Source organism: Lederbergia sp. B243.17, assembly GCF_057657925.1.
The window spans coordinates 1-113,581 of record NZ_JBWBKF010000058.1; the positions used below are offsets into that span (position 1 = coordinate 1).

Sequence of the window (113,581 nt, forward strand, 5' to 3'; positions counted from 1 at the left end):
TGGACAGACTCCTTCATCGGGTCGAAGTAATCCACCTGAATGAGGACAGTTATCGAATCAAACACAGAAGCACCATATTCAGAGAAGAACATGTTCAATCCTAGTTAGCAAAAAGTGTTCAAAACTACTTGACGGTAACAGATAGTAAGTTTTTAAAAAATGCTCGTATTTTCATAATCACATTCTACCTCAAATGGCTGATTAAAAAATCGCTTATAATTAACGCTGCTAGTTGTCAAAAGCATGTAAATCAATGGGCGAAAAAATCACAGTGTTTCCGTATAGTGAAAAATTATACAGCAAAGGCTTTAACGTTTACTATGAAGCGTGGTTTAATTGAAAAGAAACCCGTTTGACCTTGTAGAAGTTACCTATCAACAAACAAACGAATTCTTTAGAGGAAGAGGAATTTGAAAACTTTTATACTCATGAGCAACTCGTTGAATTTCTCTTAATTGCTTTGCTATGGAAGGCTATATCAAATACTATACATTCCTTCACCTATTTTCCTTTCCTGGAATGCGTAAAAGAGAAGCATTAGCCTTAACATGGAAAGATATTGATTTCAATACACATGACATCAGTATTAAGAAGGCACTACAGGCAAAACAGGATTGTATTTAGGGCCTACTAAAATAGTTTAGTCCGTACTATTAAGCAGATTAGAAAACAATTCCGCTCTTTAAGCTTTATAAAAAGACACAGGCCGAATTGTATTAACAACAAGGCAATTCAACAAATAAAAAGTCTCAACTTGTCTTTGCAAACATCGATAACAAATTGACTGATCCAAATCAAACATACAAATGGATTAATAACATCTTAGGCAAATATCAACTAGAACACATTAAAGAGGTTCAGCCCCGCTTAGAACATAAAGACGTAAAAACAACGTTAAAAATTATGCAGATATAAAAAAAGAAAAGTCAGGAACAATTGATGGTTCCCAAAATTATTTAAATACCAGCGCTTCAAATTAGCTGCTAGTTTACTGCTAGGATTAGCTAGGTTTTTAGCTAGGCTCTTAATGTGAAACTCAATGACATTAAAAAAGCGCCAAAACCCTTAATAAAACAAGGATTTTGACACTCAGATAAACTCAACGGCTTCATATGTATGGAGACGGCGGGAGTCGAACCCGCGTCCAGAAATATCGGCACTCAAGCGTCTACGCGTGTAGTCGATATATTATTGTTTCGCTGCTTCTTCCGCCCATCGACAGGCATCCGAAGAGCTAGCCTGATTGGTCTCTTCCATGGTCCTCAGGCGGAGGACTTCCGGCGTAGCCCACTTAAAGTGAGTCCCTTACCCTACCACATGGGCGATGGAGGGAGGAACCGCGTTCAGCTGTTATTAGGCAGCGAATGCGAAGTTGTTGTTTTCTTTGCCAGTTATTATTGGCGTGACGTTTTAACGAGGCCGATCCCCTCGACTCGCAGCTTGAGCTCGAACTATCCCTGTCGAATCCGTAGCGTCCCCGTGGTGTAAAGATAAGCGGCGAATTTCTTCGTCAGCTTATTCGTTTGCATCCTCACGTACTGATGTACGTTCCGGTGCGCTCACATGGCGCTTCCTCGAACTTCTTGCTTCTCTTTCCACCATACTGGTATAAAGACAAGCGGTGAATTCTTCGTCAGCTTATTCGTTTGCGTCCTCACGTACTGATGTACGTTCCGGTGCGCTCTCATGGCGCTTCCTCGAACTTCTTGCTTCTCTTTCCACCATACTGGTATAAAGACAAGCGGCGAATTTCTTCGTCAGCTTAATTGCATCCTCACCGTTCCGGTGCGCTCTCAGGATGTTTGAGCATTTGGCGTTACATGTTTTATTCTAACATATGTTCGCTATTTGTCAAGATGCTCCCAGTTTACATCTTTTGTCTTTCTCTGAATGCTCTCTCGATGTCTCGTTTTGCTTCTTTCTGTTTCAGGTCTTCGCGTTTGTCGTATTTCTTTTTTCCCTTACCAAGGCCGATTAAAACTTTTGCGTAGCCATTCTTAAGATACATTTTTAGCGGCAGGATCGAATATCCCTGTTCCTTAGATTCGCCGATCAGTTTGTTGATTTCTTTACGGTGCAGGAGCAGCTTGCGTGTCCGCAATGGATCGTGATTGTAGCGGTTTCCCTGGTCATATGGACTGATGTGGGCGTTGTGCAAGTAGAGTTCGCCTTGATGTATGCGGGCGAATGAATCTTTCAGATTGACCTTCCCGGCCCGTATTGACTTGATTTCTGTTCCTTGCAGGACAATACCCGCTTCGTATGTCTCTTCAATAAAAAAGTCGTGACGCGCTTTTTTATTTTGCGCGATCAGTTTCCCTTCTCCCTTAGGCATTGGAACTCCCCCTTCACAGCCTGTTGCTTGTTTTCCTATTATACATGAATAAGGCAAGAGAGAGAAGCAAGGAGGCAAGAGGCCCTGCCGATGACAGGGCCTCTCTCTTTATCTCTTCTTCCGGCCTTTCTTCTTTCTTGCTCCTGCCGGCTTATTGTCAAAGGTTTTCTTCTTTTTCCGTCTTGGAGGCGAGGTTGTCCATTCACCGTCATCCGTAGAACCTTGAGGTCCCTTCGCCTTGCCATTATTCCCTTTCAGCTTGACGATTTGCGGCTTCCTGTCGCCTGACTCCCGTTTGCGGTTGTTTTTCATGCCGACGATTTCAAAGTCGATGTCATGCTCGTCCTTATTGACTTTAATAACCCGGACAGTAATCTCATCTCCTATTCGGAAGACGTTTCCTGTCCGTTCGCCGATCATTGCAAAATGCCGTTCATCATAGCGATAGTAATCATCGGTCATATAGCTGACATGGACGAGCCCCTCGATCGTATTCGGCAATTCCACAAACATACCAAAGTTCGTAACAGAGCTGATAATCCCGTCGAATTCCTGGCCGATTTTGTCTTCCATGAACTCGGCTTTTTTCAGTTCGTCGGTATCCCTTTCCGCTTCGACTGCACGCCGTTCCCGCTTAGAAGTATGGTCAGCGATCTCCCTGAGCCTTGCATTCCACTTATCGCGCGTCGCTTGATCAACCTTTCCTTCAATTAAATATGTGCGGATCAGCCGGTGAACGATCAGGTCAGGGTAACGGCGGATCGGCGAGGTGAAATGGGTGTAATACTTCGTCGCCAGCCCGAAATGCCCAAGGCTTTGCGGATCATACTTCGCCTGCTGCATCGATCGGAGCATGACCGTAGAAATCACCATATCCTCTGGCTTCCCGTCAACCGCTTCGAGGATTTCTTGCAGAGCACGCGGATGGACAGAGTTCGCTGTCCCTCTGACAATCAAGCCAAAATTCGTAATAAAGTCGAAAAACCGTTGCAGTTTTTCTTCCTTCGGGTCTTCGTGAATTCGGTAGATGAAAGGAACATCAAGCCAATGGAAATGCTCTGCGATCGTTTCGTTGGCGGCAAGCATGAATTCCTCGATCATCCGCTCTCCGATCGACCGCTCTCGGATGACAACATCCGTCGGCTTTCCATCATCATCAACAATTACTTTTGCCTCTTTAAAATCAAAGTCGATGGCTCCGCGTCTCATCCTTTTTCTTTGCAGGACACCTTGAAGTTCCTCCATCAATTCAAACATTGGAACGAGCGATGCATATTTCTCCCGCAATGCTTCATCCTTTTCAAGGAGAATTTTATTCACATCGCTGTACGTCATCCGTTCCGTCGTTTTAATAACACTTTGGAAAATTTCATGGCTGACGGCCTCTCCTTCAGCATTCAATTCCATTTCACAGGAGAGGGTGAAGCGGTCTACTTTCGGATTTAAGGAACAAATCCCATTCGACAAGCGGTGTGGAATCATCGGAATGACGCGGTCTACCAAATAGACGCTCGTGCCCCGTTCATACGCTTCCCGGTCAATCGCAGAGCCTTCTTTCACATAATAGCTGACATCGGCAATATGAACGCCGAGTTTATAGTTCCCATTCTCAAGCTTCGTTACCGTAACAGCATCATCGAGGTCCTTCGCATCGGCCCCATCAATTGTTACAATCGTCTGGTCCCGCAGATCCCGGCGGTTTTTGATGTCTTTCTCATCGATTGTATCCGGTATGCTGTTCGCTTCCTCCATCACTTCATCTGGAAAAGCAATCGGCAGCTCATGATTGTGGATAATCGACAAAATATCGACGCCCGGGTCGTTTTTATGGCCGAGTATTTGGATGACTTCCCCTTCTGCATTTTTTCTGCCTTCCGGGTACGCCGTGATTTTCACAACTACTTTATGGCCATCGACTGCACCCATGGTTGCATTTTCAGGAATGAAAATATCATCCGCAATTTTTTTATCATCTGGAATGACGAAACCGAAATGCTTGCTCTCGGAAAAGGTGCCGACAATCTTATCGGTACCCCGCTCAAGAATGCGGATGACCGTCCCTTCCTGGCGGCTGCCCGAGCTTCCCGCTGAAACACGGACAAGCACAGTATCGCCGTTCATCGCACCATTTTTCTCATGCGGCGGGATGAATACATCATCAAGCCCCTGCTCATCCGGCAGCAAAAAGGCAAAGCCTTTCGCATGGCCTGACAGCGTTCCTCTGATCAAGTTCATCTTCTCCGGAAGACCGTAGCGATTGCTCCGCGTCCTGACGACAAGTCCTTTTTCCTCCATTTGGACAAGCGCCTTTACAAAACTCTTGAAGTCCTCGGAATCCTCAATCCCGAAAGCCTCCTCCAGTTCTTTTACCGTAAGCGGCTTATACGCTTCATCCTTCATATACGACAAGATTTTGTCCATTAACTCACGTACTTCTTCGTCCATTATCCATCCTCCTTGCTTCTAATTCGACCACTCCAGGCTTTCGAGGAATTTATAAACATCCTCATGCAACTGTTCTTTTTCTGGCCCTAACGTGATCACATGGGTTGATTCCTCATACCATTTGATGCTTTTCTCCAATGATTCCGCCTGCTCGTAAATGATATTGGCACTATCGGTATTGATCATTTCATCATGTCTTGCCTGAACGACGAACAGCGGATTATAAACCATGTCGACATTCTCGCGGACATCCGCAATTAGAGCTTGCAAAGCCTTCAATGTCTTCATCGGTTTTTTCCTGAATTCGGTCATCTCTTCCTCAATTGCTTCTTCACTTTTTCCTTCGAATTGTTTATATTGAACGGCGTAATCCAGAATTCCCTGGTACATCGTTTCTTCACTTTTTATGTACATCGGTGCGCACATGGGTACAATGCCCTTTACAGGTACAGTGTAACCCAATTTCAGGGAAAATACCCCGCCAAGCGAAAGCCCTGCTACGGCAATTTCATCATGGCCTTTTTCTTTTAAATATTCATAGCCCTGGATCACATCTTTCCACCAATCATCCGGCCCTGTCTCAAGCAGCTCTTCAGGCGGAACGCCGTGTCCCTTATACTGCGGCGCATGGCATGTGTATCCCTTTGTCTCCAAAAACCGACCGAGCATCCGTACGTCTGCACTGCTTCCCGTAAAGCCGTGCAATAACAATACGGCTCGTTTTCCTGTTCCAAATGTAAATGGCTGTGGTGCTTTAATTCTCATTTCCTGCTGTCTCCTTTACGTCTCTTCATTCTATGTATACCCATTATTCACCTAAATCAACGAATCGGCAACCATCGCGTTTCTTCATTTTGCATTTCGATAAAGATTCGTCAGCAAGCAGTGCTGCAGTCCACGTGAGCGCTGCCTGCACAAACCAACAACTTGGCTGCCGCTGTAAAGTGACCCCCGACTATAGATTCATTTTATTTCCATTTTCCGCCCTGACTATTCCCTTTCAAAAAAGGAAAAGGCCCGTCTCCAATATGAAGACCAGGCCTTTTCCTCAATAAAGATCCGTTTATACTTCAAAAAATGAAACAGCGATTGTCAAAACAAAGAACAAGATCGAAAGGACAACGGTAATCCGATGAAGGACCAAGTCCATTCCGCGCGCTTTTTGCTTGCCGAAAAGCTGTTCAGCACCACCGGAGATTGCTCCGGACAAACCGGCGCTTTTTCCAGATTGAAGCAAAACGACAGTGATAAGTGCGATGGAAACAATAATTAACAGTGTGATAGCAAATGTATGCACTGAAGTACACCTCCTGAGACGAACATCAAGCTTTTCTTTCATCGTACCATAATGATGGGAAGTATACAATGACTTCCAAGGTCAATCCGAAAAAAACAGGCTTGCCGGGCGATAAGCCCAGCAAGCCTGTCCGCATGGATTAGCGAATGTTGTAGAATGTTTTTGCTCCAAGGTATTGAGCTGTGTCGTTCAGCTGATCTTCGATTCGGAGAAGCTGATTGTATTTCGCGACACGGTCTGTACGTGAAGGAGCACCTGTCTTGATTTGTCCAGCATTTGTTGCAACAGCGATATCTGCAATCGTGCTATCCTCTGTTTCACCGGAACGGTGGGAAATGACCGCAGTATAGCCTGCGCGCTTAGCCATTTCAATTGCATCGAATGTTTCAGTAAGCGTACCGATTTGATTTACTTTGATTAAAATCGAGTTGCCTACGCCTTCTTCGATTCCGCGGGAAAGTTTTTCTGTGTTTGTTACGAAAAGGTCGTCCCCGACAAGCTGTACTTTCTTACCGATTCGCTCTGTCAGCAATTTATGGCCATCCCAGTCGTTTTCGTCCAAGCCGTCCTCAATGGAGATGATTGGATATTTGCTGACAAGCTCTTCGTACCAGTCAACCATTTCTTCGGAAGACTTGACGATGCCTTCTCCGGACAAATGATATTTGCCATCCTCTTTGTTGTAAAGCTCGGAAGAAGCCACATCCATTGCCAATTTAACTTCTTCACCTGGTTTGTAGCCAGCTTTTTCAATCGCTTCGATGATTGTGGAAAGAGCCTCTTCATTGGATTTCAAGTTAGGGGCAAAGCCGCCTTCATCGCCGACACTTGTATTGTAGCCTTTTTCCTTCAAGACTGCTTTCAGTTGATGGAAAATTTCAGCGCCCATACGTAATGCCTCTTTGAAGCTTGGAGCTCCGACAGGCATAACCATGAATTCCTGGATATCGACGTTATTATCCGCATGCTCTCCGCCGTTTACGATATTCATCATTGGAACCGGCAATTGCTTAGCGTTGAAACCGCCAAGATACTGATAAAGCTCCATGCCGAGGAAGTCTGCTGCTGCACGTGCTGCCGCCATGGATACACCAAGGATCGCATTTGCGCCGAGCTTGCCTTTATTCGGCGTGCCATCCAGCTCAATCAACGCTTTGTCGATTCCAACCTGATCGGTTACGTCGAAGCCGATAATTTCTTCAGCGATAATATCATTGACGTGTCCAACCGCTTTTTCCACTCCTTTTCCGCCGTAACGGCTCTTGTCGCCATCGCGGAGTTCTACGGCTTCATATTCACCTGTAGACGCGCCGCTTGGAACAAGGGCACGGCCGAATGCACCGGATTCAGTGTATACTTCTACTTCCACTGTTGGATTGCCTCGGGAATCGAGAACTTCACGTGCATATACTTGAGTAATGAATGGCATTAAAAATCTCTCCTTCAATGAATGTTTTATCCTACTACTATCCACTATAGCCGAAAATCCGGCTAGTTTCACTTTTCGTCTTCTTTGATCAAGCTTTTGCCGGTCATGTCTTCCGGCTGTTCAATTTGAAGCAGGTCGAGCATCGTCGGTGCCAAGTCAGCAAGAATGCCCCCATCACGGACTTGGATGCCTTGCTTTGTGATGATGACTGGAACCGGCCGTGTCGTATGGGCGGTCATCGGCTTGCCGTCGAGCGTGACCACTTCATCGGAGTTACCGTGGTCAGCTGTGATGATGGCAGTGCCGCCTTTTTCTAGAATCAGATCCACGAGTTTGCCGAGGCATTCGTCGACCGCCTCAATTGCCTTCACTGTCGGTTCAAGCATACCTGAGTGTCCGACCATATCAGGATTGGCAAAGTTGAGGATGATCGCGTCAAAACGATCGTTTTTGATCTGGTCATAGAGCGCTTCTGTCACCTCATATGCACTCATTTCCGGCTGCAAATCATACGTGGCAACTTTAGGAGAGTTGATCAAAATCCGCTCCTCGCCCGGGAATGTCTCTTCCCTGCCGCCGCTCATGAAGAAGGTTACGTGCGGATACTTTTCTGTTTCAGCAATCCGCAGCTGCTTTTTGCCGTTTTTCGACAGCACTTCTCCAATTGTATTGTTCAGATTCACCGATTTGAATGCGACATATCCGTTGACCGTCTCTGAAAAATGCGTCATGCAGACAAAATAGAGATCTTTTGGCCGATTAGGTCCGCGGTCAAAAGCTTCGAAATCATTATTTGTAAAGACGTTCGAAATCTGGATCGCACGGTCAGGCCGGAAGTTGTAGAATACAACAGAATCGTTATCTTCGATTGTTGCTACCGGCTTTCCGTCTTCATCGGTTATAACGGACGGGATGGCGAACTCGTCGAAAATTCCGTGCTTATACGAGTCTTCTACCATTGTCATTGCATCCGGATAAAGCGGGCCTTCGCCATACGCCATCGCGCGGTACGCCTTCTCTACGCGATCCCAGCGCTTGTCCCGGTCCATTGAGTAATAACGGCCAGAAACGGTGGCAATTTTGCCGACGCCATATTCTGCGATTTTTTCCTCAGTCTCTTTCAAATACTTCTCAGCTGTTTTCGGGCCGACATCACGGCCATCAAGAATCGCATGGATGTATACTTCTTTCAATCCTTGGTCAGCAGCCAGCTTCAACAAAGCAAACATATGATTAATATGACTGTGGACGCCGCCATCCGATAGAAGGCCGAGAAGATGCAGCTTCGTGCCATTTTTCTTCGCATGCTCAATCGCATGGAGGAATGTTTCGTTCTCGTCAAATTCTCCGGTCCGGATCGCCAAGTTGACGCGTGTCAGGTTTTGATAGACAATTCTGCCTGCCCCGATGTTCAAGTGGCCGACTTCCGAGTTTCCCATTTGTCCTTCAGGAAGGCCAACCGCTTCTCCGCTTGCCTGGAGCTGGTTATGTGGGAAGTTTGACCAATAACGGTCAAAGTTTGGTTTATGCGCCTGTGCAACCGCGTTTCCAAACGTTTCCTTCCGACAGCCAAAACCATCAAGTATGATCAGCGCTACTGGTGATTTACTCATTCGAAGCACCTTCCAACAATTTTAAAAATGATTCAGCTTCAAGACTTGCGCCGCCTACTAGTGCGCCGTCAATATCCGGCTGTCCCATGTATTCTGCAATATTTTCCGGTTTTACACTGCCACCGTACTGGATTCGCAACGCATCAGCAGTTTTTTCGGAAAATTGATTTTTGACCGTTTCACGGATATGCGCACATACTTCGTTCGCATCTTCAGATGTAGAAGATTTCCCTGTGCCGATTGCCCAAATTGGTTCATAAGCAATGATCGCCTTTGCTACCTGCTCTTCGCTTAGGCCAGCCAGCGCCTTCTCCACTTGTCCGCCAACAAGGTTTTTCGTTTCACCGGCTTCACGCTGCTCAAGCGATTCCCCGACACAGATGATCGGAAGCAGACCGTAATTGAATGCTGCCTTTGCCTTTTCATTTACCGTTTCATCTGTTTCATTGAACATCTCACGGCGCTCGGAGTGGCCGATGATGACATAGGTTACACCAAGGTCACGAAGAGCTTCAGGGCTGATTTCCCCTGTAAAAGCACCGCTTTTTTCAAAGTGCATCGTCTGGGCGCCGATTTTCAGTTCAGTTCCTTCAGTTGCACTGACAAGACGCTCAAGGAAAAGCGCCGGCGCACAGATAACAGATTCCGCTTTGCTGGCAGCAGGGATCTTGCCTTTTACCGCCTCAGCGAAATCAAGCGCCTCGCCCAATGTTTTATTCATTTTCCAGTTACCCGCTATAATTGGTGTACGCATTATCACATTCATCCTTTCTTTTCATCCAGGAAGCTCTTTTTTACTTATCGTCTAGCGCCGCAACGCCTGGAAGAACTTTTCCTTCCATGAATTCAAGCGAAGCTCCACCGCCAGTAGAAATGTGGTCCATTTTCTCAGCCAATCCAAATTTCTCTACCGCTGCAGCGGAATCCCCGCCGCCGATAACCGAATACGTGTCTTTCGCATCGGCTAGTGCCTCAGCTACGGCTCTTGTGCCTTTGGCAAACGGCTCTAACTCGAATACTCCCATCGGTCCGTTCCAAATGACAAGCTTCGAATCACGGATCACGCCCGCATACAGTTCAGCTGTTTTAGGACCGATGTCAAGCGCCTCCCAGTCAGCCGGAATCTTATCAATATCAACGACTTTTGTATTGGCATTCTCCGAGAAATCATCCGCTACGACTACATCAACCGGCATATAAAACTTAACGCCCTTTTCCTTTGCCTTGTCTATGAAAGAGTTGGCAAGATCGATCTTATCTTCTTCGAGCAAAGATTTGCCGACTTCATGGCCCTGTGCTTTGACAAACGTGTACGCAAGTCCGCCGCCGATGATCAGGTTGTCCACCTTTTCAAGCAGGTTGTCGATAACGCCGATTTTGTCCTTTACTTTCGCACCGCCGATAATCGCGGTGAAAGGACGTTCAGGATTGGAAAGTGCCTTGCCGAGAACTTCCAACTCCTTCTCCATCAGCAAGCCTGAGGCAGAAGGCAGGAATTGTGCAATTCCTTCCGTTGAAGCATGGGCTCTGTGGGCTGCACCGAAAGCATCGTTCACGTAGAAATCAGCAAGATCCGCAAACGCTTTGGCGAGTTCTGGATCGTTCTTCTCCTCACCAGGATAAAAGCGGACGTTCTCAAGCAAAATGATGTCGCCATTTTCCATCTTGTCAATATCAGCTTTTACTTTTTCGCCGTATGCCTCTTTTTCCGCAATAACGTCTTTGCCAAGCAGCTCGGACAGGCGTTCTGCGACAGGAGCAAGTCTCAGCTCATCCTTCGCTTCCCCCTTCGGACGGCCAAGATGACTCGCCAAAATGACTTTGGCACCTTGCCCGGCCAAATGTTCTATCGTCGGCAGCGCCGCACGGATCCTTGTATCATCCGTCACTTTGCCTTCGCTCATCGGAACATTGAAATCCACCCGGCAAAAAACCTTTTTCCCGTTCAAATCCATATCTCTGATTGATTTCTTTTCCATTCCTACGCCTCCTCATTCGCTACTTTAGAGCAGTTTCCCATAAAACAGGAAAGGGAGGGGGATGCTTCCCCTCTCCCCGATTCACTTCATATTATAGATGCCGCCCTTCTGCGAATCCAATAAAAAGCGGCTGGCCCGCCGGCCCGGCATCACGTGCTCATTGTTGTCTTGCTATCCGAGTTGGTTTTTCAGATTATAGACCTTTTTTAGCGATGTAAGCAGCTAGGTCAACAACACGGTTTGAGTAACCTGTTTCATTGTCGTACCAAGACAATACTTTCACCATGTTGCCTTCAAGAACCATTGTCGATAGAGCATCAACGATTGATGAATTTGTGTTGCCATTGTAGTCAGTAGAAACAAGCGGCTCATCAGAATAAGCAAGAATGCCTTTCAATTCGCCTTCTGCAGCTTCTTTCAACGCTGCATTTACTTCTTCAGCTGTAACTTCTTTTTCCAATTCTGCTACAAGGTCAACAACAGAAACGTTTGGAGTAGGTACACGCATTGCCATACCGTTCAATTTGCCTTTTAGTTCAGGCAAAACAAGTGCGACCGCTTTTGCAGCACCCGTTGTTGTAGGGATGATGTTTTCAGCAGCAGCACGCGCACGACGGTAGTCCTTATGTGGCAAGTCAAGGATCTGCTGGTCATTTGTGTAAGAGTGAACTGTTGTCATCATTCCGCGCTTAATGCCGAATTTGTCGTTCAATACTTTTGCAAATGGAGCAAGGCAGTTTGTTGTACAAGAAGCATTGGAAAGAACGTTATGCTCGCTTGGGTTGTACTGGCCTTCGTTTACGCCCATAACGATTGTCAAGTCTTCACCGGAAGCCGGAGCAGAGATGATAACCTTTTTCGCGCCTGCTTCGATATGTTTCGCAGCGTCTTCTTTTTTCGTGAAACGGCCTGTAGATTCAACAACGATATCTACACCGAGGTCTCCCCAGCCAAGAGCTGCAGGATCGCGTTCAGCCAATACTTTGATTTTATGGTTGCCAACGATGATTGTATCTCCGTCTACAGAAACTTTCTCTTCCAATGTTCCGTGAACAGTATCGTATTGCAATAAATGAGCCAACATATTTGCATCTGTCAGGTCATTGACCGCAACGATTTCCACTTCCGGATTGTTGAGTGCTGCACGGAATACGTTTCTGCCGATTCTGCCAAAACCATTAATACCAACTTTAACTGCCATTTTTATTTCCTCCTTTTAGTGTGTTGCAAAATATTCTATATTTAAAAGAAGCTTTTAAGCCTCTTCTAAAAGCTTTCTCGCTGCGCCTTCATCCGTTATCAGCACGGTCTGTTCAGGCGCACTAACCATATAGGATCTGATTGCCTTCGCCTTTGACGTCCCTCCAGCTGTAGCGACAATACAGGGAACACGATGAAGATCTGCAAGCTGCAGTCCGATAGTGGGTACTTTATGTACTATTTCCCCAATCTCATTAAAATAATAGCCGAAAGCTTCGCCAACAGCGTTTTTTTCAATGATCTTCTTCATCCCGGCTTCACTCGTCCTTCTGCGCTTAGCCATCGTCATTGCATCGCCAATTCCATGAAGAACGATATTGGCTGACTTGATCATAGAGACAATCTCTATAATAGTAGGCTCTTTCATCAAGGATTCATATGCCTCCCGTCCGACTTGGTCAGGGACATAAAGGACTCTGTGGGAACCGCCCGTTTTTTCGGCCATGGTCGCACAGATCACATTCGCCTGGTTTTTCACGTCCTCGCCAATTCCGCCTCTAGCTGGGACGAACAGCAAGCCTTTGCCTTCGCCGTCCATCGGCTCAAGCATATCGGCCGCAGAGGCCATCGTCGTTCCGCCGGTTACTGCGATGACATTTTCTTGCGAAAGGCACTCGCGCATATAATCGGCACAAGCCTTTCCCATTTCTTCTTTCACTACCGGAGTTTCATCACTATCTCCCGGGATAATCTGCACTTTCCGGACTCCAAGCTTTGATTGAAGCTTTCTTTCCAGTTCACGGACACCCGACAACTCCTGCACCATGTCCTCCAGTTCAGCCAATAGTCCTTTACCCGCTGACGTGACAGTCATGCCTGAAGATTTAATTTCGATCAAGCCACTGTCTTTAAGAAAGTCAGCTTCGCTTCTCAACACCCGTTCGGTCATGCCTAGCATTTCAGCCAATTTTCTGCGGCCAACCGGCTCCGCCAGCCTGATGGAAAGAAGGACCTGATACCGCTTTTGCATTACTTCAAGCATATCGGGCACTATTTTCTGTTGAACCTTTAATAGAGAGCGCATGCGAAATCTCCTTTATCCTATCGGGTCGCAAAATGTCCAAGTAAGACCAATTACGTCCCACTTAGGTTAAAAAAAATATCAGCCCCTCATTTATCATAGCAATCTTTGCTCAAGACTTCAATTTTTATGTTTGAGAATATATTCCTCGATCACTGCCGGGTCAATTGTCCCGTATTGGAGCAACTCACCTTCCGCTTCTACTACCGGAATCATCAGGCCGAACGCTTCCGTCCATTCGTCCTTTTCCTCAATATCCCGTTCTTCGATTTTGAAATCCAGATTTTCCTGAAGCATATGGAGGAGCACCTTTGCATCTTCACAGAGCGGGCATTGCTTGCGTGTGTAAAAGATCAGTTCCATTTTGCAACCCTCACTAATTTCATTATCCTTCCTCTACAGCATACCACCAGCGGCCAAAAATAAAAATAGCGACGGCGTAAAATCAGCCGTCGCCCATTGAATCACATGTAATTACATCAGTCGCTAGGTACTATCCAGCGAGGCCTCCCAGAATAGTTGGTTTGTATACATTGCCATGATCATCATATCCATCATCCTTTCTCCAGTTTTTTTATGCGTTCTTACAGTCTGTGCAAATACGTTTGCTGTTCTCGGATCCGGTCATAGTTTCTCTGTATTTCTTCTTGGTGCATAAGTTCTTCCATCGTCGGAATATGCTTTTGAATGGTGATTTTCAAAAATAATATTTTTAATGTCATGTCCGGCCACCTCCCCTCCTTGAAAATTTATCCAATGTAAAAAGCCGCAAAGAGACGGGTCTCCTGCGGCAAGGCACAAAAAGGCCGCAGGAATCCCTTCACCCTGCAGCAAAATTAAAAGCCGCAGGGCATCATTCTCCCTGCGGCATGGATAGTAATTGGTCAGCGTTAATAATTAGCAGGCAATCCAATCCCGATTGGTCGAATGAATCATTATTTTGTTGTGCTGAGAAATGAGTAGAATTGATTTCATGTTCTTCGACCTCCTTTGGGAATTTTTACTGCTATAAGGGAAGTATATCCACATTCAAGCAAGATTGCAACCCTTTTCTTTAAAAGTTCAAAATTTGTACATTGACAAGCTAGAAAACCTTCTATATCTTTGCTGTGCTCCTTCTCTAAACGGAGTGCTGCGGATGGCAGAATTCCCTACCTGATCGGCGATTGCAGCTGATAATCGGCTCTACTTTTAATCACCGCTACAGGGTTCGGCATTTTACAAACTTCATAGCTGCAAAGTGACCTACGCGGGACTAATCAGCTTCCCTCGGGTACTTTGGGCATCTCTAGGGTGACCTACGTACCGGCAATCAGCCGCTCTCGGGCACATTAAACCTTTCTATGCAACAGACGCGCGCATAACCGCCTTCCTTCAGGCACACAGGATTTTCTCCCTCCCGGTCGCTTAACGAGCGAACCTGGAGGTTTTTGAAAAAAAGACTTGCCAAGCGGATTTAATTACTTTATAATCACATATTGTACGATAAAAATTTGCCCTCGTAGTGTAACGGATAACACGTAAGATTCCGGTTCTTAAAATGTGGGTTCGATTCCTGCCGAGGGCGTCAGCACGTTCCGATATGTAAGGTTTGAACAAAAAGCAAAAGGCTCGTAAACGTTGATACCACAGCGTTAGCGGGTCTTTTTTCTATTTTTCTTTGCCGACATGAATACGATAAAATCCGGCACGTTTTGATATTTTTTTACACAAATTTTACACACTAAAGCCATCGCCCAACGAAAAAAGCAATCGTTATGAAAACCACAACCAAAGCCCTCAATCCCGACGCATTATCCTCCTCTACATCATATGATCCGTACGTCTCCGGTTGCTTGACAAGCCGGATTCTCCGCTCAACATAATCGGATCCGTATTCCTCCTCCTCCTGTATGGCGAATCTCCCGAGATCGTCCCTCAACCGGTCGCTTACGTCTGTGTTCCTCTGATGGGGTTTGTTCCACTGTTTCCATTCTGATTGCTCCGGACTGTCCAGCAACATCATCCACATCAACTTTTTCTTTTCCTCTTGGGATAGCATATTCGCTCCCTCTCCCCTCTCTGCTTTTTGGGTCACTCTCCATAAAATAAACATGGTCAGATGCGCGCCAAGCAGGGCGGGGGAGAGGGATGTCAGCCCGCCGATATGGTTTTAGTAACTGGTAAAACTCTGGCGAATGTGCCGCCATGAACAGGGCCGCCCTAATGATTTGATTGCGATCCAACGTTGTCGCCCGAAACATACCATCTACATAATTTTTGTAATCGTCATGATACCGAACCGTCGGTCTGTACAATTAATCTCTCCCCTTCCCTGACGTCTGTCTGACGCCTTGTACATTTATATGGGAAGTTGTGCGAGATATGCCTCTTGTGTCAGGCAATTATTGAAATCGTTCTAGGCTGGCCAGGAGCAAAGTTAATATATCCCTTACGCTTTAGTTGATCCAAATGTGTACATACTGTGGATACGGACCTTATACCAATCAAATCAGTGATTTCCCTGTAAGACGGTGAGTAACCGTGTTCCTCCACATATCCCTTTATTGCAGATAAAATATCTTGTTGCCTTTTAGTCAATTTACTCATCACTGCAGTACCTCCACATATGTAATTTTGTTGAATGGTATCTTTCTAAACTTTTCATCTTCGCACGCAATATAAAAAGATTTGTCCCTATAATTGGCATAGTGGATATGTCCAATCACTGTCTTTTCTGGATCCGCACATATAAATTTTATTTTCTTGTGGAACTCGATGGCCGCGTCTATTTCTTCGCTTTCGTAAAAGCGATTGTTTTTGAAAACCATCTTATCACTCCTAACCGCTGTCGATACACGTTCTATATTCGCATTATTTCACGAACAAACGTTCTTGTCAATTCCCTGTTTTTTGATTAGAATGGAATCAATCATTATAAAATAGGGGCTGGCGGCATGACGAGAATACCTACACAGGATCGGGACATTATCGAACAGGCGATATATTTGCCAATGGTATTAACTGTTTTGGAAAGGGATAAAAAAGTGTTTAGCGCGAGTCCATTTAAGTTTCGGGACCCATATATAAAATTAGTCGAGGACGTAATGGGGATAGTACATAAGGATTTAGCTCATGCAAAAAGGTATTTATATCAGAACAAAATCAAGGTGGAACGACTGAAATCAGATGAGGCTTTCACAATGTACATATTTGTTTACAGAGGGTACGAGGAACAGCACAATTATTTTAATCCTCGTTTGCGGAATCGGACTGAGGAATTATTGCTGCACTATTTAGCACAGCAGAGGGAGATTGAGTTTGGATAAAAAAGCCCGGCAGAGTACCGGGCGATCATATTGTCGATAAATCTACCTACAATATTTTTCCTAAAATGAGAAACAACAAAGGTAACAAAATCATGGTTATAAATATCCCATAAACACGTCTTTTTAATTTGGCTTTTTGAAAGTGCTCTGGCCCAAAATTAAATTCAATGCTTGGCCATAACTCATCGATCTGTTTATCAAGCCAAAACGACCAAAGAAGAGAAGCGAGTCCGATCAAAACGGAAAGAAATATAATTCCATTATTGTTTGATGGTTTAATATTTAACAAGCCAAGTTTCTCAAGAAATGCAAGAACCAGAACAACTGTAAAGACCGTCAGGAACGAAATGACAAGCGAAGTAAGAAAGACAAGTATACGTTTATATTTCAAAATGAAATTCTCTTGAGGTTTGGCATGCTCAATAATATCTTTAATGGTCTGCGTTGAAGCATTGACCCAGTTGGAATCTGTACCTCTAACTACAGCTTGGCTTGGGTAATGCTTTTTTTCTGTTATATCTACCTTAATAAATTTATCATATCCCTGACTCATAAAATCAATTCGCAATGTCTCTACCTTTTTATTTTTCAATATATATTGATCAGCAACCATTCGATTATAATCACCCGAATATGAAGTCTGATCAGAGCACTCCAAAGTAATGCTTAACTTTCCCATATAGCCGAAGGAATTTTGAACGCTAGTTTTCTCTTTTTGTTCTATATCCTTTTGATAAATCTTATCAATTTGTTTGCATAATTCTACTATGTTTTCTTCAGAAAAAACCTTATTATTAATTTTCATACTATTTGTCTGTTCCACGAACCGGCCCTCCTACGCTCATACTAAATTATATTCCATTATAGAGCATCGGAGGACCATTTTACCATACCCGTTAAAAATACTAATCTAGCAATCCAGCTCGATCTAGTATAACTGCAATTTCTTCTCTAGTTGGGACAGCTCCCGGTCTAGTGCCGTCCATAATTGGACTGCCATCCTGCCCTTTCTTTTTATGCGCTTTTTCCCAAGAAGTTTTTGCCCAATCACTTACTTTATTGATGTCACGTTCAGGCATTTTCGCAGCCTCCTTCTTTTCTTCTGGTAGGGGGTTACTATTTATCGTATATGTTGCATAAGCGTTGTCAGCATTGGATATCCAAGCTGACGGACCAATTCGGTACCACCCGTCTTTAATTTCAAGCACACGCCAGCTGGTCCCCTTTTCTGCCTTACCTATCACTGCTGCATTTGTGGACGGCGCTTTCCTCATGTTTAGGAAATCGGTCGTTACAGTAGCGATTCCAAGGACATGTGCCGGATACCTGACAACCGAAGACGCTTGCGGCGTCCTTGCTAATGTCAAAAACTGCCCCCAGTTATAAGCAGCCTTGCCGCTGCGCATTTGCTGAGGACAGTTTTTTCCACTCCATTTATTGTGCTGGTATACCACATTGATGGTGAGATGCGGATGTTTGCTTAACAAATACCGAACCAGCCAAGCCGCATTTTCTACAGCCTTTTTGTAATTTCCATCTTTATTAACACAGATTTCGATATGGATAGAATACATATTTCCCGGGCCGCGGCCGTCTCCTGCAGCCCATGCTACTTCATCGTCCGGAACGGACTGATAAATGATATCCCCATCATCCACTTGATACTGCCAGGATGCTTCTCGTGAGTTACCTAATTCCTGCAGGCGGGCATGGGATTTAGCGTTAGCACCTACGTTTGTATTCCCCGTCTCATGGATTGTGATTGACATTGGAGTGCGCTTGATACCCGGCCGAGTCTTCTTATTGGATGCCGGGATAAGCCATTGAACGATCTGTGGCATGTTATTTCAGCCCCTCATCTTTCAGAAACTGTTCCTGCAACTTTGCCCTTTTGCTGATATACGTATTTTTCCAAAGCCCGTAGATCAAAATAATAAACGGGACAGCTGCCACCAGGACACCTACAAACGCATCGATGCTGTCCTCATTAAACCAATCAAAATGCACATTGAGCGTACCCAAAAATAAAAGGACCGCCGACAGCAGTCCTCCAAAAAGCGCGAAATATTGTTTTAGCTTGTCTGCATTCATTTTAATTGCCTCCTCATTTTGTAAGTAAGTGAGCGATTAGGTAATAGATTGCTCCGCCCCCACTCGCCAAGACCACCAGACCGCCGCCTGCCTTTAATAGAATAGTTGTCACCTTATCCCACTTGGTCAGCCGTAACTCATGCCGCTGGGCTTCCTGCGTCGTGCTCATAGTCATAGCATCGTGAACGATACCAAATAGCCTGTCCGTGTTCCTCTCCATCGTTGATCGTGTTTCTCTAGCCTCCGACATTACCGTGTTTTCCAAACGAATTGCATTATCTTCAAGTAGCTTAATTCTTGCCTCCTGGCGCCGATCACTCTCTTCAAGATTAGTTAGCCGATCCCCATGGTCACTTAGAGTAGTGTCATGTTCACGCATTTTGTCATACACGCTAAACGGCTCCTTTTCCTTATCTGGCATACTCACTCCCCCTTTCTTTTCCCTCTATATAAACAAAAAGAACGCCCACGGGGGGACGTTCAAAAATTCCTTAATCACAATATAAAAGGATCATCTTTATCATTTTTGTAGATTTGTGGATCGGCTTGGCGTGTGAGTAAGAAATCTGTTTTTACAAATAGATTAGATAGTGAATTATCAACACGTTTACCTGCATGCGGATTATAATCCTCCAAATTTTCCCCAATCTCATTTGCTTCGGCTTTAAGTAACTGATTTCTGAGATCATGCTTTTCATATGCACGTAATATTTCTAGTGACATCTCGAAAGCTTTATTCAAAGAGAATCCAATATGATAAGTAACTCGCTCTCCGTATTCATCTCTTGCCTTTTCTGTTTCAATTATTTCCCAACCTTTTGCAAGAAATTTATCAATTTCTCTATCGTTTACTATGATAACTTTAAAATACTCTTTCATAAGTTATCCCCCTCTCATGTCATATTTCCAATATTCAACATAAGAGGGCAAGGTTCCTTCTCTTTTCCCTATATCTTTTTTCTCATAATAGTTACAACGCTGGATAGACAAAAGAATAACCAGAAGATAAACCAAGTCGTCAGCCAAGGATGGCTATAGATTACCTGCATTTGATTCACCTCACAATCTCATTCCGCATCCCTGCCAGTTCCTGTTTAATCTTGCTGATTAGTGTCGGCCGGCTGAATCCGAATGTGGCTTCAAGCTGAAAGCCTGATGGCTCGTAAATCTCTTTTACTTCCGTGATACGGCTATCCATCGTGACACCCCAGCCAGGTTCCTGGAGAGTTACGATGTCACCCAGGTTCCAATCCTCTTCATACTTGAAAGTGGACTCGGTGAGGATCTGTCCTTCAAGGAAAAATTCTTGCTGCAGTTCAGCCAGTGCGTTCTCTCCTCGATTGGTCAGATCACGCTCAATATCAGCTACTGGACGCGGCACCGGCTCTTCATCGTCTGTTTCCTCCGATACGTCTCTGGCGTCCACAAACAGTTCCCGGCGGGCAAGGCCTGTCGCCTCCCCTAACTCAATCACTCGACGCTCTACCCCCTCACCCTGACCGGCGACATAGGCGGTGTTTTTATAATTCAAGTCGCTGTCCACGAAATGCATATTCTTGATGTTATCAAATTGAGGAGAGAAAATGACCGGCGAATGCACGTCTTGATTAACGGACAGGTCCCGCCCTTCATCCGTTTCGAATATCCATTTTTGCAAATCGTAGTCTACCCTCATTCCCCAGCCGATACCAGAGAGCATAGAAATGTCGGCCAGTTCCTCATCCAGATTCTTGAAACGGGATTGCCAGTCTACATGAGGGCCGCTGCCGGTATCCTGCTCGATTATCAACTGCTCAATCTTCCGTCTGGCGTCAACCGGACTGACCACATTCCGATTCACATAATGCTTCATAACCGTTTCGGCTGCAGCGGCCCGATTGTCGTGTGATGTGTGGGCAGGCGGCAAGGCGAGGCGCTGGCCGGTAACCGCCTTTAACTCCAGCGCCTTGATCAGCCAGTTCTCTGTCGCCTTCCCCTGTTCGTCCAGTTCAATTTCCCGATGGGCGATCTGATAGGCTTTATGCTTGTCCCGACCGACTACAATGACGTTCCCCTTTTGCAACGTGTCGGTATAGGCTTTGTACCGATTGATACGCAGCTCCAAGTCGCCGATGCCATGCCAAGAGCGCACAAAAAAGAGAGATTCATAATTACTAATCTCTCCGAGCAAATCGATATTTGGTGTGAAAATGCGGATGGGTTTCAATTTGGCACCTCGCTTCATGCTCTTATTTAAAATTCGAAATCAATTCACTCCAAAATTCAGATTGAAAAATTATGACAAACAGAAATATTATCCCAAACCCGAAAAGCAACCGTCCTAAACTCTCACTCTTTTCATTATGAATCAATAATTTTAACAAATAAAAGAGTACAATTAAGCTAAAACAAATAGAGAAGTTTATAACTAATATACTTATAAAGAAATTCCCATCTATATTGGGAATACTGCTAATGTTTATTCCAATCACGGCAAAAGCTGCTATCATCAACGAGAATATCGTAAAAATATTTTCATCAAATCTAGATACTTTTTTCTCCACTTTTACAACATTGCTATTGATACTCTCTAAGTCTTCATTTGCTTTATCTGATAGCTTTCTAAATTCATCAATTTGTACTTGTTGTTGAATGATCTTTTCATCTATCTCTTTTTTTGTACGGTCAAGCGCACTTTGTATCTCAATCATATCTTTTAAGCCATAGTCTATCATTGCGTAGAACCCTCTATCTGTTAATCTTATAGTGCCTAATCCGTGTTGAGAGAAGACCGTATCTAGAACGGTTCCGAACTTCAGCAAATCTACGGTAAGGTCCGGGTTTTTTTCCATTGCCTTAACTTGCAAATCACTAGGGCTAAAATTGTAGTCGACGAATCTCTTAAAAAATAGAATTTTAATTTCACTTTCAAACTCTTCAGGAGATAAATTTACTCGTTTCATAACTTCCATTTTAAATACAGATGGGTATTTTGCTTCACCTCTTTGATAAAGTCTTAAGCCCCCTTCTGGGCCACGGTTATTTAGTTCTTTTAATATTTTGTAACCATCGTCGGTAATAGGTTGTTTGTTGATTTCTTCCATTACCTCTAGATTCTTTGTTATTGTGTCATATTCGATTCTAACAAATTCACTGATTTCTCTACTTTCTTGATCCATAGTAACCTCCGGAAAGTCAGATAATTCATTTTAAATTTATTATACCAGATTAGTTAAATCATCTGACTCTGAGGAGGAAAATAGGTAACGTTTCAAACATAAAATTCACCTAGTTGGCAATTACTCCTTCGGCAGCCGCGGTGTAGCCACAATCATGTCTTTTTCATCTGCGGTGATATGTTCTCTCGTCACTTGTCCGTCCAGGTAGTCCTCCTCGATTCGGTTCATGATCCACATATTCAGCAAAAATCCGTATACAGGTGATTGTTTCATTTTACATTCCTCCTAATAAGAATAATAGCGTTTCTTCCAGGTGGGCAATCCGCTCTTCGTCGGACGGTGGGCTGGGTTCGACTCTTGTTATTTCGTCAATTTCCTCTTGTGTCGCCCCCTCTTCCCAATCGGCACCCGTCCATTTTGGCTTATGAAAAGGCAAAGGTTGAGGAAGTTGAACAGTTATCACGCCTTCCGGCTCTTCTTTATCGTCTACCAAATATCTTTCGATAATAAAGCCCTGTTCATCTAACTCATAAGCGTGCTTCATAATATCAGTCCCTCCCATCAGTTATACGCTCTGAACGTTATGAAAATAGCGGAATTTCCAGGGGCGATAATGTTTGCCGCTACATCGCCGTTCGGTCTAATATAAATTCCGCTGTTCGATTCATTAGCTTGGGATTGCGTACCATATACGATTATCTCCCTGTCCGGTCTGTATCCTACCGGAAGAACGCCTATGATGGTTCCAGCCCCTGAATTTTTGTGAACGTACCCTTGTAAATGGACTATACCAAACGGATCTTTGAAGAAAGACAGCGGCTTAATCCCAGTGAAGGGTTCTGGGGCGGCGTACCCGGCGTTTAATGGCAGGAGAACCTCGGGATCAAGTTTTGTTGTTGCGAATTTACGAAAGTCACCCCACGAATCTTCATAACCCTTCCTATTCATCCGAAATGATAGGTCTCCCCATCCACCGGTAGAGTCGTGTGGTACATATATTTGTAGGATTCCCGATTCGTCATTTGTTTTAAATGTTATTGTTTCTCCCCAGGATGGGTAGCCATCCTCCGGAGTTGTCTTTTTAACAGTAACACCCGTATCATAAGTGCTTGGAGGGTCAGATGCCTTATTATGGATTCTAAGGGTTAACTTTTCGATAGTTAGTCCATTAACCTTATCTAAGACAGCCTGCAGCCCCTCCGCGTCAAAATTGGGAAGAATTTTAGACCCGGCCCATCCACAAACGCTCTCATTCTCCCGTTCGTCTATTACATCTGAAGCATTGATGTATGTCTGGCCACCGATGACCTTTACCTGAGCAACTGAAATCTCATAGACCTTATCGTTTCTAGTTAACGCAGGCGGCATGGGTGTTGCTGATCCCACACCTTTCTTGACGAACGACCTTACATGCCTGGCTTCAGTGTTTAAATCCAACCGAATGACTATCCGGTCAATCCGGCTCTTTCCAAGGGACTCCGTATCGTGCGTATGAGCCATCTTTGAAGTATTGGCATAAAACCTTCCCTCGATAAACGCAATGCCGGTATCAATCTCTGTGACCATATTCGAGCCATTGGCCGTCACCTTCAATTCAGCACCGGCTCCCTTCATGATTCCCGTGGTCACCAGTGAACCAAAGTAATCCGTAAACTCCTGGGCGTTATATTCCCGATCCGGTAAACCGTCATGGAGCACGGGATCAAAGAAACTAAATTTCTCTGCCATTCTTCCTCATCCTTTCAGTGACATATGCGCCTTCGAGACCACCATCCAAATCGACCGCTGTATAACTGATCGCTTCAAAGCCTTTATTAGCAATCAGCCAATCACATTTCGCGTCGATGTCCCGCCCGAAATCAGGGATTTCATTGGTGTATTCTCTAATCTGCTTTTCTGTCAATTTCTGTTTGTGGGCAAGGATACGAGAATAATAGCCGTCTGATTCCTCGAATAGATAAATGTGCATCACTACACCCCCAAAAAGAGATTTCTATATTCCACATAAACGTCTGGCTTACCACCCTCAGTAATGAAGGAAAGCCGGTTCTCGCCCACATCCAAGCTGAAGAATGATGAATCCAAATCGATATAGCCCATTGCGTTCATCTCCACACCATCGGGAGCAACGATTCGGACAGCCTTTTCGTTGAAACCTGTCGTGATCACCAATGAGTAACCTTCCGGGATCGTCCGCCTGACTCGGATAAATTCGCCAGTATCAACCTTTGTTATTTGTGGATTAATGGACTCGCCGCGGAAGGTTATCTTCACAGGCGCCGGAGCATGACCCTCATTAATCAGCGTTCGCATGTCTCCCCGTGCAGCAAACGAAACCGGGAAGGAGAATGGGAAACTGAAATTCGAAACGTAGTCCTCCAGCTTGACGTTTGTCGGGTTGATGTCTTGCCAGTAAGGTGATGGGCAGAGTAAGTTGATCAAGGCGACTTGATATCGGAAGCCACGGTTCTCTCCGGGAAACTTTGGTACATGCTCGCTAACGGTCTTTATCTGCCGGATAACCCTGTCATTCTCATAAACCAATACACCGGGCAACTTAGGATTGAAAACTTTGGCCAATCTTTCCCTGCAAGCCGAAACTTCCTCTCTTTCTTCAGTAAGAATCGATATTTGCAAACTGATGTATCTTGGTTCCAGCAGAGAATCAACATGAGTCTTGCCATCCTGGTATGGTGCACGCTGAATCTGAACCTCTGCCTCCACATCTCCCAGACCATCAATTTTGGATAATAAAAACGGCGGACGATGGGAAAATACCACCGAATCGCCGTTTACGTTTGTATAGGTTATCTTCTCCATCGCCTCACCTCCACTCCAATGCTAGTTCTTGCGATGCCCGCTTCTGCAACCTGGCCGCTTCAGCTGGGCTTACGGGTTTAGGGCTGTGGATGTTAATTGTTTGATGAATCACCGTGCCGGTTTGAGTGTTATTGGAACCCGCGGAAGTGCCTCTTGCATCATAACCGCCCATATTCGGCATGTTCGGTACAGCTATTTCACCCATCCTGCTTGCAGCAGATTGGATGCCGCTCATCATGGAATCCATCCCCTCAATTAAACCGAGGCCCGTCCATTCACCAATTTCCATCATAACCCGGGAAGGCGACTTAATTTTCAGGGCATCCTTGATTGTCGCACTTACCTGGTTTGCTATGCTCCGAGCTGTTGACATTACAGATCCACGCATCGATTCAAGACCACTGTTTAACCCTTGCATGGCCTCCTTACCGATCTGCGGCAAAGTGGACTTCATCGCATTGAACTCATTCTCTGCTCCATAGCGAATCGAGCGCACTTTCGCATCAAATTCTTTACGTACTTCTTCCAGTTGGATAGCTGCCTTTTTATGCAATTCACTCAGCTGTTTGTCTGTATCTGTACGGAGTCCGGTCAATTCTTTGACAGCAATGTCTCGCGCCTGCTTTGATTTCTTCTTCCACAGGTCTTCGTACTCTCTCAACTGCCTGTCTGTGAGAGAATTAAGCGCCATCAGTTCAGGCATTGCCTTCGGTCCCATCGCCCGCAGTTCTTCGAGCAAGCCACCATCAATTCCTCGCTTGGCCAACTGTTCGATTGTGTACGACCAATGTTCGATATAACTAACCTGACCGCGCAAATTTCTGAGTAAATCCTCTCCTGTCTTCTCTGCCTTAAAGACCACTTCATCAAAGAGGCCCGAAAAGTCCCGGATGGATTTCGTTCTTTCCTCAACCGCCTTTTCGTACACTTCATTCAGACGTTTCTCTTCGTCCTCTACGTTCTTGTTGATTTCCTGTGTTTTCTTTAGGAAATCATCGTTGGCTTTGAGAAGCTGATCATAAATCTCCTGACGTACCCGCTGAATGTTCTTTTCGGCTTCGATGCGTTCTTCGGAACCCTTCTTGTACCGATCGTGGACGCGTTCCCATGCCGCTAGTTCTTCGGCAAGTGACATTTCATTGACAGACTTCTTCGCCTCAATAAAGGACTTTGAATGATCGAAAGACTCCTTTTCCAGCTTCTTTCTCTCTTCGGCTGCCGCCTTTTCGACTTTCAACAGTTCCTGAGATATTTTCCGTTGTTGATCGGCATTCTTGGCGTACTTACTACCGACAGCCTCAAGAGCCTGAACATACTGGCTGGCACTGAAAGCCCCTGTTTTGTATTCATGCTGAACAGCAGCAAAAGCCTCGTTGAAAGATTTCTTGATTTTCTCGGTAGACTTTTTTGTTCCAGCTGCCGCGCCGTCAGCTTGTTTTACAATTGCTTGCATCGTTTTTGAAAATTGTTTATCGATGTCAGAGACAATTCCCGCTGATGCCTTCTCCACATTCTTTCCGGACTTCGTCAATCCGTCTGCCATACCCTGACCGGTCCATTCCCCGATCTGCTTCATTACTTTTGAAGGAGAAGCGATTCCGAGAAGGGATTTTGCTTTATTAACGACACCATCCACCACACCGGTAACAGCACTAATAGCCGAGGCTGTCATGGACTTAATCCCGTTTACTAATCCGAGTATCAAATCCTTCCCCGCCTGCAGAAATTCTTTAGCCTTGCCGGTGACTGCGCTCAACATTTCAGACATCTTTGTTCGAACAGCGCTAACCGCATTGGTCATTAGATTTCGGATGGAGGTAACCATTCCACTGAAGCCATTACTCACTACCGTCTTGATCGTATTGATCACTGTGGAGAACACCGTTTTAATAGCATTCCAGATAGTCGAAATAACCGTCCGAATACTACTCATGGAAATGTTGGCAATGCTTTTCATTGCCTCGAAACCGGTTGTGAAGAACGATTTGATGGCATTAATCGCATTCGTAAATACAGATTGTATGGACGTCCACATGGATGAAGTTGCTGTTTTGAATCCGGCAGCAAACGTAGCGATGCCTTTTAACAGACGTCCCCAAAGCAACAACTGAACTGCGTTCCACAGCAGTTCAACGGCTCCGCTGAATAGTTGCTTGATACCATCCCACATTCCTTGCCAGTCGCCGGTGAACAAGCTACTGAACGTTTTAACAAGACCGAGGATGATATCCAAGGCCCCGCTAATGACTCCCTTGATGTTCTCCCATACACTCATGACGATGGTCTGGATGACGAACCATGCGGCTTTTATAATTGCTTCAATTGCTGGCATTACCGCTGAGATAACAGCCTTGATAGCGTTCCAGACGTTTTCCGTCGCTTGTTTGATCTGCTGCCCGTTTTCTGTCCAAAATGTTTTTATATATGATAGCTTGTCTGACAGAAAATCGATCACAGCACCCATGGCATTCGTCACCACATTTTTCACAGCGTTGAAAACGTCGTTTACGCCTTCGCGGAACCAATCGACCTTATTGTAAGCGACCACTAAGGCTGCACCAATGGCGACTATGGCAGCGATGGCCAGTCCAATTGGACCAGTTAAAAACGAAATTACTGAGGCAAGTGCTCCAACTACTGGGGTGGCCGCGGCGGCCCCCGCTGTGGCGGTTCCAATAGCTGCGGCAAAGGTTCCGAACGTCCCCACGATTGTTCCTATGGATGATATGAGGACGCCCAGAACAACGAGAACAGGACCGAGTGCAGCCGCAATTCCTCCAAGGACAACCATGGTATTCTGCATGGCGGGCGACATACTGTTAAAACCGTCCACAAGAGATTGTAGAAAGCCTAATAGCTTCTCAAGCGCCGGCTGCAGATTAGTGAAGATTGCGATTCCCGCCTCTTCCATTGCAGAAGTAAACTCATCCCATCTACCCTTGGTGTTGTCAGTCATAACGTCATACATTCGCTGAAGAGCGCCTTGCGCACTGGATACTTCACCTTTTAAATTGCCATACTCATTACCGAGCCCCGCAAGGATTCCGTTGAATGTTTTTAGATGTTCTTTTCCTGCAACCATGGCGATGAAGTTTGCCTTCTGCTCATCCGTCATCTTGGCAGTCTTATCTTTGATTTCCATGAGAACGGCTTCTAGCCCTTTGAAATTCCCTTTAGTATCGAAGGCCTTAATGCCCCATTCATCTAGAGCATCTGCTGCTTGTCCAGTTTGGCTAGTAAGATTGGTAAAAATTGCATTCAATGCAGTTCCAGCCTGAGAACCCTTGTATCCACGGTTTGCCATGATGCCGAGGATTGATGTAGCCTCTTCAAGAGGTACGTTGAATGAGGACATTGTTCCACCAGCAACAAGAAACGCTTCCATAAGTGCATCTATGTCTGTGTTAGACTTTTGTGATGCCTTTGCAACCATATCCAAAAAGGTGGGCAAATCACTAACCTGTAGTTGAAGGGCAGCCATTGAGTCAGTCACAAGATCGGATGTCCGTGCCAGATCAATATTACCTGCAGAGGACAATTTGAGAATCGGCTCAATCCCGCCGATCATCTGTTTTGTGTCCCAACCCGCGAGAGCCATGTATGAGAGGGCATCTGCCGCTTCACTGGCACTCTTGTTTGTTGAGGCACCCATTTCCCTCGCCTTGGCTTCAAGGAGCTTGAAATCCTTCCCTGTAGCCCCTGATATAGCCGCTACGTTTGCCATACTCTGTTCGAAGTTAGCACCGACTAGGACAGCAGCCGCACCGACACCCATTAGAGGGAGAGTGACTTTTGTCGTCATCTCTTTGCCCGCAGACGTGATGCCATCGCCAACTTTCTTGATGTGCTCACCAGCTTTTACAGCCGATTCACCGAACTCCTTTAAGGACGATTTCGATGTGCCCAATTGCCCCTGTAGACTTTTTAGCTGACCTTCTGTCGAGGCAAGCTCCCGTTGAAAAGCCCGGTATTGTTCCTCGTTGATTTTCCCTTCAGCAAACGCCTTGTCCACATCTTTTTGAGCGTCTTGCAACTGCTTCAGCTTATCTTTGGTCGTCTGAACCTGCTCCCCAAGCAGTTTCTGCTTTTGAGCGATCAGATCGGCGTTTCCAGGGTTAAACTTCAGCAGCCGGTCAACATCCTTCAGTTCCTTTTGGAGATCGCGAGAGCGTTTATTGACATCAGATAGCGCCTTGTCTAACCCTTTCGTTTCGCCATCAAGTTCAATCGTGATTCCTTTTATCCTCTTTGACATCACCTCACCACCTTGTTGATTTAAAATTGGTCAAAGTCGGATTGTGTTGCGTGTCTTGTCGGAGTCTCTTTTGTTCCATTCTTCTGAGCGACATGTTCTTCGAAGTAGTCGATACACATGCCGATCGTCATATCTTCCATGTCGTCTTTGTCGAGGCTGATGGTTTTACAGAGAAAAAGAAAAAAGTCCGTGGTGATTGGTTCACCAGGACTTTCTCCGCTAGACTCTATTTTTTTTTAGATTGTTTAAGATTCATCGTGATTAAATCCTGTATTTCCGGGAGTAGCTCGAAAATCGGAAACTCACTAAATCCATCGAGCCAAGTTATCGGATCGGGGATAGCCTTGTCTGCCGTTTTAGCAAACACCCAGAATAGGTTATAAAGCACCTCGAAGTCTATCTTTTGAAGTGCTGCATAGTTAATCTCACCACTGTCAGTCTGTATTTTCCTTAAAGATTCCAAGCTGATCAGATCAGCAAAGAAATCCTTCTGGAATTGCGCTTTATAACGTAATGGAGTAGCTGCTGTGGACTTAAAACGGACATCACGGCCGTCAATTGTTAATGTTTTTTCCATTCATCAAACCCCCGCTGGTGTTTTTTCGTATACTTTTGAGTACCAAGCGTTATAAACTTCAGCTGGTGTCGTTGGTGTGGTTTTGGTTTTTACTGCGTAATCTGTTTCACGCGGGCTGGCAACGAAAGTCAGGCTGTTCGTGCTTGGATCAGCTGTGGCCGTTTTGGTCTCTCCAGAAACGGTTGGACGGTTTGCGGAGCAGTTATAAAGCACATGCCTCGTCGCTTTGACATCACCATCAAACTCGAATAGCAATGCGAATGGTTTCTGCTTGGCGTCTGCCTTTTCTGTGAGTACCATGTCCGTCTCATCCTTGTCCTCTCCTAGCGCATCGATTGCAAATTGCTCTGGGATATTCGCAATGGTCAGCGTGCCGTCATAACCTTGGTTATTCGATGCAGAATAGAAGAGAATATCATCTGCGTAAAATTCCACCATGTCACCACGCGGATCCAGCGTAATATCGACAGCTCCTGGGATACGGATCGGTTTATCATAGGTAATCGTTCCATCTGTTTCTGTATAGGTTGCATAGTGGACGTTTTTCAGTCCAAAGTTGACTTTATTTCCTGCCATGTTAGATCATCCTCACTTCGTATATTTTTTGGAATAGCTGTTCTGATTCGATATAAGTTTCAACCGGTTCATAAGGAATTTCATTAGCGTCCAAGATAGTTTCAAGGACCGCTTCAGCAGCCAGATCCTTTTTGTTGGTGTAAAGCTCAATATCAACAGCATTAATTTTGTGATACGTTTGGTTATCCGCTTGGAAATTCGGCGAATAGGTCACGAGATATGTGATATATGGGACCGGCTTTGCTTCCATAAAATGCGAATAAGCCACCGGGAACCCCGTGGCATCAAGTAGCTTCTTTAATTCAACTAGCGTCACCTTCGTATCACCTTCTCTACATCGCTTTCAAATTGTTTAATGACCAATTCTTCCACAGGAGCAATGTGTACCTTTCCTGGTACCCTGCCCCCACCTTTTTTTACATGGCCTTTCTCGAGTAAGTGGGCAATCTGATACCGGGACGCATTGTGGATGACCCATCCTTTGCCATTCCTTACCGCTCGCCAGCCTTTAGCATATTTGCCAGTCTTCCCTTTAGGACTAACCATTTTCAGCATCTTCGCTCCGTCTTTGGCGGCCTTCTCTTTTGCTTTTTCGAGACCTTCCTCTACGTCTGAGGTGTAATCCTGGAGCGCCTTTGTGATTTCTGATGCGATGCCATCAAGAGAAACTTTAGCCATCAGCGCCCACCCTCTCACACGTCAATTCCAGTTCCTCAAAGTCGGCTGCATAGGTCCGCAATACTGAATACTGCTTTCCATCAAACTCTACCTTTCGCTCGCCTTCATACTCATATCTGTGAATAGTGAAGACAAGCTCCGGCCGTAAGTTTGAAGAAGCAGCTGCATAGAACTCATTTCTGCCGATGGAGTTAACTTTGCATAAGATGGACCGCTTGGTCTGCGAAGGTACCTGATTTCCCAAATCGTCCTCCACATAGCCACTGCCGATCAGAACTAATTCGTGATCATACATTCGCCTCACCTCTCGCCTGCTGATGAATCACGAGATTGTGGAGTCTGAACTGCAGGTGCCGCGGCATGGCCAAGGGAACCCTGGCAGCAGACAATTGTGAATCGCCCACTGATTGATACCTCCAGGTGGCATAGTCCTTCACGAAATCAAGATGGAGAGGGCTGTCGTATTTGAGAGTCAGCCCCTTCTCATCTTCCAATTCCTCCACAACTGATTCGACAGCATTACGCAAAAGCGCGTCCCGGATTTTAGTGCTAATTCCGAGTCGCGCTTTGGTTAGTTCCAATGCCTTTTCGATGAATTCATCCTTTGTCATTTTCATCAACTTCTTTGATTACAGCTTCCTTCCGTTTGTTTTTCGTGGAAGAAAGTTCCTCAGCACGTTTTTTGGTTGCATTGCCTTTGCGCGGGTACTTGTCACCCTCTCGGTAAACGTGATTGTTGTCCTGTAAGTCAGTGAAGTCTTTGATTACTACATATTTAGTCAACGCAATCACCCCTTAATTAACTTTGATATGAATCAAGCTCCTGCTGGCTGTTCTGCTGCTTCTCCAAGAGTGATGACAACAAATGCATCGTTGTAGATTGGTTTGCCATCGTAACGTGCTGTACCTTTGAACACTGTTTGATCTTGGATGAAGCGGACATCGGTAGAGACAGCCAACTTCACACCGGCGCGTTCACCAAGAAGATACTTCTTAAAATCTCCCATGACGATTGTGTTTTCCGGAGCGTATTGAGAGAATACGATACGTGTACCATCCGGCAGGCGTGGTGATTGAGCTGTTTGAACGACTAGGCGTCCGTCTGCAGTCGGCAAGAACGTCTGTGGAGCAAGTTTCGCATAATAGGTGCTGCGTTTCATTACGGCGATTACCTCACCAATGGCAGCTCCATCCTCGCCTGTATCAAGGAGAGCCATGTTGCCCACAATGTCGCCAAGCGTACCGTCAGACGTTGTATTTTTCTCTGTTACCGACTTAAGAGCCGTTACAACCCCTGTTGGCTGCTTCTTTGTAGGGCCTTCACCAATTAGGATTGCTTTATCGAGTGATTTCGCAATTGCCATAGCCAAGCGATCCTCAATGAAGTTTGCCAAATTGATCATGCTGTCTTCCAAGACTGCATTACATACCGGAATGAAGCCGCCGACTTTGAAACCGTCCAATTCTGTCTGGCTGAACGATGTGGCCAGTTCTTCCACAGGATCACACATTTCTGTCCAGATGGCTTCCGGAATCGCACCGTCCATGATAATCCGAGCCGTACCGTTAAGCGTCTGGACAGTGACTTCACGGTAAAGTGTGGAGTAATCACCCAAACGAGTCTGAATCATATTGATGACTTGCTCTGGGATCAATAGGTTTGTTTCCGTAAGAGCACGTTTGTTTAATGCTGCTTCTGATACTTTAGAGTAGAAATCACGCACTTCCTCAATGTTTAAGCGTTCAAGCATTTCCGAGCGAGTTTCATATTTGTTCACTTTCATTCTTGTCTCTCCTTCCGATTTACGGGTGTGATTTGTTGGTGCTTTGCTTCGCTGGTCTTCATTGTTTGTAGGTGCATTGGCATTTAGTTCCTCCAGTTCGCCCTCAAGCTCACTGATTTCACCTTCTAGCTTGGATTTTTGCTCGCCGTGCTCCGATTTCTCTGAATCTATCTTTTCGACTTCTTCTTCGACTGCAGCAATTTCCTCATCGGTTTCCGCTTCATCGATGGCAGCTTCGAGATCCTTCGATCGTTTCTCAAAATCGCCATCCTTACCTTTCAATTCAGCCAGCAGCGACTTCCTTTGCTCGATTTTTCGTTGCAGTAAAATTTGTTTAAGCATGCTTCAATCTCTCCTTCAGTTTGTTTTTTCGTTGTTCAAGCATTCGTTTCTCGTGCTGCTCGACTTCTTTCTTACGTGCCTGAACGCCAGTGTCTAAATAGGCCGGGAACGTTACGACGGAAACCTCATGCAAGTCGATTTCTTCAATTGTCCACTTCACCGTGCCGTCATCTCGAAAATCGGTAGACTCCCGGATAATATTGAAACCGAAGGAGCATTGGTCCACGTCACCCCGCTTCACCCGCTGATACAGGTTAACCGCATCGCTGTCATTTGGGTTGATTTTAATAGAACCCCATAACCCCCGGTTGTCCACCTTCAACTCGAGCGTTCCAGCTTTAGTCCGACCAAGCACCGCACGTGTCTCATGGTCAATCAAGGCTCGTACATCATTCGAAATCGTATTGCCGAAAGCTCCTGGAGCAATTTCCTCATAAGCGCCCGGCCATAACTCCGTTTCGCTGTTAAAAACGGCAAAATACCCTTCGATTACCATGTCTTCATCTTCTGCTCTGGTCTGCAAATCCGTGGAAAGGCTGCGAGTTTGCCTTTTAAATTCTCGATCATTCATTCTTCTCACCGCCCTTCAGCTTGCTTTGATCGCCAATCATGTTGGCTGGAATAAAGTTTTCAAGGATGACCAATTCGTCCAGCCCTTCTTTCGGTGACAACCCAATCCAATCGCGGACTTCGTTACCTTCCATAATCCCGCGGATATAAAGATTCGAGCCCACATCTGCCAATTCTTTCAGGTCGTATGCATACAGTGATCTAGGATTGAACTTGAAATACAAATCAGGACTGTACAGCAGTTTTCTTGTCAGTTCCTGCTCGATACTCTTTGCGAGAGGGAGAATCTTCGAATTGATCCAGCTGTTGTATTCATTCTTGTCAAACTTCCCCACACCAAGAAAAAACGCCGGCACACCAATGATGCCCGCGACAGTTTTCTTGTCTAATTCGACCGCTTCATTTATGGCCAGGTCCGTAAGGCTTAACGGTTTCACCTGTTGGACATCCAATAGTTCTGCCGGGATAATCCACGGCGCCCCAGCTTCATGCGCAGTCAGATACTTCTCATAAACAGCCTTCTTACCTTCCTTCGTGGTCAACTCATCATTGAGAGAATCGACTTTTACAATGAGAGTCGGCATGTATTTGCCGCTCATGAAAGAATTCTTTGTGGCAGTAGCCTGCTTCAAATTTCTTGTGATTTCCTTCAGCGGTATACGATATCCCGTTCCCATCCACGGCTTGTCCGGATCCGGATTAATAGTGAAATGCAATATTTCATCATAGCTATATAACCGGCTGCCGTAACGGACATTATAAGCTGTATCAGTCGCCAGAAATGACACTTTGGATGGTTGCAGCGGGATCAACTCTGAAATATAGCCATCCTCCATCTTTGGAAAAACAACAGAATTTCCGTCACCTTCCAACAGCATCGTGCGAACAATATTGTACATCCATGCTTTGCGAGTCATCAGACTGTATGGATTAATGTCGATTTTGCGGGATAGTTCATTTTTCAAACGAATATCGCCATTATCTGTGTTTTTCATCAGGTGAATCGTCATGGAAGAAATCAGATCTGCAATCTTATCGACTGCAATTCTGACTTCCGGATTATCGACCAGCCGGGTATAGCCAGGCACGCATAATGTGTCATAGGCATCCGTGGATGTGAACCATCCAAGAGCAGAATCTGCAGATGGCTCTGACCTTATTTTTTGCCTTTCGAAACCGAAAAGCGTTCGAAACCAACTCATTAACTCACCCCTTTCAAATCAGTTGCTCAGCCACTTATTTGCTGAACTGGCACGCTCTAAATTTTTGAGCATTTGCATACAAGAAAAAACAGCAGCATCGAAAACGTCAATCCGCTGTGTATCTAAAACTTTTTCATATTTGATTGCGTCATCGGTTTGCTCAATCCCTCTGACGTTTTGCAGACAATATAAAAAGGCTTCAGAACCGAGATAATAAAAATTCCCGTCCTTAGCCTTTGTTTCGATTCGTCGGAAGCCTTCTGATTTCAAGTAGAATAGTTGTGGCGTGTCTTCTATTCGGAAACCTTCTTTTTTCATCGTTAAGAAAAATTCTCGTCCGAACTTTCTATCGAAGCCTGTCTGTTTTATTCGGAATTTCATTTCCCGCATTTTCATGAACCATTTAACTATCTCTTGATAGTCGACAATCGGGTTATTTGACATGGTGAGCCAACCGTCATCCTTCCACCCAAATAGAGGAATGTTATCCACATCCGCTTTCTCATGCGCGGCTACAATAGGGAAAAAGGCATGTGGGATGACTATATCCATCCCTCTGTAATGGCCATAAAGGGCAGTTGCTGTTAAATCATGTCGCTTGGATAAATCCGCGCCTCCGTACCAGTCAATCGGTAGGTTGGCCAATACTTGCAACTTTTCTTTCAATGTTTTACCTGTCAGCTTCAGCCGTTCTTCACATTTGGCATTAGATAAAATAAATTCATCCGGATTAAAGTATGCCTTCATAGCAGATGTATATATGTTCAAAGACTTTGCTAAAAACGCTTTTCTTTGTTGCGGATCGTTTTGAGCTTCAATAGCGTCGCTCATTAATTCAGCAGCAGAAACGGAAACATTGTAATTGGGATTCGCTTTTTCGTGTTCGATTGGATTCGTATAATCAACATCGCCGTTTTCATCTTCATCTGCTTTCGTGATAAAGACGAAAAGCTGCTCGTCTTTTGCGGATCCATCTAAAACCTTCTGGCAATATTTCATCCGGTTAAAACAGAAACTATTCGGATTGTCTCCAGCTGTCGTGATGCCGATGCAAAGGCTGTTTCGGTAAGCTTTGCCAGATTCACGGATAGTATTGTACTGGCTGGCATTTTTATAAAGGTGCAGCTCGTCCAATATTTGAATGAGAGTATTCAAACTGTCCATCCGATCACTATTTCCAGCGATCGTCTCAATCCTCATATAGCCATCCCCGAGGTTTCCGCTGATGCTGTGCTCCTGGTTGTTGTCGAGAATACGGAAATTTTCCGCCTCGCCCATTTCTTTCAAATTGTAGAGGAGGAAGTTGAAACTTTGCATTGCTTGTTTCAGTTGTGCGCCTACCACAATTATTTCAGCACCCGATTTTCTCTCAAGCAATCCGAGCCCCCAGGCAAGAGCAGACATGAAAGGGGTCTTCCCTTGTTTCCGAGTTAACATGATAAATGCTTCTTTGTATTTTCTCAGGATTGTCCCCTTATGGTAGAATCCCAGCAAATTATAGACTGTGAATTTCTGCCATGGTTCCAATAAAAAAGGCTTACCTCTCAGCGGGTAGCCATTCATGTCTTCGCCTTTTTGATGCACGAATGTTTTTTCTATGATCCTTATAACAAACTCAGCATTTTTAGGATTGAAATCATAGTTAGGGTTTTCCAAATCACGAAAAAACCGCTTGCACATTTGTATTGTTTCTTTGCATGCGACTTTCTTGCCCTCCACAATTGAGGTGGCATAGTTGAAAACAATGTCTTGATTAATAAATTTGCTCACGGATCCTCACCCAGTGCCTGAACCAATTTGGATTGTGGTTTTTCAGTCTCTTTTTTACGAACCGGAACCTCTCGTTTTTTTACAGACTCAAATGATTTCGGATTAATACAGAGTAAATTTGAGTATGTTGCTAGATCTTTTCGCAATGATTCCATCGCAGAATAAATCGGTGTCTTTCTATCATTTGTTGCGCCAGCCTTGTTGGTATACTCAGTTGTAATTTGATAACCGGATTCTTCAAATTGCTGTTCAAAAGCTTGGTACTGCGCCAGCATCCCGACATAAACATCAATTGTGTGTTCAAAGTTCTCACGGTAAACTCCCAAATGTTTCATGTCAGCAACTACTCTGTTTTTCAATTGTTTTTTCGATAATAACCTTGCCAAGATACTGGCACACCCCCTTTTGAAAATTTAATTAGTCGTTCTATTGGAAAAGGCTCCACTCACCGGTCTAAGGATACGTGAAATTGTCAGATAATTAGAGGGGGGGATAACCGGGTCTTTTCCTTCCACCGTAACCCCTTCTCTGTTAATGCGTCCGTTACTCTGTCATGCATCTGGTTGTGACAAGGACCACAAAGGCTTAATAAGTTTGCAAGAAGTAAACGAAACTGTGGGTAGTCTAGCAATGGATAGATATGATGAACGGTTGTCGCTGGCGTTGTTTTGCCATATCGTTTACACTCTCTGCATTCGTATTGATCTCGACGTAATGCAAGATCACGTTTGCGAAGCCATTGTTTAGTCTTATAGAACGACATTTGATTCACTCCAAATAAAAAGACACCCGATTAAACGGATGCCTCTCGCTTATCAATCATGTCTGCCTTCAGCTTTGCCATGTACTCTGATAGCTTTGCCTTACGCTTGATGTATCTTTCGTGCAGCTTCTTGATCTCCTGCTGCTCTCTCCTGACGTGTTCATCCACAACATACGAGATGAACTCTGACTCGCAATGCGGACACTGGATGTATGCCTCAGTCACTTTGCCAGGATGATTGCGTTCCTTCACCTGCAGATTAAATGGCTTGTTGCATTCGTCGCATGATATGAGTGTACCTTCCACAATCTCACCTCATTCCGTTTCTTCTATATCTCCATCCGGATAGATCGTGTAGCTTTTTAATAACATGCCGGAACCAATCGTGGCAGCGTCGTGTTCTTCTTTCTCCACACGTTCGTGAACCTCTGCGGTGATCAGGCCGTTCATCTTTCTTACGACCGTCGTAGTGTTATTCACGAAGTTGATGATGTAATGAATCTCGTCATCCTTCATGTACAGATCATGATAAGACAGAAGGTATTCTTCAATGTTCGCATTCTCTGACAGTCTGGTCTTTTTCCATTTGCCTGTCTTGTCATTCAGAACCTTGCCAGGCTTCGACTTTGTCAGCTTCTTGAAATCCTTGTCGCTCTTGCCGATGATCTTGTCCTGGTCTTTCATGTCATCCCATTCACTCGGATCGGATTCTTTCTCAACTGCTGCCGGTTCCGCTTCTTTCTTTGCCGGCTCATCCACTGGCTTTCCGTCTTTATATTGCACGCATCCGGAAAGCAATACTGCTGCAGCGATTAAGAGCATCCATTTTTTCATGACGCAATCCCCCTACATGATTGTTTGTAGGTTAATTGTCTGTCATATGGAAGATTAATGCAATATGTCAGTGTATAAAATACCGCCTGCTGCAAGACAGGCGGCTTCGTTAAGGAGGCTTTCTGTACGCTAAATCCTCAGTTCTTTATGCTATTACTATATCGCGGTTTTACAATGGTTTCATTCAGTGTCTTTTGATTATAATTTAATGAAAACTAAATGAATTATTCAACCGCGCTAAATTCTTTCAGATATCCGACAACCTTCATGAGCATAGCGTGTTTGTTATAAATCGTGCCTTTGCTATAACCGAGATCATCAGCTATTTCATCGAACGTTTTCCCCTCGATGTATCGACCGTATAAAATTTGATGGTCCACTAAATTAAATTTCTGAACCATCCGTTTAATATCGAAAAGGTCATTCATTTTATGAGCCAAGTTGAATTCCATGGCTTCGATTCTTTCTTCTAATCCGGATGCTATCGAATCCTCTGCAAGTCTGACTTTCTGCAGATCGCCACTGGTCCAGCGATACAGTTCCCGTTTTGAACGGACGAGATCGTTTTCCAACTGCATAATTTCTATTTCAATTTCTCGATAGTCTTTCAGCCAATCGAACATCTTGCTCACCTGCCTTTGTTATTGCATTACATTTTCTTCGAAATGTGTATCAGTCGTATTCGAAAGCAATAATGTTTGGTAGAACGAAAGTTATACTCTTTCCGCATTCTAGTTTGATTGGGATAGTCCAGTTAGCCCCCCTTGCACCGGCAGCATCAATGGCGTTGTGAACATTTACTGCATCTTCACCCTCGAATAAAAATTGCTCTTTTGTTGTATAAATTCTCAACATTTTCTTCACTCCTTATGTCACATCATCCGTCTAAAACGCCCCACGTTTTAAATGCTCCCTCATCTGATAATAAAAATGATGATAGATATAGTTGCCACTGTATAGCTTGTCCAGGAACACAATGGAGAAATTGTATCGGGCTTCGAATGTCTTGAGCGTACCGAGCAACGCTTTCGGGTCATATCTCGATCGGTACTTACCTTTCAGAATCGCTTCATATCCGTCCTTGTCTTCCACAATCAAGACAAAGGGATTCTGGCTGGCCCGGATCAATTCATTTTCAAATGCTGTGCGTGTGTCCTTCTGCAAGTTGCCTGTGATTTCGTCGATATGAGCTTTGCGTTCAATGCAGCTGTTCAAATACAAATCACGTTGAATGCCGAGATCCGGATTGGCTGGGATCATGGCCGAGTAATCGCCGGTTTTCAACGCCTGTATTTTGATGGGAACATTCTTGCTGCGTAAATAGTCGAGTATGTGCCCATTCACATTCTCACGGGTATCAACGACAATCGTCATCGTCTTAAGTATTTTGTTCAATTCTGTTTCAGTATAATGGTAACGGATCACCTTGCTTACTCCCTTCGTTTCTGTCATGCCCAGCGCTTCATTTTTGGCGTTTTAAATCATTTTGAATACTATGAGTCTATTTCGACTTAAAACGCCTAGAAACGCTTCTAAACTACTTATTTCGACTAGCCCATGAAATGGCACGTTCGTATAATATTTTTTTCATTTTATTTGATTCATCATTTTCATACTGCCGGTAATCTTCGTAAATATCTTTCCATCCATTCCTGGCCAGCACGCACATCCAGTCATCAAAATAGATAAGATCCGCATCAACGGAAAGTAACCATTGATTTAATTTCTCGTTTTCTTGCCAGCCGCAATGATGATGGATCATCTTCCTGATGGTGATATTTTCAGCAGATTCATTTTCCCAACTTTTATACCAAGCATCGATCTGGTCGAAAATTGGTCCAGCTGCTTCCAATACTTCCTTTGGTACCTGATTCGCATTTTTCAACGCCAGCCGTCCATCTGATTCATCACGGTAAATTTCAGCGCCGGATTTCCATATAAATGATAAAACTCTCAAAACTTGCATTCGATCACCTCAGTTATTGAAAGTTACTGAAAAAGGCCATAAGTTACCGAAAGTTACTGAACAATAACTGCATTTAGCCTTAGAGCCTCAAGGGTTTGAGCCACTTTAGTTATTATAATTATCGGGAAAAGGGTATTACTGCTCCTAATATACTTATATATATTATTTTATTTTTTTAGTTATATAGAAAACCAATAACTAAAATAACTAAATAACATAAAAGGTAACTCTAACCCTTGATACTACTGACTTTATGAAAAGTTATTAAAAGTTACTGAACGCCGGAAAAGTTATTGAGTGAGCTTAAAAAAGCCCTTTTCTTCGTTTTCAGTAACTCCTTTAGTAACTGGTGCGCGCTCTTTCAAGGTAATTCCTGTTAAAAATGTCTTATTTCCACTTCCTTTTGTCTTTCCGTACCCTTTTGTTTCCAGCATGCGGTATAAGGACCGATTCCCCAAAGTGCGCTCACCTGATTTGAAGCACCAGTTGTCATAGACCTTGTACAATTCCTTTGCTTCAATCATGATTGCTTCATTTTTCGGTTCATCGATATAGCAAACTTCATTGAGGAAAGGAGCCAGAATGTCCATATCCTCCTTGTAATTGCCTGTTGCATCTGCTACGACCTTTGGCTCTTTCAATCCCGACTGCTGCCACTTCAAGCAGCCTTCCACAAGCCAATTGAAGATGCCCGGCATTTCGAGCGATAATTTCTCTTCTAATTTCTTGTCTCGCTGATGTGGCTTGAGACTCAAATTGAACGGTATGATTTTCACACGCCGCCAGATTCCATCGTCCACTCCACCAATAATCGGCTTATGATTTGTCGTGAAGAAAACTTTGAATTCCGGAATGTACTCGAAAAACTCTTGCCGTAGGAAGCGGGCCAGGATCGGCTCGCCCCCTGTAATTGTTTTGACAAGTGACTCCTGGAGTTTTTCTCCTTCTTCCGATTCCACTGCAGAAACAAATCTCGCATTGGCTAACCTGGCAATATCATTATTCGCGCCAGTATCTTTTTTCTTGATAAAAGTGTCGGAGTTAGTTTGAAGACCGTAATCACCCATTATTTTTTTGATCGTATTCACAAACGTCGATTTTCCGTTGGAGCCTCCACCTACCAGGAAATACATCGATTGCTCTGAAATATCGCCGGTAAGGGAATATCCAACTAATCGCTGCATGTACTCGATCAGGTCTTTGTCGCCCAAAAATATTTGATCCAAGAATTTCAGCCATGTCGGGCATTTTGCTTTTTCATCGAATTCTATGGCTGCCATTTGAGTAATTTTCAGTTCACGATCGTGCGGCTGCAGCTTGCCTGTTTTCAGATCAAGAATCCCGTTTTCGACGTTGAACAAATATTTGTGCCGGTCAAATTCCCCTCGTTCACCCGGAACTAATGGCATCAAGTCTTTGATACTGTTCATCCGGATGTTCCGGCGTTCGCACATTCTCGCCCATTTCGTTTCCGCCTCATCCTCCGATTTATACAAACCGCGCAGCACTTTTGCGGTAATGCGCTCGATTTCTTTTTTGTTATCGAACTTCCAACGCTTGCCGTCCCATATCAGCCAGCCCATGTCATCTACATATTTGATGGTATGGCCGTATTCATAAGCGATCCGTTCAGCATTTCCAAGTTCGGTGAGACGAAACTTCTTTTTCGGCTTTTCCTCTGCAGCTGCATCACCTTCCAGGAAGTCGAAGGAAAATTCATCGTATTGCTGCTGGTCCAATATTGTGGAAGTTGTGGAGGAAATGGCTTCCGCAATCGTCCGTTCTCCATATGTTTCATTCGTCTCCCGGAAATGGATGACGTCCCATTTGTCACGCAGCAGACCGGTTTCCCGAAACATGGCATCCATGCGCGTGGCTGATTTACCGGTCCAGAATGCCAGGTAATTGCACAATGCCAGATCGCTGGACGAGTGATCACCGTTTATCAAATTGCCGTTGTAGAGCGCGCGAATCTCATCGCCACTTTTCGAACGAAACATTCTTTCCCACAGTGCTTCATTTGATATTTTTATATCATCTTTTTCAAAGTCGGCCAGATTGACGCGGCCCTGTATGTCGCTATCATCAAAATACTTTTCAAAGACCTCCGCCAGCTCATCGGTCCGATCGTAGACATCATTCGAATTTTCGCGGTTGCCGGTAAAGGTGAAATAACGGCCGTAAGAGTAGATTTCCAAACCATGTTTCGCATTTTTACGGCCCGTACCCATAACATTCTGTGGAAGGCCACCCTTGATGATGATGTGCAGCCCTTTACCACTTGGAGAAAATTCCGTGTAGCTGTCCAATGTATCGATGATTTCTGTTGCGAAGGCATTCGGCTTGCCATCCACAACACAGTTATCTATATCAATGCCGATGTAATTGTCCTGCCTGCTAAATACAAAGCCGATGCCGTCATAATTGTCTTGCAAGTAAAATTTCACTGCTGTTGCAAAAGTGGACCAAGTACGCCGGTTGTTTGCCTGAGCCAATTCACCATCGACCTGGTACGGCACTTTTGTATAGCGTCCACCCTTTTTTTCACTTCGCCAAAGTATCCATTGAGGAAGGGCTTTTAACTCAGCGGGGATGGCATTAAAATCATAGGAATCCTTCATTGCTGCCCTCCTGTTTTTTGCTTTGTGTTCGTACTGTTCATTATTTATTTTTGACTGCACCTTGTATATCTTTTTTAGTTAGGTTAAGGATTGCCAAGAAATCTTTCATGCCTGCGATATAACCTTCTTTATAACTTGGGTCTTCTTCTGCAAATTCTTTATCCCAGTCGGTTTCCATCTCCAATATTTCTTTCGCTTTTGAAGGCGTAATTCTAATATCCAATGCCATTCACATCCTCCACATTATTTGTCTACTGCTGATTACTTAAATCCTCTTCTTTTACAAAAACACCGTTTATCATCTTGCCTTTACGGTCTTTGATTTCTTCGAATGCGGCTTCTACACATGCCTCAATGGTTAAGCCTTCTTGTAGTGAGAGAATGGTCAATACGACAAATATGTCACCAATGGCATCTGACGTAGCCCACTCGTCACCCCGTGCCATCGCGGCGCATAACTCACCGAACTCCTCACCAAGCTTTAAAATTTGCTTGGTGGGATCGGCAGTGTGTAAATTTCTTTCCTTGGCCCATTGTTCGATTTTATCTGTGAGTTCGTTCATTTTTTCTGTCATTTTGATACTCCTTGCTTATCCATTTTCCGAATCAGTTCAGCAACCATTTCCGGTGTAACTGGATTGTTTGCAATGATGTTTTTCACTCCGATTCACCTGCCTTCTTTTTGTCTGCCCGCCTTAGAATTTCATCGAATACCGCGTCCGCGTAGTCCCAATCATGAAAAATATTGTGATAAATCCGGACAGTCTCCCATCCTTTAACGCCGCCGACGTCCTCCCAATACCATTTATGGATTTGGATTCTTGCAGGGCGAGGGAGCGCGTTGCCGGTCTGTCTCATTTCCATGAAGTGCCGGCTGCCGTCTTTATAAAAACCGGCGCTGCGGCTTCTGTGCTTCATTAGGGTTCACCTGCCAGGGCTTGCTTTATCTCTATGCATAGTCCAGTGATTTCGTTGTCGTGGTCAGTATTTCGGCCGCGAACTGTAAAAAGCTGATTCTGTACGCTTTTCAACGCTTCCCGCAGACGGGCGTTTTCTTGTTTCAACATTTCATTTTCACAAGGAGTAATGTCATTTAAATCGACTATCTCCTGATTCCGTGTTTCCAACTCCTGCACTCGTTCGATGAGGAAGGCCATATCGGAATTGATTCGCGGAAGGTTTATAACATTACTTCCAATGTCAGCCGTGTAAGCAACTAAACCTTCGTGATTCCGCTTTATCCGTTGCAAACGTTCTGCATTCGTTTCAGTTGTCATTTTTTCACCCCAAGAAACTTATTTAACTCTGCCTGGGTCTTATTCGTTGGAAATATTGTCTTTGCAGACACTTTCGCTAATGTAGTAATTGCGTCGCGATGAGCCGTTCCCATAGCAACTAAATATATGTTTCCGTCGATTTCCATAAGGACGTTTATAGTGGCGTTCTCCACACTGATTTTAGTTGTCATGGGATTCACCTACTTTCATGTAAGGGAAGCCCAGAACTGCCGAATCTAAAGAGACAAAGGTAAATGTGCTGTTAGGGAATTTTCCGTTTATCAGCTCTGTCAATTGTTCTCTGCGGTCATAGTATGAAATGTCATTCGCTAACAAAAAGTCGATTTCGCTATAATACTTTCCTGACGGTTTGAAATAAGTCACGTTTACCGGAAGCCAATTAGTTTTCTCGTTGCTCATTCCTCCCCACCCCCAAACTCAACGGCAGATTCGACCGGATAGAATTTTCTTACGATACCGCTCTCATAGTTGTCTTTAAATACATGCATATCGAAAGCATCTTCGATAGTGTAGTGACATCCGATGACAGAGTATTTATCCCCGAATTTTACTTCCCCCGGCTTCCTGCCGATCTTCGCCCACACCCGCCGTTCCTGCTCGGCTTTGATTTCTTCGGGAGTCTGCCGCTTCAGTTCTGGAACAGGCATCCCGCCAGTTCCGCCGTCACTCCATGGCCTACAAATTGCGGAATTGCCACAAAATCTTTCAATTGTCCCGTAAATCCACTTTCCTTCAAAATTTTTATATTTCACCGGATCCCCAATCTTGTATTCTTCCTCTTCAACCTCAAAGCTCCCTGGCTCGTACAACAGGCGGGCCATGACATCTACAGGAAGTCCTTTCAATGGCTCGTATGCATCATTAAAACCTCTAGCGCCGTGTACTACAAACTCTTCCATTCTGTGCCCATTCCGTCTGTATAACCTGAGCGCTTCCGCCTGCTCCTGAGTAATCTTGATTTTTTCAGCCATTCTTTTTCCTCCCTCTCTTAATCAATTCACTTCTTTTTTTATCAATTGGAGTAGTCGCTGCCTTCACTGGATCCATACCGTCATAAAGTCGACGGGAATACTGTTTCAATGTCAATCCATTCTTCAAGGCCAACCTACGGAGAGGATCTCTCGGTTGACCGACTGGGACGGTAACTGCCTCTTCTGCTGTCCAAAAGTATGAGTTAATGCGCTGATAAACATTATCGCGATTGATACCGTTTTTCTTTCCTTCCTCGTAAATTTCCTCTGGAATAATGGCATATCCGTTTTCGTCGAATTCAACTTCTAGTATTACGGGATCATCTTTTTCCACTTCTAACACTTCGGCTGTCATGCATCGTTCCGGCCTCTTTCTGGCAGCCAGTCGTTTCTTACCAGTCGGCGTGGTCATCCACTTGATGTATTCCGGTGTAACTCCCAAATGGGAAGCACATTCTTCAGCTGTTCCCATACAGATTAGGTCATCGCCTTTATAGACTGCATATTCTTTCATTTCCTCCCACCTCCTTAAATTGAATCGCATTCGCTTTACAATGAATTAATAAGCTCCAGCTGCACATTATCCAGACGCTTTTCCGCAATCTTGATATATTCCGGGTTAAGTTCGATTCCGACGAATTTCCGTCCATACCTCAGAGATACAAGTCCTGTCGTTCCGGATCCGAAGAATGGGTCCAATACTATTCCGCCTTCTGGGGCGCCGGCTAAAATACATGGCTCGATTAAGTCTTGCGGAAAAGTTGCGAAGTGGGCCTCTCTTAGTGGCTTAGTAGAAACATTCCAAACAGATCGCTTATTCCGTTTTGGTCGAATTGCCCGGAATGCTTCGTCTCCATACTTCCCGCCAAATGAACCTCGCTTTTTATCTTCACGACGATTATTCTGCGGCGGCCCAAATGCCCCTCGAGATCCCCGAGGAGGATCGTCGATCGGACGGTAAATCGCTTGTTCCTTGATAGCCTCATGGTCGTAATAATAAGACGGTGATTTCGATAGCAGAAAGATGTATTCATGTGATTTTGTTGGGCGGTCGGTTACGCTCTCCGGCATCGGATTCGACTTGCTCCAAATGATGTCCTGGCGTAAATACCATCCGTCAGCCTGTAGAGCAAAAGCGACCCTCCATGGCAGACCAATTAAATCCTTTGGTTTAAGCCCTTCTACACTTTTTGCAACTGAAACAATACCGTGCGTTTGTCCAGCTGATTGCATATGATTATTACCTGGATTCCCTTGCCCATCTGCATTTCTTCCCCGACCACTCCCGGCGTAAGAATCTCCAAGATTCAGCCACAATGTCCCATCATCCCGGAGCACCCTTTTTACCTCAGCGAACACTTCAACGAGGGTCATTACATACTCGTCAACTGAGCTTTCTAAGCCGATCTGCTCATCCACCCCATAATCTCGCAATCCCCAGTATGGAGGGCTTGTGACAACAGTATTTACAGCCTTATCCGGAAACGCTCGGAGCACTTTGAGACAATGACCTTGATAGATTTTATTGGACTCCATTTCCCACCCTCCTTCTACCGAGTAACCTTCCACCCTTGCTGAATCCGTGTCTACGCTTTTTCAAGTTTCTTCCGGCGCATTACAACCGTATGTTTTTGATAATCTGCCCTATGGTCAAACGCCCTCTTACTCCGTCCAATTGAGTCAGTCTGTTTGTAGATGGTTTTTGTTTCTGATTGTTCAGCCCGAGAAACGACTTCAAATCCTCTTCCAATCAGATCGTTGACTCGCCGGTCAACTTCTTCACGATTTACACCGTTGATTTCTGTGTAAAAGTAGCTCATTCCGTCATCCTTTCATGCTCGAAAGTCGATTTTTGGGTATAAAAAAGAGAAGTCCGTAAAAACAGACCTCTCTATGAAATTTTTATTAGAATGGTAGATCTTCATCGCCAACTTGGATTGGTGATCCTACCTGGGCCGGTGGATTTACAGCCGAAACATCATAATATTTGGCTTTAGCAGCGGTACGTTTCTGCCCATCTTTTGTATAATCTTCATGCTTGACCGTAATGCATAGGTGTTTATTGATTAACTGATTAGCCATATCCTGCGCAGAACTGAACGGATGGCCATTCGGAAACCCGCATGCCTTAATCAATGAATTAACAATCCTCACAGACACTTCATGTTCAAATGTGAAAGTATTGTAGAGTACCTTTGCGCCCTGATGTTTTTGCGGCACATCACTTCGAATTTCAAAATCCACATTTAATTTATCTTTACCGGCTTGCGTTTTCCCTGCTTCTGCATTCAAAATGGTCGCTTCATACTTTCCTTCCTCGACCAACTCAAATCCTGTACCAACGTTTTCTTCATCAAATTTGAAAAATGACATTATTGTTTTCCTCCTGTAGTTTCATTATTTGTGGAAGGCAAAAGGAAAATATCATCCTGTTTGCATCCCTTTCGGTTGTCCAATTGGTTCTTTGCATAAATGCTGTTTGTACCCTCTAACACAAAACCACGTTCACCTTCTTGATTAATCATCAAGCGACCGACGACATCGCACAGACCGAGTACATTATTCAAGATCTTGCCGTTAATTTGCGGATACGATCGATTGTATTGCTGGCCCTCTGCTGTCGTATAAAGGTCCGTTGTTTCCCATGCCGTAAATACGATGCGATCGGCTAGATTCTTCATCCAGCGAAAACTATTGACCACGCGGAACTGCATCTTTTGATAGTCACCTTGTGCGGGAACACCTTGGTTACGGCCAATGAAGCCAAGATGTGATAACAAACAACGTTCCAACTCCGATACATTGTCAATTGCGATATTGTCGAACTGTCCTTTTATCGTTTGAAGATGTGTCAATAATGCTTCCCAATACTCCCAAGTGTTTTGATTGTCGACGTAGATAATTTCAATGTTCTTTTCGCCTTTCAACACTTGTGAAGTTCTATCAATATCAAGCACTAATGTTTTACCTGGGAGAAAGCGCAATGTATGTGTCTTGCCCATGCCTGGATTCGCATAGAGTAAATATGTTTTTCCTTGCTTCACGATCTCAGTTGCATTTTGAGTGCTGAAATCAAATTGTTGTGTCAAGCCTTCCACACTCCTTTTCTATTAAAATGGCAAATCATCAGACGGATCTTCATCTGTATTGCTTTCAGCCGGTTTCACTGATGCACTTCCATTCTTATCAACCGAATACTCGATGCCTTCATGCACTTCCTCGATGTTCATCTGACCTTCGGGAACATCGTCCTTTTCTGGACGTTTTTCCATTTCTTCTTTAGCCGTACTGTATGTGCGTTCCAAATCCACTAGGTAATAAAAACCTTTCGAGTTATGCTTTTCATGGATTTTTTGCATTGTTAATGCTTCATCTTGTTTAGCATCGGCAACAATTTCTTCTGCTTCTTTATGCGTATCCGCATACCAACGTTCTTTTTGATGAAGTAATGATTTCGCCATTCTTACATTCCTCCCATTATCGAATCCGTAAAGATTCGCCTTGTGTAATTTGTGCACCAGCCACTTCTTTTCCGGACTTAATCAATTCCATAATTGCTTTTTTATCGATTGTTGGAGCAACAGGGACAAGAAACTTTTTCGGGATCAATGACTCGTCCACAACTTTTAATGCAGGTGGATTCTTCTGAATGGTGAATGTGAATTTCTCCCCCTGAATCTTCGTATCTCCTGTGGAGGACATGGCATCCTGCATAGACAATTTCATGCGCTTGATTCCGTTCTCCATTGCTTTCCGACGATCAGCCAGTCGCTTTTCCTCTGCTTTCAGACCTTCCACATCACTTTCAATATTGCGGATGACCATCGCATAAGATTCAAGTTTTTCTTCAAGAGCGCCCTCCACAGATTCAAGAGTATCTTCCAGCCCTTCTGCCCCTTCTTCAATCATCTGTTGGATTTGAGCATATTTGCCTTGCAATTCGTAGAGAGTAGCCATCATTCGCCCTCCGTTTCAGCTGCAGCATCTTTCGCGTAAAAACCTTCATGATAGGCTTTGACTTCTTCAATCGCGTCAATAATGCCGAATACACGCTGTTGCAAAAGCTTGTATTCTTTCTGCTTGTCCAAGAATGGTAGTCCTGCAAGTTGATTGCCTTGATCGTCTTCCATTGCCTCAATTGCAATTTCAGTTAGCTTTTCATTTTCTTCTTTATGCATTTCATCAAGATGTTCAATAAGTTCCTGGTGTTTCTTTTCAAGCTTTTCTTCGATGGAAGGATATTCAAGGCATTCAGCTAAGTTCACAGTTTTCTGATCCGTATCTGACAAACCATAATAGTTTTCGTCATAGTAGCTCTCATATGAACTTCCTTTTAAAACCTGTACACTAGTTACCAAACCGTTATTGAAAGACAGTGACATATTCACAACTGGCAATCTCTCACCATCAACATTCAAATAAACTCTCATTCCGTTTCCTCCAATTTGTGATATAGTTAAATCAAGATATTTTTTCTCAGGGTCCCATGTTGGCGCATGGGGCTTTTACTTTCTCTTTAAGAGCGTAAAGATTCCCGCAAACAGGATTTCTCGGCGCTTTTCTTCCGGCGTCATTGCCAACCATTCAGAAACTTTTACCTTCAACCTACTCACCCCTTTCAGCTGTCGTAAATTCAAATCCATACTTCTTGGCCAGGTACTCGGGTAGATCATCCTTGAAGAGAATTTCATCAAGTCCTGGATCAATGACGATTTCAGCTCCGACTTCCACAATCTCACCTTTCCAGTCACAGCCGTACTTAGTGTCCATATGCGCCTGTGGATGACCATACTGACGAATCTGAGTTACTTTCGGATCTTCCACACAATCACCTCCCTTCAATGTGGTCAATTGCCGCGCTTACCACTCATCCGACCAATCGAACATATCCGCCAGACTTTCTCCCCTCTCATAGCCCCATTGCCCCCTCGATGCAAGCCGTTGACCAGCAGAATTGTAATCAGCCCCACACTCACAAGAACAGGTGAAGCTGCCATCAAGAAAAACTTCCCGCTTACAATCCTCACACTTGATAATTTTGATTTTCATTTTTTGTCACCCACCAATCTCCAAGAAATTAGTAAAGCATCGGGACGCTTTGATAGCGAAAGCGGTCTTTGAAAGTACGAGCAAACATAACCAGCCGACAACAGATATTTCTTAATAACTTCGAACTCATTCAAAGCTTCTTCGCTCTCCAGAGGAACCATTATCGAACCCTTGCCCTCCAATGCCGCCTGTTCTATATCGCTAACCACCTTGTTAAATGTTGCTGAGTTCATAACCGACTCCTCATAATTTTTCCGCGAGACTTCGGTAAGATCCGCCATTTCTTTTGCCGTTGGTATCTTCAACATTTTTAAACTACCTCCCTATAAAGTTTTTGATTTAATTTGGTCGGAGTGGAACAAGCCATTTTTTATGAAACCGGAGCCTCTTCCCTTTTTTGCTGACTACAAGCGCGTAGTCCCCGTCATCTTCGACTATTTGAACGCACATTCCATTCCATTTAGAAGAGCGGAAACGTTTTGGGACTTGCACAACGTATTCAATTGGCATACGCTCACCCTCCTCAAAACACCCTTGCTTCCGACACTGTTCTGTACATCTGCATAACAAACGGATTAGCTTTTTCAAACTCCGGCTTACGGAGCATCGGAATATCGTAAGCACCTTCCATATCGTCCATGAGTGCTGCCAGCCTCCTGTGTTTCAGATCGCTGTTTGCCTTGGATGCCATGATCTCCTTGAACCGATTTGTCCAGCCCAACATTTCACCGGCTTTCATTTGACTACCTCCCTATTAAACTTTGAAAATCCTACTGAAATTCTTGTCTAAAAATGCCGCCATGCTTTTTGCATGAAAGGTCCATACTTGACCTTTTGATTTCGGATAAAAAACGAAACCGCCGCGATCTGCGTCCAATTCATTTCGAAATTTAGTCGGAAAGAGAATGTTCTCTTTTAACCAATCGCTTTTCTTGCCTGTACGATCTTCCAAATCACGCATGTTCCAGTAAACGCCAGCCAATTCGTTCGACTTCAATTCTTCAAACTCTACTTTGCTGATGAGCACATGGTCGGCCGGAATCGGAATGGACAAGTTTACGTTGAGTTGCTGCATAAGAACGTCCTCCTTCCTTAGACATTCAAAATCTTACGGATGTGCTTAATGTGCTCTTGGGCTTTTGGTCCATCCTTCCGACCGTTGATGATGTCAGATAGATAAGCACTTGAAATTCCCAGCATCTGAGCCAACTCCTTTTGACTCATTTTTTTCTTATATAGTTCTGAACGAACCAGAATGCTCAAATCTTGTGGCATGCTTCATCCTCCTTTCATTTCCGTTTGATTTGAGTACACCGTCATTGGCTCGGTGTCACAGCGCATCGGTGAATTTTCAATTAGCTAATTTATTCGCTAATTCTATTGACGTCATTTAGCGTAAATGCTATTATCAAGGCATAGCTAAATAAGACTCCAAAAAGCCTACATATAAACATTTGTCCGTTCCCCAACGAAAAATGCGTTTGTCTGTGGTTGTCTTTTTTGCGCTCTTTTTAGCGAATAAAGAAGCTTATGAACACAGTATATTAGCGCATACGCTAAATGTCAACAAATAAATAGCGCAAATGCTAAAATGTTCTTTCATGGGCTCACGAAAGGTTGATATAAGTGGGTTTAGTCGACAGAATAAAAAATTTGTGTGATGCAAGAAAAGTATCTATCGCGGAAGTTGAAAGGAAAACTGGCATTTCAAATGGCCAAATAAGAAGATGGGATGGTTCTTCGCCTAAAACAGAAAATGTCCAAAAAGTCGCTGATTTCTTCAATGTATCTGTGGATTACCTTCTCGGCCGCACAGACGAGCCTTACATAGAAACTATTGCTGCCCATCACGATGGTGAAGAATGGACTGAAGAAGAACTTGAGGAAATTGAACGCTTCAAAGAATTTGTCCGCATGAAGCGAAAAGGTCGGGAGTGATTTGCTTGCCTTACGAGAAATTACTACAAGAAGCATTTCAACAAGGCGTCGAAGTGTTCGAGCAGCCTATGCACCCAAAAAACAAAGGACTCTATAGCGATAACATAATCTGGATCAACAAGCATCTGCCTACTATAGAGAAAGGCTGTGTGCTGGCCGAGGAGCTTGGGCATCACCATACAAGCAGCGGTGATATTATCGATCAGTCGAAACTCATGAATCGTAAGCAAGAAAGGCGAGCGCGTACTTGGGCATACAAAAAACTGATTCCTCTGACAAGTATTCTGGAAGCCTACAAAGCCGGCATCCGCAATCGTTATGAATTGGCGGCGCATTTAGGAGTGACAGAATCTTTCTTAGAAGAGACTCTAGATCGATATAAAGAAGAGTATGGTGTTTCCACAATCGTCGGTGAGTACCTGGTCTATTTCGAACCGCTAATCGTATTGCGAAAACGAAAACTGACTATGGAAGGAAGTAGTTAGAATGGCATCGTTTCAGAAGCGCGGAAAGACCTGGCAATACACGGTGAGCCGTACTATCAATGGAAAATCGCATCCTCTCCGAAAAGGAGGCTTCAAAACAAAAAAAGAAGCACAGATAGCGGCTGCAGAAGTAGAGGCTGATCTGCAGAAAGGAATTGTAACTAAAGCAACGGACATCACCTTGCCGCAATATTTTCGGGAATGGATAGATATTTACAAGAAAGATATATCTCACGTCACTCGGAAACGCTATATAGACACACTACGGACGTTAGAAGCTGCATTCAAAGGCAATCCCTTACAAACGATAACCAAACGTCAGTATCAGGCATTTTTGAATGATTACGGGGTAGGTCGAGCGAGGGAAACCACCCGCAAATTAAACATTCATGTGCGGGCCTGTGTACGCGAGGCGATGGATGAAGGAATTATCCGGGTTGATTTTACTCGTGGAGCCATCATAACTGGTGACGTCCCAGCAAAACGTCCAGAAGAGAAGCATTTGAACTATGAGGACAGCAAGAAGTTGCTGGCGGAATTGTACAGACGTCTGCCCCGAGCCAACGGGTATTATGCCCTTTTGCTCGCGTTGACGTCCGGAATGCGCTTTGGTGAGATTGTGGGCCTTACCCGCAATGACTTTGATTTTGTCAGAAACGAAATTAGTGTAAACAAAACTTGGGATTATAAAAACGGTGTAGGATTTGGCGAAGTGAAAAGCGTGACGTCTAATCGGGTTATCCAGATGGACACAAAGACGATGGCTGTTTTCCGACAGATGTTTGAAAATACACCAAACAACATACACCGGCTTGTATTTTTCAGCCCGCAATCAAAAAACAAAACCATATCAAATAATGCTGTGAATAAACTGTTAAAAAGTGTCCTAGATGATCTAGGCATCGAGCCCATTACTTTGCATGGCCTGAGGCATACGCATGCCAGCGTGCTGCTATATAAGAAAGTATCCATTTATTATGTGAGTGAGCGTTTGGGGCATTCGGACATCGAGACAACCATGCGCCACTATGCTCACGTAATCAAAGAAATGAGGGAAAATGATATGAAAGCAACTATTGATGTCATGGGAAGAATGTATGTGTAACAATTTTACACAAATTTTACACACAGGAAAGTCAAAAAGCTGTAGTATCAACGTTTAAACCTTACATATCAACGCCTGCCGAGGGCGTCACAGACTTAGGTTAAAAAAGGCTTTGGAGCGCTGACTTTTCAGCATTCCAAAGCCTTTTTCTGTTTTCAGGTTTGCAAATTTTACACATGCATAAACCTCCTCAAGTTTAAAACCATTCAGGATGGATATTATGTAATTGGAACCGTTCTTTTCATACACGAGTTACTTCTTTTGACCTTTACTGACCATCAGTGTATAGTAAGAATACATACCGTTTTAACAGAAAAGGGCCGCTTACGGCCGGATTTTATTGAAGGAGGAGAAAGAATGAATTTAATTCCTACAGTCATTGAACAGACAAACCGTGGTGAACGCGCATATGATATTTACTCACGCCTGCTGAAGGACCGCATCATCATGCTGGGAAGCGCAATTGACGACAACGTCGCTAACTCAATTGTAGCTCAGCTATTATTCCTTGAAGCGGAGAACCCGGAAAAGGACATCTCCATCTACATCAACAGCCCTGGCGGAAGCATCACAGCCGGTATGGCCATCTATGATACAATGCAATTCATCAAGCCTGACGTGCAGACCATTTGTATCGGAATGGCAGCTTCCATGGGATCCTTCCTGCTCACAGCCGGAACGAAAGGGAAGCGCTACGCGTTGCCAAACAGTGAGATCATGATCCATCAGCCGCTCGGAGGAGCACAAGGTCAAGCGACGGAAATCGAAATTGCTGCCAAACGCATTTTGGCGATGCGCGAGAAACTTAACAAAATTTTGGCTGACCGCACCGGACAGCCGCTCGAAGTGATTGAGCACGATACGGATCGCGATAACTTCATGACTGCTGAAAGAGCGAAAGAATACGGTCTGATTGACCATATCATCACTCGCAATGAAGGCATCACGACAAAAGCCGATAAATAAAAACAAGCCGGAGACAGGATTCCATATCCATTGTCTCCGGCTTTTTAATTATACAAATTCGCGGCTACCAGCAACGAATCATTCAGCTAATGATCTGTGAGGAATACAGGCCCAAAACGCCGCAGTCCATCAAAGCTACCCTTTATTGGCCCGCTCCGCCGCGGAGCTTTTCCGCAATCTGATCGATTTTGCGCAGACGGTGGTTAATGCCTGATTTGCTGATCTGGCCGCCTGAGACCATCTCTCCGAGTTCCTTCAAGGTGACATCCTGATGGGCAACCCGAAGCTCTGCGATTTCACGGAGCTTATCAGGCAAAATGTCCAGGCCAACAGATTCCTGGATATAGCGGATGTTCTCCACTTGCCTGAGCGCCGCCCCAATCGTCTTGTTCAAGTTTGCCGTTTCACAGTTCACAAGCCGGTTCACTGAGTTCCGCATATCACGGACGATCCGCACATCCTCAAATCTAAGTAAAGAGTTATGAGCACCGATCACATTAAGAAATTCGGTGATCTTTTCCGCTTCCTTCAAATAAGTGATATAGCCGTTTTTTCTCTCAAGCGTCTTGCTGTTCAATCCGAATGTATTCATCAGTTCGCAGAGAGAGTCGTTATGCTCCTTGTATAAAGAGAAAATTTCCAAATGATAAGAAGAGGTTTCCGGGTTGTTCACCGATCCCCCGGCTAAAAATGCTCCGCGCAGATAAGAACGGCGGCAGCACTTCTTCCCGATCAAGCTCTCTTCTATATCTTGAATGGGCTGCAGTCCGTTCTGCAAAATCCGCAGATCCTGGAGCATCTCCTCCGCCTCTTTTCTCAGCCGGACAATATATACATTGTTCTTTTTCAAGCGCATCTTTTTCCTGACGAGCAGCTCTACTTCTGCATCATACTCTTTCTTCAGCAAAATATAGATCCGCCTGGCGATGGCCGCATTTTCCGTCTGGATATTGACAACCAATTCCCGATTTGAGAATGACAAGGAGCCGTTCATCCGGATTAGCGCGGCTAGTTCCGCCTTTGAACAGCATTCCTTTATCGGCAGATTCGTCAGTTCTTTTTTTGTTTCCGAGGCAAAAGACATCCTCTTCACCCCCATATTCCCATGTTCTACATGAGGTCCGCATGGCTCCGTTGTTATAGAGTCACCATGTTGTATCATACCACAGATGTCTATTGAGGTAAGAATTTTTTATCCCGGAAGCCTATCGGACGGATTCGCGCAGCAATGAATACAAGATGTCTGCCACTTTCTCGGTATTATGCCGGATGAGGCCGTCATCATAGTTAATGATCCCTTCCTGGACAACTTCCAAGCCCATTTTGGACAGGCGCTCAATATCAAACAATACTGGCTGGGCCATCTCCTCTTCGTAGCGGCTGATCACTTCTGTCGGAACCTCCTCGTTATTGACAATGATTGTGTCGACAAACGGACATTCCATATGACGGTACAGCGCTTCAATATGATCGCCGGCTGTAAATCCGAGTGTTTCGCCCGCCTGCGTCATCAAGTTGCAAATGTATACTTTCTTTGCCTTTGCCCGGCACACTGCTTCTCCGAGTCCTGGTACGAGGAGGTTCGGCAATATGCTCGTATACAAGCTGCCGGGACCGATAGCAATTAAGTCGGCTGCCTGAATCGCCTTCAATGCCTCAGGAAGCGGACGAATGTCTTCCGGTGTCAGAAATACCCGTTCAATCCTTTTGCCTGAGAAAGGGATTTTCGATTCACCGGCGACGACTGATCCGTCTTCCATTTCAGCATGCAGGATCACATTCTGATTGGCTGCGGGCAGGACGAGGCCATGGACATTTAGAACCCGGCTCATTTCCCTGACTGCATGCCCGAAATCGCCTGTGATTGAAGTAAGGGCAGCGATGATCAAGTTTCCGAGCGAATGGCCGGACAGTTCATTCCCGGTGTCAAAACGGTGCTGGAACATCTCCTCGACAAGCGGCTCGACATCCGACAAGGCAGCCATAACATTCCGGATATCCCCTGGTGGAGGAATTTCCATTTCACTTCTGATCCGGCCGGAACTGCCGCCATCATCCGCCACCGTGACGATGGCTGTAATATCGATCGGCAGCCTTTTCAGCCCCCTCAGCAAAACAGGCAAGCCGGTGCCTCCGCCAATTACCACTATTTTTGGATCATTGTTGTTGGTCATGATGTTTTTCCCTTTCTTTTCTCCATATCGCGGTGAGTTACGCTGACTGTATAATCCTTTTCAAAGAAGTGGCCGATATGTTCTGCGAGCGCAACGGAACGATGCTGGCCGCCGGTACAGCCGATGGCAATCACAAGCTGGCTCTTTCCTTCGCGCTTATAGAGCGGGAGCATGAAGGTCAGCAGGTCAAGCGTTTTTGCGAGAAACTTCTGTGTATCATTCCACTTCAGCACATAATTGGCGACCTCCTGATCCTTCCCGGTCTGCGGTCTCATATGCTCAATATAGTGAGGGTTTGGCAAAAAGCGGACATCGAATACGAGGTCTGCGTCAATCGGGATACCATATTTAAAGCCAAAAGACATGACGTTGACCGAAAACATCGATTGCTTGTCAGCAGAAAACTCCTGTAGGATCTTCTCGCGCAATTCTCTCGGCTGCATATTAGAAGTATTGTAGATGATTTGCGCTCTGCCTTTCAGGTCTTCCAATAAGGAGCGCTCTTGCATGATCCCTTCCAGCGGCAGCCCGGATGGTGCCAGCGGATGGGAGCGGCGCGTCTCTTTATAGCGACGGACAAGTGCAGCATCGTCTGCATCTAGAAATACAATCTTCGGCGTTACCCATTGTGACAGCGACAGATCATCCAGCGCTCTAAGCAATGTATCGAAAAACTCGCGTCCCCTCAAATCCATTACTAGTGCGACTTTATCCATCTTGCCGCCCGATTCACGCATCAGTTCCAAAAACTTCGGCATCAGGGCCGGGGGCAAATTGTCCACGCAGAAAAAGCCAAGATCCTCAAAACTATGAATTGCGACTGTTTTTCCTGCGCCGGACATGCCGGTGATAATTACCAATTGAACATCGTCACTCATCGTTCCACCCCAGTTCTCTATTCTTCTTCCTCCATTATACTACTTTTCTTGGTTTCTTGAACGGCCTTGCGCCCTGCTTCATGGAACATCCCAATATCCGGAAACAAAAAAATAGCACAGGAAGAATCCTGTGCTCAATGAAAGGGATATTGTATAAAAAGGGGGTCAATATCTCATGTTTCTACTGTACCCGAAAAACATTTCACCGCTGTTACAAACTGGTTAAAAGGCGGTAACTAAATGTATCGTTTCTGTTAAGCATTATTTTAAATGCAATTTTTCTTTTAAATCTTCTACGTAGGCCTGGGCACTTTGAGCTGCAATGCTGCCGTCGCCTGTAGCAGTGACGATTTGTCGCAGCATCTTTTCGCGTACATCCCCTGCTGCAAAAATGCCCGGTACTTTTGTATTCATGTCTTCATCTGTTTCAATATATCCGGCTGCGTTCAAGATGCCAAGATTTTTGAACGGCTCTGTCAATGGATCCATTCCGATGTAAATGAACACACCGTCCGCCGGATACTCACGTTCTGAGCCGTCTTTCGTGGAGATGAGCGTAACCGAACCGACTTTTCCGTCTTTGCCGTTAATTTCTTTTACTGTATGGCTCCAAATGAATTCAACTTTATCATTGGAAAAAGCCCGGTCCTGAAGGATTTTTTGGGCGCGAAGCTCGTCACGGCGATGGACGATTGTCACTTTGCTCGCGAAGCGGGTCAAAAATACTCCCTCTTCTACTGCTGAGTCTCCTCCGCCAACAACAACAAGCTCTTTCTCTTTAAAGAATGCGCCGTCACAAACTGCGCAATACGATACGCCGCGGCCTGCAAGATCCTCTTCTCCAGGTACGCCCATTTTCCGGTATTCCGCACCTGTCGTGATGATTACAGCGCGCGCTTTATATTCCTTAGAGCCTGCCTTGATAGTCTTATACTCTTCACCGTCAATCACTTCTTTTATATCGCCGTACGCATACTCAGCACCGAACTTCTTGGCATGATCGAACATTTTCGTTGAGAGGTCTGGTCCGAGAATATTATCAAATCCAGGATAGTTCTCTACATCTTCCGTATTTGCCATTTGTCCGCCCGGTACACCGCGCTCAATCATCAACGTGGACAAGTTGGCACGGGAAGCGTAGACCGCCGCTGTCATGCCGGCAGGACCTGCGCCGATGATGATGACGTCATAAATTTTTTCCTCTGACATGTATGGACACTCCTTTTATAGTAGAGAGGCACCTAAACATAGATACCTCCTGCTTGTTGTACTCACTTTCCTCTATCGTAAACCTTGGTTTCCATTGCGTCCAAAGATATGCTCCACTTGGACTGGGCGTTCAAAACTGAGCGGCACAAAATTAACAAATGGACGCCGTCTTATACCATATACCCTTCCAGCATACGAATATACTTTCTTAATGTCGCCGGCGATATGCCAAATTGGCTTGAGACTTCGGTTTTCGTCTGAGTGTCTCCAGCCATGCTCATCCATACATATTCCACTGCAGCCGCAATGGCATTGGCATTCACAAACTTCTCCCCTGCCCGGCAAGCTTCAATAAAGGCGGAAAACCAATTGACAATCATCATGCGAGCCACGGCTGCCTGGTCTTTATGGCGTTCATACAAGATCAGAGCCGTCTCATGCGCAGCTTCAATCAAGCCATCCGGGTCCAGCTTTTTCTGATTGTCCGACTGAATCACTTTTGCGAGATAGAGTTTCTCCGTAAGAGAAAATTCATCAATTGATTTAAATTGCTCATGGGTCAGCAGCTCCTGAATACGGTCAGATACGGAAATAAGGAACAGACTGTAAAGCCGTTCTTCAAGTTTCTCGCTCCGAAGAAGCTTCATGATGGTCATGTCTTCTTCGCTGCTAGTGTCCTGCTCTTCCTGTTCGCTCCAAGGGGCACGGTTCGCCTTTTCGGGGTTCAGGGCAGAAAGCCGTTTCCAGGCATTTTGCGCCACGTTTTTATGCCCTGTATGGTAGGCGGATTTCGCCAGCCAGTAATAAAATCCCTCGTCTTCTTCATACCCTGAGCGCTGGATTTGTCTCAGCCAAGCATACGCCTTCTCGTAGTTTTCCGTCAGGGCAAACGTCGCCCCTAATTTATACCTATGCTCAAAGAGGATTGGCTGTACTTTATCAAGTGCGGCAAGGAGTTCCTCAAGCTTTTGCGTCTCTTGTTCATAGTAATAAAAGATGGCCAGGTTGCAGAGCGCATGCAAATTTCCCGGATTTCTGTCGAGCACTTTTTCCAGCACGCCTGCAGCTTTCCCGGTGTCACCCTCATAGAAATAAGCGAGAGACAGATTATTGTATGCCGGCCAGAACTCCGGAAATTCAATGATCGTCTCTTCCAGTAATTCAACAGCATTGGTAAAATTCCCACTCTCCAGCAATGCCTTCGCCTTTTCCTGCATGTCTATCATGCCCTCTTGCTCCTCCAATGACTCCAGCTCTTCCTTTTCGCTGATGCCGATCACTTCCAGGAGCTCTTGCGCATCTTCGGTAAACTCGCCGATATGGTCTTTTTCAAGATAAAGCGTTGCATGCTTATATGCTTCGGAAAACAAGCCTAAATAGGCATAGTTATTGGCGATAAAAAAATGGCACTCTGTCATCCTTTCATCGAGTTGCTCGGTAATCATCAGCAACAGCCTGTTTGATTCCTCGTATTCTCCCGATTCAGTATGGACAAGAGCGAGCTGGCAGGCGATCATCGGCTCAAGCGGCTCAAGCTCCAACGCTCTTTTTAAATACTTTTTTGCTTTATTTAAATCAAAGCGGTCATACGCATTGATTCCTTTATGAAAATAATATTCTCCAGTTGGTACGAAGGAAAATACTTTAGCTTTCTCATTTCTTGCTTTTGAGTCTTTAACCATCTGGGCATCCTCCGTTGTCCTCATCCATTGTCACTTTAAAGAGTATAGCACACTCCTCAGCCCATTTGAACACGCGAAAAACCCGCATCAATTAAGATACGGGTTCCTTGCCGCCCTTTCTGCCATAGATCGGGTCGTCGGCCCACCTTGCCGCCAATTCCTCTTTCGTGTATATGATCCGCATCGGGTTACCGCCGACAAATGAGCCTTCCGGGACATCCTTATGGACGAGTGTACCCGCTGAGACGATGGAACAGCTGCCGATCCGGACGCCGGGCAATATTGTCGTATTGGCACCGATCATCACTTCGTCGCCGATTTCAACACGGCCAAGACGGTATTCCTCTATAAGATATTCGTGAGCCAGAATTGTCGTATTATAGCCGATAACAGTATTTCTCCCAACGCTGATTTTTTCTGGGAACATCACATCAAGCATGACCATCAGCGCAAAAGAGGACTGCTCACCGATTTCCATTTTCAGAAAAACGCGGTACATCCAAGCTTTCAGTCCTAAAAACGGCGTATAGCGGGCCATCTGGATGACGATGAAATTTTTCACGACTTTCCAGAACGGCACCGTTTCGTATACATGCCATAGGGAATTGGCGCCTGAGACAGGAAAGCGCTCCGTCCTTCTCACTTTCCGCCGACTCCGACGATATCAAGTAAATCGGGCATTTTTTCAAGGATGAAATCGGGTTCGAATGTCTCGAGGTATTCTCTCCCTTTCAGTGACCAGGCCACGCCGCAAGTATAGGTTCCGGCATTTTTTCCGCCCAGCATATCATGCATGCTGTCACCGACCATGACTGCCTCTTCCGGTTTCGAACCTAGCGCATCCAGCGCCTTCATCAGTGGCTCCGGATCCGGCTTGGCATGTTCCACTTCATCCAAAGTGATGACGACATCGAAAAACTGTGCCAGGTTGGTCAGTTCAAGCCCTTTTAAAACAACCGATCGGATCTTCGTTGAAACGATGGCAAGCTTATAGCCGTTTTGATCCAGATTTTGCACCGTTTCAAACACTCCCTCAAATTCCTTTACGAGGAGATCATGCTGCTCATAATTAAATTTCCGGTAGATTTCCACCATCTCTTCCACCCGGTCGGGATCAATGCTGCCAAATGTTTCATGGAGTGTCGGTCCCATGAACGGGGTGATATCCTCCCGTTTGTAACGGCCTGGGTAATATTGGCCGAGCGTGTGCAAAAACGACTGGACAATCAATTCATTTGTATCAACAAGTGTTCCGTCCAAGTCAAATAATATTGTAGTAATCGGTTGGTTCATGAGGCTACATTCCTTTCTTTTGCAAAATCAGCTCGCCTCCAGAGAAGCGAGACGAGTAACGTGACGCCGACTGCGGTCATGAGGCGAATAAGCAGAAGCGGCCATACCGGGATTCCGAGCGGAACAAATATCAGCGTATCCTCGATAACTGCGTGGCAGCCTACGAGAAAAATAACAGCCAATGTGGCGTCTTTTTTGCTGACTCCGTCTTCTTTCACCGCTTGAATCATAACCCCCGCACCGTACGCGAGCCCAAACACGAGACCCGCGGCCATCGTAGTCGAAGTATTTTCCTTCATTCCGAGCAGCCTGGTAAATGGCGACATCCAGCGCGAAAAGACATCAATCCATTTGTAATCCTTTAAAAACTGAATCCCGACCATGAGCGGGATGACAATCAGCGCAAGCTGAGCTACCCCGAGAAATGCTTTTTTCAGGGCGAGCATGAGAATGGGAATCGCTCCTGCAGTGAGCTCTTCTTCGGCTGCGATTACACCGTACTGGGCAATTTCCCCGCCTCCTTGCCAGACCAGGTTCACCACGACTGCCGCTATCAGCGCCAAGCCTAACCGGACCGCCAAAACGAGCCGGATTTTCACTCCGACCTTCGCCGCGACCGCTGATTCAATAAACAAATTATGCGCAACCGACATCATCAAAGCGATGATGAAAACTTCTTTTACCGTTAATTCCAAAGACAAAATACCGGCGATGCCTGCATACAAATTGAGCACATTCCCCAATACAAGCGGAATGGCCGCGTCTCCGGATAAACCGATCAGCTTCATTGCCGGTGCGATAAATTCTATCAGCCACGGCAGGACAGGAGTGTGCTGAAGAATGACAATGGCAAGTGTGACCGGAAAAATGATTTTGCCTAATGTCCACGTTGTCCGTAATCCCGTAACGCCGCCATTTTTTATGGTTGATTGCCACATGCGCATTCTCTCCTGATTTTATAATTCGTCATATCTCTTGTTGGCCATACCTGTTTTCTTCCGGTAAATCCAGATTACGATTGCCACCGCCATCAGGAACAGGGAAATCACCTGGGCAATCCGCAAGCTGCTCGTCAGCATGAGGCTGTCCGTTCGCATTCCCTCAATGAAAAAGCGGCCGAACGAATACCAGATGACATAGGAAAGAAACATTTCCCCGCGACGCAAATTTACTTTTCGAAGCAGTATGAGAATAACAAAGCCTGCCAAATTCCAAACAGACTCATATAAAAAAGTCGGATGATAATACGCGCCGTTTATGTACATTTGGTCTACTAGCCATTTCGGCAAATGCAAGTTTTCCAAAAAGCCCCTTGTCACTTCTCCTCCATGAGCTTCCTGATTCATGAAATTGCCCCAGCGGCCAATTCCCTGGGCAAGGATAAGGCTTGGCGCTGCAATATCGGCGATTTTCCAGAACGATACGCCTTTGGATTTTGCATAAATCGCCGCGGTAATGACAGCGCCGATCAATGCACCGTGAATCGCAATTCCGCCTTCCCATATCTTAATGATGTCGCCCGGATGCTGGGAATAGTAGTCCCATTGGAAGAGCACATAATAAATACGTGCGCTGAGAATCGCAATCGGGATGGCCCAGATCATTAAGTCCGGAAATATGTCCTTGTTCAGCCCGAGTTTCTCACTTTCTCTTATGGCGAGCCAAAGAGCAAGAGCAATTCCGAAGCCGATGATCAGCCCGTACCAGTGGACTTGAAGCGGTCCGAGCTTAAAGGCGATCGGATTAAGCGGCTGGATCATACTTACCATTTAAAAACCTCCTTTACTGTTCATCATTGCTGCCTTCTTGGATCACTTGCGAAAGCCGGTCGGTGAATTGCTCAGCTGCATTAACCCCCATCTTTTTCAGACGGAAGTTCATTGCAGCCACTTCGATGATGACAGCCAGGTTACGGCCCGGACGGACGGGTACCGTCAGCCTGGTGATTTCCGTGTCGATGATTTTCATCTTTTCCTCATCGAGGCCCAACCGATCGTAATGCTTGTCCGCATCCCATAGCTCCAGATGGATGGCAAGTGAAATCCGTTTATGCGTCCTGACAGCACCCGCGCCAAATAGCGTCATCACATTGATGATGCCGAGCCCTCTGATTTCCAGCATATGTTCCAGCAGGTCAGGAGCAGTGCCGACGAGGCTGTCCATGTCCACTTGGCGGATTTCTACACAATCATCAGCAATCAGGCGGTGTCCCCGCTCCACAAGCGCCAATGCTGTTTCACTTTTTCCCACTCCAGACTGACCGGTAATAAGCACACCGACGCCGAAAATTTCTACAAGCACACCGTGAACCGCCGTTGTCGGTGCCAGCCGGCTCTCCAGGTAATATGTAAGGCGGCTTGAAAACCCTGTCGTTTTCATCGGTGTCCGCATGACCGGGACCGAATTGCGTTCTGCCGCTTCAATTAGTTCAGCTGGAACATCCAGCCCCCTGGAAATGATAATACCTGGTGTAATGTCCTCACAGAGCCTTTCCATTCTCTCTCTCCGCTCGCTCTGCAGCAGGCGTTCGCTGAATTTGATTTCCGTTCTGCCAAGCAGCTGAATCCGCTCTGCAGGATAATAATTAAAAAATCCGGCAATTTCCAAGCCAGGCCTGGAAATATCGCTCGTTATGATCGGACGGTGAATCCCCTCTTCTCCGCTGATCAGCTCAAGGTTAAATTCCTTGATAATGTCTTCCGTCTTCACCTTTGCCAAGAGAATCACTCCTTATCCAGCCGGATTTTCACAGATAACCGGCTTTCAACTCATTTTTCTATTTTAGCATTTCTGCGACTAAAGGGAAACGGCGCATTCCGGGATAATCGGCAAATCGGTGAAAGGAAGGGTGACCTTTTTTAAAACGCTCTGCTATGTGGTAAATGATTGAAAAGAGAGGGAGGAAGCGTAATGATCATTGTACTTGATGCTGGCCATGGTCCTGAAACGCCCGGCAAGCGAAGTCCAGCCGGGATGAGGGAGTTTTCTTTCAATGAAGCGGTTGCTAAGGGAGTGGGTGCACGGTTGGCAAAAAGGCCGGGTGTGTCTGTCCGCTACACGCATGCAGCTGACAAAGATGTCCCGCTTGCTGAACGCACAAGACTTGCGAACAGGATCGGCGCAGACTGTTTCATTTCCATCCATGCCAATGCATTCGGGGCTGGATGGAACTCGGCTGAAGGGATTGAAACATATATCCATCAAAGCAGGCCGCATGATGCATTGAACCTGGCAAAGCGAATTCAGCAAAGACTGATCGAGATGACAAAAAGAAAAGACAGAGGTGTAAAAACCGCAGACTTCTATGTGCTTCGCGCAACAAAAATGACAGCTGTCCTCATTGAATGCGGATTTATGACAAACAAGCAGGAAGCGGCACTGCTTGCATCCGCTCCCTACCGTCAGCAATGCGCCGATGCAATCGCTTTAGCTATCATCTCGCATTACGGGTTATAACAAAAAAGAACAGGGCAGTCCTGAAAGTCAGTGAAAACCGACCTTTCTGTGACAGCCCTATTTCTTTGTTATGCAAAACCAATTCGCGGTGTCTGTTGCTTTTCGTACCGGGGCACGCTTTCCGCAGGCATGGCTTGAGCCTCCTCAGACGCTTCGCGCCTTCCTCAAGGCCCATGCTATTCCCACAGGACCCAGAAATAGCTTCTACGAATGAGCAGCTCACGAAGGAAAGGCAGAGCCTTTTCGAGGAGTCGGCCCCTGCACTCCATGCAGCGGCCCAGGCAATCGGACGGAAAATGCTCAGCCTTCCAATAGAATAAACTGAAAACATCACTCCCTTTTAGGGAATTGAAAAATACTCCACCACATTCAACCCTTTGTTCCGGGGATTCAGTGTTACCGAATAGGCTTTGCTCTTGGCCACTTCCTTGTAGCAGGCTTCCTGAGCGGGCAGACCTTGCACTTTTCGATATTAAAATAGAACGTCCACGTTTGGTCTCCAGCCTTGTCCTTCCTTTGTGAAATGCTTGTAGCTGTAGATAGTTCTAGGTCCTTCGGATTAAAACTCGATTGGTGAGACCCCGGGGGAGCGTCCTCCTCGACACAGATCCACAGGTTCAAAGCAAAAAAACGAGACTGGGAATCACTCCCCTTCTCGTTTTTTCGGTTCCAGTATGGACTTTTCAGTAGTCTCGGTAAATTGGTCCAGTCTCTTCTACTTTTTTTGTGAGTTATTGGACGACCACCGTTTTATTCATAGATATACAGAGCGTCATGACGCTTCATGTCTATTTTTTCGGGTCTAATATCGTTTTCTGGATGATCAGGTTCACGAATGACATAAGCAGCGCAATCAGAAATGTCAGTCCGAAGCCGTCAATCGTAAAACTGTCACCCATGATTGAGTCAGTCATCATCAACGTCAGCGCATTGATGACGAACAGGAAAAGTCCGAATGAGAGAATGGTCACCGGAAATGTAAGAACAATCAAGATCGGCCGGACAATCATGTTCAAGATGGAAAGTACGATGCTCGCACCGATCGCAGCACCAAATCCTGAAACTTCAACACCATCAAAATAACCGGCAAAAGCAAGAAAGAGCACAGCGTTGATCAAGACGCCAATCAGCCATCTCATGTTCAGTCAGCCTTTGAAATGGTCACGGTACCGGTCTTTGTATCCGCAAGCAGATGAAGCGTCTTTTCCGTGCTGCCAGTCCGCTTAAATGTCACTTGTTTTTGAATCAATTCCTTTTTCTCATGAAGGATGTTGATTTCTTCAAGTTCAAGCTTGTAGCTGCCGAGATTGGAGCGGATGTCGCCATCGATTGCCGCCGTTTCCTGGACAGCGACAGCAATATTGCCAGTCACCGCCTTGGCTTCGACCTTATATGCGGAATCATCCTCAAGCTTGCAAGAAATGTTTCCATTGAAAGATTGCAGTTCCGCTGCATGGATTTTACCCGACACATCAATCGCCCCGTTTACTGTCTCCGCTTCAAGACGATCTGAGTGCGAGTCACTCAGCGAAATTTGGCCATTGACTGTCTCAATGTCAAAATGTTCACCGGAAAGTCTGGATCCCTCCACCTTTCCATTCGACGTCTTGACAGACAATTGGCTGCAATCAAAACCTTCGATTGTGATGCCGCCATTAAAAATCCTAGCAGCAATCTTCCGGTATTGTTTGGCCGGTACATGAATGACCGCGTCGACTTTCATCCATTTGGATTGGGTGCCAAAGTGAAGGAAGCCGTTTGAAACTTTGAAAATCGTGTTGTCCAAAAAATATGTCCTTGCTGCATCCACATCTTCAGAGCGGTATACTTTTGCCTGGCATTCGACCCTTACTTCATCCTGTTCCCAAGAAACAAGACGGACCGGACCGTTGGCCACATCGATCTCAATTCTGTCGATCTCTTCCGCGCTTTGCTGGAAGACATGGGTCACATCAATCGACTGTGTGAATTGCAAATCCATATTTTTGATCTTCTTGAATGCCTGATTGACAAAGTCATAAATTTTTTCTCCAGCATTCTCAAACTGAGAATAAATATCGTCATCCTTTTTCTTTGACGAGCCTTGGCTTTCGCCGGTGTTTTGGCTGCCTTGTGAACGATCGGCTTCTTCCCTCACTGCCGGCACAGCCGGCTGCACCTCGCCGCCGCTCTTACCCTCCAACGCCTCCAAAAGGATGATCGCTTCCTGGGCGCTCAGCTTTCCTGATTGAACCATCTCAAGAATTTTCTTTCGTTCATTATTCATATCGGTTCCTCCTTTTCCTTCGCTATCATGGTATACGATTGGAACCCATAATAGGTTTCACTCGATTGAGGAGCCGGTTGAGGCCGCCTCATGCTGGCGGATCCGTTCTTTCATTCTTTGGCGGTCCCGTTCAAGAATTGGCTTGAGGTAACGGCCTGTATAGCTTTCCGGGACGGCAGCTACCTGTTCCGGTGTCCCTTTTGCGACAATGGTTCCACCTTTATCCCCGCCCTCCGGACCGAGATCGACGATATAATCGGCTGTCTTGATTACATCGAGATTATGTTCAATCACGAGTACGGTATCGCCGTTTTCCACGAGCCGCTGCAAAACATCCAGCAGCCGGCTAATATCGTCGGCATGAAGTCCCGTTGTCGGTTCATCGAGAATATAAAGCGTACGTCCATTGCTGCGGCGGTGCAGTTCGGAGGCAAGTTTCACACGCTGTGCTTCTCCACCCGACAATGTCGTCGCCGGCTGGCCCATTTTGACGTATCCGAGCCCCACATCGGCAATGGTCTGCAGCTTCCTGCGGATTTTGGGGATGTTCTCAAAGAACTCCAATGCATCTTCGATTGTCATATCGAGCACATCCGCAATATTTTTCCCTTTATATTTTACTTCGAGTGTTTCACGGTTATACCTTTTTCCGTGACAGACCTCACAAGGCACATAAACATCCGGCAAAAAATGCATCTCGATTTTGATGATGCCGTCGCCCCGGCACGCTTCACACCTTCCGCCCTTGACGTTAAAACTGAAGCGTCCTTTTTTGTATCCCCGTACCTTCGCCTCATTGGTGGACGCGAAAATATCGCGGATGTCATCAAATACGCCTGTATATGTGGCAGGATTCGATCTCGGCGTCCTTCCGATCGGCGACTGGTCGATGTCGATGACTTTCTCGAGATGCTCGATCCCTTTTATTTCTTTAAAAGCACCCGGCTTTGCCTTTGCTCTCTGCAGCTTCTGGGCGAGTGCTTTTTGCATCACTTCATTGACGAGCGTCGATTTTCCAGAGCCTGAAACACCGGTGACAGCAACAAATGTCCCGAGCGGGAACTTGGCATTGACATTCTTCAGGTTGTTTTCCTTTGCACCTTTGATTTCCAGGTACCTTCCGTCAGGTTTCCTTCGTTCGGCAGGCAGCGGGATGAATTTCTTCCCTGATAAATATTGGCCTGTAAGCGACGCAGGGTCATCCATCACTTCCTGTGGAGTACCGAGAGAAACGATTTCCCCGCCATGAACGCCCGCGCCTGGCCCGATATCTATCAAATAATCCGCCGCTAGCATCGTATCCTCGTCATGTTCAACAACAATCAAAGTGTTTCCGATATTCCGCATGTTTTTCAGGGTATCGATCAGCCTGTCATTGTCCCGCTGATGGAGGCCGATAGACGGCTCATCCAATATATAAAGCACACCCGTCAGGCGGGAGCCGATCTGGGTTGCGAGCCGGATCCTCTGGGCCTCTCCGCCCGACAACGTACCGGCAGCGCGGCTTAAAGTCAGATAATCAAGGCCGACATTAACAAGGAAACCGAGACGCTCGTTAATCTCCCTCAAAATCAGGTTGGCAATCTGCATCTCCTTCTCTGTCAATTCAAGACCATTGAAAAATTGTTCGGCTTCAGTAACAGAAAAATTTGTTGTTTCACTGATATGCTTTCCATTAATTTTGACAGCGAGGCTCTCTTCTTTTAAGCGGTAGCCGCGGCAACGCGGGCATGGCTGTTCCGCCATGTACTTTTCCATCTGTTCACGTACATAGTCGGAACTCGTTTCCCGATAGCGGCGCTCGACATTTTGCAGTACACCCTCAAAGCGGATTTTGCTGTCACGCACTTGTCCAAATTCATTCCGGTACCGAAAATGAATCAGTTCTCCGCTTGAGCCGTAGAGAATTTTATCCATATCATTTTTCGGCAGGTCCTTTACAGGTGTGTCCATCGAAATGCCGTAATGCTTGCAGACGGTTTTCAGCAGCTGCGGATAATATTGAGAACTCACTGGTGTCCATGGAACAATCGCATTTTCGTTCAGCGACAAATTCCAGTCTGGAATAACAAGCTCCGGGTCGACTTCAAGCTTTGAACCCAACCCGTCACATTCAGGGCACGCGCCGAAAGGGCTGTTGAAGGAGAACATCCGCGGCTCCAGCTTATCAATTGAAAAGCCGCACTCCGGGCACGCATGCCGTTCGCTGAACAGCAATTCTTCCTCTCCGATTACATCGATGATCACCTTACCGTCGCCGAGGCCGAGTGCCGTTTCAAGGGAATCAGCAAGCCTGGCCTCGGTACCCTCTTTCACAACGATCCTGTCAACAACGACTTCGATCGAGTGTTTTTTATTTTTCTCAAGGTTGATCTCTTCACTAAGATCAAGCATCTCGCCATCAACCCGGACACGGACAAAGCCTTGTTTCTTAATGTCTTCCAGCACTTTCACATGTGCGCCTTTGCGACCCGAAATGATCGGAGCAAGCACCTGCAGCTTCGTCCGCTCAGGATAAATCATAATACGGTCGACCATTTGCTCGATCGTCTGTGATGAGATCTCAATCCCATGCACAGGACAGATTGGCCGGCCGACTCTGGCATACAGCAGGCGAAGGTAATCGTATATCTCCGTTACCGTCCCGACTGTCGAGCGCGGATTTCTGCTCGTCGTTTTCTGGTCAATCGAAATAGCTGGGGACAACCCCTCAATCTTATCAACATCCGGCTTATCCATCTGTCCCAGGAACTGACGGGCATAAGCGGACAAGGATTCAACGTACCTTCTTTGCCCTTCCGCATAAATGGTGTCAAAGGCAAGCGAGGATTTCCCCGAACCGGACAGCCCTGTCAGTACAACAAGCTTGTCGCGCGGAATGGTTACATCAATATTTTTCAGATTATGGGCTCTTGCGCCCTGAACAACGATCTTTTCCATAGCCATAGATTGTTCATCCTTCCGCTTTCATCTCCAAAATGGCATCACGGAGCTGGGCAGCCCGCTCAAAATCAAGCGCTTTGGCCGCATCTTTCATCTCCTTCTCCATTGTGGCAAGCAGTTTCTCTTTTTCTTTCTTTGTCAGCTTTTTCTTTGTTTGTACGCTGTAGTCTTCGGTTTCCTCTGCTGCGACGGTTGCACGGATGACATCCCTGACTTCCTTCTGGATTGTCATCGGCGTGATGCCGTGTTCCTCATTGTATGCTTTTTGCACCATCCGCCGCCTCTTCGTTTCACTGATCGCCTTCTCCATCGAGTCCGTCATTTTGTCTGCATACATAATGACATGCCCGTTCGAGTTCCGGGCGGCGCGTCCAATTGTCTGGATCAGTGAGCGCTCGGACCGGAGGAAGCCTTCTTTATCGGCATCCAGGATGGCGACAAGCGACACTTCCGGAATGTCGAGCCCTTCCCGGAGCAAGTTGATCCCCACGAGCACATCGTATTTTCCGAGTCGGAGGTCGCGGATAATCTCGATCCGTTCCAACGTTTTGATTTCCGAGTGCAAGTATTGAACTTTTACCCCAATCTCCTTCAAGTAATCCGTCAGGTCTTCGGACATCTTCTTCGTCAATGTCGTGATGAGCACCCGCTCGTTTTTCGCTGTCCGTTCCGATATCTCGCCGATGAGGTCATCAATCTGCCCCTCAATCGGACGGACATCGATAGTAGGATCGAGCAACCCTGTCGGACGGATGATCTGCTCCACCATGTTCGGCGTATGCTCAAGCTCAAAAGGTCCCGGCGTAGCGGAGACAAAAATGATCTGATTGATATGCTTCTCGAACTCATCGAACTTAAGCGGCCGGTTATCAAGGGCTGACGGAAGACGGAAGCCATGATCAACGAGCACCTGCTTGCGCGCCTGGTCCCCGTTGTACATGCCGCGGATCTGCGGAAGCGTAACATGCGATTCGTCAATGACAATCTGGAAGTCGTCTGGGAAATAATCGAGCAGTGTATACGGAGTGGCGCCCGCTTCCCTCAATGTCAGATGGCGGGAGTAATTCTCGATCCCTGAACAGAACCCCATTTCCCTCATCATTTCCAAGTCGTACCGTGTTCTTTGCTCAAGGCGCTGCGCTTCAAGCAGCTTGTCGTTATCGCGGAGCTCTTTCAGTCTTTCTTCAAGCTCTATCTCTATGTTGTCAATCGCAATTCGCAATTTATCTTCGCGGGTAACGAAGTGGGACGCCGGGAAGATGGCGACATGATCGCGGTCCCCGATGATTTCGCCGGTCAGTGCATCAACTTCCCGGATCCGGTCGATTTCATCACCAAAAAATTCGATCCTGATACAATGCTCATCCCGGGAAACCGGAAAGATTTCTACTACATCGCCGCGGACCCGGAATGTCCCGCGCTGAAAGTCGATGTCATTTCGCGCATACTGGATGTCCACCATTTTCCTTAGCAATTGGTTCCGCTCCATTTCCATTCCTGTCCGGAGCGAGACAACGAGCTCTCGGTACTCTTCCGGGGAACCGAGACCGTAAATGCAGGAGACACTGGCGATGATCAGAACATCGCGCCGCTCAAAAAGCGACGATGTGGCCGAGTGACGGAGCTTATCAATTTCATCATTGATACTGGCATCCTTCTCGATATACGTATCTGTCTGCGGCACATAGGCTTCAGGCTGGTAATAATCGTAGTAGCTGACAAAGTATTCGACCGCATTGTTCGGGAAAAACTCCTTGAATTCACTGTACAGCTGGCCGGCCAACGTTTTGTTATGTGCGATGACAAGCGTCGGTTTGTTTATTTCCTTAATCACATTCGAAACAGTAAACGTTTTTCCGGTACCTGTTGCTCCGAGCAAAGTTTGATACTTCTCACCTTTATTCAGGCCAGCAACGAGACGGTCGATCGCTTTCGGCTGGTCGCCTGAAGGTGTATACTTCGAAAAAATTTGGAACTGGTTTTTCACAGTGCAATCCCCCTTCATCATCAACGATTGCTAACAACGATATAAATCTATATAAAATGGCTTTGACCCCATTATGATCCATTCTTCTTCAAGAATTACATATATTCTTATTTTACCACAACGCCAGGCTCAATAACCAACAAAAAGCGAACGTATTTTCGTCTTTTTTTCATAAAAAAAGGCTGGACACGACAATGCCGTTCCAGTCCTTCCTTCTCACGAATCTTCTTTTTGCAGGGCATACAGGTCCTCTTCCAAACCTTGCATATGCTGTTCGGCCATCTCCCTCGCATCTGAGATAGCGCTATTGTAAAACACAGGCCCGAGGCGGTCCTTTACAAAATCAAATACCACTTCTGCCGCCAATTCACCAATTTCCTCTCCCCGCTCTTCAAGAAAAAATTCCTGTATCTCGCGGATCATCCCGCGTTTTTTCTCGGCTGAAAGCTTTGGCATCAACATCGCTTCATCCCCCTTTCCCTTTGAGGCTCCATCTATCATAGCATGGTTGGCATATTTGTCCTTCAGCAAAAAACGCCTCATGAAAAGATTGTCCTCTTTTCATCAAGCGCTTTTTTTCTTCCCTTTTTTCTTTGTCATCCGGTTGGCGAAAAACAATCCGGCCGTTAAAGAAGCCGCGTCGACAAGAACGAGCCACCACGTATGCAAATAGCCATTGTAAGCAGAGACTAGGATCAAGGCGACCGTCAGCACAAAGCCGACAGTCCGGCTATACGTCACCCTTGTAAAAAATACGACCAGAATGGCCGGTAAAAAAATCGCAGAGATCACTTTATCGATCACCGGTTACCACCTCAATCCAATTTTTCCCGAAATCCGTCTAAAGTGCAAGTTTTATTTTCCACTGTCCTCGATCATTTTCTCTGTAATGACCGTCAGCTCACTTTGTTCGATAAACCTTTCTGTTAGCATATCCGGCAGCACTTCATCCAAAAAGTATTTGACACAGTTCATATCCTTGAATAAAAGAATTGTGCTGAGTGCTTCCTCATAGATTTCCAAGAACAATGGCTCAGGGTTCTCCTTCTGAATTTCTCCAAAAGATTCATAAAGCAGGTCGATTTTATCCGCAACCGACAGGATCCTTCCTTCCATCGACTCGTCTTTCCCCTCTTTGAATCTTTCCAAGTAGATGGATTGGAATTGAGGGGGAAATTCTTTTTCGACGAACTTTTTTGTCATTTCTTCCTCGACTTCACTGAAAAGCCGCTTCAACTCTTTGGACGCGTATTTAACCGGGGTTTTGATATCACCCGTGAACAGCTCCGCATAATCGTGGTTCAGCGCTTTCTCATATAAAAGCCGCCAGTCGACCTTTTCTCCTGCCGATTCTTCGACCGTGCCGAGGAACTGGGCAATTTTTGTCACTTTAAAGGAATGGCTCGCGACAGAATGTTCCTGGAATTTGAACTTGCCTGGACAGCGATAGATCTTCTCCAAATCCGATAGACTCTTAAAATAATGATGGACTCCCATATTCTTTCACCACCCATACGTATGATCGTGCTTGCAATCATTTACCCTGCCTGGCAAGCAAGCTAAACGTTGTCCCTTTTTCTATCTTATGCACAAAGACAGTGCTTGTTAGTCATTCACTTTACCATGGGAAAGGCCGCTAGACAAAAATAAAGACCTCCAAATCGGAAGGTCCCTGTCAGCCAAACCGGCCGGATATATAATCTTCTGTCTGTTTCTTGGCAGGACGATTGAACATCCTATCGGTTTCGTTGAATTCGACGACTTCACCCTGATAGAAAAAGGCAGTTTCGCCGGAGACTCTTGCTGCTTGCTGCATGTTATGGGTGACGATAATAATCGTGTACTCTTTCTTCAGCTCAGCAATCAGCTTTTCCAGTTTCATCGTGGAAATCGGGTCAAGCGCAGATGTTGGTTCATCCATCAGAATGATTTCCGGTTCTGCTGCCAGCACCCTCGCCAGTACAAGACGCTGCTGCTGGCCGCCCGACAGTCCCATTGCCGATTTCTTCAAGTCATCCTTCACTTCATCCCAGAGGGCCGCTGCTCTCAGGCAGGTTTCCACCTTCTCATCCAATTCGCGCTTGGATGGGCGGCCATGGAGCCGAGGACCGTAAGCAATATTGTCATAGATCGATACCGGGAAAGGATTCGGCTGCTGGAACACCATTCCGATCTTCTTTCGCAGCTGGGAAACATCAACTTCCGGCCCATATATATCTTTGCCAAAGGCCGTGATCTCTCCTTCAACCCGGCTCGACGAGTACAGATCATTCATCCGGTTGATTGTCCGGAGAAACGTCGACTTCCCACAGCCGGAAGGACCGATGAGCGCTGTTACCTCATTTTTTTTCAAATCCAAATTGATTTTTTTCAGCGCATGGAACTTGCCATAGTAAAAATCAAGATTTTCTGTTTTGATGGCAGTTGTCGGCCGGGCGTCGGCCATTTGCAGTACATTCATTAATTTCTGCCCCCTCAGCCGAAACGGCCGGTAATATAGTCTTCAGTCTGCTTAAGGCGCGGTTTCGCGAACAGCTCAACTGTCCTGCCGTGCTCAATCAGGTTGCCCATGTAGAAAAAAGCAGTGTAGTCGGAGATTCTCGCAGCCTGCTGCATGTTATGCGTCACAATAATGACTGTATACTCACGGGCCAGTTCCCCGATCAGCTCCTCAATTTTCCCCGTTGAAATCGGATCAAGCGCCGATGCCGGCTCATCCAGCAGCAGGACATCCGGTTTGACCGCGAGACTCCTTGCGATACAAAGACGCTGCTGCTGCCCGCCGGAAAGGGAGATTGCCGATTGGCCGAGCTTATCTTTCACTTCATCCCAAAGCGCTGCCTGCCGCAGGCTCATCTCCACGATCGCTTCCAACTCATCCTTCCGTTTGATCCCGTGATGCCTTGGTCCAAATGCGATATTCTCAAAAATCGATTTGGCGAATGGATTCGGCCTTTGGAAAACCATACCGATCCTTTTGCGGATTTCAAACAAATTGGCATTATCCTGATTGATATCTACCTCTTTATAAAGAATCCGCCCTTCTGAACGGCATCCGGTAATTTCATCGTTCATTCTGTTAAGACTTCGCAAAAAGGTTGATTTGCCGCAGCCCGAGGGCCCTATCAATGAAGTGACGCATTTCTCTGGAAAAGAAAGCGACACTTCCCGGACAGCTGTTTTTTCCCCGTAATAAACAGACAGGGACTCCGTTGCGAGTGCGTTTTGTGCTGCTATCTTCCTCAGTTCCACGGACAAATCGGGTATGAACGTTTCTTTTCTTTCCCGTAAACTTACCGCCATCGTGCATTCCTCCTTATCAAGATGAAGTCATTTTTTTGTAGACAAATTTTCCAAGCAGCCTTGCACCTGCATTAAACAGGAGAATGCCGATGATTAGCAGTGCAGCAGCGCCGTCGGACACGGCCTGCGCATCGGGCATAATCCCTTCTCCATTGATTTTCCAGATGTGGACGGCTAATGTTTCCGCCGGCCGCAGCGGGTTAAGCGGGGAAGTGGCGGAGAGCGGGTTCCAATTGGCAAAATCCAGGGCCGGACTGCTCATGCCTGCGGTATAGATGAGAGCAGCCGCTTCGCCGAATACTCGGCCGGAGGCAAGGATGACACCTGTGATAATCCCCGGCAGAGCGGCAGGAAGGATGACCGAAACGATCGTTTCCCATCTCGATACGCCGAGGGCAAGGCCAGCCTCGCGCTGGCTCGCCGGAACGTTGCGGATGGAATCTTCCACAACACGTACCATCAGCGGCAAATTGAACACACTTAGAGCGAGGGCACCCGATAAAATGGAGAAGCCCCATCCCATCCAAATGACGAAGAAGAGGAAACCGAACAAACCCACTACAATCGACGGCAAGGAAGACAGGACTTCAATCATCGTCCGGATCGTGTCCGTCAGCCAGTTCTTCCTCGCATATTCTGCCAAATAAATGCCGGCTCCTAGTGAAATCGGAATCGAAATGATCATCGTCAAAACGAGTATATAAAACGAATTGAACAATTGTGGGCCAATCCCTCCGCCCGCTTTGAATATTTGCGGCGGCGAGGTGATGAAGCTCCAGGAGAGCTTTGGCAGACCGTTATACAAAATATATGAGAACATGCCAGCCAACAATAGAACGATAAAGCAGGCGATACCTGTCAAAATGACGGTTGCCAGTTTATCCGCTGATTTTGCTTTCATTTTCCTGCACTTCTCCTTCCGATCATGCGAATACAGATGATGAAAAACAGAGACATCAAGAGCAGCACGAGAGCGAGTGACCAAAGGGCATTGTTTTCTGTCTGGCCAAGCACCGTGTACCCCATTCCCATCGTCAGCATGCTTGTCAAAGTGGACGCCGGCTCAAACAGCGAACCCGGGATGACAGCAGAATTACCGATAACCATCTGGACCGCAAGTGCTTCGCCAAATGCCCGGGCCATACCGAAGATAACGGCCGTCAGCAAACCGGGCCGGGCCGTTTTCACGACAATCCGCCAAATTGTCTGCCAGCGTGTGGCACCGAGCGCGTAGGACGCTTCTCTCAGATTTTGCGGAACGGCTTTGATGGCATCAGCAGAAAGACTTGCAATCGTCGGCAGAATCATGACAGACAGCACGACCGTTCCAGCCGCTATACCGAAACCGCTGCCTGAAAAATATTCCCTCATCAGCGGGACAATGACAGTCAGCCCGATGAATCCATATACGACTGAAGGGATTCCCACCAGCATCTCCATAACCGGCTGCAAAAGCCGTTTTCCGAATTGGGGAGAAATCTCGGTCAAGAAAATGGCTGCCCCGATTGCAATGGGGGCACAAATTAAAGCAGAGAGAAGTGTGACCGCAAAGGAACCGAAGATAAACGGAAATGCCCCAATCAAAGGTTTTCCCGCTTCGCTTAAAGCAGCAGGATTCCACTTCCTTCCGAATAAAAAGTCTGACAAACTCCCATTGTTCACAAAAAAGGTAGACAGCCCTTTCGCTGCAATGAAATAGCAGATAGAAAAGGCGAGGGCGATGACAATTGCCACGGCGGCCAGTGTGACCAGCTTTCCATTTCGTTCTTTTTTTGCTTTTGCACTTGGCCGAAGCAAGAGTTCAGCCATCGGGTTTTCGGTACGATTCATTGCTCGTTCTTCCTTTCATCCTTTTAGGCTCAGTCTTGCCTTTCATCCGTTTAACGAATGACCAGGCTCCTCCCGCGGCCAGTGATGTTGCCCGGGAAGAGCCTCGTCTCATCTATCATTTCACAGGGGGTTGAAATGAAGATTATTTTTTAGTTACGTTTCCTTCAGCATCCCTTTCGACCTTCATTCCCGTTACAGGAAGATAGTCCATTTCCGGAAGCAGGCTAGCCTGGATCTCCTCTGAAAGGATGTACTCGATGAATGCCTTCGCTACGCCGTCTGCTTCACCATTTGTGTACATATGCTGGTAAGCCCAGATTTTCCATTCATCTGTCTCGACATTTTCCTGATTCGGTGCTTTTCCATCAAGCGACAATGCAGTAATGGAGTCATCAAAGTAGGAGAATGCCAAGTAGCTAATTGCTCCTGGAGTTTCGCTGACAATCTTTTTAACCGTTCCGGAAGAATCCTGCTCCTGTGCTTCGATCGGCGTTTCGCCTTTTAAACCGAACTGTTCAAAAGTTGCCCGTGTACCTGAACCTTGTGCGCGGTTGATGACGACAATCTCCTGGTCTGCTCCGCCGACATCTTTCCAATTCGTAACTTTTCCTGTGAAAATATCAATCAACTGATCTTGCGTAATATCTTTGACGCCGGCTTCCGGATGAACGACTGGTCCCATTCCGACTACGGCTACTTTATGATCTTTTAATTTAGAAGCATCAATTCCATCTTTCTCTTCAGCAAAAATATCAGAGTTTCCAATGTCAACGGCACCTTCACTAATTTTGCTCAAACCAGTACCACTGCCGCCGCCTTGTACATTAATCTGCGCTTTTGGATTTTCAGCGGTAAACTGCTGGGCAGCTGCTTCGACCAATGGCTGCAATGCGCTAGAGCCGACTGCCGTGATCGAACCTGAAATTTCTTCTGCACCCTTTTCAGCCTGTTTTGCTTCCGTCTTTGTTTCATTGCTGCTGCATCCAGCTGCGACGAAAAAAATCGCCATTGCCAAACTGATTGCTCCGATGAACTTCTTCATTTTCGATCCCCGCTTTCTATTTTTTCTTTCTCCCTTGCAACTTCACTATAAAACTTTCATTTTAAATCCCGGTGAACCTGTCGTTAATGAATTGTAAAGAAATGATGAAGTTCAAAAAGGCGGTCCAGAAAGTCAGGGTCAACTGATTTTCTATGACAGCCCTTTGTTTTTAAGCTAATAAAGAGTTCGATTTATTAAGGTTTTGGTGGAAGAAAGTGATTGGACGGTAGGTTTGATACGGGGAGTAAACAACAATCCTTTTCTTTTGGTATCTATGCGGTTCTTTGACACCGCAAGTTTTCCTATTTACATTTCTTCAAGTGGCTATCGGGCTCTTTGATACCGGAAAGGTTCTAATTTACATATCTACAGGTTTCTATCCGGCTCTTTGACACCGGAGGAAAACCAAAACAAAGCTCTTCAGGTGTCTTTTCTTGAATAGGAACGAACTTTTCTTTGAAGGCCTCCCGCAATTAGAAAAAAGAAAAGCAGGAGGAGAAAAACATATCGTTTTTCTCCCCCTGCTTACTATAAGACTTTATTCAGGTTGTTTTTTCGGGAAAGTGATGATGAAGGCTGTCCCTTTCCCCTCTTCACTCTCCACCTTGATTGTGCCGTGATGAGCGTCAACAAGGTGTTTTACAATTGCCAGGCCTAGTCCGGTACTTCCGGAATCTCGGGTTCTGGCTCTGTCCACCCGATAAAAGCGCTCAAATATCCGCGGCAGGTCTTTCTTGGAAATGCCGATCCCGTTGTCGGCAATCTTCAATTCGATCGAACCCTCGCCTTCTTCAAGCGTTACCGTCACTTGCCCATTTTGGCTCGTATAAGAAATCGCATTGGAGAAAAGATTGAGCAAGATTTGCTGAATCCGATCCTTCTCCCCTTCCATGATGACCGCTTTTTTCGGGGGAAGCGAAAGGATGATTCCTTTTTTCGCCGCTTTCTCTTTCACAAGCTCAACCGTTCCGAATAGAGCCTCGGTCAGATTAACCGATTCAATCGCAAGCGGCTCACGATGCTGTTCGATTTTCGACAGATCCAGAATATCATTGATCAATCGATGAAGCCGCTCGCTTTCATCATAGATGATGGTCAAAAAGCTGCGGAGCAATTCCTCATCTTCCAGCGTTCCATCCAAGAGTGTCTCGGCAAATCCTTTCACGGAAGTGATCGGCGTTCGCAACTCGTGGGAAACGTTAGCAACGAATTCGCTCCTCATCTTTTCCAGCCTCCGAATATCCGTGATATCATGCAAGACGGCGATAATGCCCCTCATCTCATTTTGATCATCGAGATAGGGAGCAAGATGAGCATTCAAAATTCTTTCCTCTGGTGTATACAAGTGAATCTCTTCTTTAATCTCTTTGCCGCTTTTCAGGCAGCGGTCGATTAACAGACTGAGACCTGCACTTTTACCGGCCTCCGCATGAAGCTTTCCGATGAGCGCATCCTCATCTGCACCTAGCATATCGGACATGGCCCGGTTGACAAGCTGGATTTTCCCTTTTTTGTTTACAAGTAAAACGCCGCTCATCATGTTTTCCAGAACGCCTTTAAGCTGATGCTCATTTTCACTGATCGTTTTCATTTGCCGCTTCAGATTGGAAGCAAGGTTGTTAATCGCCTCAGCAAGCTGGCCAAGTTCGCCTTTGGGCTGCGTACGGACTCGCGCGGAGAAGTCCTGTTTATCAAGCTTCTCTGAAACAGCGATCATTTCCTCAATCGGGCTTGAGATCCCCTTCGCAAGCCTCATGCCGACGATTGCTGTCAGTAGCAGAGCCGTCAAAAGAACGAGCGTCAAGGTGACCCATAACTTCCTCACGACTTTCTCGACATGGTCCAGTGTGATCGACGTCCGAATCGCACCAGTAAGATCATTCCCTTCGTATACAGGGACTGTCACGTACATCATGCTAGTTCCAAGCGTATCGCTATGCCGGATGGAGACGCCTTTCACTTTTCCTTGCTTTAGAACTGACTGGAATTCCGGCCTGGCCGCATGATTCCCCATCGTTTCAGGTTCTTCAAGCGAGTCGGCCAGCACCTTGCCATCCTCATCAACAATGGTGATCCTCGGCGTATCCTTACCCGCCAACTGTGTCACCTTGCTTTTTAGGTCTGCTTCATCGAGACCGGTTCCGCTGATGGCCAACGCCTTTTTAGCCAGGGTGGCGTTTTGGTAAAGCTGGTTCTCTTTCATATCAAAGTATGTAGTTTTCGCAAGCTCGGCCAAGAAAAAGCCGCTGGCAAGCAAGATGAGAAAGATTAACAGTAAAAATGAGAACGTCATTCGAATCCATAGCTTATGCATCGTTATTGTTTTTCCAACTTGTAGCCAAATCCGCGGACAGTCTTAATATAAATTGGCTGCTTCGTATCTTCTTCAATTTTTTCCCTGAGATGACTGATATGGACATCAACGATTCGCGAATCTCCCGCAAAGTCATAATTCCAAACCGCATCAAGGAGCTGATTGCGATTCAACACTTTGCCATGATGATTGGCCAAGTAAAGCAGCAATTCAAATTCCTTCGGAGTAAGTTCTAATTTTTCTCCCTTAAGAAAAGCCTCGTATTGAGCCGGATAGATGGAAATCTCTCCGATCCTGATAACCGTCTCCGCATCATCCGTCAGTACTGGTTCCTCTTCCCTGTTCGTCCTCCGCAAGATTGCTTTCACTCTTGCAACGACTTCCCTTGGACTGAACGGCTTTGTCAAATAGTCATCTGCCCCAAGTTCAAGGCCAAGCACCTTATCAAATTCATCGTCTCTTGCTGTCAGCATTAAAATCGGCGTCAAAACCTTTTCCTGCCTCAGTGTTTTGCACACATCCATGCCTTCCATTCCCGGCAGCATCAAATCCAGCACAATCAGATCCGGGCTTTCTTCCATTGCCCGTTTCAAACCTGCCAATCCGTCATTTGCAGTAATGACTTGAAATCCAGCCTTCTCCAAATTAAATTGCAACAATTTAACAATTGACGGCTCGTCATCGACAACAAGAATTTTGTCCATCCCCATCCTCCTCAGCTCTTGAAAAACCCAATACACAGGCCTGGGCAGGCCTGTGTGCTAGGTTATGCGTGATTCGGCGACTTTTTCTCAAGTAAGATCGTTAAGCTAATCAATGTTACGAGTACAGTCGCCCCCATATCTGATAATATCGCAATCCAGAGCGTCAATAAACCAGGAATCGTCAATAATAGCGCAATTATTTTCAAACCGAGTGCAAGAGAGATGTTCAACTTGATAACAGAGTTGACTCTTTTGGCGATTTTAACGGCGGAAGGCAGCTTGCCTAAATGGTCCTGCATGAGGACGACATCCGCTGTTTCAATCGCACTGGCAGCCCCTTTCCCCATCGCAATTCCGATATCTGCTGTCGCCAAAGCTGGTGCATCGTTGATTCCGTCTCCTACCATCGCTACTGTTCCCCGTGTTTCGAGCTCTTTGATCTTTTCGACCTTCATATCAGGTAGCAGTTCAGCATAGTAGTCTGTCAGGCCGGTTTCCTTGGCAATTTTTTCGGCTGTTCCTCGATGGTCCCCGGTCAGCATGACCGTGTTTTTGATGCCGGCTTTGCGCAGCCCGCCGATAATGTCCCGGCTTTCCGGGCGAATTTCATCCCCGATGCCGAACAGGCCAAGCACGCGATCCTTGGATGCGGCAGCTACTAGCGTATGACCGCCTGCTTTCAGCTTTTCGATATCCCGTTGAACCTCTGATGTCATAGCGGAGGCTGGAATGACAGATTCGTTGCCAATCCAGTATTCCTCTCCAGCGACAACTGCTTTTACCCCTTTGCCCGGAATGGTATCTGTATCATTCACATCCATAACCGCGGCTCCTTCTGCTTCTGCCTTTTTTGTGACGGCCAGCGCCAGAGGGTGAGAAGAGAGTTTTTCAATGCTCGCTGCCACACTTAAAAATTTGTCATCATACTTGAACATTTCTTCGACATGAGGCTCTCCCTTTGTGAGCGTCCCCGTTTTATCAAAGGCAATCGTGTCAATTTTCCCGAGCTGTTCAAGAAAGACGCCACCCTTTACCAGTATGCCATTCCGCGCATTGCGGGCAATTCCTGACACAATTGCTATCGGTGAAGAAATGATCAAGGCGCATGGACAGCCGACGATCAGAACAGCAAGACCTTGATAAAGCCAATCTTCCCAAGCTCCGCCGAACAGCGGAGGAATAACGATTACAGCAAGGGCAATCGCCATAATGAGCGGTGTATAGTAACGGGCGAAACGATTGATAAACTGCTCAGTCGGTGTTTTCGTCTCCTGCGCTTCTTCAACAAGGTGCAAAATCTTGGCGAGGGAGGAGTCCTCATACACCTTTGTAATTTTCACCTCAAGCACGCCTTCATTGTTGATGCTGCCGCCAAATACACTTTCTCCTTGCGTTTTGTCGACAGGCATTGACTCACCAGTAATCGGGGCTTCATTAACAGAACTTTTTCCCGAAGTGACGAGACCGTCGGAAGGAATCTTGTCACCAGCTTTGACAAGGACGATGTCCCCGATTTTGAGGTCCGAAATTTTTATTGTTTTCGTCTCTCCGCCGACGAGGATGGTCGCTTCCTTCGGGGCGACTTCCATTAACGTTTCCATTGATTTCCGGGCTCTTGCCATGCCAAGTCCTTCGAGGTATTCATTGACCCCGAAGAGGATCGCAACGAGGGTACCTTCCTTCCATTCGCCGATACTGAAGGCACCGATAAGAGCAATTGTCATCAACGTGTCGATATTAAATTTGAATTTGATTAAATTCTTCAAACCCTTGAGGAAAGTTGAATACCCGCTCAAGGCGGCGGCAGCTACATACAGGGCAATCGCTGCGGGTTCGGGACCGAACTTATCGGTTACGATCGCTGCTGCGAATAAAACCGCTGATAGGCCGAGCAGCCAGATCAGGCGCTTGACTCCGGCATGGTCATGGTCGTGTGCATGTTCCGCTTCTTCTGTTTGAACTATTTTTGCCCCATCGCCCGCTAATATTTTTTCAACCTCTTTCATTTTCACTTTTTCAGAAACAAGAAGCTTACTTGAATTATAAAGAATTTTTGCATCGTCTCCATGTTCAAGCTTCTGAATTTCTTCTTCCATTTCTCTGGCACAATTGGCGCAGGAAAGGCCCTGCAATTTGTATTCGGCCATCCTTTTCATCTCCCGTCACATATGTCTTGCATGGTCGATCGTATGCTCAAGAACATTCATAACATGGTCATCATCGTGGGAATAATAAAGTGTCGTTCCTTCCCTCCGGAATTTCACTAGCCGCAGATTTTTCAAAAAACGCAGTTGATGCGAAACCGTGGACTGCATTAAGGAAAGTTCCTCAGCAATCTCATTTACCGAGCACTCCCGCTGAGAAAGCAAATGGAGAATCCGGATCCTTGTCGGCTCGGATAGCGCTTTGAATGTCTGGGAAACAATAAAAAGAGTCTCCTTATCCAGGTCGCCGTCATATTGAGCATTCACATTTTCTTCTTTACCCGATCCCATCGGTTTAACCCCCTCTTTGCAAATAACATATATGAACATATATTCATGTATTGATATAAGTGTATTCCACCACTTCTTTTTCGTCAAGCTTATATTCACATAATTTAAAATTCCGCCGTATTTATCGCCCATTCCTCCTGGATCGGGTTCCACCAGACAGGGCAGGAACATTCGCTTCCTTCTCAGTCCTTTGATTGATTGAAAAGTATGGACGCCTTTGGTATATTGGAGAAAGAATGATTCAATCTGTAACTGGCCCAGGCGGCCATTGCATATCCTTTGAAGGTGGTTATAGTATGTCCTACGTTATTACATCCCCTTGTGCAGGGGAAAAATTCGGCGAATGCATGGATGTCTGTCCGGTAGACTGCATCGCGGAAGGGGAAGAACAGTACTATATCGACCCTGACATCTGCATCGATTGTGGTGCATGCCAGGCTGTATGTCCTGTTGACGCAATCTTCCACGAAGAAGAAATGCTGCCGGAGGATGAAATATATCTGGAAAAAGCAAAAGCATTCTTCGCTGATAAGTAAAATGCATCGTAGCAAAAAAGGGCTGTCCGGAAAACCAGTGAAAACTGATTTTCTGTGACCGCCCTTTTTCTTTGCTCCGTCCAGACAAGACAGACCTAAAAAAAACAGGGCGAGAAAAAACGTATTGTTTTTTCTCGCCCTGTTTTCATTTAGGGATCTTATTCGGATTCCTATCACGTGTCTGTCTACTTGAGAGCTCCCCCAAAATTTTATACAGCTTTATTGGTCTGGCTGCTGTTTCTTTTTTCGGGTATTCGGATTTTATGGTGGAAAAGGGCTTATAAATCACCCTTCTCCAAATTCTTAATAAGTGTGGAAAAATCGACACCAAAGTTGTCTGTAATGTCGTGATCATTCACTTCATACCAATTGAAAGTATCGTATAACATAGCTTTATTGAAAGCACTTGAATTAAATCGTGGCTTACGCTTTTTATGGAGCTTCTCATTGAAAAGGATTTTGGCTCGTAAGGCATCAAACGAGTAACCTCTACCCATTCGCTCTACCTGCCTAATAATGCTGTTAATTGACTCCGTATAAGCATTAGTGAGCCTTTTATCAAAGTAGTTGAATATTTCGACATGCCAGTTGTCTACGGCTCTCACGAGGTCTTTATATGCGTCTTTAGAGTTGCTGGACATACAACGGTGTCTCCATTGACTATAACGAAGATGACCTTCATCTGGATCAGGAGTATCCCATATCCAGTAAAACTCTTCTTTGAGTTCATAGGCTTCTTTTAAAGCAGGAAGATTACCTAACCAAGTATCTAAGAGGAATGATTCACGTTCATTTAGATCGTGTTTACGCTTTAGAAGGATAAACCTTTCACGCATAAGGGTACGTCTTTCTTTTTGGCTCATATGGGCTTTCAAAGACTTTCTGACGTTATCTAAGGCTTGATTAGCCATTCTAACTACATGAAACTTATCTACGACAACTTTAGCGTGTGGAAGGATAGTGTTCACTGCGTCTTTGTAGGGCTTCCACATATCCATTGTGACGTACTCAATGTAAGTCCTGTCACTGATTTCTGAAAGACGTTGGATGACTGTTTCCTTGTTACGGTTAGGCTTGATGTCATAAATAGTCCTGCGTTCAATATTAGTCAATACAAGCCGAGGTCTACGGATAATATGTATCTCGTCTATCCCAAGCCACTTAGGAGTTTCAAACTGGTATTCACGTTCTTTGAGTGCCACATAGTCCTTAAAAACGTTCCTAATGGTTTTCTCGTCAACACCAACGCTTTCTGCGACTTCTACAAAGGTCTTAGACATGGATTGCTCTTGAATGGACTTTAAAAGCCTTTTGGTCATACTACGCTTTTCATCTACAGATATTAGGCGTTCCCAGAAGGTAGATCCGCATTCACGACACTTGTATCGTCTACGGTTCAATTGTAAGCCCACTCGCTTTAAACGAATGGGCAAATCCATAATTAGTTGATTTCTTGAACTGTGTTTGTACAACTTGTCAAAACCACATTCAGGACAACGTTCAGGTGGTCCGACTGCTTCAACTTTAAACATCATATCGGTTTCATTTTCTTGTGGCGGTTCTATTGTTTTAATGTCTGGTAGGGATAATAAGTCTGACATATTATTCATCCTTTATTACTCTGCGGTGTTAAGGTATCAATTATAGATTTGATGTCGAAATCATCAGTGTTAAATTATTTTTGTGACCACAAATGCACTTAGAAAATCCCTTAAAGCATTAGCTGGTTCACTTGAATAGGGAGTTGTAAAAAAGTTCCCTTAGCCTGCACAACAAGATAATTTCGAAATATCTTTATCGAACGTAAGTGCAGCTAATTTTAGCCCTTCAGCCATTGTTAAATATGGTGCTAGGGTTTCTGTTAAATCTTCTATCGTTAAGCCAAATTTAACAGCTAATGATGCTGCATAGATGACATCTCCTGCATTCTCAGATACAATATGAACCCCTAATACTTTTAGTGTTTCTGCATCTGCTACTAGTTTAAATACACCGGTTGTTTCACGGTTTACAATTGCTCTTGGAACAGCATCTAAAGGTAATACAGATGTCTTCACATCATACCCTTTCTCTTTTGCTTGTTCTTCTGTTAAACCAACCGTTGCAACCGTCGGATTCGTAAACGTAACAGCAGGAACTACCGATAAATCTATTTTTTTGTTTAATCCACCAATAGCATTATCAGTAATAATTCCACCTTCATAGGCTGCTACATATACAAATTGTGGTCCTAAAGTCACATCTCCTGCTGCATAAATCTTTTCATTACTTGTTTGACCAAAATCATTGATCAGGATTTCATTATTTTTTCCAGTTTCAACACCTGCTGCACTTAAATTTAAAGAATCCGTATTTGGTTTTCTTCCAGTGGCAACAAGTAACTGATCTGATTCAATGACTTCTCTACTGCCATTTACTGTTACGTAAACCCTTTTTATCTCTCCACTTTGTTCAACACGCTCAAAAGTTGCCCCTTTGACAAGGTTTATACCCTGTTCAATTAACGCTTTTTCAACTGACTCTGAAATCTCAGGATCATACTCCTTTAAAAGTCGCTCACTTCTTTGCATAAGCGTTATTTCTGAACCTAAATGATGAAATAGTTGTCCAAGCTCCATTCCAATGTATCCTGAACCAATTACAGTTAATCGTTTTGGTATTTTCTTTAACTCAAGAAGTGTTGTACTAGTTAAATAGTCCATTTTTTCAAGTCCTGAAATTTGGGGCAACGAAGGCGATGCACCTGTTGCAATTAAAAAGCGTTTTGCAGATAACTTTGCCCCATTGACCTCAACCGTACTAGCATCAACGAATTTTGCTTCACCTTTAATTAAATCAAAATTATATTCATCAATTAAATCCATATATTTTTGATTCCGAAGTTCGCTCACCAATTTATCCTTTTGCGTGATTAAACTAGCTAAATCCACTTCTCCAGCGGATGTTTGTAAACCTATAAACGGATTGTCTTTTGATAAATGATTGATTTCCCCTGCCCTAAGAAGAGTTTTTGACGGAACACAGCCAATATTCACACAGGTTCCCCCAACCGTTCCACGCTCAATCATTCCAACTTTTGCACCGTATTCTATAGCTTTAATTGCCGAAGAAAAGGCAGCAGCACCAGAACCAATAATAAGAAGGTCATAATTGTCTTCATTAATTAACGCCACGTTTTCTAGTGATGATACTTCTTCAATTTCTCCGGCTTGGTAATTTGCTTCATCAATCGCCTTTATTGCACTTTCAACCTCAATATCATCGGGCAGTTCAAATACTGCTTCACCACGACGATAACTAGACTCAATATTTTTAGCACCTATCTTTTCAAGTGCTGATTCTACGTGTTTTTCACAACCCGTACAAGTCATTCCTGAAATGTTTACCTTAAATTTATTCATAAAAAAGCTCCTTTCGTTAATTAATCTCTCATGTTAATGTTTCTATTATTGGACACGAATGTAATTGCTTTTCATCTGGACATCGTTGTTTTAAGTCGTCTAACATAGTTTCAATTCGTTTTAAATCCTCTATTTGTTTTTGCACTTCCTTTTGTTTTTTAGAAACAAATTCGAACATATCTTGACAACGAACTTCATCTTTATCTACAACACCAAGTAATTTATAAATCTCGCTTAAAGAAAAACCAAGTTCCTGTATTCGTTTAATAAACCCAACACGCTTAACGTCATCATATGAATATATCCGATAACCAGCTTCCGTTCGGTGAGGTTCTTGTAATAAATTTTTTCGCTCGTAATATCTGATCGTTTCTTTATTAACTCCACATTTATCTGCAAACTCACTAATGCGATAAATCATCTTATTTCACCCCATGAATATTATAAACCGTGTACCATAGTACACGGTCAAGTAAATTGGACTATTTTATTTTTTTCCCAAAGTATCACTCGTATGTGATTGATACTTTTATATAATACTATTGATTATCCTAACATCCCACCAGAAAATCCGATTTAAACACCAGTTGTTTTTAAACTATTAAGAAAGTAATTCCACTATATATTCCGAAGACCCCTTTTTTCAACAAACAGGATGCCAAGCTCATGGTGGTCGCCTTCGTAGAGAGCACGCTGCAGCATCCGAATTTCTCCATTGCTGTCCAAAACGTCGAGCTTACAATACGCCCGGTTTTTTAAAAGTGCTTCATACAATTCCTGTTTCGATCTTATTGCTTGCCCGTTGCATGTCTGGATAATTTCTCCCCTTTTCAGCCCTATCTTCTCAGCGGGCGTCCCGGGAATAACATCGAGGATCATTACCCCTTTGTTGCGAGGGGTGAAGTAATAAGGGGTTGAACGTTCTCTCACCCGGTGCCTATGGGATATCCAAATCCGTCCGGCTGCTGCCAATACTGGAGCTGCCATCAAGGCGTATGTTCCTATCCAATGTCCCGCTACTCCCACTCCAAGGACGAGGAAACCGAGCAGGAGCACCTGGCGGCCGACTCTTCCGACAGCCTCTTGCGGCAGTACACTTTGCGTCTGCTGCTGAAAGCCGAGAAGGAAAGGCAGGAAAAGAGGAGTAAAACCATCCCCACCGGCTTGAAGCACGGGCCACCATTCGGCTGGCGAAGTCAGATTCCCAGCAGGCAGCAGGCAAAAGACCGGCAGGAGCCAAAGCCGTTTTGTCTGATGGGCGCCAACGGTTAATCCCCGGGAGCTTGTCCTCAGCTTCGGTGACACGTCGCGCAAGCCATTCTTCAGTATCAAAAAGCCTTCAGCAATCAGCAAGATCCCGATGAAAGCGCCAATTGCCAACCATTCCTCATTTGTAAACTTTACAGTTCCGAAATAGGGAAGACGCCATCCAAAAAAGGAGGATGCCATCAGGACAATGGCTGGGAGTCCGACCGTAAAAGCAGGTGACAGCAGCCTCCCGTTTCCCGCCGCTCCCAGCAAGACGGTCGCCGCCGCAATGGCTGCAACCATAGAGAGCGGAAGAACAAGACCGATCCCGATAAACAGCAACGTCAAGATGGCGCCGGCTGCAAGTCCGGCCGGAAATAATAGGCCCAGCTCGTGGAGAACGCCATTGACGCGCGTATGGAAATCTTTCCGCTCCCTTTTCACTCGCAGGTAACCGGCATAAAGGGCCAATCCAATCGCAAAATATAAAACAGGGTTCAAGAAAAATCTGCCCAAACCTTTCACTACTTCTAAGGCCCATACTTCCGCCAATGAGATGCACATCCTTTCCGAAACAATCCAATTCCCTCTTATTCTATCAGAAACAGGGAAAGGGGAACAGGCTTCAAATGCCGTTCCCCTTCAAATTCAAATGATTTTCAATGCTACCTGAAGCTGCAAATCATACTTCTCATCTTCAATTCTTGTTCTAACCTGCTCTTCGAGACCGCCAGCTGTCGCTTCGTCAATTTTTCCGGTGACCGGCAGCTTTTGAACCGATTGAAAAGCTTTGACTGCGATTTCCGTATTTTCATCGAAGTAGCCATCCTTTCTGCCCGGCGAAAATCCTAGTGCAGCCAGAGCTTCCTGTGCGGTCTTCACCTGGTCGTTGTTCATATCGCGGACAAGCGTTTCGGAAGGACGAATGGCCTGTACATCAAACAGTGCCGGCTGCTTCACCTCGAAGGTAGGCTCAATGCCTTTCCCATGAATCCAGTTCCCTTCCGGTGTCAGCCATTTGAACATCGTCAATTTGATATTGCTGCCATCGTCGAGAGGTACCGGCTGCTGAACCGTCCCTTTTCCGAATGTTTTTTCCCCGACTAGAGGATAATCCTCGATCTCCTTCAGACCGCCTGCCAGAATTTCCGAGGCTGATGCACTTCCCTCATTGACAAGCAGCGCTACCGGGTAAGGCTTGCGCTTTTTCAGACTGGAAAAGTAAGGCTGTTTCTTTCCGCTCTTTTCCTCAATTTGGACGTATGGTTTTTTGCCGGTGACGAGCTGCTGCAATATATCCTCGACACTCGAAAGCATCCCTCCCGGATTTCCCCGCACATCAATAATTAAACCGTCAATCCCCTTTTTCTCCAAATCACTCAGCTCGTTAGCAAAGTCTCTCGCCGTCTCCGTAGAAAAGGATGTAATTTCAATATAGCCGACATTTTTCTTTCCTGATTTTTTCATATCGGAAAACACGGTAAGCAATGGCACATCCGCGCGCTGAATGTTCACAGTAAACGGAACGGACGATGCCCCCCTCTTGATTTCCAGCTCAACTTCCGAGCCTTTTTCGCCGCGGATTCTCTCTGAAGCTTGATTGACATCCAGCCCTTCCACGCTTTTCCCGTCAATTTTTAAAATTTGGTCCCTTGGCTTCAGTCCCGCCTTCTCTGCCGGTGTGTTCTTAATCGGAGAAACAATGATCAATTTTCCTTCCTCGATTGCGATCTGTGCGCCAATTCCTTCGAAGGAAGTTTCAAAGTTTTCATTGAACCTTTTGCTCGTCTCCGCATCCATATAGACCGAATAAGGATCCTTCAGCGTGCTGATCATCCCTTGGATTGCCCCGTGAATAAGCTGTCCATTCTCCGTCTTCTCCACGTATGAAGAACGGATCAAGTGATAGGCCTGCGCAACTTTGTCAAACCCTTCAATTTCTTCAGTCTCCAATGTTCTCTCAGGCGCAGCTTTCTCTTCCATTGGCAAAATCCATTCAACCGCCGAATATGTTCCTAGCACCCCGAGCAAAAAGGCGCCTGCCATCCAGAGTGCTACCCATTTCTTTTTCATCCTTTCCCTCCCTCGCCTTCATGAAGGCCTGTCTCTTTCTATCTCTCATCATATGAAAAAGATCGGGGAGATATTCAAGATTAGAAAACAGGAAGACCCGTGCTGCCTGATCGCAACACGGGTCTTCACTTCTTTTATCGGACGCTTTCTGGAGACTTGACGGCTTTCGCGATTGCCTGTTCCAAGTCCTCTTTAATGTCTTCGATTGCCTCCAATCCGACTGCCAGGCGGATCAATTCTTCCGTAACACCGGTCGATTTCAATTCCTCTCCGCTCAACTGCTGATGCGTCGTAGATGCTGGATGTATAATCAATGATTTAGAATCCCCGACATTCGCAACATGGGACCATAATTTCACGTTGTCGATTACGTTCCGTCCGGCTTCACGGCCGCCCTTTATGCCAAAGTTGACGATTGCGCCTGCCCCATCTTTAAAATATTTTTGGGCAAGTTCACGGGAAGGGTGGTTTTCCAAAGTAGGATACGATACCCACTCTACCGATTCATGGTTTTGCAAAAACTCAGCAATCGCTTTGGCGTTCTCAATATGTCTAGGAATCCGCAGATGCAGAGACTCCAAGCCTTGCAGGAAAATGAAAGCATTATCCGGGCTCAGGCACGGTCCGAAATCCCTCAACAGCTGAACACGCAGCTTCGTTGCAAATGCTGCATCCGGAACATCGATGCCGAAGCGAATGCCGTGATACGTATGGTCAGGCTCCGTGAAGCCCGGGAATTTCTCGTTGTTCCAGTCGAATTTGCCGCTGTCTACGGCAATACCGCCAATCGCCGTACCGTGCCCGCCGATCCATTTCGTCGCAGAATGGACAACTACGTCGGCTCCCCATTCAATCGGCCTGCTCAAATAAGGAGTGGCAAATGTGCTATCGACAATTAGTGGAATCCCATTTTCGTGCGCAATATCGGCGACTTTTTCGATATCTAAAATATGAAGGCTCGGATTGCCGATCACTTCGCCGAAAAGAGCCTTTGTCTTTGGTGTGATTGCCTTTCTGAAGTTCTCAGGGTCTTTCGGATCAACGAATTTCACGTTGATTCCGTATTTCGGCAAGGAGATCGCAAATAAATTATACGTTCCGCCGTAAAGGTCTGTCGCCGCCACAATTTCATCACCAGCATTCGCAATGTTCAGAATGGAGAAAGCAATAGCAGCCATTCCGGAAGACAGGGCGACCGCGGCAGTACCGCCTTCCAGCTCGGCTACGCGTTTTTCAAATACATCGACTGTCGGATTCATGATCCTTGAGTAAATGTTTCCTGATTCTTCGAGACCGAACAGTTTTTGTGCATGCTCCGTGCTGTCAAAAAGATAGGAAGTTGTCCGATAGACCGGCACGGCCCTTGCTTTCGTTTGATCTGGCTCCTGAGCTCCGTGCAATAAAATAGTTTCTGGGCGATATTGTTTTTCTGACATGTTTCATACCTCCAAATATTTTAATTTTTTTATCCATCGAACATCTTAGCACGCAGAAAAGCCCTCTTCCGGATAAGAAGAGGGCTTACAGTCAGTTCCTCCCCTTATCTTCCAGACCGCCATTCGGGTCTGTAGGAATTAGCACCTTTTCAGACGTAATCGTCTGAAGGTTGCCGGGCATCGCAGGGCCTAGTCCCTCCGCCGCTCTTGATAAGAGTATTGCTTCGATATTCATTTGCTTTAGTATATCATCCTATTTTTATAAGTCAATAATATTTTTGTATATTTCAAATATTAATTGATTTCTTTCATGAAGTCTCGAATCATATTTTGATCCATCGGGCCGACATGACGTTTTTGGATGACTCCGTTGCGATCCAGTATGAAGCTTGTTGGAATCGTGTAGACTTGATACGCCTTGCCGTATTTTCCGTCTCTATCAAGAGGGACTGGGAAGGTGAGGCCATACTCTTTAATGAAATTGGCTACCTTTTTTTCAGGATTGGTTCCCCTCTCATCGTTCGTCAAATTCACAGCGAGGATTTCAACGCCATCCTTCTCCGCATGTTTTTTGTAGTACTCTTCCATATACGGCATTTCCGCTTTGCAAGGAGGACACCACGTCGCCCAGAAGTTAAGAATCACCTTTTTCCCTTTCAGTTCCGAAAGTGTAACCGTCTCCCCGGAAAGAGTCTCAAGCGTGAAATCCGGCGGAACATTTCCAGGCGAAAGCCCCTCATCATAGATGGCTTCCCCCTCTTCCGGCTCTGCCTGCTCTAAAAACTCCTGCTGAGCCTGTTCATCCTCCTTTTTTGCCTGCACATCTTTCACCAAATTTACAATTGCAATGCTGACAAGCAGCAAAATCAACGCAGCACCAAAAATCTGCTTTTTCACCCGGCTGCACTTCCTTTCTCCAAAGTAACTGCAAGCACTAAAGCAATTCCGATATAAATTGCGGTTAATGGGCTGAAAAACTCGCCAATAATGGACTGAATCAGGACTTGGACTCCTGTAAAAAGAACGAGATACTGCAATGCCCCTCCTGGCTTTTTTTCGAATGCGGCCAAGCAAAAAAAGACGGCGTTCACCAGTAAAAATACTACGGACAGCAAGATGGCCTGTCCCTCAAAAAGACGAAGAACAAATATAGATACAGCAATCGTAAGAAACCAGGCTGGGACAAGTGAGGCACGTCCGGGTTTTGAAATACGGGCAGCACCCCAAAACACAAAGTAAATTGCCGCGGCAGCAGCACCAAGCAAAACACCTTTAGTACCTCCATTGAAATACAGGATGCCAATCGGATTATGGACTGTCAGCTTAAACGAAAAGAGGATGACGCTCAGCTTCCAAGTGAGAATAAAAGCGAAGACCGCATTTCCATAGACATCAGCCTCCACCTTCTTTTTCCACAAAAGGAGGAAAACATACGCAAAGATGAACCCCGCAAGCGCAGCCGGCCACGATGCAGGAATCGACAGTTTTCCAAGCGAGAACCAAGTCATGACAATCAAAACCTTTCTTCCCGTAAAAGGACCGTATTACAGAATCGGGGACAGCAGCCTGGATACCGACTCTTTGAACCGGATATAAAGAGAGCGATGTAAATACTCTTCCTCTGTCAATTCGCGAGATAGGTCCATATCTTTCCGAAAAATTTCAACAAGTTTCCTGACAAGAATATGATCATACAAAAATGCTGTTACTTCAAAATTAAGACGAAAACTTCTTACATCAATGTTGGCTGTCCCCACGCTCGCAACCTTTCCGTCTGCAATCAGTGACTTTGCATGGATAAAACCATTTTCATAAATATAGACCTTTGCTCCAGTTTTCAATAATTCCCCAACATTCGAATACGTTGCCCAATAGACGAAGGCATGATCCGGCTTATTGGGGATCATCAGCCTGACATCCACTCCGGAAAGAGCGGCGATTTTCAACGCATCTAGAACACTCGCATCGGGAATGAAATAAGGAGTCTGAATGTAAATGTACTTTTTAGCAGAGTTGATCAGTTTCAAGTAACCGTATTTAATCTGCTCCCATTCAGAGTCCGGCCCGCTCGAGACGATTTGGACGTCTGTATCCCCCACCGATTCAACTGCCGGAAAAAGCCGATCGGCGTAATTGATTTTGTTGGAGGATGCCTGGTTCCAATCTAGAATGAAGCGTGTCTGCATCGCATAAACGGCTTTGCCTCTGATCCGGAGATGGGTATCCCGCCAATAGCCGAACTTTTTGTTCAGCCCAAGGTACTCATCCCCGATATTGAATCCGCCAATATAACCAACCTTCCCATCCAGAATCGCCAATTTTCGGTGATTCCGATAATTCACCTGAAGATTCAACATTGGAATGACCGCGGGAAAGAATGCACTGACTTGGCCGCCAGCTTCGAGCAGCGGCTTGAAAAATCGTTTTGGCAGCCTTCTTGATCCCATCGCATCATACAAAAGACGGACTTCCACTCCCTGCTCCGCTTTGCTGGTAAGGGCTGCCACCAATTCATTCCCAAGTTCATCATCGCGGATGATGTAATATACAAGATGTATATGGTCCTCGGCCTTCAAAATGTCTGTTAATAAGGCGCGGAATTTGTCATAGCCATCTGTGTATATGTCAACGTCGTTATCCTGTGTCAATACCGAACGGTCGTTGACGAGGAGCATGTAAATCAGGTCCTTATATTGGACCGTGCGCGTATCGTGGAAGGGGAACTCCCCTTTCTTCAAAAGCTCGATCTGATACTTTGTGATCTCCATGATCCCGATTTTGTTTTTATCCTTCCATTCGAAAATTTTCTTTCTGCTTAAATTCTGTCCGAAAATCAAATAAAGGATAAAGCCGGCAATAGGAATAAAAAACAAAACGAGCAGCCAAGCCCATGTGGCTCCTGCATCGCGCCTTTCCAGGAATACAACGAATCCCGCCAATACAATATTTAATATAAGGACGATACTGATTAAAACTGCCGAGATTGCAGTCACTGACATAGCCTGTACCTCAACCCTTCATCGATTTGGCTTCTTTTCTGGGTTGCACACTCCCTATGGGACAATATGCACCTCCGTTGAAAATCATGCCCTGCTTACACTATCTTACCATATTCAAGAAGTGCAGCCATAAAGAAAAACCGCATCGCGTACGATGCGGTTTGTTCTAGTTAGATTCCGAGATACGGTCTTGGGTCTACTGCGTTTGATTTTGCGCTGTTCCAAGAACCAAGATGCAGTTCAAAGTGCAAGTGCTGACCATACGAATGGCCGGTGTTGCCCATATACCCAAGCAATTGTCCTTTAGAGACGGTCGTGCCGGCTGCTACGCTTCTGCTTCTCATATGTGCATAAACCGTTGTATAGGTCTGGCCATTGAGATGATGGACAACGAACACGACATTTCCGTAGCTTGATGATAAGTACGAGCTGCTGACGACACCGTCTGCTGCTGCAACGATCGGAACAGTTCCGCCCGCGGCGATATCAATTCCGAAGTGATTGCCAAGGCTTCTTCCGCCAAATCCGCTTGATACATATCCGACTGCCGGGCGCATGAATAGGCCAGATGAAGCAGGTGGTGTACCGGCATAATCGGAACCGGAGCTGATCGAGCTGCCGCTGTTGCTTGAAGAGCTCTGCTTTTTCTTCTCAGCTTCTCGGCGTGCTTTTTCTTCGCGTGCCTTTCTTGCTGCTTCATCGGTAATTCTTTTCTGTTCCATTTTAATCGCCTTTTCAACAGCTGCAGATTGCGCCTTCAGCACTTCTGCTTCTTCTTCAAGATCCATTTTCTCATCTTCAAGATGCTTTTTCTGTTCAGCTAATTCTTTTGCGATCGCCTGTTTCTTCTCATTTTGCTTCTTCAGGTCTGCTTTCAGCGTATTCAATTCGCTCAACATTCCATTCAGGCTTGCCAGCTTTTTCTCCACCTCTGCCTGATTGGACTCGAGCTTCTCTTTATCCGCCTTCTGCTCATCCATGATTTGCTTGTCCGCATTGACGAGCGTCGTTACCGCAGACACTCTGTCAACAAAGTCGCCAAAGCTTTCAGCGCCGAGAAGGACGTCAAGATAATTGACAGAACCACCATTCTCTTGAATGTTTCTCGCTCTCTCCTTCAAAAGCTCGTTCCGTTTTTCAATCCGGACACGCAAATCTTCTATCTCTGCTTTCAATCTTTCAATCTCAGCTTTTGTATCTGCAATCTGTTTTTGCTTCTCTGCAATTTTTCCGTCAGTATCGGCGATTTGCAGTTCGATCTTTTTCATTTCTTCTTCAAGCTGTGTCTGCCTGTCGGCTATATCATTAATTTGGCCGCTTTTTTGGCCAATCGAATCATTTACAGTGGAATGTTTATATTGGATATTCGATTTCTGTTTCTGTAACTCACTCAACGTGGCTGCATGTGCATCACCAGCACCTGCAATTACTCCCCAAAACCCCATCGAACCAGCCAGTGCAATTACGAGTAACGAACGACTTTTCAACAAAAAGTTCCCCTTTCTCTCTGCCAGGTCATATTTTCAAAAACTTGCGGACGGACATGAAGCTTCCCCAGCTGCCGATCAAGACCCCTATCAGCAGCATGATAGCACTGACTTCATAAACGAACGGACTATAATCTAGCGGTGTGATAACTTGCCCCGGTATTTTTGAACTTAAAAAATCATGCGCATAGTAGTAAAGTGAGGCGACAAGCCCGATCGGTATGATAGAGCCAAGCAACCCCAGCCAAATTCCTTCAAACAGGAACGGCCAGCGGATAAACCAGTTTGTCGCACCTACCAGCTTCATAATCTCTATTTCACGCCTTCTGGCGAAAATGGTAATCTTGATTGTATTCGAAATAAGAAACATCGCTGTGAACAAGAGTCCAATGATCAGGACAAGCCCGACATTCCTGCTGACTTTCAGCACATTGAACAGACTTTCAACCTTTTTCTCACCGTATAGTGCCGAATTGACAAATTGTAATCCGGTGATTTTTTTCGCAACGGCAGGTGTATCTGTCGGTTTCTTCGTTTTTACGATAAATACGTCATATAGCGGATTTTCCGACTCATAAAGCCGCCAGTCATCACCGAGCTGGTTGATCAGATTGTTGAGTTCCTTTTCTTTTGAAGAAAAATGAACATCTTGGACTTTATCAATCTTCTCAATCTGCTTTTTGAGTGTTTCCTGATTTTCCGGAGTTGCTGTAAGGTCGATGTGGACCCTGATTTCGACATCATTTTCGATGTCGGAAGCAAATTTATTCATATTCATCATAATGACGAAGAACACCCCGACCAGAAGCAAAGTGACGGTAACCGCACTTGCTGAGGCGAACGTCATCCAGCCGTTCCGGCGAAGGCTCTTGAGGCTCTCTCTTAGATGCCGCCGCAACGTTCTAAATTTCATATCCGTAATCCCCCCGCGCTTCATCCCGGACGATCTTTCCGTTTTCAATGGCAACGACCCTGTGCTTGATCGTATTCACGATCTCTTTGTTGTGGGTAGCCATAATGATGGTCGTTCCGTTCATATTAATCTCTTCTAGCAAATTCATAATCTCCCATGATGTTTCAGGATCAAGATTTCCCGTAGGCTCATCCGCGATGACAAGTTTCGGTTTATTGACGATCGACCTTGCAATCGATACCCGCTGCTGTTCCCCGCCGGACAGCTCGGTCGGAAGCATCCGCACTTTATGCTTAAGCCCGACAAGTGCCAGCACTTCCATCACCCGCCGTTTGATTTCTGAAGGATCTTCCTCGATCACTTCCAAAGCAAAGGCGACATTTTCAAATACCGTCAGTGTCGGCAGAAGTTTAAAGTCTTGGAAGACTACGCCGATGTTCCTCCTCAAATAGGGAACATCACGATTTTTCAATTTCGTCAGGTCCATATCGTTTACGATAATCTTGCCTGACGTTGGCCGCTCTTCTCTATACATCAACTTTATGAAAGTGGACTTCCCTGCTCCGCTGGGACCGACCACATACATGAACTCGCCTTGGTTAATGCGAATCGACAAGCCATTTGCGGCTATAATACCGTTTGGATATTTTTTTACGACATCTTGCAATTGAATCATTTTATCACCCTGTCTCTCTATGCCTGTACCATCATCAAGTGGTTCCTATGTAAAAATTCCCATACTCTTGATTAGGTCTCATGGAATTCCGAAACCAGGCAGACACTGCACGATATGGCGAATCTTCGCTGGAATTGCCGTCAATTTCTGGCGAATATTCAACCCAAACTAATTATATCATCAGTTTCTCAGATGTTAAGGGATATTTATATTACATTTTTATTTCAGACCTGAGATAAATCTGGCTTTTTTGCAAATTGCCTGATAGTTACAAAGAACCAAGTCTTTTGAGGTAGGGGGGCCGGTTTCTTGTCAGAGCAACCAGGAGGATGCTATATGACCATCACGAAGACGCTTAGCTTTCTTTGGTCACATAGGAGCTTTCTATTTGACTCTCGGGGGGCGCTCGACTGACGAGGGGCACTTTGACCCCTTCTATGTGCCCCTCGGGAAGCACTCCGCTGGCGAGGGGCACTTTGGCAATACAGGTGACCGACTTGGATTGGATAGTCTTTCACGAGATTGGTGTTGTCAATCACATTGCGCAAATAAAAAACAGCGGGTTGTCCCGCTGTTTTTCTCAGATTCCACGTTATTTTTTTTCAGAAAGCCATGTTGCGACCTTTTCCGCGTCATTTCCTTGGATTAGGTTACCCGGCATTCCTGGACGGCCTTCGTGGATGACTTCTAAAATTTCATCCTTGCTCAGTCTTGAGCCGACATCAGCAAGTTTCGGGCCGTTTCTGCCTTCGAGGTTGTCGCCATGACAAGTGATGCAGTTCTTTTTCACAAGCGCTTCAGCATCTCCGGTAGCAGAAGATGTCTCTCCGCTGCTGGCATTATTATTCCCGCCGTTCTTGTCTGCAGCATCGTCTCCGCCGCCGCATGCAGCAAGACCGAATGCCAGTGTTGCGCCCATCATGATGCCTAATAATTTCTTCTTCAAATCGATTACCCCTTTCCGAAAACTTTCCACTAGTTGATTATACCAATAACAGTGCAGTTTAAAACGTTTGTGTCCGCTCCGTAATCTGCCGTATTTCCGCTTTTCAGCCCCAAAGTGCGGCATGGCATGGGTTTGATAATTGTAGCGGAATTGTGAAACAAAAAAAGGGCAGACGAAACTGGCGTATAGCCGGTTGGTCTGCCCTTAGCTTTTACAGGCGGGAGCGCAAATATGCGTTAATGAAGGTATCGAGATCCCCATCGACGACTGCATGCACATTTCCGATTTCCGCATTGGTTCGATGGTCTTTGACCATCGAATACGGGTGGAAAACATAAGAACGAATCTGGCTTCCCCAGCCGATTTCCTTTTGTTCTCCGCGGATTTCCGCCATTGCTTTTTCCTTTTCTTCGATTTCACGCTGATAGAGCTTCGCTTTCAGCATGTTCATCGCTTTTTCCCTGTTCTTAATCTGCGAGCGCTCGTTTTGGCATGTTACGACAACACCAGTCGGAATATGTGTGATTCGGACTGCCGAATCAGTCGTGTTGACGTGCTGCCCGCCAGCGCCGCTTGAACGGTACGTATCGATTTTCAGGTCTTCTGTACGGACTTCGATTTCGATGTCATCAGTGAATTCAGGGACGACGTCGCAAGAAACGAAGGACGTGTGGCGTCTGCCCGAAGAATCGAATGGTGAAATCCGTACGAGACGGTGAACTCCTTTTTCTGCCTTCAAGTACCCGTACGCATTGTGGCCCTTAATCAGCAGAGTCACACTTTTGATACCAGCTTCATCCCCTGGCAGATAATCGAGCGTCTCCACCTTAAAGCCCTTCTTCTCAGCCCAGCGCGTATACATGCGCAGCAGAATGGAGCCCCAGTCCTGCGACTCAGTGCCGCCAGCACCTGGATGAAGTTCAAGTATTGCATTGTTTTTGTCGTACGGATCGCTTAACAGCAGTTGAAGTTCGAACTCATTCAGCCGATTTATCAGCTCTTTCAGTTCCTCTTCAAGCCCTGCCTCAAGCTCAGGATCGTTTTCTTCCTTAAGCAGTTCATGCGTCAATTCGAGATTTTCCTGCTCCTCGGCAAGCTCTTTGTATTCACCAACAAGGTCTTTCAACGCATTCGCTTCATTGATGACGGTCTGTGCCGACTGCTGGTCATCCCAAAATCCAGGTTCCAGCATTCTTTCATCTAGCTCTGCAATCCGAGTCTCTTTTTCCTCTAAGTCAAAGAGACCCCCTGAAGTCTGCCAATCGCTTGGACGAATTTTCGAGCTCTGATCTAATTTCAAATAGTTCCATCATCTATCTCCTTGTTTTATGCCAGTCTACCGTGGCAGTTTTTGTACTTCTTGCCGCTGCCGCATGGACATGGGGCATTGCGGCCAATCTGTTCTTCTTTACGGATCGGCTTGCGCTTCACTTCGCCGCCGTCCTCTTTTGGATTGACTGCCTGTCCTTTGGCCACTTCCTCGCGTTGAAGATTGTTGCGGATTTCTGCTTTCATCACATATTTTGCCGCATCTTCCTCAATCGCAGCGACCATTGCTTCGAACATTGCATAACCTTCACTCTGGTACTCACGGAGCGGATCAATCTGCCCGTATGCCCGCAGATGGATTCCCTGGCGAAGCTGTTCCATCGCATCGATATGGTCGATCCACTTCGTATCTACTGATCTGAGCAAAATCACCTTTTCAAATTCACGCATCTGCTCAGGTGTAAGAAGCTCTTCTTTTTCCTGATAGCGATTGAGGATTTTGCTGTAAATCAGGTCAATCATTTCTTCCGAATCTTTTTCACTTATATGCCTGACTGTTACATCGCCTTCCGGTAGCAGATTGGCGTTGACATAGTCGACAAGCCCTTGGAGATTCCAATTTTCTTCTTCCTCATGTTTAGGAGTATAGGCATGAACAGCCCTTTCCAGAACCGAGCGGATCATTTTTTGGACAATCTCTTTCAGGTTTTCCGACTCCATTACATCGTTCCGCTGCTGATAGATGATTTCGCGTTGCTGGCGGAGTACATCATCATATTGTAGCAGCTGTTTCCGGGCGTCAAAGTTGTTGCCTTCCACCCGTTTCTGGGCAGACTCCACAGCCTTCGATACCATTTTGCTTTGGATCGGCTGGGAATCATCCATACCGAGCTTCTGCATCATCGATTTCATATTATCTGAGCCAAAGCGGCGCATTAGTTCATCTTCGAGTGACAAGTAAAATTGTGTCACACCCGGGTCTCCCTGACGTCCGGAACGCCCGCGGAGCTGATTGTCAATCCGGCGCGATTCATGGCGCTCAGTGCCGATGACCGCAAGGCCACCACTTTCAGTGACTCCGTCGCCAAGCTTGATGTCTGTACCGCGGCCCGCCATGTTTGTGGCAATCGTCACCGAACCTGGCTGACCGGCCTCTGCAATGATTTCCGCTTCGCGTTCGTGGTTTTTCGCATTCAATACGTTGTGGCGGATGCCTTTTTTCGTTAAAAGCTTGGAAATCAGCTCCGACGTTTCAATCGCAACCGTACCAACTAGAACCGGCTGACCGGCATGGTAGCGCTCGGCGATATCCTCGACAACTGCGCGGAATTTCCCTTCCATTGACGCAAAAATCAAGTCTGGGCGGTCGTCCCTTGCAATCGGCTTGTTCGTTGGAATCGCGATGACCCGCATATTGTAAATGTTCCTGAATTCCTCTTCTTCCGTCTTCGCTGTACCGGTCATCCCGGCAAGCTTTTCGTACATCCGGAAATAGTTCTGAAAGGTAATCGTCGCCATCGTCATCGACTCGTTTTGAATCTCGACGCCTTCCTTCGCTTCAATCGCCTGGTGCAGGCCATCGCTGAACCGGCGTCCTTTCATCAAGCGGCCGGTGAACTGGTCGACAATGACAATTTCCCCTTCTTGAACAACATAATCCACATCAAGGTGCATACTTACATTTGCTTTTAATGCCTGATTGATATGGTGGTTGATCGTCACATTGGAAATATCGAACAAGTTGTCGATTTTGAAAAACTTCTCAGCCTTGTTGATGCCTTCCTCAGTAAGCTGGACGCCTTTCGTCTTTTCGTCATACGTGTAGTCCTCTTCCTTCTTCAGCGTTCTTACGAAGGAGTTAGCAAGGATATAAAGCTGAGTCGATTTTTGTGCTTCTCCCGAAATGATAAGCGGGGTTCTCGCCTCATCAATTAAAATCGAGTCAACCTCGTCAATAACAGCATAATGGAGCGGCCTTTGAACGCGCTGCTCTGTGTAGAGCACCATATTGTCCCGAAGATAATCGAAGCCGAACTCATTATTTGTACCATATGTGATATCGGCGGCATATGCTTCTTTCTTTTCCTCTTTGGACATGCTGTTCAGGTTGAGGCCAACCGTCAGGCCAAGAAACTGGTACAACTCGCCCATCTCGCTCGCGTCACGGCTGGCCAAATATTCGTTCACGGTAACAACGTGAACGCCTTTTCCCGTAATTGCATTTAGATAAACCGGCATGGTCGCTGTCAGCGTTTTACCTTCACCGGTTTTCATTTCAGCGATATTCCCGTCATGGAGCGCTGCGCCCCCCATCAGCTGGACAGGGTACGGATAGAGACCGAGTACACGGCGTGCACCTTCACGAACAACGGCAAAAGCTTCCGGAAGTATCTTGTCCAAAGATTCTCCGTCCTGATAGCGCCTTTTGAATTCCTCCGTTTTTTCGCGCAGGCCCTCGTCGGAAAGAGCTTCCATCTCACTTGCATATTTCTCTATATCATCTGCCTTTTTTTCCAGGCGTTTGATTTCTTTATTATTTGAATCAAAAATTTTATTCAAGAAAGCAACCATGTAGAACTCTCCCTTTATAGTCAAATACGGCATGGCATTCATATCAAAAAGCCTATGAGCCAGGGGCGTGTTGTGGTTCCATTCATAATCAGGTAAAAAAAAGAGTAAAGAGGCGCCGGCCCCAAAACGTGCTGTGACAGCCCCTTTGCAGCCAAAAATGAACACCTTTTACTACTATTATCTTAACACTATCGGCTTTTCATGACAACATGCGCTGCCTTGACTTATAAAAAGGCCGCATTCAGCCTTTTTACCGGCAAAGTAACTGCTGACAGAACCCGTTACGCACGCAGCCGGGGCGATATGAAAATTAAATAAAAATAAATATCCGGTAAATGTTATGCCATTTCGTCAGGATCTTAGCAAACCGAGCATGCCAATAGCGCCGACTGCTATTGCCTCCACGCATTTTCAGTCAAATGCAAATGAATAGCACTCCCTCACCCGTTCCGCAACAACTACTTCATATTTTCACATTTTCTATTAAAACACGGCCCGGACAGGCCAACATAACCATGCCTACCGGACCGCAAAATCTACTGCCCATCACTGCAAAAAAAAGGCTCCGTAAGCAAGTGCTCCGGCAATAACATATGCAGGGTGAACTTTCCACTTCTCAAGAAGAAGAAGACTCGCAGCTCCGATTATGATGGTCTGTACAGGGCCTGCTCCGGCTTTTGGAGAAAATGAAGTTAAGAAAAAGTTCAAAGTCATCACACCAAGCATGACTGCAATTGCAGGCCTGACAAGCTGTGTCATTCTTTTTACCTTGGGTGATTCTTTATGCTTAAGCAAAAGACCGAGCAAAGCAATCATCAAAATGAGCGATGGAGCGACAGTTGCGAACAAAGCGATGATAGAACCGAGCACGCCGCCCTGCTGATAGCCGATGAAGCCGGCCATTTTCGTAGCAATCGGCCCAGGAAGCGCATTTCCGAGCGCGAGCATTTCACTGAATTCATTTACCGTCAGCCAGCCGTAATGGTCAACGACCTCTTTCTCTACAAGCGGGATGGACGATGGCCCTCCGCCATAGCCGAGAATACCGGGAATAAAAAAGGCGAGGAAAATCTGCCAGTAGATCATGAAGCATCACCTCTTTTTTTGCTTCTGCCTGACGCAAGCGCCGCCCCGAGAAGCACGGCGACCAAGATAGCCGGATGAATATTGAGAATTTCCATGGCAATCACGCTGACAACGAGGAGCACTATCGCCCATTTCCAGCCGAGAGATTGCTTAGATTTGACGACGAAGTCCCATGTGAGTACTCCCATCAGCACACCGGCGACAGGCAGCACAGCATGCGACATCCCTGCCACCCACGGTTTATCTTTATGCGAGTGGAGCAAGGTCAAAAATACAATCATCATAACGACCGTCGGCACAGCTGTTGCAAAAAGAGCATTCAGCATCCCGGCAATCCCGCCTACCCGGTAGCCAATATATCCGGCCATTTTTGTATTGATCGGACCCGGAAGTGCGTTCGCCAATGCGAGAACATCAGCAAATTCATCATCATCCATCCATTTGAACGTACCTACCACTTCCCTTTGCACGAGCGGAATCGCGGATGGACCACCGCCAAAACCGAGGATACCCGAGCGGAAGAAAGCGACAAAAATATCTCTTTGTTTCATCTTCTCACTGCCTTTGCTGATCAAAATTTACTTTTTCCCAATACGGAAGGGCTCCAAAAATTCAGGAGCCCCCTTTTTTACCAGACGGCGATTGCTCCGTCTGTCCTTGATTCCGTGCCTCCCATCAGCACACCTGTTTCCGGATTTCGCCAGATGATCTGGCCGCGTCCGAAGCTTCCAGTATCGACCTCCATTTGCACTTGATGGCCTTTTCTGGCCAGCGCTTGTGCAAGGTGGTTCGGGAAGTTCGGCTCAAGCACGACCTTCTTCCCGTTCATCCACTGCCAGCGCGGCGCATCAAGCGCAGCTTGTGGATTTAACCCGAAATCCACCGTGTTGGAGATGACTTGGAAATGTCCTTGCGGCTGCATATATCCGCCCATGACACCGAAAGGACCAATCGCTTCCCCATCCTTTGTCAAAAATCCAGGGATGATCGTATGATATGTACGCTTGCCGGGCTTCAAATAATTTGGATGGGAAGGATCGAGCGAGAAATCACATCCGCGGTTTTGCAGGGCGATTCCTGTTCCCGGAACGACAATCCCCGAGCCGAATCCCATGTAATTGCTTTGAATGAACGAAATCATATTCCCGTCGCCATCCGCAGCCGCCAAATAGACTGTACCGCCTTTTGGCAATTCGACTGGTGCAGGTTCGTTGGCGCGATCCGTAATGGCTTGTCTCCGCTCATCCGCATACTCTTTCGACAGCCAGTCTTCCGTTTTTCTCGGCATATCGGCAGGCTCTGTCACATATGCTTTTCCGTCTGTAAAAGCTAGTTTCATCGCTTCAATCTGCAAATGATAGGTATCCGCGTTCTCTTTCTCTTTAAAATCGAAGCCTTCTGCAATTTTCAATGCCATCAAGGCAACAATCCCCTGGCCGTTCGGCGGGATTTCCCATACGTCATATCCGCGATAATTCACGGAGATCGGGTCAACCCATTCTGCCTTATAATCAGCGAGATCTTCCTTAGATAGAAAACCGCCATGCTTCTGCACATAATCAGCAGTACGTTCCGCCAATTCTCCGCGGTAAAAGCTCTCGCCATCCGTGTCTGCGATTTCCCTTAATGTCGCCGCATGGCCTGGTGATCTCCACATATCTCCGATTTCCGGCGGACGTCCGCCTGGGGCGAAGGTTTCAAACCAAGGGCCAAATTCCTCGGCAGTTAATGTTTCACTGAATTTTTCATAAGCACTCTTCCAAAACTTGCCCAATATCGGGGTAATCGGATATCCTTCCTCCGCATAGCGGATTGCCGGTGCCAAGACGACCGATAAAGGCAGCTTTCCGAATTTGCGCGATAACTCAGCCCATGCCGACGGCACCCCCGGTACTGTAATCGGGAGCACACCATGCTTCGGCACGCTGTCATGGCCAAGCTCTTTGATTGCTTCTGCTGAAATCGATTTCGGCGAAGGGCCACTTGCATTCAGCCCATGCAGCTTCCCGTTTGTCCAAACAAGCGCAAAGGCGTCTCCTCCGATTCCATTCGAAGTCGGCTCGACCACCGTCAGGGCCGCCGCCGTTGCAATTGCCGCATCAATCGCATTGCCGCCTTTTTTCAACATTTCCAAGCCTGCCTCAGAGGCGAGCGGCTGGGAGGTAGCCACCATGCCATTACGGGCAAACACCGTGCTTCGCTGGCCAGTATAGGGCTGGTATAAATGATCCATCTTCATTTCTTCCGCACTCCTCTGCTAATCTATTATTTTCTCACATGTGAAAATTATAGGATAATTTGAGTAGCGCTACAAGGAAAGAAGGCCAAACACAAGGAAAAACCCGCCCATCTCAAGGAGGGATAGCGGGTCTGTCCATTCAGATCAATTTTATTGGTTTGTCTCAATTAAGCCATATTTTCCATCTTTCCGGCGATAAACAATGTGGGTGCCGTCCGTTTCAGCGTCTGTATAGACGAAGAAACTATGGCCAAGCATATTCATTTGCAATACAGCTTCCTCGCTGTCCATCGGTTTCAGATCGAACTGCTTCGTGCGGACAATCTGCAGCTCATCCTCATCCACTGTTTCCGCAGCACCATTTGTGCTCGTATTGAAAAATTCCTCTGCTGTTCCCTTTTCCCGGAATTTGCGGTTTACCTTCGTTTTGTGCTTTCGGATCTGGCGTTCCAACTTGTCTACGATCAGATCGATTGCAGCATACATATCACTATTGACTTCCTCAGCCCTTAGCACAAGCTGCGGAAGAGGGATCGTTATTTCAACTTTTGCCTTTTTATCAGGATTCACTTTCAGATTCACATGCACATTCGCATCTGGAATCTCATTGAAGTACCTCTCTAGCTTGCCAACCTTTTTCTCCACATGATCGCGGATTGCTTCCGTAACCTCGATGTTTTCCCCGCGGATTTGATAGTTTAGCATAACAACTCCTCCTTTAATAAAGGCTATGTATATATAATTCTATATACCACCCGAAACTCCTCCCTAACCCAGAAAAAAATATGTCGAATTATAGAAAAGCGAAGGACGCCGTTTAGCGACGTACGGATTGGAGGGATTCTGACGAGATAAAGGAAACACGGTGACGAAGGAGCCGATGTTGACTTATCGTAGGAAGAATCCTGAAATCCGCTAGGCGCTGGCGCACGCAGCTGGACATTAGATTAGTGGAGGGCGCTTGCTCAGGGGCGACAAGCATAAGGGAAGACAAAAAATGCGCTTTCCAACCTTTCTCTGTCTTTGACTATGACCTCGGGCCACTATCGCCCAAAATTAAAAGCGAAAGGTCCAAGACTCTAGCCCAGATCCGCCAGTATGAAGAAAAAGACTAACACCCCTGGAGATCGTCCTCCGCTCATGCCGCCACCATTGCATTTATCCCACATAGACTAGGAGGGACAATAACCAGAGGAGGAAGTGTGCACATGGCGATTAAAACCAGCAGCGGAAGGCGAACCGTCGACCCTTCTAAGCCTGAAACCATTCCTAAGTTTGCTGACGCTTTGCCAATTCCAGCAGCAGCAAGGCGCAAGTACAGCTCCCAGGGAGAAGCAATCTATGAGATTGAGATGCGCCCTGCTGCTCACCAATTTCATCGGGATTTTCCCGCCTCTCATGTTTGGGCATATAACGGAAGATGCCCGGGGCCGACGATTGAAGCAGGCCGCAATGAAACGATCTATGTAAAATGGAAGAATCAACTTCCTGACAAACATTTTTTACCGGTAGACAAGACCTTGCATGGCTCGGAATTTCCAGAAGGAAGGACGGTTGTTCACGTCCACGGCGCCAATGTCCCCGCCGATAGTGACGGACATCCAGATGCCTGGTTTACAAAAGATTTTGCGGAAACCGGGCCGATGTTTTCGAGGAAAGTGTATAGATACACCAACCGTCAGCCCGGCGCGACGCTTTGGTACCATGACCATGCCATCGGACTTACCCGCTTAAATGTATATGCCGGCCTTGCAGGTTTTTACCTGATCAGAGATCCGATTGAGAAATCGTTAAATCTCCCGCGTGGCTTGTATGAGATCCCCCTCATGATCCAAGACCGTTCATTTAATCCCGATGGATCTCTATTCTACCCTGCGAACAGCAACCCGCCCAATGAGGTCAACCCATCCGTCGTCCCTGCTTTCAATGGTAATACAATTGCTGTTAACGGCAAGCTATGGCCATTTTTAAAAGTGGAGCCGAGGAAATACCGATTCCGGATTGTAAATGCTTCGAATACGAACGGGTATGAACTGCGTCTTGGCGATGACCGGGTATTTCACTTAATTGGCACAGACGGCGGACTGCTTGAGGAAAGTGTGGAACTCAACTCAATTCCTTTGGACCCGGCAGAGCGGGTAGATATCGTGGTTGATTTTTCAAAAATGAAGGGTAGAAAGATCATTCTCCGGAACGCCGCCGAAGAGGGGGATATGGGGGTAATCATGCGATTCGATGTGACGCTGCCGCTTAGAAAAAAGGATACGAGTGATGTACCGATGAAACTTCAGCCGCATGAACCGTTGCTTGAAGAAAGCTCTGAAAAAACAAGATTGCTGACACTCGGAGCAATAACAGATGAATTTAACCGCCCGCTCCTCTTGCTCGATAATAGGATGTGGCATGATCCGGTTACGGAAACCCCGCGGCTGAACAGTATCGAAACGTGGAGGTTCATCAATTTGACGGCCTTTGCCCATCCGATCCATGTCCATTTGGTGCAGTTCAAAATTTTACACAGACAGCCGTTTGATCTTGACCACTTTCTAGAAACCGGAGCGATTGTATATACTGGCCCTCCTGTCCTGCCAGGATTACACGAACGTGGTTGGAAAGACACTGTTCACGCCGATGACGGAATGGTGACGAGTGTCATCATGCAATTCAAGGACTATCCGGGAGATTATGTGTGGCATTGTCACATTCTCGAGCATGAGGACTATGACATGATGCGGCCGATGAAGGTGATTGATGAGGGAGAGTAGTGGTCATTGTTATCGGAAGGAAAAGGCTCGTGGTTGTTTTTTTATCTAACAGATCTTAATACGGAAAGAAGGTATAAAAGCGATCCTCTCGTATCTACTAGTCTCTTTTATACGGTTGAATGCTGTTTTTGATTTCTTCACGTGCCTATAGACCTGATTAATACCGGAAGAATGCCGTTTTTGATTTTTTCACGTGCCTATAGACGGGATTGATACTGGAAGAATTCTGTTTTCAATTCCTTCACATCTCTATGACGCTTCCCCTCTGTATCACTGCCCAAAATAAAAAAACATGCCAGCGCATGTTTTTTTATTTCCGTTTATCATAAAACACTCCGTCCAATTGCTGTGTGGCTGAGTATGGGTTCGAATAGCGGTTGGCAGAAACCCTCTTCTGCTCGAGTCCGTTGATATCGATTTGAATCTGCTTTTGAACACTCTTCAGCGCAGCGGTCAATTGACCGTCCAAAGCGGAAAGCGTCTTTCCAAGTGCCATCTCCTCATCGGAAAACGGCCCCTTGATGCTATGAAGTGAGTGACCACGCTCTTCAAGCAGTCTTTCAATCTTCTCGATCACTTCGTCCCGGTTGCTCTCTTCCGCCCTTTCTGCCAATTCTATCAATTGTTTAGTCTGGCCGATGCATTCCTGAATCGGGCCAACCATTATATTCCGCCGCCTCCGCCCGCATGCTGAAGCTGGCGGTTCATTTGGATTGCCTGTTTCCACGTATCACGGAACTCTGTAATCAATTCTTCCACTTCTGTCAAAATCGCAACATCGTTTTTGATATTCGCTTCAATCAGCCGGCGGTTCGCATAGTCATACAAGGCCATCATGTTTTTGGATACGGCATAGTCCATATTGAGAGTAACCATAAATTCAGAGATAATGTTCTGCGCTTTTTGGATATTGTTATTTTTCGCTTCAATGTCCTTTGCCTCTATGCCAGCTTTCGCCTGATGAATGAACTTCAGGCAGCCGTTGTAAAGCATGAGCGTCAGTTCACCCGGGGATGCAGTTGTCACAGAATTTGTCTTATATGCTTGATAGGGATTGCCTATTGCCATTGCTTTTCACTCCTTAAGAAATTGCTTACACTTATTAGCCCATGCTGAATTGCTGCATCAAATATGACGACTGCTGGTTGGCTTGCTGGATTGCTTTCTCCATTGCGGTGAATTGGCGCCAGTAGCGGTTTTCTACTACCTTCATTTTGTCCTCAAAACGGTCGATCCCTTTGTCAACATCCAGAAGGGCACGCCCGATGGCAAATTGCTGGTTGGTTGAACTCGCACGGCCTGCTTTGTCCCACAGCTTGTTCAAGTTGTTAAGTGAGGTATCATACAGCTTGTGAACGATCCCTCTTTCGCTTCCCTCTCCAGCTCCGCGAAATATATTTTCTACTGCATCCGGATCCTTTTCCAAGGCCTCTTTCAGCTTCGCTTCATTAATTTCCAGCTTGCCGCCTTCCAAGTAATTCTTTGAGGTTGTAATGCCGATGCTGGCGAGCGTCTTGTACAAGCCACCTGTTTCTACTGTACTTCCCATGTCGAGTCGCAAGGCCGATAGAACGCCGGATAAAACCGAGTCGCCTTTAAGATTGCCGCTTCTCGCCATTTCTTCCCACTTTTCGATCTGCTTGTCCGACAGCTCTTCCCGCTCGTCGTCCGTCAACGGCTTATAGTCCCGGTATTTCGGCTCATTCAACTTCTTCGCAATGTCGGCAATCAATTCATTGTATTGGTCAACGAATTCCTTGATGTTATCGTAGACCTTGCTGCTGTCATTGCCGACGGAAACGGTGATTGGCGAACTAGTCTCCTGCTTCAAAGTGATGGTGACACCGTTCATATCAAAGGTGTTGGATGTGCGTTCAGTTGGTAGGCCATTGATAGTAAATACCGCGTTAGATCCTTCTTTTACTGCGTTAGGGTCAAACTTGAGGAGTTTTGTCATCAAATCCCCGCCGACGGTAATGTCCTTCCCTAAATCACTGAATTTACCAGTCTCTTTCCTCGTCAACGTAGTCTGTCCCGAAAAAGAATCATAGAACATTGTTACTCCAGCACCGGAGTCATTCACCTTGCGGATAACGGTATTCAGCGTATCGTTTTCGGTAAAGAAGATTTGTTCGGAAACTGTGCCCTTTGAAGTATTGGTAGAAATATTGAAACTGGAATAGCTTTGCGTATATTCTACTTTGATCTCAGTGTCGGCTTCAATTTTTGGATCAAAGTTGATTTGGCCGGTTTTTAAGTTTATGGAGCCTATTTCAGTCCCCTCTTTGTACAGTTTCCCATCTGCAATTGTTAGCTCCGTAGCCTCACTTCCAGAACCTAGCGTTATAGTAGCTGAGTTTAATGAACCTGCCCCAATGTTAAAGGAAGTAGCCTCTTCTTTCAGTGTCGAAGTCACTGTTTTATTATTCATCGCATAATCAACCTTGACAGTGGCGCCTAGGGCTAATGGAGAATTAAACGTAATGAGGCCATTTCCGTCAATAGTGTAGTCCTTGCTCTCGACGGTTTTCCCATTCACCTTAATTGACACGGTTGCTGCATCTTTCATATTTTCCAGTTGTACCGTGCTCGTACTTTCTTTAATTTGAATAGATGTACTAGTCGGAACTCCTGTCTTCCAGACCTTTACTGCTGGATCTTCAGGGTCAGGCATGATTTCTCCCAAACTCTTCGTCGGGTCAATCCCTTTGTTCTCTCCGCTAATCATAGTCGCGGCAGTCGCCAGTGAATCAACCCTCGATATTGTATACGATGCCTGGCTCGCTCCGTTCGCTACAGTAGCAGAGGCAGCTGCTTCGTTTGAGGAAGTGACAGAGCGGGCGCGGTAGTTGCTTGTCAGTTTCAGGTTGGAAAGTTTGTCACGGAAGCTTGCCAGTTTTGTGTTTAGAGAGCGGTAATCATCACGCTGCCATTCGAGAACCTGCTTTTTCTGTTTTAGCTTATCAAGCGGCATTCTTTCGGCTCTCATCAGGTCTTTGACCATTTGTTCAATGTCCATGCCGCTCGCGAGTCCTGCTAATCTCATGAAACGATCATCCTTTCCATTGCTTAAATCTTCTTGTCGACCATCAATCCCAGAAATTCTGTCATCGCTGCGAACATATCGAGCATCTTTTTCGGTGGAATTTCCCGGACAACTTCTTTTGTATTTTCATCGACGATGGTGACATAGTATTCGTGGAGCTTATCGTGAAATTCAAATTTCAAATGTGTATTTGGTGACGCTTTTAAAAAGTCATTCATGCCGGATACAACTTTTTCTAACTCTTCTTTTGTAATAGGCTGTTGCGGGATTGGCTGATCGGCTACTGCCTGTACAACCTGCTGTCCATCTTTCAGAACAGGCTCTTTCGCTGCCTCTGCTGACATACTTTTTACTGTTGGTATAGCTGAAAAATCTCCCCCGATTTGTCCTGCCATCCTCTTTCTCCCCTTTGTTCAGTATGTACCTCTATCCGTATTATCGGCTTCTGTCTGGGGTTGTTTAACCAATTATCGCTTTTTCAGAGATTTTCATCATTTTCCAGTAGAAAGAGTTTACTTCCCGGAGCATCGGGTAGAAAATAAGTAGCTCCATTAAGACACTTTTCATCAAAGGAGTGGTTCAAAATGAAGTACGAAGTTGATGATCAAAAAGTGGCAACTGGAGCGGAGACCCCCTAAATAGGGTCTAAAAAAGGGAGACTGCCCTGATAAAGTGGTACCTGTAGGTAGGACACTCGAAAAAAAGAGTGTTCAACCTGCAGGTGCTTTTTATATACTTGAAATTAAGAATATGGGATTAGGGGATAACATGAGCAAAGTAACTTTTTCGTCCGAACAGGTAAGTGCAC

Annotated in this window: 126 protein-coding genes, 1 tRNA gene, 1 other RNA gene, 1 pseudogene and 1 riboswitch; of the genes and pseudogenes, 10 read left to right on the forward strand and 119 right to left on the reverse strand. The window is 45.8% G+C overall.

Annotated elements, in window-relative coordinates; translation table 11 throughout:
* Positions 1-104: pseudogene (locus AC0TWI_RS10495) on the forward strand (ATP-binding protein); the annotation flags it as partial.
* 1,010 nt (positions 105-1,114) lie between these two features.
* Here the strand turns inward: AC0TWI_RS10495 and ssrA are convergent.
* The 13 genes from ssrA to AC0TWI_RS10560 all read right to left on the reverse strand — a co-directional run bounded on the left by ssrA (position 1,115) and on the right by AC0TWI_RS10560 (position 14,101).
* Positions 1,115-1,479, reverse strand: a transfer-messenger RNA (tmRNA) gene (gene ssrA / locus AC0TWI_RS10500).
* A gap of 388 nt (positions 1,480-1,867) precedes the next feature.
* The gene (smpB, locus tag AC0TWI_RS10505) at positions 1,868-2,335 is read right to left on the reverse strand and encodes an SsrA-binding protein SmpB (RefSeq protein ID WP_488126301.1); all 468 of its coding nucleotides are present in this window, start codon (positions 2,333-2,335) and stop codon (positions 1,868-1,870) included.
* A 108-nt stretch (positions 2,336-2,443) separates the two neighbouring features.
* Positions 2,444-4,780 (reverse strand): ribonuclease R, encoded by a 2,337-nt coding sequence (gene rnr / locus AC0TWI_RS10510; protein WP_488126302.1) that lies wholly within the window; start codon positions 4,778-4,780, stop codon positions 2,444-2,446.
* 18 nt (positions 4,781-4,798) lie between these two features.
* Positions 4,799-5,545 (reverse strand): alpha/beta hydrolase, encoded by a 747-nt coding sequence (locus AC0TWI_RS10515; RefSeq protein ID WP_488126303.1) that lies wholly within the window; start codon positions 5,543-5,545, stop codon positions 4,799-4,801.
* A gap of 298 nt (positions 5,546-5,843) precedes the next feature.
* On the reverse strand, positions 5,844-6,077 hold the full coding sequence (gene secG, locus AC0TWI_RS10520) for a preprotein translocase subunit SecG (RefSeq protein WP_488126304.1): 234 nt from the start codon (positions 6,075-6,077) through the stop codon (positions 5,844-5,846).
* Between the two features lie 139 nt (positions 6,078-6,216).
* The gene (eno, locus tag AC0TWI_RS10525; protein ID WP_488126305.1) at positions 6,217-7,506 is read right to left on the reverse strand and encodes a phosphopyruvate hydratase; all 1,290 of its coding nucleotides are present in this window, start codon (positions 7,504-7,506) and stop codon (positions 6,217-6,219) included.
* Positions 7,507-7,574: 68 nt separating this feature from the next.
* Entirely contained in the window at positions 7,575-9,119 is a 1,545-nt protein-coding gene (gene gpmI, locus AC0TWI_RS10530; protein ID WP_488126306.1) for a 2,3-bisphosphoglycerate-independent phosphoglycerate mutase, read from the reverse strand.
* Positions 9,112-9,873, reverse strand: a complete 762-nt coding sequence (gene tpiA, locus AC0TWI_RS10535) for a triose-phosphate isomerase (RefSeq protein WP_488126307.1) — start codon at positions 9,871-9,873, stop codon at positions 9,112-9,114. The genes gpmI and tpiA overlap by 8 nt, the downstream gene beginning before the upstream one ends.
* Before the next feature lie 40 nt (positions 9,874-9,913).
* On the reverse strand, positions 9,914-11,098 hold the full coding sequence (locus tag AC0TWI_RS10540) for a phosphoglycerate kinase (protein WP_488126308.1): 1,185 nt from the start codon (positions 11,096-11,098) through the stop codon (positions 9,914-9,916).
* Between the two features lie 193 nt (positions 11,099-11,291).
* Positions 11,292-12,299, reverse strand: coding sequence for a type I glyceraldehyde-3-phosphate dehydrogenase (gap, locus tag AC0TWI_RS10545; protein WP_488126309.1), 1,008 nt, complete (start codon positions 12,297-12,299; stop codon positions 11,292-11,294).
* A 54-nt stretch (positions 12,300-12,353) separates the two neighbouring features.
* The gene (locus tag AC0TWI_RS10550; protein WP_488126310.1) at positions 12,354-13,382 is read right to left on the reverse strand and encodes a sugar-binding transcriptional regulator; all 1,029 of its coding nucleotides are present in this window, start codon (positions 13,380-13,382) and stop codon (positions 12,354-12,356) included.
* Between the two features lie 117 nt (positions 13,383-13,499).
* Positions 13,500-13,742 (reverse strand): glutaredoxin family protein, encoded by a 243-nt coding sequence (locus AC0TWI_RS10555; RefSeq protein ID WP_488126311.1) that lies wholly within the window; start codon positions 13,740-13,742, stop codon positions 13,500-13,502.
* Positions 13,743-13,963: 221 nt separating this feature from the next.
* The gene (locus tag AC0TWI_RS10560; protein ID WP_488126312.1) at positions 13,964-14,101 is read right to left on the reverse strand and encodes a YrzI family small protein; all 138 of its coding nucleotides are present in this window, start codon (positions 14,099-14,101) and stop codon (positions 13,964-13,966) included.
* A 773-nt stretch (positions 14,102-14,874) separates the two neighbouring features.
* Here AC0TWI_RS10560 and AC0TWI_RS10565 point away from each other — a divergent pair.
* A tRNA-Arg gene (locus tag AC0TWI_RS10565) sits at positions 14,875-14,946 on the forward strand.
* A gap of 156 nt (positions 14,947-15,102) precedes the next feature.
* On the opposite strand, the gene AC0TWI_RS10570 is transcribed toward AC0TWI_RS10565, so the two are convergent.
* From AC0TWI_RS10570 to AC0TWI_RS10580, 3 genes are all read right to left on the reverse strand, one after another.
* Entirely contained in the window at positions 15,103-15,420 is a 318-nt protein-coding gene (locus tag AC0TWI_RS10570; RefSeq protein WP_488126313.1) for a hypothetical protein, read from the reverse strand.
* A 335-nt stretch (positions 15,421-15,755) separates the two neighbouring features.
* The gene (locus AC0TWI_RS10575; RefSeq protein WP_488126314.1) at positions 15,756-15,968 is read right to left on the reverse strand and encodes a LexA family protein; all 213 of its coding nucleotides are present in this window, start codon (positions 15,966-15,968) and stop codon (positions 15,756-15,758) included.
* On the reverse strand, positions 15,968-16,189 hold the full coding sequence (locus tag AC0TWI_RS10580) for a hypothetical protein (protein ID WP_488126315.1): 222 nt from the start codon (positions 16,187-16,189) through the stop codon (positions 15,968-15,970). The genes AC0TWI_RS10575 and AC0TWI_RS10580 overlap by 1 nt, the downstream gene beginning before the upstream one ends.
* A 126-nt stretch (positions 16,190-16,315) precedes the next feature.
* On the opposite strand from AC0TWI_RS10580, the gene AC0TWI_RS10585 reads away from it, so the two are divergent.
* The gene (locus AC0TWI_RS10585; protein ID WP_488126316.1) at positions 16,316-16,687 is read left to right on the forward strand and encodes a YhjD family protein; all 372 of its coding nucleotides are present in this window, start codon (positions 16,316-16,318) and stop codon (positions 16,685-16,687) included.
* 46 nt (positions 16,688-16,733) lie between these two features.
* Here AC0TWI_RS10585 and AC0TWI_RS10590 read toward each other — a convergent pair whose 3' ends face one another.
* From AC0TWI_RS10590 to AC0TWI_RS10855, 54 genes are all read right to left on the reverse strand, one after another.
* Positions 16,734-17,510, reverse strand: a complete 777-nt coding sequence (locus AC0TWI_RS10590) for a hypothetical protein (protein ID WP_488126317.1) — start codon at positions 17,508-17,510, stop codon at positions 16,734-16,736.
* A gap of 82 nt (positions 17,511-17,592) precedes the next feature.
* Positions 17,593-18,528 carry an N-acetylmuramoyl-L-alanine amidase gene (locus AC0TWI_RS10595; protein WP_488126318.1) on the reverse strand — a complete coding sequence of 312 codons (936 nt, stop codon included), beginning with the start codon at positions 18,526-18,528 and terminating at the stop codon, positions 17,593-17,595.
* Between the two features lies 1 nt (position 18,529).
* Positions 18,530-18,778: a phage holin gene (locus AC0TWI_RS10600; RefSeq protein WP_488126319.1), complete on the reverse strand. Its 249-nt coding sequence runs from the start codon at positions 18,776-18,778 to the stop codon at positions 18,530-18,532.
* Between the two features lie 13 nt (positions 18,779-18,791).
* Entirely contained in the window at positions 18,792-19,199 is a 408-nt protein-coding gene (locus AC0TWI_RS10605; RefSeq protein ID WP_488126320.1) for a hypothetical protein, read from the reverse strand.
* A 74-nt stretch (positions 19,200-19,273) separates the two neighbouring features.
* Positions 19,274-19,657, reverse strand: a complete 384-nt coding sequence (locus tag AC0TWI_RS10610) for a VOC family protein (RefSeq protein WP_488126321.1) — start codon at positions 19,655-19,657, stop codon at positions 19,274-19,276.
* A 175-nt stretch (positions 19,658-19,832) separates the two neighbouring features.
* The gene (locus AC0TWI_RS10615; protein WP_488126322.1) at positions 19,833-20,984 is read right to left on the reverse strand and encodes a siphovirus ReqiPepy6 Gp37-like family protein; all 1,152 of its coding nucleotides are present in this window, start codon (positions 20,982-20,984) and stop codon (positions 19,833-19,835) included.
* 22 nt (positions 20,985-21,006) lie between these two features.
* Positions 21,007-21,936 carry a hypothetical protein gene (locus AC0TWI_RS10620; RefSeq protein ID WP_488126323.1) on the reverse strand — a complete coding sequence of 310 codons (930 nt, stop codon included), beginning with the start codon at positions 21,934-21,936 and terminating at the stop codon, positions 21,007-21,009.
* Positions 21,937-22,056: 120 nt separating this feature from the next.
* Positions 22,057-22,209, reverse strand: a complete 153-nt coding sequence (locus AC0TWI_RS10625) for a hypothetical protein (RefSeq protein ID WP_488126324.1) — start codon at positions 22,207-22,209, stop codon at positions 22,057-22,059.
* 1 nt (position 22,210) lies between these two features.
* Positions 22,211-22,480, reverse strand: coding sequence for a hypothetical protein (locus tag AC0TWI_RS10630; protein ID WP_488126325.1), 270 nt, complete (start codon positions 22,478-22,480; stop codon positions 22,211-22,213).
* Positions 22,481-22,497: 17 nt separating this feature from the next.
* The gene (locus AC0TWI_RS10635) at positions 22,498-23,664 is read right to left on the reverse strand and encodes a hypothetical protein (protein WP_488126326.1); all 1,167 of its coding nucleotides are present in this window, start codon (positions 23,662-23,664) and stop codon (positions 22,498-22,500) included.
* Entirely contained in the window at positions 23,648-23,905 is a 258-nt protein-coding gene (locus AC0TWI_RS10640; protein WP_488126327.1) for a hypothetical protein, read from the reverse strand. The genes AC0TWI_RS10635 and AC0TWI_RS10640 overlap by 17 nt, the downstream gene beginning before the upstream one ends.
* A 2-nt stretch (positions 23,906-23,907) precedes the next feature.
* A complete protein-coding gene (locus tag AC0TWI_RS10645) occupies positions 23,908-24,756 on the reverse strand; it encodes a phage tail family protein (protein WP_488126328.1) in 849 nt (282 codons plus the stop codon).
* Positions 24,757-24,760: 4 nt separating this feature from the next.
* Positions 24,761-29,011 (reverse strand): phage tail tape measure protein, encoded by a 4,251-nt coding sequence (locus AC0TWI_RS10650; RefSeq protein ID WP_488126329.1) that lies wholly within the window; start codon positions 29,009-29,011, stop codon positions 24,761-24,763.
* Positions 29,012-29,237: 226 nt separating this feature from the next.
* Entirely contained in the window at positions 29,238-29,588 is a 351-nt protein-coding gene (locus tag AC0TWI_RS10655; RefSeq protein WP_488126330.1) for a hypothetical protein, read from the reverse strand.
* A gap of 3 nt (positions 29,589-29,591) precedes the next feature.
* Positions 29,592-30,164 (reverse strand): major tail protein, encoded by a 573-nt coding sequence (locus AC0TWI_RS10660; protein WP_488126331.1) that lies wholly within the window; start codon positions 30,162-30,164, stop codon positions 29,592-29,594.
* 1 nt (position 30,165) lies between these two features.
* Entirely contained in the window at positions 30,166-30,480 is a 315-nt protein-coding gene (locus tag AC0TWI_RS10665) for a hypothetical protein (protein ID WP_488126332.1), read from the reverse strand.
* Complete coding sequence (locus AC0TWI_RS10670) at positions 30,477-30,842, reverse strand: HK97 gp10 family phage protein (RefSeq protein ID WP_488126333.1); 366 nt, start codon at positions 30,840-30,842, stop codon at positions 30,477-30,479. Before AC0TWI_RS10670 ends, AC0TWI_RS10665 begins: the two co-directional genes overlap by 4 nt.
* On the reverse strand, positions 30,835-31,137 hold the full coding sequence (locus AC0TWI_RS10675; RefSeq protein ID WP_488126334.1) for a phage head closure protein: 303 nt from the start codon (positions 31,135-31,137) through the stop codon (positions 30,835-30,837). Before AC0TWI_RS10675 ends, AC0TWI_RS10670 begins: the two co-directional genes overlap by 8 nt.
* Positions 31,130-31,453, reverse strand: coding sequence for a hypothetical protein (locus tag AC0TWI_RS10680; protein WP_488126335.1), 324 nt, complete (start codon positions 31,451-31,453; stop codon positions 31,130-31,132). Before AC0TWI_RS10680 ends, AC0TWI_RS10675 begins: the two co-directional genes overlap by 8 nt.
* Positions 31,440-31,625 (reverse strand): hypothetical protein, encoded by a 186-nt coding sequence (locus AC0TWI_RS10685; protein WP_488126336.1) that lies wholly within the window; start codon positions 31,623-31,625, stop codon positions 31,440-31,442. Before AC0TWI_RS10685 ends, AC0TWI_RS10680 begins: the two co-directional genes overlap by 14 nt.
* Before the next feature lie 32 nt (positions 31,626-31,657).
* Positions 31,658-32,968, reverse strand: coding sequence for a phage major capsid protein (locus AC0TWI_RS10690; RefSeq protein WP_488126337.1), 1,311 nt, complete (start codon positions 32,966-32,968; stop codon positions 31,658-31,660).
* Positions 32,961-33,539: an HK97 family phage prohead protease gene (locus tag AC0TWI_RS10695; RefSeq protein ID WP_488126338.1), complete on the reverse strand. Its 579-nt coding sequence runs from the start codon at positions 33,537-33,539 to the stop codon at positions 32,961-32,963. The genes AC0TWI_RS10690 and AC0TWI_RS10695 overlap by 8 nt, the downstream gene beginning before the upstream one ends.
* Positions 33,532-34,740 carry a phage portal protein gene (locus AC0TWI_RS10700; protein WP_488126339.1) on the reverse strand — a complete coding sequence of 403 codons (1,209 nt, stop codon included), beginning with the start codon at positions 34,738-34,740 and terminating at the stop codon, positions 33,532-33,534. Before AC0TWI_RS10700 ends, AC0TWI_RS10695 begins: the two co-directional genes overlap by 8 nt.
* Before the next feature lie 18 nt (positions 34,741-34,758).
* Positions 34,759-36,510: a terminase large subunit gene (locus AC0TWI_RS10705; RefSeq protein WP_488126340.1), complete on the reverse strand. Its 1,752-nt coding sequence runs from the start codon at positions 36,508-36,510 to the stop codon at positions 34,759-34,761.
* Entirely contained in the window at positions 36,507-36,896 is a 390-nt protein-coding gene (locus AC0TWI_RS10710) for a P27 family phage terminase small subunit (RefSeq protein WP_488126341.1), read from the reverse strand. Before AC0TWI_RS10710 ends, AC0TWI_RS10705 begins: the two co-directional genes overlap by 4 nt.
* An 86-nt stretch (positions 36,897-36,982) precedes the next feature.
* On the reverse strand, positions 36,983-37,273 hold the full coding sequence (locus tag AC0TWI_RS10715; RefSeq protein ID WP_488126342.1) for an HNH endonuclease: 291 nt from the start codon (positions 37,271-37,273) through the stop codon (positions 36,983-36,985).
* 30 nt (positions 37,274-37,303) lie between these two features.
* The gene (locus AC0TWI_RS10720; protein WP_488126343.1) at positions 37,304-37,579 is read right to left on the reverse strand and encodes a hypothetical protein; all 276 of its coding nucleotides are present in this window, start codon (positions 37,577-37,579) and stop codon (positions 37,304-37,306) included.
* A gap of 9 nt (positions 37,580-37,588) precedes the next feature.
* Complete coding sequence (locus tag AC0TWI_RS10725; protein WP_488126344.1) at positions 37,589-38,107, reverse strand: hypothetical protein; 519 nt, start codon at positions 38,105-38,107, stop codon at positions 37,589-37,591.
* 224 nt (positions 38,108-38,331) lie between these two features.
* The gene (locus AC0TWI_RS10730) at positions 38,332-38,730 is read right to left on the reverse strand and encodes a hypothetical protein (protein ID WP_488126345.1); all 399 of its coding nucleotides are present in this window, start codon (positions 38,728-38,730) and stop codon (positions 38,332-38,334) included.
* Between the two features lie 49 nt (positions 38,731-38,779).
* A complete protein-coding gene (locus AC0TWI_RS10735) occupies positions 38,780-38,962 on the reverse strand; it encodes a hypothetical protein (protein WP_488126346.1) in 183 nt (60 codons plus the stop codon).
* Positions 38,963-38,992: 30 nt separating this feature from the next.
* Complete coding sequence (locus AC0TWI_RS10740; RefSeq protein ID WP_488126422.1) at positions 38,993-39,532, reverse strand: ERCC4 domain-containing protein; 540 nt, start codon at positions 39,530-39,532, stop codon at positions 38,993-38,995.
* Between the two features lie 112 nt (positions 39,533-39,644).
* Positions 39,645-40,073, reverse strand: coding sequence for a hypothetical protein (locus tag AC0TWI_RS10745; protein WP_488126347.1), 429 nt, complete (start codon positions 40,071-40,073; stop codon positions 39,645-39,647).
* A gap of 290 nt (positions 40,074-40,363) precedes the next feature.
* Positions 40,364-42,694 carry a phage/plasmid primase, P4 family gene (locus tag AC0TWI_RS10750; RefSeq protein WP_488126348.1) on the reverse strand — a complete coding sequence of 777 codons (2,331 nt, stop codon included), beginning with the start codon at positions 42,692-42,694 and terminating at the stop codon, positions 40,364-40,366.
* Between the two features lie 40 nt (positions 42,695-42,734).
* Complete coding sequence (locus AC0TWI_RS10755; protein WP_488126349.1) at positions 42,735-42,923, reverse strand: hypothetical protein; 189 nt, start codon at positions 42,921-42,923, stop codon at positions 42,735-42,737.
* Positions 42,924-42,945: 22 nt separating this feature from the next.
* Positions 42,946-43,269: a MazG-like family protein gene (locus tag AC0TWI_RS10760; protein WP_488126350.1), complete on the reverse strand. Its 324-nt coding sequence runs from the start codon at positions 43,267-43,269 to the stop codon at positions 42,946-42,948.
* Positions 43,270-43,351: 82 nt separating this feature from the next.
* Entirely contained in the window at positions 43,352-43,612 is a 261-nt protein-coding gene (locus tag AC0TWI_RS10765) for a hypothetical protein (RefSeq protein WP_488126351.1), read from the reverse strand.
* Entirely contained in the window at positions 43,612-43,971 is a 360-nt protein-coding gene (locus tag AC0TWI_RS10770; RefSeq protein WP_488126352.1) for a hypothetical protein, read from the reverse strand. Before AC0TWI_RS10770 ends, AC0TWI_RS10765 begins: the two co-directional genes overlap by 1 nt.
* Before the next feature lie 180 nt (positions 43,972-44,151).
* Complete coding sequence (locus AC0TWI_RS10775) at positions 44,152-44,391, reverse strand: hypothetical protein (protein WP_488126353.1); 240 nt, start codon at positions 44,389-44,391, stop codon at positions 44,152-44,154.
* A complete protein-coding gene (locus tag AC0TWI_RS10780) occupies positions 44,388-44,963 on the reverse strand; it encodes a hypothetical protein (protein WP_488126354.1) in 576 nt (191 codons plus the stop codon). Before AC0TWI_RS10780 ends, AC0TWI_RS10775 begins: the two co-directional genes overlap by 4 nt.
* Positions 44,956-45,477 carry a hypothetical protein gene (locus tag AC0TWI_RS10785; protein ID WP_488126355.1) on the reverse strand — a complete coding sequence of 174 codons (522 nt, stop codon included), beginning with the start codon at positions 45,475-45,477 and terminating at the stop codon, positions 44,956-44,958. The genes AC0TWI_RS10780 and AC0TWI_RS10785 overlap by 8 nt, the downstream gene beginning before the upstream one ends.
* A gap of 35 nt (positions 45,478-45,512) precedes the next feature.
* A complete protein-coding gene (locus AC0TWI_RS10790) occupies positions 45,513-46,499 on the reverse strand; it encodes a DNA-methyltransferase (RefSeq protein WP_488126356.1) in 987 nt (328 codons plus the stop codon).
* A gap of 50 nt (positions 46,500-46,549) precedes the next feature.
* Positions 46,550-46,783 (reverse strand): hypothetical protein, encoded by a 234-nt coding sequence (locus AC0TWI_RS10795; RefSeq protein WP_488126357.1) that lies wholly within the window; start codon positions 46,781-46,783, stop codon positions 46,550-46,552.
* Positions 46,784-46,868: 85 nt separating this feature from the next.
* Positions 46,869-47,336: a DUF669 domain-containing protein gene (locus tag AC0TWI_RS10800; RefSeq protein ID WP_488126358.1), complete on the reverse strand. Its 468-nt coding sequence runs from the start codon at positions 47,334-47,336 to the stop codon at positions 46,869-46,871.
* Complete coding sequence (locus tag AC0TWI_RS10805; RefSeq protein WP_488126359.1) at positions 47,336-48,052, reverse strand: AAA family ATPase; 717 nt, start codon at positions 48,050-48,052, stop codon at positions 47,336-47,338. Before AC0TWI_RS10805 ends, AC0TWI_RS10800 begins: the two co-directional genes overlap by 1 nt.
* A gap of 21 nt (positions 48,053-48,073) precedes the next feature.
* On the reverse strand, positions 48,074-48,424 hold the full coding sequence (locus tag AC0TWI_RS10810; RefSeq protein WP_488126360.1) for an organic solvent tolerance protein OstA: 351 nt from the start codon (positions 48,422-48,424) through the stop codon (positions 48,074-48,076).
* 16 nt (positions 48,425-48,440) lie between these two features.
* A complete protein-coding gene (locus AC0TWI_RS10815) occupies positions 48,441-48,920 on the reverse strand; it encodes a siphovirus Gp157 family protein (protein WP_488126361.1) in 480 nt (159 codons plus the stop codon).
* The gene (locus AC0TWI_RS10820; protein ID WP_488126362.1) at positions 48,920-49,393 is read right to left on the reverse strand and encodes a hypothetical protein; all 474 of its coding nucleotides are present in this window, start codon (positions 49,391-49,393) and stop codon (positions 48,920-48,922) included. The genes AC0TWI_RS10815 and AC0TWI_RS10820 overlap by 1 nt, the downstream gene beginning before the upstream one ends.
* A 175-nt stretch (positions 49,394-49,568) precedes the next feature.
* Positions 49,569-49,787: a YqaI family protein gene (locus tag AC0TWI_RS10825; protein WP_488126363.1), complete on the reverse strand. Its 219-nt coding sequence runs from the start codon at positions 49,785-49,787 to the stop codon at positions 49,569-49,571.
* Positions 49,788-49,823: 36 nt separating this feature from the next.
* Positions 49,824-50,012, reverse strand: a complete 189-nt coding sequence (locus tag AC0TWI_RS10830; RefSeq protein ID WP_488126364.1) for a hypothetical protein — start codon at positions 50,010-50,012, stop codon at positions 49,824-49,826.
* Positions 50,009-50,320: a hypothetical protein gene (locus AC0TWI_RS10835; protein WP_488126365.1), complete on the reverse strand. Its 312-nt coding sequence runs from the start codon at positions 50,318-50,320 to the stop codon at positions 50,009-50,011. The genes AC0TWI_RS10830 and AC0TWI_RS10835 overlap by 4 nt, the downstream gene beginning before the upstream one ends.
* Positions 50,321-50,351: 31 nt before the next feature.
* Positions 50,352-50,522 carry a hypothetical protein gene (locus AC0TWI_RS10840; protein ID WP_488126366.1) on the reverse strand — a complete coding sequence of 57 codons (171 nt, stop codon included), beginning with the start codon at positions 50,520-50,522 and terminating at the stop codon, positions 50,352-50,354.
* Positions 50,523-50,535: 13 nt separating this feature from the next.
* Complete coding sequence (locus AC0TWI_RS10845; protein ID WP_488126367.1) at positions 50,536-50,751, reverse strand: hypothetical protein; 216 nt, start codon at positions 50,749-50,751, stop codon at positions 50,536-50,538.
* Between the two features lie 15 nt (positions 50,752-50,766).
* Positions 50,767-51,087: a DUF771 domain-containing protein gene (locus AC0TWI_RS10850; RefSeq protein WP_488126368.1), complete on the reverse strand. Its 321-nt coding sequence runs from the start codon at positions 51,085-51,087 to the stop codon at positions 50,767-50,769.
* Between the two features lie 17 nt (positions 51,088-51,104).
* Complete coding sequence (locus AC0TWI_RS10855; RefSeq protein WP_488126369.1) at positions 51,105-51,287, reverse strand: helix-turn-helix domain-containing protein; 183 nt, start codon at positions 51,285-51,287, stop codon at positions 51,105-51,107.
* Between the two features lie 351 nt (positions 51,288-51,638).
* Here AC0TWI_RS10855 and AC0TWI_RS10860 point away from each other — a divergent pair, with 351 nt between their 5' ends.
* The 4 genes from AC0TWI_RS10860 to clpP all read left to right on the forward strand — a co-directional run bounded on the left by AC0TWI_RS10860 (position 51,639) and on the right by clpP (position 54,506).
* Positions 51,639-51,950 carry a helix-turn-helix domain-containing protein gene (locus tag AC0TWI_RS10860; RefSeq protein ID WP_488126370.1) on the forward strand — a complete coding sequence of 104 codons (312 nt, stop codon included), beginning with the start codon at positions 51,639-51,641 and terminating at the stop codon, positions 51,948-51,950.
* Between the two features lie 5 nt (positions 51,951-51,955).
* Positions 51,956-52,435, forward strand: a complete 480-nt coding sequence (locus AC0TWI_RS10865; RefSeq protein WP_488126371.1) for an ImmA/IrrE family metallo-endopeptidase — start codon at positions 51,956-51,958, stop codon at positions 52,433-52,435.
* 1 nt (position 52,436) lies between these two features.
* Positions 52,437-53,540 (forward strand): site-specific integrase, encoded by a 1,104-nt coding sequence (locus tag AC0TWI_RS10870; RefSeq protein WP_488126372.1) that lies wholly within the window; start codon positions 52,437-52,439, stop codon positions 53,538-53,540.
* 357 nt (positions 53,541-53,897) lie between these two features.
* Positions 53,898-54,506, forward strand: coding sequence for an ATP-dependent Clp endopeptidase proteolytic subunit ClpP (gene clpP / locus AC0TWI_RS10875; protein WP_488126373.1), 609 nt, complete (start codon positions 53,898-53,900; stop codon positions 54,504-54,506).
* Positions 54,507-54,648: 142 nt separating this feature from the next.
* On the opposite strand, the gene whiA is transcribed toward clpP, so the two are convergent.
* The 10 genes from whiA to hprK form a co-directional block, all read right to left on the reverse strand.
* Positions 54,649-55,590, reverse strand: a complete 942-nt coding sequence (whiA, locus tag AC0TWI_RS10880; protein WP_488126374.1) for a DNA-binding protein WhiA — start codon at positions 55,588-55,590, stop codon at positions 54,649-54,651.
* A gap of 121 nt (positions 55,591-55,711) precedes the next feature.
* Positions 55,712-56,680: a gluconeogenesis factor YvcK family protein gene (locus AC0TWI_RS10885; protein WP_488126375.1), complete on the reverse strand. Its 969-nt coding sequence runs from the start codon at positions 56,678-56,680 to the stop codon at positions 55,712-55,714.
* Entirely contained in the window at positions 56,677-57,558 is an 882-nt protein-coding gene (rapZ, locus tag AC0TWI_RS10890; RefSeq protein WP_488126376.1) for an RNase adapter RapZ, read from the reverse strand. Before rapZ ends, AC0TWI_RS10885 begins: the two co-directional genes overlap by 4 nt.
* Positions 57,559-57,819: 261 nt before the next feature.
* On the reverse strand, positions 57,820-58,767 hold the full coding sequence (gene trxB / locus AC0TWI_RS10895) for a thioredoxin-disulfide reductase (protein ID WP_488126377.1): 948 nt from the start codon (positions 58,765-58,767) through the stop codon (positions 57,820-57,822).
* 170 nt (positions 58,768-58,937) lie between these two features.
* On the reverse strand, positions 58,938-60,449 hold the full coding sequence (locus AC0TWI_RS10900) for a tetratricopeptide repeat protein (protein ID WP_488126378.1): 1,512 nt from the start codon (positions 60,447-60,449) through the stop codon (positions 58,938-58,940).
* Between the two features lie 91 nt (positions 60,450-60,540).
* On the reverse strand, positions 60,541-61,092 hold the full coding sequence (locus tag AC0TWI_RS10905) for an acyltransferase (protein WP_488126379.1): 552 nt from the start codon (positions 61,090-61,092) through the stop codon (positions 60,541-60,543).
* Entirely contained in the window at positions 61,089-61,742 is a 654-nt protein-coding gene (gene ppaX, locus AC0TWI_RS10910; protein WP_488126380.1) for a pyrophosphatase PpaX, read from the reverse strand. Before ppaX ends, AC0TWI_RS10905 begins: the two co-directional genes overlap by 4 nt.
* On the reverse strand, positions 61,739-62,680 hold the full coding sequence (locus tag AC0TWI_RS10915) for a nucleoside recognition domain-containing protein (protein WP_488126381.1): 942 nt from the start codon (positions 62,678-62,680) through the stop codon (positions 61,739-61,741). Before AC0TWI_RS10915 ends, ppaX begins: the two co-directional genes overlap by 4 nt.
* Before the next feature lie 18 nt (positions 62,681-62,698).
* On the reverse strand, positions 62,699-63,511 hold the full coding sequence (lgt, locus tag AC0TWI_RS10920) for a prolipoprotein diacylglyceryl transferase (RefSeq protein WP_488126382.1): 813 nt from the start codon (positions 63,509-63,511) through the stop codon (positions 62,699-62,701).
* A gap of 13 nt (positions 63,512-63,524) precedes the next feature.
* The gene (gene hprK / locus AC0TWI_RS10925) at positions 63,525-64,460 is read right to left on the reverse strand and encodes an HPr(Ser) kinase/phosphatase (protein ID WP_488126383.1); all 936 of its coding nucleotides are present in this window, start codon (positions 64,458-64,460) and stop codon (positions 63,525-63,527) included.
* Positions 64,461-64,652: 192 nt separating this feature from the next.
* Between hprK and AC0TWI_RS10930 the strand changes: the two genes are divergently transcribed.
* Entirely contained in the window at positions 64,653-65,198 is a 546-nt protein-coding gene (locus AC0TWI_RS10930; RefSeq protein WP_488126384.1) for an N-acetylmuramoyl-L-alanine amidase family protein, read from the forward strand.
* 788 nt (positions 65,199-65,986) lie between these two features.
* Here AC0TWI_RS10930 and AC0TWI_RS10935 read toward each other — a convergent pair.
* The 16 genes from AC0TWI_RS10935 to AC0TWI_RS11010 form a co-directional block, all read right to left on the reverse strand.
* Positions 65,987-66,337: a phage holin family protein gene (locus AC0TWI_RS10935; protein ID WP_488126385.1), complete on the reverse strand. Its 351-nt coding sequence runs from the start codon at positions 66,335-66,337 to the stop codon at positions 65,987-65,989.
* Between the two features lie 2 nt (positions 66,338-66,339).
* Entirely contained in the window at positions 66,340-67,464 is a 1,125-nt protein-coding gene (locus AC0TWI_RS10940; RefSeq protein WP_488126386.1) for a DUF4097 family beta strand repeat-containing protein, read from the reverse strand.
* 57 nt (positions 67,465-67,521) lie between these two features.
* Positions 67,522-70,410: an excinuclease ABC subunit UvrA gene (uvrA, locus tag AC0TWI_RS10945; protein ID WP_488126387.1), complete on the reverse strand. Its 2,889-nt coding sequence runs from the start codon at positions 70,408-70,410 to the stop codon at positions 67,522-67,524.
* A 7-nt stretch (positions 70,411-70,417) separates the two neighbouring features.
* On the reverse strand, positions 70,418-72,394 hold the full coding sequence (gene uvrB / locus AC0TWI_RS10950) for an excinuclease ABC subunit UvrB (RefSeq protein WP_488126388.1): 1,977 nt from the start codon (positions 72,392-72,394) through the stop codon (positions 70,418-70,420).
* A gap of 216 nt (positions 72,395-72,610) precedes the next feature.
* Entirely contained in the window at positions 72,611-72,856 is a 246-nt protein-coding gene (locus AC0TWI_RS10955; protein WP_488126389.1) for a DUF2164 domain-containing protein, read from the reverse strand.
* A gap of 102 nt (positions 72,857-72,958) precedes the next feature.
* Positions 72,959-73,198 carry a CsbA family protein gene (locus AC0TWI_RS10960; protein ID WP_488126390.1) on the reverse strand — a complete coding sequence of 80 codons (240 nt, stop codon included), beginning with the start codon at positions 73,196-73,198 and terminating at the stop codon, positions 72,959-72,961.
* Positions 73,199-73,249: 51 nt separating this feature from the next.
* The gene (locus tag AC0TWI_RS10965) at positions 73,250-73,891 is read right to left on the reverse strand and encodes an HD domain-containing protein (protein WP_488126391.1); all 642 of its coding nucleotides are present in this window, start codon (positions 73,889-73,891) and stop codon (positions 73,250-73,252) included.
* Between the two features lie 178 nt (positions 73,892-74,069).
* The gene (pstB, locus tag AC0TWI_RS10970; protein ID WP_488126423.1) at positions 74,070-74,840 is read right to left on the reverse strand and encodes a phosphate ABC transporter ATP-binding protein PstB; all 771 of its coding nucleotides are present in this window, start codon (positions 74,838-74,840) and stop codon (positions 74,070-74,072) included.
* Between the two features lie 29 nt (positions 74,841-74,869).
* Entirely contained in the window at positions 74,870-75,697 is an 828-nt protein-coding gene (gene pstB / locus AC0TWI_RS10975; RefSeq protein ID WP_488126392.1) for a phosphate ABC transporter ATP-binding protein PstB, read from the reverse strand.
* A 16-nt stretch (positions 75,698-75,713) separates the two neighbouring features.
* Positions 75,714-76,598, reverse strand: a complete 885-nt coding sequence (pstA, locus tag AC0TWI_RS10980; RefSeq protein ID WP_488126393.1) for a phosphate ABC transporter permease PstA — start codon at positions 76,596-76,598, stop codon at positions 75,714-75,716.
* Complete coding sequence (pstC, locus tag AC0TWI_RS10985; protein ID WP_488126394.1) at positions 76,595-77,527, reverse strand: phosphate ABC transporter permease subunit PstC; 933 nt, start codon at positions 77,525-77,527, stop codon at positions 76,595-76,597. The genes pstA and pstC overlap by 4 nt, the downstream gene beginning before the upstream one ends.
* Positions 77,528-77,669: 142 nt before the next feature.
* Positions 77,670-78,569, reverse strand: coding sequence for a phosphate ABC transporter substrate-binding protein (locus AC0TWI_RS10990; protein WP_488126395.1), 900 nt, complete (start codon positions 78,567-78,569; stop codon positions 77,670-77,672).
* Between the two features lie 538 nt (positions 78,570-79,107).
* A complete protein-coding gene (gene pnpS / locus AC0TWI_RS10995) occupies positions 79,108-80,883 on the reverse strand; it encodes a two-component system histidine kinase PnpS (RefSeq protein ID WP_488126396.1) in 1,776 nt (591 codons plus the stop codon).
* Between the two features lie 2 nt (positions 80,884-80,885).
* The gene (locus AC0TWI_RS11000) at positions 80,886-81,587 is read right to left on the reverse strand and encodes a response regulator (RefSeq protein WP_488126397.1); all 702 of its coding nucleotides are present in this window, start codon (positions 81,585-81,587) and stop codon (positions 80,886-80,888) included.
* A 62-nt stretch (positions 81,588-81,649) separates the two neighbouring features.
* On the reverse strand, positions 81,650-83,734 hold the full coding sequence (locus AC0TWI_RS11005; protein WP_488126398.1) for a heavy metal translocating P-type ATPase: 2,085 nt from the start codon (positions 83,732-83,734) through the stop codon (positions 81,650-81,652).
* A gap of 15 nt (positions 83,735-83,749) precedes the next feature.
* On the reverse strand, positions 83,750-84,082 hold the full coding sequence (locus AC0TWI_RS11010; protein WP_488126399.1) for an ArsR/SmtB family transcription factor: 333 nt from the start codon (positions 84,080-84,082) through the stop codon (positions 83,750-83,752).
* Between the two features lie 296 nt (positions 84,083-84,378).
* Here AC0TWI_RS11010 and AC0TWI_RS11015 point away from each other — a divergent pair, with 296 nt between their 5' ends.
* Positions 84,379-84,618, forward strand: coding sequence for a ferredoxin family protein (locus tag AC0TWI_RS11015; protein ID WP_488126400.1), 240 nt, complete (start codon positions 84,379-84,381; stop codon positions 84,616-84,618).
* A gap of 278 nt (positions 84,619-84,896) precedes the next feature.
* Here the strand turns inward: AC0TWI_RS11015 and AC0TWI_RS11020 are convergent, their stop codons facing one another.
* From AC0TWI_RS11020 to hpf, 19 genes are all read right to left on the reverse strand, one after another.
* Positions 84,897-86,219 carry an ISL3 family transposase gene (locus AC0TWI_RS11020; protein ID WP_009374086.1) on the reverse strand — a complete coding sequence of 441 codons (1,323 nt, stop codon included), beginning with the start codon at positions 86,217-86,219 and terminating at the stop codon, positions 84,897-84,899.
* Between the two features lie 159 nt (positions 86,220-86,378).
* Entirely contained in the window at positions 86,379-88,019 is a 1,641-nt protein-coding gene (gene merA / locus AC0TWI_RS11025) for a mercury(II) reductase (protein WP_002440486.1), read from the reverse strand.
* Positions 88,020-88,047: 28 nt separating this feature from the next.
* Positions 88,048-88,440 (reverse strand): mercury resistance transcriptional regulator MerR, encoded by a 393-nt coding sequence (merR, locus tag AC0TWI_RS11030; protein ID WP_001863748.1) that lies wholly within the window; start codon positions 88,438-88,440, stop codon positions 88,048-88,050.
* 197 nt (positions 88,441-88,637) lie between these two features.
* Complete coding sequence (locus AC0TWI_RS11035; RefSeq protein ID WP_488126401.1) at positions 88,638-89,819, reverse strand: PDZ domain-containing protein; 1,182 nt, start codon at positions 89,817-89,819, stop codon at positions 88,638-88,640.
* Between the two features lie 96 nt (positions 89,820-89,915).
* Positions 89,916-91,340, reverse strand: coding sequence for a S41 family peptidase (locus tag AC0TWI_RS11040; RefSeq protein ID WP_488126402.1), 1,425 nt, complete (start codon positions 91,338-91,340; stop codon positions 89,916-89,918).
* 134 nt (positions 91,341-91,474) lie between these two features.
* Positions 91,475-92,776 (reverse strand): O-acetylhomoserine aminocarboxypropyltransferase/cysteine synthase family protein, encoded by a 1,302-nt coding sequence (locus AC0TWI_RS11045; RefSeq protein ID WP_488126403.1) that lies wholly within the window; start codon positions 92,774-92,776, stop codon positions 91,475-91,477.
* Positions 92,777-92,877: 101 nt separating this feature from the next.
* Positions 92,878-92,993, reverse strand: a riboswitch (SAM riboswitch).
* 77 nt (positions 92,994-93,070) lie between these two features.
* Complete coding sequence (locus tag AC0TWI_RS11050; RefSeq protein WP_488126404.1) at positions 93,071-93,673, reverse strand: redoxin family protein; 603 nt, start codon at positions 93,671-93,673, stop codon at positions 93,071-93,073.
* Positions 93,670-94,293 (reverse strand): hypothetical protein, encoded by a 624-nt coding sequence (locus AC0TWI_RS11055; protein ID WP_488126405.1) that lies wholly within the window; start codon positions 94,291-94,293, stop codon positions 93,670-93,672. The genes AC0TWI_RS11050 and AC0TWI_RS11055 overlap by 4 nt, the downstream gene beginning before the upstream one ends.
* 27 nt (positions 94,294-94,320) lie before the next feature.
* Positions 94,321-95,775, reverse strand: coding sequence for a cardiolipin synthase (gene cls / locus AC0TWI_RS11060; RefSeq protein WP_488126406.1), 1,455 nt, complete (start codon positions 95,773-95,775; stop codon positions 94,321-94,323).
* A gap of 170 nt (positions 95,776-95,945) precedes the next feature.
* On the reverse strand, positions 95,946-97,262 hold the full coding sequence (locus AC0TWI_RS11065; RefSeq protein ID WP_488126407.1) for a murein hydrolase activator EnvC family protein: 1,317 nt from the start codon (positions 97,260-97,262) through the stop codon (positions 95,946-95,948).
* 28 nt (positions 97,263-97,290) lie between these two features.
* Complete coding sequence (gene ftsX, locus AC0TWI_RS11070) at positions 97,291-98,175, reverse strand: permease-like cell division protein FtsX (RefSeq protein WP_488126408.1); 885 nt, start codon at positions 98,173-98,175, stop codon at positions 97,291-97,293.
* Complete coding sequence (ftsE, locus tag AC0TWI_RS11075; RefSeq protein ID WP_488126409.1) at positions 98,165-98,851, reverse strand: cell division ATP-binding protein FtsE; 687 nt, start codon at positions 98,849-98,851, stop codon at positions 98,165-98,167. Before ftsE ends, ftsX begins: the two co-directional genes overlap by 11 nt.
* 592 nt (positions 98,852-99,443) lie before the next feature.
* Positions 99,444-99,797 carry a cytochrome c551 gene (gene cccB / locus AC0TWI_RS11080; RefSeq protein ID WP_488126410.1) on the reverse strand — a complete coding sequence of 118 codons (354 nt, stop codon included), beginning with the start codon at positions 99,795-99,797 and terminating at the stop codon, positions 99,444-99,446.
* Positions 99,798-100,008: 211 nt separating this feature from the next.
* A protein-coding gene (gene prfB, locus AC0TWI_RS11085) for a peptide chain release factor 2 (protein ID WP_488126411.1) occupies positions 100,009-101,107 on the reverse strand; the annotation gives its coding sequence in 2 pieces (ribosomal slippage) (positions 100,009-101,034 and positions 101,036-101,107; 1,098 coding nt in all).
* 16 nt (positions 101,108-101,123) lie between these two features.
* A complete protein-coding gene (gene secA / locus AC0TWI_RS11090; protein WP_488126412.1) occupies positions 101,124-103,637 on the reverse strand; it encodes a preprotein translocase subunit SecA in 2,514 nt (837 codons plus the stop codon).
* A 546-nt stretch (positions 103,638-104,183) separates the two neighbouring features.
* Positions 104,184-104,723: a chromate transporter gene (locus AC0TWI_RS11095; RefSeq protein ID WP_488126413.1), complete on the reverse strand. Its 540-nt coding sequence runs from the start codon at positions 104,721-104,723 to the stop codon at positions 104,184-104,186.
* Positions 104,720-105,274, reverse strand: coding sequence for a chromate transporter (locus AC0TWI_RS11100; RefSeq protein ID WP_488126414.1), 555 nt, complete (start codon positions 105,272-105,274; stop codon positions 104,720-104,722). The genes AC0TWI_RS11095 and AC0TWI_RS11100 overlap by 4 nt, the downstream gene beginning before the upstream one ends.
* 77 nt (positions 105,275-105,351) lie before the next feature.
* Positions 105,352-106,962, reverse strand: a complete 1,611-nt coding sequence (gene ggt, locus AC0TWI_RS11105) for a gamma-glutamyltransferase (RefSeq protein WP_488126415.1) — start codon at positions 106,960-106,962, stop codon at positions 105,352-105,354.
* Between the two features lie 150 nt (positions 106,963-107,112).
* On the reverse strand, positions 107,113-107,667 hold the full coding sequence (gene hpf, locus AC0TWI_RS11110) for a ribosome hibernation-promoting factor, HPF/YfiA family (protein WP_488126416.1): 555 nt from the start codon (positions 107,665-107,667) through the stop codon (positions 107,113-107,115).
* A gap of 503 nt (positions 107,668-108,170) precedes the next feature.
* Here hpf and AC0TWI_RS11115 point away from each other — a divergent pair.
* The gene (locus AC0TWI_RS11115; protein WP_488126417.1) at positions 108,171-109,727 is read left to right on the forward strand and encodes a multicopper oxidase family protein; all 1,557 of its coding nucleotides are present in this window, start codon (positions 108,171-108,173) and stop codon (positions 109,725-109,727) included.
* Positions 109,728-110,037: 310 nt separating this feature from the next.
* On the opposite strand, the gene fliT is transcribed toward AC0TWI_RS11115, so the two are convergent.
* From fliT to flaG, 4 genes are read right to left on the reverse strand one after another with little or no spacing between them, the layout of a single operon-like run.
* Positions 110,038-110,391: a flagellar protein FliT gene (gene fliT / locus AC0TWI_RS11120; RefSeq protein WP_488126418.1), complete on the reverse strand. Its 354-nt coding sequence runs from the start codon at positions 110,389-110,391 to the stop codon at positions 110,038-110,040.
* Positions 110,391-110,795 carry a flagellar export chaperone FliS gene (gene fliS, locus AC0TWI_RS11125; protein ID WP_488126419.1) on the reverse strand — a complete coding sequence of 135 codons (405 nt, stop codon included), beginning with the start codon at positions 110,793-110,795 and terminating at the stop codon, positions 110,391-110,393. Before fliS ends, fliT begins: the two co-directional genes overlap by 1 nt.
* Positions 110,796-110,829: 34 nt before the next feature.
* Positions 110,830-112,773 (reverse strand): flagellar filament capping protein FliD, encoded by a 1,944-nt coding sequence (gene fliD, locus AC0TWI_RS11130; protein WP_488126420.1) that lies wholly within the window; start codon positions 112,771-112,773, stop codon positions 110,830-110,832.
* A gap of 23 nt (positions 112,774-112,796) precedes the next feature.
* Positions 112,797-113,168 (reverse strand): flagellar protein FlaG, encoded by a 372-nt coding sequence (flaG, locus tag AC0TWI_RS11135; RefSeq protein WP_488126421.1) that lies wholly within the window; start codon positions 113,166-113,168, stop codon positions 112,797-112,799.
* Between the last annotated feature and the right edge of the window lie 413 nt (positions 113,169-113,581).

What these genes read in the sequence shown, in the direction of transcription:
- smpB (WP_488126301.1), bottom strand. Translation starts at nt 2,335, where the DNA reads ATGCCTAAGGGAGAAGGGAAACTGATCGCGCAAAATAAAAAAGCGCGT.
- rnr (WP_488126302.1), bottom strand. Translation starts at nt 4,780, where the DNA reads ATGGACGAAGAAGTACGTGAGTTAATGGACAAAATCTTGTCGTATATG.
- AC0TWI_RS10515 (WP_488126303.1), bottom strand. Translation starts at nt 5,545, where the DNA reads ATGAGAATTAAAGCACCACAGCCATTTACATTTGGAACAGGAAAACGA.
- eno (WP_488126305.1), bottom strand. Translation starts at nt 7,506, where the DNA reads ATGCCATTCATTACTCAAGTATATGCACGTGAAGTTCTCGATTCCCGA.
- gpmI (WP_488126306.1), bottom strand. Translation starts at nt 9,119, where the DNA reads ATGAGTAAATCACCAGTAGCGCTGATCATACTTGATGGTTTTGGCTGT.
- tpiA (WP_488126307.1), bottom strand. Translation starts at nt 9,873, where the DNA reads ATGCGTACACCAATTATAGCGGGTAACTGGAAAATGAATAAAACATTG.
- AC0TWI_RS10540 (WP_488126308.1), bottom strand. Translation starts at nt 11,098, where the DNA reads ATGGAAAAGAAATCAATCAGAGATATGGATTTGAACGGGAAAAAGGTT.
- gap (WP_488126309.1), bottom strand. Translation starts at nt 12,299, where the DNA reads ATGGCAGTTAAAGTTGGTATTAATGGTTTTGGCAGAATCGGCAGAAAC.
- AC0TWI_RS10550 (WP_488126310.1), bottom strand. Translation starts at nt 13,382, where the DNA reads ATGCGCTCTCTATTAAAGGTTCAACAGAAAATAGTGCCCGATATGCTT.
- AC0TWI_RS10555 (WP_488126311.1), bottom strand. Translation starts at nt 13,742, where the DNA reads ATGGAACTGATCTTTTACACACGCAAGCAATGCCCGCTCTGTGAAGAT.
- AC0TWI_RS10560 (WP_488126312.1), bottom strand. Translation starts at nt 14,101, where the DNA reads ATGACATTAAAAATATTATTTTTGAAAATCACCATTCAAAAGCATATT.
- AC0TWI_RS10570 (WP_488126313.1), bottom strand. Translation starts at nt 15,420, where the DNA reads ATGCTATCCCAAGAGGAAAAGAAAAAGTTGATGTGGATGATGTTGCTG.
- AC0TWI_RS10575 (WP_488126314.1), bottom strand. Translation starts at nt 15,968, where the DNA reads ATGAGTAAATTGACTAAAAGGCAACAAGATATTTTATCTGCAATAAAG.
- AC0TWI_RS10580 (WP_488126315.1), bottom strand. Translation starts at nt 16,189, where the DNA reads ATGGTTTTCAAAAACAATCGCTTTTACGAAAGCGAAGAAATAGACGCG.
- AC0TWI_RS10585 (WP_488126316.1), top strand. Translation starts at nt 16,316, where the DNA reads ATGACGAGAATACCTACACAGGATCGGGACATTATCGAACAGGCGATA.
- AC0TWI_RS10595 (WP_488126318.1), bottom strand. Translation starts at nt 18,528, where the DNA reads ATGCCACAGATCGTTCAATGGCTTATCCCGGCATCCAATAAGAAGACT.
- AC0TWI_RS10600 (WP_488126319.1), bottom strand. Translation starts at nt 18,778, where the DNA reads ATGAATGCAGACAAGCTAAAACAATATTTCGCGCTTTTTGGAGGACTG.
- AC0TWI_RS10605 (WP_488126320.1), bottom strand. Translation starts at nt 19,199, where the DNA reads ATGCCAGATAAGGAAAAGGAGCCGTTTAGCGTGTATGACAAAATGCGT.
- AC0TWI_RS10610 (WP_488126321.1), bottom strand. Translation starts at nt 19,657, where the DNA reads ATGAAAGAGTATTTTAAAGTTATCATAGTAAACGATAGAGAAATTGAT.
- AC0TWI_RS10620 (WP_488126323.1), bottom strand. Translation starts at nt 21,936, where the DNA reads ATGGATCAAGAAAGTAGAGAAATCAGTGAATTTGTTAGAATCGAATAT.
- AC0TWI_RS10625 (WP_488126324.1), bottom strand. Translation starts at nt 22,209, where the DNA reads ATGAAACAATCACCTGTATACGGATTTTTGCTGAATATGTGGATCATG.
- AC0TWI_RS10630 (WP_488126325.1), bottom strand. Translation starts at nt 22,480, where the DNA reads ATGAAGCACGCTTATGAGTTAGATGAACAGGGCTTTATTATCGAAAGA.
- AC0TWI_RS10635 (WP_488126326.1), bottom strand. Translation starts at nt 23,664, where the DNA reads ATGGCAGAGAAATTTAGTTTCTTTGATCCCGTGCTCCATGACGGTTTA.
- AC0TWI_RS10640 (WP_488126327.1), bottom strand. Translation starts at nt 23,905, where the DNA reads ATGCACATTTATCTATTCGAGGAATCAGACGGCTATTATTCTCGTATC.
- AC0TWI_RS10645 (WP_488126328.1), bottom strand. Translation starts at nt 24,756, where the DNA reads ATGGAGAAGATAACCTATACAAACGTAAACGGCGATTCGGTGGTATTT.
- AC0TWI_RS10650 (WP_488126329.1), bottom strand. Translation starts at nt 29,011, where the DNA reads ATGTCAAAGAGGATAAAAGGAATCACGATTGAACTTGATGGCGAAACG.
- AC0TWI_RS10655 (WP_488126330.1), bottom strand. Translation starts at nt 29,588, where the DNA reads ATGGAAAAAACATTAACAATTGACGGCCGTGATGTCCGTTTTAAGTCC.
- AC0TWI_RS10660 (WP_488126331.1), bottom strand. Translation starts at nt 30,164, where the DNA reads ATGGCAGGAAATAAAGTCAACTTTGGACTGAAAAACGTCCACTATGCA.
- AC0TWI_RS10670 (WP_488126333.1), bottom strand. Translation starts at nt 30,842, where the DNA reads ATGGCTAAAGTTTCTCTTGATGGCATCGCATCAGAAATCACAAAGGCG.
- AC0TWI_RS10675 (WP_488126334.1), bottom strand. Translation starts at nt 31,137, where the DNA reads ATGTATGATCACGAATTAGTTCTGATCGGCAGTGGCTATGTGGAGGAC.
- AC0TWI_RS10680 (WP_488126335.1), bottom strand. Translation starts at nt 31,453, where the DNA reads ATGACAAAGGATGAATTCATCGAAAAGGCATTGGAACTAACCAAAGCG.
- AC0TWI_RS10690 (WP_488126337.1), bottom strand. Translation starts at nt 32,968, where the DNA reads ATGCTTAAACAAATTTTACTGCAACGAAAAATCGAGCAAAGGAAGTCG.
- AC0TWI_RS10695 (WP_488126338.1), bottom strand. Translation starts at nt 33,539, where the DNA reads ATGAATGATCGAGAATTTAAAAGGCAAACTCGCAGCCTTTCCACGGAT.
- AC0TWI_RS10700 (WP_488126339.1), bottom strand. Translation starts at nt 34,740, where the DNA reads ATGAGTTGGTTTCGAACGCTTTTCGGTTTCGAAAGGCAAAAAATAAGG.
- AC0TWI_RS10715 (WP_488126342.1), bottom strand. Translation starts at nt 37,273, where the DNA reads ATGTCGTTCTATAAGACTAAACAATGGCTTCGCAAACGTGATCTTGCA.
- AC0TWI_RS10725 (WP_488126344.1), bottom strand. Translation starts at nt 38,107, where the DNA reads ATGAAAAAATGGATGCTCTTAATCGCTGCAGCAGTATTGCTTTCCGGA.
- AC0TWI_RS10730 (WP_488126345.1), bottom strand. Translation starts at nt 38,730, where the DNA reads ATGTTCGATTGGCTGAAAGACTATCGAGAAATTGAAATAGAAATTATG.
- AC0TWI_RS10735 (WP_488126346.1), bottom strand. Translation starts at nt 38,962, where the DNA reads ATGTTGAGAATTTATACAACAAAAGAGCAATTTTTATTCGAGGGTGAA.
- AC0TWI_RS10745 (WP_488126347.1), bottom strand. Translation starts at nt 40,073, where the DNA reads ATGCAAGTTTTGAGAGTTTTATCATTTATATGGAAATCCGGCGCTGAA.
- AC0TWI_RS10750 (WP_488126348.1), bottom strand. Translation starts at nt 42,694, where the DNA reads ATGAAGGATTCCTATGATTTTAATGCCATCCCCGCTGAGTTAAAAGCC.
- AC0TWI_RS10755 (WP_488126349.1), bottom strand. Translation starts at nt 42,923, where the DNA reads ATGGCATTGGATATTAGAATTACGCCTTCAAAAGCGAAAGAAATATTG.
- AC0TWI_RS10760 (WP_488126350.1), bottom strand. Translation starts at nt 43,269, where the DNA reads ATGACAGAAAAAATGAACGAACTCACAGATAAAATCGAACAATGGGCC.
- AC0TWI_RS10765 (WP_488126351.1), bottom strand. Translation starts at nt 43,612, where the DNA reads ATGAAGCACAGAAGCCGCAGCGCCGGTTTTTATAAAGACGGCAGCCGG.
- AC0TWI_RS10770 (WP_488126352.1), bottom strand. Translation starts at nt 43,971, where the DNA reads ATGACAACTGAAACGAATGCAGAACGTTTGCAACGGATAAAGCGGAAT.
- AC0TWI_RS10775 (WP_488126353.1), bottom strand. Translation starts at nt 44,391, where the DNA reads ATGAGCAACGAGAAAACTAATTGGCTTCCGGTAAACGTGACTTATTTC.
- AC0TWI_RS10780 (WP_488126354.1), bottom strand. Translation starts at nt 44,963, where the DNA reads ATGGCTGAAAAAATCAAGATTACTCAGGAGCAGGCGGAAGCGCTCAGG.
- AC0TWI_RS10785 (WP_488126355.1), bottom strand. Translation starts at nt 45,477, where the DNA reads ATGAAAGAATATGCAGTCTATAAAGGCGATGACCTAATCTGTATGGGA.
- AC0TWI_RS10790 (WP_488126356.1), bottom strand. Translation starts at nt 46,499, where the DNA reads ATGGAGTCCAATAAAATCTATCAAGGTCATTGTCTCAAAGTGCTCCGA.
- AC0TWI_RS10795 (WP_488126357.1), bottom strand. Translation starts at nt 46,783, where the DNA reads ATGAGCTACTTTTACACAGAAATCAACGGTGTAAATCGTGAAGAAGTT.
- AC0TWI_RS10800 (WP_488126358.1), bottom strand. Translation starts at nt 47,336, where the DNA reads ATGTCATTTTTCAAATTTGATGAAGAAAACGTTGGTACAGGATTTGAG.
- AC0TWI_RS10810 (WP_488126360.1), bottom strand. Translation starts at nt 48,424, where the DNA reads ATGGCGAAATCATTACTTCATCAAAAAGAACGTTGGTATGCGGATACG.
- AC0TWI_RS10815 (WP_488126361.1), bottom strand. Translation starts at nt 48,920, where the DNA reads ATGGCTACTCTCTACGAATTGCAAGGCAAATATGCTCAAATCCAACAG.
- AC0TWI_RS10820 (WP_488126362.1), bottom strand. Translation starts at nt 49,393, where the DNA reads ATGAGAGTTTATTTGAATGTTGATGGTGAGAGATTGCCAGTTGTGAAT.
- AC0TWI_RS10830 (WP_488126364.1), bottom strand. Translation starts at nt 50,012, where the DNA reads ATGAAAATCAAAATTATCAAGTGTGAGGATTGTAAGCGGGAAGTTTTT.
- AC0TWI_RS10835 (WP_488126365.1), bottom strand. Translation starts at nt 50,320, where the DNA reads ATGTTGAAGATACCAACGGCAAAAGAAATGGCGGATCTTACCGAAGTC.
- AC0TWI_RS10840 (WP_488126366.1), bottom strand. Translation starts at nt 50,522, where the DNA reads ATGCCAATTGAATACGTTGTGCAAGTCCCAAAACGTTTCCGCTCTTCT.
- AC0TWI_RS10845 (WP_488126367.1), bottom strand. Translation starts at nt 50,751, where the DNA reads ATGAAAGCCGGTGAAATGTTGGGCTGGACAAATCGGTTCAAGGAGATC.
- AC0TWI_RS10850 (WP_488126368.1), bottom strand. Translation starts at nt 51,087, where the DNA reads ATGCAGCAACTCAACGTAAACTTGTCCATTCCGATTCCGGCCGACCAT.
- AC0TWI_RS10855 (WP_488126369.1), bottom strand. Translation starts at nt 51,287, where the DNA reads ATGCCACAAGATTTGAGCATTCTGGTTCGTTCAGAACTATATAAGAAA.
- AC0TWI_RS10870 (WP_488126372.1), top strand. Translation starts at nt 52,437, where the DNA reads ATGGCATCGTTTCAGAAGCGCGGAAAGACCTGGCAATACACGGTGAGC.
- clpP (WP_488126373.1), top strand. Translation starts at nt 53,898, where the DNA reads ATGAATTTAATTCCTACAGTCATTGAACAGACAAACCGTGGTGAACGC.
- whiA (WP_488126374.1), bottom strand. Translation starts at nt 55,590, where the DNA reads ATGTCTTTTGCCTCGGAAACAAAAAAAGAACTGACGAATCTGCCGATA.
- AC0TWI_RS10885 (WP_488126375.1), bottom strand. Translation starts at nt 56,680, where the DNA reads ATGACCAACAACAATGATCCAAAAATAGTGGTAATTGGCGGAGGCACC.
- rapZ (WP_488126376.1), bottom strand. Translation starts at nt 57,558, where the DNA reads ATGAGTGACGATGTTCAATTGGTAATTATCACCGGCATGTCCGGCGCA.
- trxB (WP_488126377.1), bottom strand. Translation starts at nt 58,767, where the DNA reads ATGTCAGAGGAAAAAATTTATGACGTCATCATCATCGGCGCAGGTCCT.
- AC0TWI_RS10900 (WP_488126378.1), bottom strand. Translation starts at nt 60,449, where the DNA reads ATGGTTAAAGACTCAAAAGCAAGAAATGAGAAAGCTAAAGTATTTTCC.
- ppaX (WP_488126380.1), bottom strand. Translation starts at nt 61,742, where the DNA reads ATGAACCAACCGATTACTACAATATTATTTGACTTGGACGGAACACTT.
- AC0TWI_RS10915 (WP_488126381.1), bottom strand. Translation starts at nt 62,680, where the DNA reads ATGTGGCAATCAACCATAAAAAATGGCGGCGTTACGGGATTACGGACA.
- lgt (WP_488126382.1), bottom strand. Translation starts at nt 63,511, where the DNA reads ATGGTAAGTATGATCCAGCCGCTTAATCCGATCGCCTTTAAGCTCGGA.
- AC0TWI_RS10930 (WP_488126384.1), top strand. Translation starts at nt 64,653, where the DNA reads ATGATCATTGTACTTGATGCTGGCCATGGTCCTGAAACGCCCGGCAAG.
- AC0TWI_RS10935 (WP_488126385.1), bottom strand. Translation starts at nt 66,337, where the DNA reads ATGAGATGGCTGATTGGCGTCTTGATCAACGCTGTGCTCTTTCTTGCT.
- AC0TWI_RS10940 (WP_488126386.1), bottom strand. Translation starts at nt 67,464, where the DNA reads ATGAATAATGAACGAAAGAAAATTCTTGAGATGGTTCAATCAGGAAAG.
- uvrA (WP_488126387.1), bottom strand. Translation starts at nt 70,410, where the DNA reads ATGGCTATGGAAAAGATCGTTGTTCAGGGCGCAAGAGCCCATAATCTG.
- AC0TWI_RS10955 (WP_488126389.1), bottom strand. Translation starts at nt 72,856, where the DNA reads ATGTTGATGCCAAAGCTTTCAGCCGAGAAAAAACGCGGGATGATCCGC.
- AC0TWI_RS10965 (WP_488126391.1), bottom strand. Translation starts at nt 73,891, where the DNA reads ATGGGAGTCCATCATTATTTTAAGAGTCTATCGGATTTGGAGAAGATC.
- pstB (WP_488126423.1), bottom strand. Translation starts at nt 74,840, where the DNA reads ATGGCCGACGCCCGGCCGACAACTGCCATCAAAACAGAAAATCTTGAT.
- pstB (WP_488126392.1), bottom strand. Translation starts at nt 75,697, where the DNA reads ATGGCGGTAAGTTTACGGGAAAGAAAAGAAACGTTCATACCCGATTTG.
- pstA (WP_488126393.1), bottom strand. Translation starts at nt 76,598, where the DNA reads ATGAAAGCAAAATCAGCGGATAAACTGGCAACCGTCATTTTGACAGGT.
- pstC (WP_488126394.1), bottom strand. Translation starts at nt 77,527, where the DNA reads ATGAATCGTACCGAAAACCCGATGGCTGAACTCTTGCTTCGGCCAAGT.
- AC0TWI_RS10990 (WP_488126395.1), bottom strand. Translation starts at nt 78,569, where the DNA reads ATGAAGAAGTTCATCGGAGCAATCAGTTTGGCAATGGCGATTTTTTTC.
- pnpS (WP_488126396.1), bottom strand. Translation starts at nt 80,883, where the DNA reads ATGCATAAGCTATGGATTCGAATGACGTTCTCATTTTTACTGTTAATC.
- AC0TWI_RS11000 (WP_488126397.1), bottom strand. Translation starts at nt 81,587, where the DNA reads ATGGACAAAATTCTTGTTGTCGATGACGAGCCGTCAATTGTTAAATTG.
- AC0TWI_RS11005 (WP_488126398.1), bottom strand. Translation starts at nt 83,734, where the DNA reads ATGGCCGAATACAAATTGCAGGGCCTTTCCTGCGCCAATTGTGCCAGA.
- AC0TWI_RS11010 (WP_488126399.1), bottom strand. Translation starts at nt 84,082, where the DNA reads ATGGGATCGGGTAAAGAAGAAAATGTGAATGCTCAATATGACGGCGAC.
- AC0TWI_RS11015 (WP_488126400.1), top strand. Translation starts at nt 84,379, where the DNA reads ATGTCCTACGTTATTACATCCCCTTGTGCAGGGGAAAAATTCGGCGAA.
- AC0TWI_RS11020 (WP_009374086.1), bottom strand. Translation starts at nt 86,219, where the DNA reads ATGTCAGACTTATTATCCCTACCAGACATTAAAACAATAGAACCGCCA.
- merA (WP_002440486.1), bottom strand. Translation starts at nt 88,019, where the DNA reads ATGAATAAATTTAAGGTAAACATTTCAGGAATGACTTGTACGGGTTGT.
- merR (WP_001863748.1), bottom strand. Translation starts at nt 88,440, where the DNA reads ATGATTTATCGCATTAGTGAGTTTGCAGATAAATGTGGAGTTAATAAA.
- AC0TWI_RS11040 (WP_488126402.1), bottom strand. Translation starts at nt 91,340, where the DNA reads ATGAAAAAGAAATGGGTAGCACTCTGGATGGCAGGCGCCTTTTTGCTC.
- AC0TWI_RS11045 (WP_488126403.1), bottom strand. Translation starts at nt 92,776, where the DNA reads ATGTCAGAAAAACAATATCGCCCAGAAACTATTTTATTGCACGGAGCT.
- cls (WP_488126406.1), bottom strand. Translation starts at nt 95,775, where the DNA reads ATGTCAGTGACTGCAATCTCGGCAGTTTTAATCAGTATCGTCCTTATA.
- ftsX (WP_488126408.1), bottom strand. Translation starts at nt 98,175, where the DNA reads ATGAAATTTAGAACGTTGCGGCGGCATCTAAGAGAGAGCCTCAAGAGC.
- ftsE (WP_488126409.1), bottom strand. Translation starts at nt 98,851, where the DNA reads ATGATTCAATTGCAAGATGTCGTAAAAAAATATCCAAACGGTATTATA.
- secA (WP_488126412.1), bottom strand. Translation starts at nt 103,637, where the DNA reads ATGGTTGCTTTCTTGAATAAAATTTTTGATTCAAATAATAAAGAAATC.
- AC0TWI_RS11095 (WP_488126413.1), bottom strand. Translation starts at nt 104,723, where the DNA reads ATGATCTACTGGCAGATTTTCCTCGCCTTTTTTATTCCCGGTATTCTC.
- AC0TWI_RS11100 (WP_488126414.1), bottom strand. Translation starts at nt 105,274, where the DNA reads ATGAAACAAAGAGATATTTTTGTCGCTTTCTTCCGCTCGGGTATCCTC.
- ggt (WP_488126415.1), bottom strand. Translation starts at nt 106,962, where the DNA reads ATGAAGATGGATCATTTATACCAGCCCTATACTGGCCAGCGAAGCACG.
- hpf (WP_488126416.1), bottom strand. Translation starts at nt 107,667, where the DNA reads ATGCTAAACTATCAAATCCGCGGGGAAAACATCGAGGTTACGGAAGCA.
- AC0TWI_RS11115 (WP_488126417.1), top strand. Translation starts at nt 108,171, where the DNA reads ATGGCGATTAAAACCAGCAGCGGAAGGCGAACCGTCGACCCTTCTAAG.
- fliT (WP_488126418.1), bottom strand. Translation starts at nt 110,391, where the DNA reads ATGGTTGGCCCGATTCAGGAATGCATCGGCCAGACTAAACAATTGATA.
- fliS (WP_488126419.1), bottom strand. Translation starts at nt 110,795, where the DNA reads ATGGCAATAGGCAATCCCTATCAAGCATATAAGACAAATTCTGTGACA.
- fliD (WP_488126420.1), bottom strand. Translation starts at nt 112,773, where the DNA reads ATGAGATTAGCAGGACTCGCGAGCGGCATGGACATTGAACAAATGGTC.
- flaG (WP_488126421.1), bottom strand. Translation starts at nt 113,168, where the DNA reads ATGGCAGGACAAATCGGGGGAGATTTTTCAGCTATACCAACAGTAAAA.